This window comes from Dehalococcoidales bacterium, assembly GCA_028717385.1.
Lineage (GTDB): Bacteria > Chloroflexota > Dehalococcoidia > Dehalococcoidales > CSSed11-197 > CSSed11-197.
Map to the genome: position 1 here is coordinate 1 of JAQUNW010000001.1, position 115,343 is coordinate 115,343.

A 115,343-nucleotide genomic window follows, 5' to 3' on the forward strand; every position below is an offset into this window, starting at 1 on the left:
CCTGCTGCTTCCGCAATCTTGGCCTGTTCGGGATTGACCACATCCATGATGACTCCGCCCTTAAGGCTCTGGGCAAAGCCTGTTTTATCTTTCCATGTACCGGTATTCATATAATAGTTTTACCTCTCTCTATACTAATATTCTATAATTGCGAACATATACAATCAAGGTCGGATTACGCTAATAAACTTTAAGTAAGTATCAAAGCGGGTTTTTAAGCGGCATACCAGGCCTTCGTGGGTATTTTGAGGGAGTCAGCGCTACTTTTTCAATTACTACCAATAATCGGGAATCAGCAAGCTCCGGGAATGTTACAGGTACGATATCTTTCAAATTGGCACCGAGAATATTTAAAGCCCTGCGTGACGATTCAACCTCTTCTGAAATATCACCCTTCTTATATGCTATAAATAAACCGTTAACTTTGCAAAACGGAAGACATAATTCTGCCAGGGTTGGCAGTTTTGCTACTGCACGGGATAGCGCAAGATGGTAACGGTGACGGTAACGGGGATCATGGGATAGATCTTCAGCTCTACCGGCAACCGTAGTTACGTTTTTGAATCCAAGTTTTTGTGATACGTGTTCAACAAAACGCAGCTTTTTCTGGGTGGAATCCACCAGTGTCAAATTGATATTGGGAAGCGCAATTTTGAGGGGAATTCCGGGAAAACCGGCACCGGTACCGATATCAACCACCTCCGGGGTGCCCTCCAGTATTGCCGGATCAAGAGCTGGTATAACAGAAAGAGAATCCGCAAAATGATAAAGTTCAATAGCCTCTGAAGAAACAATTGCTGTGAGATTGAATAAACTGTTCCAGGATATTAGCTCATCTCGATACAATTTATACTGTTCAAGCTGACTTGTATTCAGAGTAATACCAAAATATTTTGAAGCTAAATACAATTTTTCCAATTATTGTCTCCAGCTAATTATAGCAAATGGTTATTGTTTTCTTTTAGTTTACAGGTACTATGTGATATATTTAAACTAACCGCTAGGGGAGCAATAAGGCTGAGAGCCCAATCGGGCAACCCTCGTACCTGATCTTGATAATACAAGCGTAGGGAAGTCGGTATCGAGCCAGGGAACTGGGTTTATTCTCATGCCCTGGTTTTGTTATTTAAAGGAGTGCTATGACACAGTTAGAAAAGGCAAGGGCAAACATTATTACAGAAGAGGTAAAAAAAGTCGCTGTACAAGAAAAACTTTCAGCGGATGTCATACGGCAAAAAGTCGCTGAAGGTATCGTAGTAATCCCCGCCAATCCCGGTCATAAAAACCTTGTTCCCAGGGGGATAGGCGCTGGTCTTTCCACCAAAGTAAACGCCAATATAGGCACATCTTCGGATATTACCGGTATTAATGTAGAGCTTGAAAAACTTGCCGTGGCTATTGAAGCCGGGGCAGATGCTGTAATGGACTTGAGTACCGGGGGTGATATATCAGCGATCAGGCAGAGGATTATTGGTAGCTGTCCTATCCCGTTGGGAACCGTTCCAGTCTACCAGGCAGCTATTAAAGCCATAAAAACACGGGGAGCTATTGTGAAAATGGCAGCAGATGATCTTTTTGATGCAATCGAGGAGCATGCTAAAGATGGCGTTGACTTTATAACAGTGCATTGTGGAGTTACCCGGCATGTATTGAACGTCCTGGATGACAATCCTCGAGTTGCCGGTATTGTAAGCCGGGGAGGTTCATTTCTCGCTGGCTGGATAAAGCATAATCAGCAGGAGAATCCGTTGTATGAGCAATATGACCGCCTGCTTGAGATTGCCCATCGGCATGATGTAACTCTCTCCCTTGGTGACGGAATGCGCCCCGGGTGCATAGCTGATGCAACTGACGCCGCTCAAATCGCCGAACTTATGGTTTTGGGAGAACTGGTGAAACGTGCCCGAGAGGCTGGAGTACAGGTTATGGTTGAAGGGCCAGGGCACCTGCCGCTTGATCATATTGAAGCCAATGTAAAACTTGAAAAGCAGTTGTGTTATCAAGCACCTTTTTATGTATTAGGTCCACTGGTGACCGATATTGCTGCTGGCTACGATCACATAACCGGAGCTATTGGAGGTGCTATTGCAGCATCTGCCGGTGCTGATTTTCTTTGCTATGTAACACCCTCTGAACACCTTGCACTGCCTGAAGTAGAAGATGTGAAAAATGGCGTGATAGCCTCTCGTATTGCTGGACATGCTGCCGATATAGTTAAAGGCATTAGCGGAGCCAAAGAAAAAGACCTGGCAATGTCACGAGCGCGCAAGCAGCTTGACTGGGACACCCAACAAGAATATGCACTTGACCCAATTCTCTTCGAGAGAGTCAGAAAAAGGACTAAAACCAGTGGAAAAGCTTGCACAATGTGTGGAGATTTTTGCGCTATGAAGATTGCCAGCGAATACGTTGACGATGATAAACAATGTATGTAAACATTCATATTATCAAATGACCTGGAGTTCATTCATATTACAGAAGTTCAGGTACATATGCAAAAGTTCAGATACATATTGGACTTCACTGTCCGCGATGTTAAAATGGTAACTAAATAATATTTCAAGGAGTCAGTATGCTGTATAACGTTATTGCAGAACGCGCAACAAATATAAAAACCAATGCACTGGTTGTGTTTTATTGTCAGGCACAAACAGGCCTTCCTGCTTCGATCACTCAAATTGATCAAAAGCTGAGTGGAACCATTAAAAGATTGATTGATGTTGGAGAAATCAAGGGTAAAGTTGGAGAAGTTACCATAATTCACAGTGGGGCGATGATCACTCCCCAAAGAGTGGTTGTGTGCGGATTGGGTAAAAAAGATGCACTTAAACCTGATGTGTTGCGGCAAGCAGCTGGCAGTGCCTGTAAAGCTTTAACAAAAAAAGGCGTAAAAGAAATTTCCTTTTTAGTTCCTGATACAGAACTGATCGCGCTTGATGTTGAATTAATTGCACAATTGCTTGCTGAAGGAGCAGCGCTGGGCGCATGGACCTTTAAGAAGTATTTTACTTCTTCCAATAATGGTAACGGAATAGATGAAGTTAAAATCGTAATACAAAATGAAGACGAAACAAAAGTAAAAACAGGGATAAGAACCGGGAGCATTATAGCCGAAGCAGCCAATTTGGCACGGAATATGGCAAATGAACCAGCAAATTACATGAAGCCAGAGGATATGGCTAAAATAGCCAGGGAGGTGGCTGAAGAGAATAAGCTGGTGTTAGAAATTCTTGATAAGGAAAAAATGGAAGAATTGGGCATGAGGGCGGCTCTGGCTGTTGCCCAGGGTTCTAGCAACCCACCCAAATTTATCATAATGAAATACCGTGGATCGGGGAAAAAGGAAATTGACCTGGCACTGGTTGGAAAAGCGGTCACTTTTGACTCAGGAGGGATTTCAATCAAACCCAGCGAAAAGATGGAAGCCATGAAAATGGATATGTCTGGCGGAGCTGCGGTAATCGCCGCCATGAAGGCGATTGCAGAGCTAAAGCTAGCGTTGAATGTAGTTGCTCTGGTGGCTGCGGTGGAAAACCTTCCCAGTGGTACGGCGCAGCGCCCCGGTGATGTAGTCAAAGCCATGTCCGGCAAAACTATAGAAGTAATTTCCACCGACGCTGAAGGCCGGATGACTTTGGCGGATGTGCTCACATATGCTGGAAAAATTGGAGCAAAGCGCATTGTGGATGTTGCTACATTGACTGGCGCTTGTGTTGTTGCACTGGGTGAAGTTGCTACCGGTGTGTTTACAAACAATCAAGAACTGGTTGATATGGTGAAAGCAGCTGGAGAAGAAGCGGGGGAATACATGTGGCAGATGCCGATGTATGATGAATACAAGGAACAATACAAAAGTGATGTTGCAGATATTAAAAATGTTGGCGGGAGAGATGGCGGAGCTATCACTGCAGCTTTATTTTTAAGCGAATTTGTTGATAAAACCCCCTGGGTTCATATGGATGTTGCCGGGACGGCCATGATAGGCAAGGATCGTAAATACTGGTCAAAGGGAGGTACAGGGGTACCAGCCCGAACGTTAATTAACCTTGCACTTGCTCTTGCAGGAAAATAAAAATATAAAGCCTCGGTTTCTTGACCGGGGCTTTATATTTAACCAATGCCCATCCTGGAAGAGATCTCTTCCGGATTACTGCCAATAATTTCAACTGTCTTGTTTCTGGCAGTATGACCGCGAACAATGTTTATATTTGATTTAGGGATATCCAGCAGGCGGCTAAGATAACTAATTAGTTCTATATTTGCTTTACCTTCTACTGGCGGTGCCTTGATTTTTACACCAATGATACCGCCCTGAATGCCGATGATTTCGTTTGCCCTGGCATTGGGAACTATCTTAAGGTTGAGACGGCAGCTCTCTGTCATCACGACCAAACCTATTTTCGCTAGATTGATAAACGCCAAAAGCAATTCCGGATAGAATTAAAATTACCGAAATTGCCCACCAGAATATAGCTGTTTCCAGCGCCGGGGAGTAGACAGGATCCACAGCTATAAAAGCCGGAAAAATATCCAAGACTGTTAAAATACCGGTAACTGAAGTTGCCAAACCCAGCAAGTTAAATAGTAGACATAATATTGCCATTTCAGCCTCCAACAAAAGAAACTTTGTTTCTGTGTCCAGCCTTGGCGATATTAACACAAACAATACTGGTTAGTCTATAATTAACGAGGGACTGATATGAATGAGCCAGAAAGTAAAATTGCCCGATTACTAACTGAAAAAGGCCTTACTTTAGCAGTGGTAGAGTCTGCTACCGGGGGACTGATAAGCCATCGTATTACCAATGTTAGTGGATCATCTGCATACTATAAAGGTTCGATTATCGCTTATTCGAACGAAATTAAGTTAAAAATGGCAGGTGTAAAAGTGGAAACGCTGGTGAGTTTTGGAGCAGTAAGCTATCAGGTTGCGACGCAAATGGCAGAGGGTGGTCGTCGCGCTCTGAAGGCCGATATTTGTTTAGCAGATACTGGCATTGCTGGTCCGGGAAGTGGCAGCATCGAAAAGCCGGTTGGCTTGGTGTATGTTGCCATTGCAGATAAACAAAACTCCGCAAGCCGGAAATATGTATTTACCGGTTCACGGGAAGAAAATAAGGCGTCATTCGCCGATGCTGCACTCGCTTGGCTACTGGAATATCTGGAAGGTTCCGGACTTCAGTCAACTTTTTCGTAATGTCTGCAGTTCGTGTCATCCTCGATGAGCACGTCTCATTATTTGCGCCATCCTCGAGGAGGGCGTATGCCCGACGAAGGATCTTCCATGAAATAGTGCCCGTGGCAACATAGGAGTGTTTGCGTATAGACGAGCACAATTCGTGTTAGGCCCTTCACTCCATTCAAGGGTGACAGGACGGAGATGTTCAAACAACTGTGTTTGTATGTGCTCAGGGTGATACAAATATTCCTTATCTTTGCCTTCAGTCCGCCAGCTTCTAATCTAATGGTTGTAAATGTTATACTCTTAACATATATAAACAGAAAGGTATCTCATGAAACGCATCGATGGAAGACAATGGAACGAATTACGTCCTGTAAAAATTACCCCGGACTTTCAGCACTTTGCTGAAGGCTCTGTTTTAATTGAAATCGGAAATACCATGGTGGCTTGCACTGCAACGGTTGAAGAGAAGGTTCCTCAATTTTTAAGAGGGACCGGTAGCGGCTGGATTACTGCTGAATACTCAATGCTTCCAAGATCAACGGTGGTACGCACGCCCAGGGACGGATTTTTTGGTAAAGTATCCGGTCGGAACCAGGAAATACAACGGCTCATCGGAAGATCGCTGAGAGCAGTAACCGAACTGGCGCAACTTGGCGAGCGTACGATCACAATAGACTGTGATGTCATACAAGCCGACGGGGGCACAAGAACGGCCTCTATCACTGGTGCATACATTGCACTTTATCAAGCGATTTATAATATGTCCCGCATGGGATTGGTTAACAACATGTTCTTAAAAGAGGCAGTTGCTGCAACCAGTGTTGGAATTTCCAAGGGGAGATTGCTATTAGACTTGAATTACGACGAGGATTCCAGTGCAGAAGTGGACTTCAATGTTGTGATGACTTCAACCGGAGAATTTGTGGAAATACAGGGCACAGCGGAAACTAAGCCTTTTAACCGTGGGCAGATGGATGAAATGCTGGACCTGGCACAAAAAGGCATCAAAGAGCTTCTTCAGCTTCAGCAGCAGGTAATCAGGGATCTGGGTATCAGCCTGGCTTAAGGCCGGATATGCCCGTGACCGAAGATAATCCACTTGTAAGAAGTAATTTCCTTTAGTCCGAGCGGACCTCTTGCATGCATTTTTTGGGTTGAAATACCCAGTTCTGCTCCCAGGCCGAATTGGCTGCCGTCGGTAAAGCGGGTACTGGCATTGGCATAAACGCAAGCAGCATCTACTTCATCTAAGAAGCGCATAACGGCAGAGTAGTCTTCGCTTACTATAGCTTCAGAGTGTCCGGAGCCGTAGTACGCAATGTGCCTTAATGCCTCATCCAGGTTATCAACTATTTTTATTGCGATCACGAGTGATAAAAATTCCTTGCCCCAGTCTTCGTTCGAGGCTTGCTGGCATTTATAACCGGCATCTTTGATGATGCCTAAGGCCCGTCCATCACAGCGCATTTCAACTTCGGCTTTCGTTAATGCAGCGGCAAGCCTGGGGAGGTAATCAAGCGCAATATCCTGGTGGACGATGACGGTATCGAGAGCGTTACAGACGGTTGGCCGTTGAGTTTTGGCGTTAAAGACAATGTTAACGGCATCATCGATTTTCGCTGCTGCATCAACATATGTGTGACAGACTCCGACCCCGCCGGCAACAACCGGTATGGTTGAATTTTCACGTACCAGATTGATCAAACCAGCACCACCACGCGGAATTACCATATCGATTAAATGGTTCATTTTGAGCAGATAGGTAACCAGTTCGCGATCTGTATTATTAATAAATTCTACCGTGCCTTCAGGGAGGCCGGCTTTAGTGCATGCGTTAGCAACGAGGTTAGCTAGTACTTTGTTGGTGTTAAAGGCTTCTTTGCCGCCACGTAAAACGAGAGCGTTTCCGCTTTTAATGCAAAGGCTGGAAATATCAATGGTAACGTTAGGGCGGCTTTCATATATACTGGCGATCACGCCCAGCGGTACCCGTTTTTTACCTATCAGCATGCCATTTGGCAGAGTTCGCATTTCTATCATTTCTCCCACTGGATCGGGGAGAGACATAACTTTTAATACATCTTCTGCCATTGCATTAATGCGTAACGAATCAAGCATAAGCCGATCCAACATGGCAGGATTCATGCCAGATTGCTGAGCTTCAATATAATCATCCTGGTTGGCTTTAAGGATGGTGTCAGTCTCAGTTATCAGACTATTGGCAATATAACGAAGGGCTAAGTTTTTTGTTTCGGTTGAAGCATATGCCAAGCTTCTGGAAGCGGCGCGGGCGCGTTCTGCTCGAGTGCTGGCTTCTTCCATATAGTTGGACATAATATACCTCCAATTATCGAAGCCATGAAAACTGCTAACTGTGCTTGCATGCTGGCATTCGATTTCTTATATATTAACACCTTGCCAAGGTTCAAATAAAGATTTACAGGCTCGCAAGCAATAGATTATGTTCCAATGCAGCGGTCTACCAACTTGCTTCTTCCGTTGAAGTGGTAGTGGAGAATGTATTGCCAAGAGCAAAAACCTCGTGCTAGTCTTTTATTCCCTTAGGTCTCCGTTACCGTTAAATTGATAACAGTAAAGCGGGCTTAAACCTTGCACTGCTCGGTTGACTTTCTTTCTCAGGAAGCAGCGTCCTTTGCGCCCATCTTCCAATAATATCAAGTAACTATCCCCGTCTTTAATCCGTTTGAAATCATTGAGAGTAAGTTCTCCCCACCAGTGATCTTTTCGATCCACGATGAGGCGATAATTAACATCCACAATCAGATTCCCGTCGTTAGCGTTGTAAAGGTGTCCGGTTGGCATTGTATCTCCTTTTTACAAAATTGCAAGGTTGTTACGATGAATGGCTTCAGTGCCGTAATCGTAACCTAATGTGTCTTTAATCTTGGTAGAATGCAAACCCCTGATGAGTTTTATCTCTTCGCTGCCATAATTAGTCAGCCCACATCCAAAGCGCTTATCTTCGGAATCATATAGATCAACTGCGTCCCCGCGTTCAAATCTGCCTCTTACCTTAATGATGCCGGCTGGTAACAGGCTACGTTTTTGCTGTATAAGCGCTTGCTTTGCGCCATCATCAATAACAAGGCTTCCTCGAATGCACAAACCTGAAAGAAGCCATCGCTGCCGGCTTTCCTTATGGAGTGTAGCGGGAAGAAATTTGGTACCAATGCTTTCCCCACTGGCAATGCGTGTTATAACATTGGGCTCTCTGCCGCTGGCAATAGTTACTGTAATCCCAGATTCACTTGCTACTCTGGCGGCTTCCAGCTTGGTGATCATACCGCCGGTAGCTGCTTTATTATGGCTTGCGGATGCCAGCGTACGAATATTATCGTCAACCTTTTCAACAATTGGAATCAGTTCGGCGGTGTCGGGATATTTTTGTGGATCCTTGCTGTATAGTCCGTTAACGTCAGATAATATGAGTAGCAAATCTGCGTCAATAAGGTTGGCAACCATGGCTGCCAGTTTGTCATTTTCGCCAAATTTCTCTTCTCGGACTTCGTCAATGGCTACAACATCGTTTTCGTTAACGATGCAAATTATCCCCAAATCCTGCAAAGCCAAAAGAGTATTTCTGGCATTAAGATAGCCGGACCTGTCTGCAAGGTCGTGCTTGGTAAGCAATGCTTGTGCGATTGTGATGCTGTGTTCGCTAAATAATTTATCGTAAATATTCATTAATCGGCTCTGGCCGACCGAAGCGTATATTTGGCGTTCGGCAACACCAGCAAATCCGCTGACTTTACCGGTTTTTTCTTTTCCGGCAGCGCAAGCCCCAGAACTTACAAGAGTAATGACGTGGCCTTGTTTGTGAAGAGATGCGATCTGGTTCACCAAATGGGATATTGCCGCAACATCCAATCGGGGAGAAGAGCTGGTGAGCAGACTGGTCCCAACTTTAACTACAATACGTTGTTTTGTATGATTCAATTTTGACATAAGAAAAATTAAAAACAGATACGGGTTTATTATAGCAACCTGAACTGCTTATGGCCAAGCTTTGTTTAAGCTGAAACCCTGGTATTTATAAAAACAAAAATGCAATATTGTTTATGGTATAAAGAGATATCATTACAATCATGTAATTACCAGTAATACAAAGCATACGGGTCCCCAGCGATATTATCGCTGGGGATTGTTTGTTGAGGTAGATTTCTACGTGTTAATATTATTGATCACCGAGGCCAGGTTAACAACTGGCCCAATGGTGTTTGGGGAAATATATTGCAGTAATTATTATGATTGTAGATTTTTACAACAATCTCGGTTTAGAACAGATAGCTGAAACGCTAAAAAAACGGGAACAAATTCAGGCGGTTATTATGGAAGCAGCGCGCCCTTGTGTGATCGCTGCTTTATCTGTCAAGAATAATAATCCTTTAGCTGTAGTAGCTCCTAATCCACAGAGGGCAATACGTTTAAAGGAAGAGATTGACTTTTGGCTTGGCAGAGAAGCCTGCATAGTTTTGCCGGAAAATGAATCCCTGTTATACCAGCGTTTGCCAGAAAACAGACTAAACGCACAGGAACGGATTGAGGCGCTTGGGAAGATTATTTCCATTAGGTCCAATGATGCACAGCCGGTAATAATCTTGACTGCAAAAACGTTAGCCGCCAAGACTGTAGAACATGGCAAATTTGTAGATTGCTGGATAAACATAAAAACAGGGCAGCAGATTGATCCGATCATAATCATCCAACACCTGCAAAAAATTGGTTACAATATCGAAAGTATGGTAAACGTTCCAGGGACAATAAGCCGCAGGGGAGGAATTATTGATGTATTTCCGGTTGGAAAAGACAAACCCGTACGCATTGATTTCTTTGGTGATGAAGTAGATGAAATCAGGGAATTCGATCCTCTTTCACAACGTTCTACCAGAACCATTGATGATGTTAGTATTGGGCCGGGTAGTGAAACTAGCGCCGCTCTGTTTACTTACGATAAGGAAATAAAGAATCGGTTAGATGCACTACAACTCACAAATTTAGATGAAGAGCATCGCGCAGATACATTTGCCGATATTAACAAGCTAGTAAGTGGAGAGTACTTTCCCCATATATCATATTACGGACCCCTGTTATATTCTGAGTCAATTCTTAATTACCTGCCAGCAAACACTATTCTCATATTTGACGATATTGATTCCATACAATGGACAATATCCAACATTGGCGCTGAAGATTATAAAACCAGGCAAACCTATGTTGAGAATGGATTATTACCCGGCGGCATGCCATCTTCCTATTTTAACTGGCAGGAAATTGAATCACAGGTTAACATAATGCCTTCTTTATTCATATATAGCTGGGAGCCGGAAGCGATTGGAGGGATAATCAGATCAGGTTTTAATCCGGTGGAAAAATACGGTGGCAGTTATGATCGGTTCAAGACGGAAATTGTTAAATTGGCAAAAGAGGGAAAAAGAGTCCTGGTGGTATCCCATCAAGCAGACCGTATCAGAGATATTCTGAACGAAGGAGAAATCATCTCTTCGCTTGCAGATGACAACTCAGGGCATTTATTACCAGGCCAGATATTGTTGGTTAAAGGCATTGTAGACGGTGGATGGAACTTGAATGGAGAAATATTTCTCTACAGCGATTCTGAAATACTCGGCTTTACACGTCAAAACCGCCAGGTCATTAAAAAACCGGGCAAACATACAATCAGCATCGATCGCATAAAACCGGGAGATTTTGTAGTGCATGTAGATCACGGCATTGCTCGTTTTGGTGGTATTACCAACATGCAAAGCGAAGGGATTATGCGAGAATTCCTCGTACTGGAGTATGATGGGCAAGATCATTTATATGTACCTGTTGACCAGATAGACCGGGTAAGCAGATATATTGGATCGGGAGATACGCCTCCTCCTCTCAACCGATTGGGCACCGGGCATTGGCAAAACAGCCGGGAAAAAGCCACTGAAGCTGCAAAGGAAATAGCCGCGGAATTGCTTTCACTTTATTCCCAGCGTGAAATAATAAAAGGATTCAGTTATTCAGAGGATAGTGTCTGGCAGAGGGAACTGGAAGACTCCTTCCCTTATGTTGAAACCCCTGATCAGCTAACTGCGCTTGAACAGATAAAAACCGATATGTCCCGGACAAGGCCTATGGATCGACTGCTGCTTGGGGATGTCGGTTATGGAAAAACTGAAGTAGCTATTCGCGCTGCTTTTAAAGCCGTGCAAGATAATAGGCAAGTGGCGGTGTTGGTACCGACCACTCTTCTTGCTCAGCAGCATTACATAACGTTTTCACAGCGCTTGGCTGCTTATCCGGTTACCATAGAATCTTTAAGCCGGTTCAAAACATCTGGTGAGCAAACGAACATAATCTCCCGGCTTAAAGAGGGCGGTATCGATATTATTATTGGAACGCATCGGTTGCTTCAAAAAGACGTAAAGTTTAAAAACCTTGGATTGATAATAATAGACGAAGAGCAGCGCTTTGGTGTACAACACAAGGAATATCTTAAGAAAAAACGAACTGAAGTTGATGTGTTGGCAATGAGTGCAACCCCCATTCCGAGAACGCTTTATATGTCAATGACCGGCGTACGGGATATAAGTACGATCGAAACACCTCCAGAAGAACGTCTGCCTGTTCATACTATGGTCGTCAGGTATAACCCTCAGTTGATCCGAGAAGCAATCATGAGAGAGGTTGAAAGAAACGGCCAGGTGTTTTTCGTTCATAACAGAGTACAGAGCATTGGAGAAATCAATAGAAAACTAAAAGAGATTGTTCCCGAAGCGCGCTTTTCCCTGGCGCATGGACAGATGGATGAAGATGAACTTGCACAGGTCATGCTAGATTTTACATCAGGGAAAACTGATGTTTTGATATGTACCACCATAATCGAATCCGGGCTTGATGTGCCCAATGCCAACACGCTTATTGTGAATCGGGCGGATAAATTTGGACTTATTCAGCTACATCAATTGCGTGGGCGTGTAGGTCGAGGCACTGCTGCCGGATATGCATATTTTGTTTATGATGATGAAGAAAAACTCACCGAAGATGGGCGCCGGCGGTTGCGCACAATTTACGAACTGGCTCAACTCGGATCCGGGTTCGATATTGCTATGAAAGATCTGGAAATACGAGGTGCGGGCACTTTATTAGGTACGCACCAGAGCGGGCACATTGCGGCGGTTGGTTTTAATATGTATACAGAACTTCTCAAACAAGCTGTAGAGGAAGAAAAGGCACGTCGGGCTGGGATTGCAAACAAAAAAGAAAAAAAGCTTCCTAGCCCGAAGATTAATCTTCCTTTGGTAATGTTGATTCCAGATTATTATGTACCTGATAACGGCGAGAGGTTAAATTTTTATCGGCGTATCTCAGGGATTGATAATTTGAAAGACCTTGAAGATTACACTTCCGAGTTGGTGGATCGGTTTGGAGCATTACCCGAAGAATCAGCTAATCTTATTTACGGGGTAAGATTAAAAATTTTAGCGATGGGCTGTGGGATTGGTCACATTAATATTGAAGGAAACAATCTGGTGATATCACCTTATGATGGCCTTCGTATTAATACTAAAGATAGTCTGATACACGGGAAAGAAGGAGTACGCGTCAGCCCATATCGTATCCAGTTGGATATAATAAAACTGGGATCTAAATGGAGAGGGGAGTTGGAATCACTCCTGAGGCAGAGAATTTCCCTTTTTTGAGATTGCCTCATAAACAGAGCTTAAAACACCATTTATAAACTTGGGAGAACTATCCCCGCCGAAAGATTTTGCCAGTTCAACCGCTTCATTGATGGTAACCTTTATCGGCGTGTTTTTTAAATATAGCAGTTCGTAAATCGACAGCCGCAATATATTACGGTCTACCACGGGTAACTGGGTAAGTGGCCAGGCTGGTGCAAAACGAGTTATATAGCCATCCAGTTGTTCTCGGTTATTGGTGATACCAGCAACAATTTCCCTGACAAAATCTTCGTTGTCTTTAGATAAGCCCGCGCCGTCAAGAACGCTATTAGCGACCAGATCTCCCGTGTGCCCAGCCAGATCGATCTCATAAAGCGCTTGCAATGTCAAACTTCTTGCCTTGCGGCGCGAGCCAACCATGCCTGTTTACTGCTACTCAGTTTTGGACTTCGGCTGTTTGATTTCGATTACCTCTCGGCCTTTGTATGTGCCGCATACCGGGCAGGCGTTGTGCGGTAGTCTCATGGTGTGGCACTCTGGGCATTCCACCAGGGTTGGCATTTCTGCCGTTTTAATGTGACTGCGGCGCTCGTTTTTCCGTGCTTTAGAAGTTTTTCTTTTTGGTAAGGCTCCCATTTATCTCTCCAATCTTAAAATATAATACCAGGGCAATCTTCCCGACATAAAGGTTTCATCGGCTTAGCCAGTATAGCATACTGACGAGCTGCATCAGTAATGTCTAAATAATGGTTCTCATCTATAGTAAAGCTATCTTTGTCTTCAGGTGCATCATTGTACTCGTCTCGGTAAATATCAAGTAACGGGAAATATTCTTCTTCAAAATCAAATTCGAGTTTTCTTTGGAAAATCCCCAGGCACCGCGCGCATTCAAGGTTAACTTCAGTGGAAAGATGAGCCCGGACGAGAATTCCGTTGGAAGTTCGTAGCAACTTAACCGTTCCTGTGATACGGCTCGGTTGCGATTCATCCAGGATAACTGCGTTATCATCTACATGATAATCGCGTACTGCACCCACGCCTTCTTTAAGAAGTTGGGCAACATGGAATTGCATTACAAGGGGTTCGTTCACAATAAAGACTTACTTTAAAATTACATTATATAATTACAGGTAAAATAGCTGCAAATAACTACATTGCATCAGGGACGGACATTCCCATCAAGCGCAGTGTAGAGGCAAATACTGATTTGGCGGCTATTACCAATTTGAGCCGCGCACGTGACAGCTCCGGTTGATCTTTTTGTACAACTCGACATTGCTTGTAAAAGCTGTGGAAAAGAGTAGCCAAATCCAGTGCATAGTAAGCCAGGTGATGGGGTTCCAGTGTTTTAGCTACCAAGCCGATCACTTCAGGGAGTTCCACGAGTTTTCGTATCAAGGCAAGCTCAGAAGGATCATTCAACAGGGTAGTATCTCCGTCGACATGAGATATAGCTTCATCATGTGCCAGGCGGAGAATGCTGGCGATACGAGCATGAGCATATTGGATATAGTAAACAGGGTTTTCGGCGGACTCGCGCAACGCCAATTCCAAATCAAAATCCATCTGAGAATCGGCTGAACGGGAAAGAAAGAAATAACGGCAAGCATCAGCGCCAACTTCCTCTACCACTTCCTTGAGTGTGATTAGTTCGCCACTGCGTTTGGATATTCGCACTAACTCGCCGCCTCGCTTGAGGGTAACCATCTGGGAAATAATTACGTCTAATCGTTCAGGGTCAATATTCATAGCGCTTAATACGCTTTTCATCCGTGATACGTGTCCCTGGTGGTCTGCTCCCCATATATCAATGACACGGTCAAAACCGCGTATGATAAACTTGTTGTAATGATAGGCAATATCAGCAGCGAAATAAGTGGGGGAGCCATCGCTTCTTATTACAACATTGTCTTTGCTATCTCCGAGGCTGGTGGAAACAAACCAGGTGGCAAACTCCTTGTTGGCAAGATAGCCACCTTCCTGCAATATGCTCATGGCTTTCTGGAAATAGCCTTCATTGTATAAAGAGCGCTCAGAAAACCATTCGTCAAAATCAACTTTTAAAATCGAGAGTTCGGTTTTTATTTCGGCAATCATTTTATTCAGGCCCATCTCACCCAGCTCATGAATTGCATCATTTGATGGCATATCGAGGTATTTTCTGCCAACTTCAGCGATTAACTCCTGGGCGATGGTTACCATATAGGCGCCAAAATAACCTTCTTGGGGCACTTCGGCTTCAATGCCGAATTCTTGCTGGTAACGAGCGAATAGTGAGCGTTTGAAAGCATCGATCTGGCTTCCAGCGTCATTAATATAATATTCACGGCTGACAGCGTAACCACACGCACCAAGCACATTGGCGAGAGTAGAGCCAAGTACGGCACCCCGTCCGTGACCAACATGCAAGGGGCCAGTTGGGTTCACACTCACATACTCAACTTGAATTTTCTCGCCTTTTCCGACGTCAATCCGAGTACAACTATCAGGTTGGGAGAGTATCATGTCCACTTGGGAAGAGAGCCATGCCGAAGAGATGGTGAAATTTATAAAACCGGGCAGAGCCACTTCTACTCTGGAGATTTCTGGCATATGAGAAAGATTACGGGTGATTTCATAGGCAATATCAGCGGGTTTTTTGGCCATAGCGCGAGTGCATTTGAGGGGAAGACTGGTTGCGATATCTCCGTGCTCGCAGCGCTGAGGGTGTTCGAGGATAACAGCAGGAACTGGTACCTGTGGTAAAGTTCCTTCAGCCTGTGCCTTCTTGATGGCATTTTCGATTTCAAGAGTCAATTTTTGTTTAAGTGTGAGTATATTAGTCATATCAATCAGAAGAGTAGATTATAACACAGCAAGAAAACCTTTGCGATTTCCTCCGTGTATCGATTAAGAGAAGGTGTTAGCTAATACTGGTTCCCTTATTTTGCCATACTCGTTTGAGTTCTTCAGAAAGTAGCGCATGCCCCGATTTTTCCAGGCTCGGGTCAGAAGAAAAAAGGCTGATTGCTTCTCGTCGTGCTAATTCGAGTAAGGGAACATCGCTGAGGCGCGCCATTTTAAGATCAGGGATACCAGATTGGCGCGTGCCGAAGAATTCTCCCGGACCACGCAATTCAAGGTCCTTTTCTGCCAATTTGAAACCATCATGAAGTTCTTCGATGGCTTTCAAGCGTTCAGCGCCAATTTCAGTTGTATTTTCGGCAAGTAACATACAATAACTCTGGTACGCGCCTCGTCCTACACGACCGCGAAACTGATGAAGCTGGGAAAGCCCAAAACGGTTGGCGCTTTGTATTAAAATAACCGTAGCGTTTGGAACGTCGATGCCCACCTCCACTACTGGTGTTGCAACCAGAACTTCGAGTGTTCCGGAATGAAATTCTTTCATGACTTTTTCTTTTTCCGCTGCTTTCATGCGGCCATGTAACAAACCGATGCGCAGATTTGGGAATATTTCTCGGCTTAGCCGCTCATATTCCTGGGTGGCTGCTTTTGCTTGCAAGGAATCCGATTCTTCTACTAGAGGGCATATAATAAAAACCTGCCGTCCTTCAGAAACCTGTTTGCGTATGAAATTATATGCTTTATAGGTCTCTTCGGGCTTTAGCCACCGGGTTTTGATTATCTGTCTTCCCGGAGGCAGTTCGTCAATTACAGAAAGATCCAAATCACCATACAGCGTAAGGGCAAGTGTTCTGGGGATAGGAGTTGCCGTCATCACCAGAACATGGGGATTATCGCCCTTTTTTCTTAAAGCCTGCCGTTGTAACACTCCAAACCGATGCTGCTCATCGATTACCAAAAAGCCAAGATCTTTAAAGGTCACCTCTTCCTGTATGATGGCGTGGGTGCCAATAATAATATTAACGCTACCATTGGCTATATTTTCTTTAATCTCTCGTTTAGCGGCTGGTTTAATATCACTGGTGAGCAATGTTACCGCAGCGTTTATACCAGGTTCAATTTCAAAAATGTTTGAGTTTCCATTATTCAGCGCAGGTCCAAAGACTGATTCGAGCAGATTAGTAACTGCTTTAAAGTGTTGTTGGGCAAGAATCTCGGTAGGCGCCATTAAAGACGCTTGTCTGCCGGTAGCTACCGTCGCAAGCAGGGCGACTAAAGCAACAATAGTTTTACCGCTGCCAACTTCACCCTGGAGTAGGCGAGACATCGGTATATCCAGCGCCAAATCTCCAAGTATCTCGTTAATTACCCTTTTTTGCGCCGCAGTTAATTCATAAGGAAGACCATTAACAAAGGTGGACAATAAGCGCTGATTTGCTTTAATTGGGCTGGTTTTGTTTACCTGCCACTGTTTCTTTTTTTTCAGTACACCGAGCTGGAGCAAGAACAGCTCATCAAAAGCGAGTCTGATGCGTGCCCGGTCTTTAAGCTCAATAGAATCTGGAAAATGCGCCTGGTTAATTGCCTGGTATACGGGCAGCAGATTATTGCGATTGATAATGTTAGCTGGAAGATATTCTTTAACAAAACCGGAGAACTGATCGACTGTGCTCTTAATGGTTTTTCTAAGAGCTCGCTGATGGAGGCCTTTTGTAAGTGGATACACTGGTACCAATCTGCCTGCGTGAATCAGTTCTTCGGTAGAATCCAGAAATTCCCAGTCTGGAGATTCATATACTGGCCGTCCGTTAAAAAAGCGCACGCGACCACTGAGCACAATTTGGCTTGAACCAGTTAGCTGACGCACAAGATATGGATTATTAAACCAGACAGCGCGGATATTGCCGGTACTATCACCTAGAATTGCTTCAGTGCTGGGACGACCGCCGATATTGACTTTTCTAACCTCCCAGATGTTGGCAATAATTGTCTCTTCTTGACCTTCAGTTAGCTGGGATATAGTTTTCAGACGACTGTAATCCAGATGGCGAAAGGGGAATAAAAAGAGCATATCCCGGATGGTTTTTACACCAAGTCGTGCGAGTTTTTCAGCGTAAACTGTGCTGATGCCTTTTAAAATGGTAACTGGTGATTCAAGGCTGGCCGAAATTGGCTGGTTATCTTTAATAGTCTTAGCAGGAGTATTGGTGCGTTTTGGCCGGGGAGTACTGGCAGCTTCTGTTGATTTAGGAGTAATGATTTTTCCAAGCTGCCCTATCCATGTTTTCCTTTCTTCCGGACTCATGGAGGAATATCTGACTTTGCGAGAAACAATCCGTTTTAAAAGCGATGTTTCCGTTGGTGTCGGAGGCTTAATCAGGTTATGCTGCGTCCAATTATCCAGAAAACGGTCGATACCACCGATTACGGCTGTATCGAGGTAACCTTTCTGGGCTTCGAGCCGGAATATTTTTTGTAGAGTTTCCAGGTCCACCGTCAAGAATCCCTCTCCCTGGTGCGGAAGCTTTTATTGCGACACAAAACGTAATTTAGGTAATTTAATCTCAGGCAAAGATGGTAAAGTAAAAAGCCTTTTTTCTGCCAGCTCGCTGATCGTGCGTTGTGAAATTTCTTCCGCTTTTTTACGTACAGCAACCACCAAAGTCCCCGGGCCGCCATGAACACCAAGCGCTGGGCCCAGTTTCGAGATAGAAATAGGACGAGGCAGGCTGATATTACCGAGGCGGTATTTCATTGATTGAGCTTCATCAGGGGAGGTGGAATGTACTATTGCCATATCTTGTATGTTTGTAATAGAGTTCGCAAGTTCTATCAAACGATCGATTGCTCGATTACGGGTACGGGCTACCCCGATCGGGAAAATTTCTCCATCTCGCATGGTTAGCAGCGGTTTAATATTCAGCATGCTTCCCACAAGAGCTTTTGCTTTTCCAATTCTTCCCCCACGATGGAGGTATTTAAGAGTATCGAATGTTGCCCATATGTGAGTGTTATTTATAGCCGCTTTAATTTCATTGACTATTTTTTCGATTGTATTGCCGGCTCTGGCCATTTGTGCCGCGAGAACAGTAAGCATGCCCATTCCCATAGAAGTTAGTTGGGAGTCTACAACATGAACACGGCTACCTTCTTCAAGCATGTTTTTAGCAGATAAAGCAGAAGCATAAATACCGCTTAATCGACCGGTTACCTGGATCGAAATTATATGATCCACTTCTTTCAGAAGAGAGCGATAAACTTCTGCGAAATCGGCTGGAGGTGGTTGGGAAGTGGTAACGGTTTCTTGCATGTCTACCATACGCCGATATAGTTCATCTTGGGATATATCGATCCCATCCCGGTAGGTTTTTCCATTAAGAAGGACATACGCCGGTACAACTTCTATTCCATACTCACGAATGAGTTCTTCCGGCAAATCTGCAGTAGAATCGGTAACCACTTTAATTGACATGTTAATTCTCCTTTAGGTGGTCTTTTCCCCTTCGAGAATAAACACTCCGACTACGTTTGGCCCCATATAAGTGCCGAGTACCGGGCTCATGGTGGAGCGGATAATTTTATCCTTGGGAAAGATTTCTGCAAGACGTTCCACCAGTGTATTGGCATCATCGGGAGTTGTTGCATGTTCAACCGCTATGGCCTCTATATTGCCAGAGTATTGGGCGGCGAAATTATAAAGATGGTCAAGACCAGCTTTCTTGGAACGTACGCGTGCAGCCGGGGATACTTCTCCATCGTCCAGGGTTACGATTGGCTTGATGGAAAGAAGGGAACCTACCAGCCCCTGTGCCTTGCCAACGCGCCCACCTTTGGCTAGATACTTTAGAGTCTCAAAATAAACATACGGATGGCAACGATTTATATTGGTTCGGACGGAAGAAGCAACTTCTTCCAGCTTGGCGCCTGTTTTGGCTTTCTGGGCAGCGTTGATAGCCAATAACCCGAGTCCCATAGCGGTACTGCGGGAATCGATGACTTCAATTTTTACTCCCTTTTTCTTTACCATGCTTGTGGCACTGACTGCGGATTGATAAGTGCCGCTTAATTTGCCTGATATCACAATAACAACTATTTCGCTAGTTTCTTCGGCCAGCTGGTTATAGACTTCGGCAAAAACACCCGGTGAAGGCTGGGTGGTGGTTGGAAAGACATCTTCAACCAGGCGTTCATAAAACTCATCGGTAGACATTTCTACCCTGTCGAGAAATGACTGTTTGCCAAAGAAAACAGTAAGCGGCACAACAGTTATCCCGAGCGATAGTGCAAGATCGCGGGTAATATCCGAAGTCGAGTCTGTGACTATCTTGACCATTGAAAATCCTCCCAACCTAATTATTCTAGAGACAGAATGTAGTTGTAGTGGCGTTGACCGCCCTTTATTATTTCTGCTTGTAAATGAGGGTACTTTCCGGTTATAGAAGCCGACACAGATTCGGCACCGGCTCCATCTTCGCTTTCGCCATAATATACGGTTACTACTTCGGCTGCTGAGATGTCAATCTGTTCAAAGGCCTGGTTGAGGCTGTTTTGAAGACTGTCATCAGCTGATATAATCTGACCGTCAAGTATAGATATATACTGTTTTTTCTGAATGTCAAGACCGTTAACCTGAGTGGAGCGAACTGCCTGGGTTATTTCAATTGTCGCAACAGAGTTTATGGCTTCACTCATTAATTTATGATTGGTATCAAAGTCTGCATCATAGTCAAAAGCCAACAGGGCAGCAATACCCTGGGGCATGGTTTTACTGGGAACGACGTGTATGTTTTTTTCGGTAAGTTTTTTTACTTGCTCAGCAGCTAATATTATGTTTTTGTTATTGGGCAGGATGATGATATTTTCGGCTGCGCATTTTTCTACCGCCTGGAATATATCCTTGGTGGAAGGGTTCATAGTTTGGCCGCCAGGTACAATAAAACTCACCCCCAGGCTGGAGAACACTTCGGCAAACCCGTCACCAGCTACAACAGCGACCATCGAGATGCCACCAGCAGGAGCTTTTTCTTTTTGCATTTCAATAAAGTCTTCATGTTGTTCGTCCATATTTTGTATATGAACATTATCAAGTGTGCCTAACGTGGTGAGATATCCAATCACCCAGCCCGGATCTAGGGTATGAACATGAATTCTTATTGTCTTATCGTCCCCGACGACAACAAGAGACTCACCGCGTTTTTTTAATTTTGTGGTAATTTTTTCCACATCCAGAGACTGTCCCTTTAGCAGCAAGTTAGTACAATAGCCAAAAGGTACTTCATCATCGCAAATAGATTCTGGAGTGGTGATGCTGTGGGGTGTCAGTGGTACTTTAGATGGAATAATTTGAGGTTTGCGGAACTGCATGGCATCAGCTTCCCCTTTGAGGTATCTGAGTGCTCCATCCAGTATGATACATAACCCCTGGCCGCCAGCATCCACTACCCCTGCTTCTCTTAGCACCTTGAGCAGAGCGGGTGTATTGGCTACAGATTCACTGGCAGCAGTAACAGCTTCTTCCATAATGGAAACAATGTCGCTAGTTCCATTAAGAGACTTGGCTTTGGCAGCTTTTGCGACATCTTTAATTACGGTCAGAATAGTTCCTTCAACCGGATTGCTAATGCCTTTGTAGGCGGTGATAGAAGCTTGTTCAAATGCTTTGGCTATACAGCGGCCATCACAGGTTTCTACTTCTTCAAGGCTGCGAGATAACCCGGCTATTATCTGGGAAAGGATAACGCCACTGTTGCCGCGGGCTCCCATAAGCGCACCGCGGGACATTGTTTTTGCCACTTCGGCAACTGTTGCAGCACTTGGATCTTTGACTTCATCAAGTGCCGAGTGCATGGTAAGGAGCATGTTAGTACCGGTATCTCCATCAGGAACAGGGAAAACATTTAAAGCGTTTACATCGGCAACACTTTTTTCCAGCCATTCGGTTGCGACCAAAAACATTTCGTGAAAGTCCTTACCGCTTAAGGTTCTTGTAAATTGCATATTAATATTAGTCCTTGCTAAGACTTAAAGCCTTGTGATAAAGTATTAGGGTTGCCACGTTGCGGGCATTCTACAACAATTCATCATATCCGTCAAAGGAGTTAACTGAGCACATGAAATGTGAATTCTGTGGTAAAAGTGTACAATTTGGGCATAATGTATCCCACTCAAAAAGGCGCACCAATCGCAAGTGGTCTGCAAATATCCATTCTTCAAAGATTGCAATAGATGGCAAGATTTTGCGTTTGAAGCTTTGTACCCGCTGTCGTCGCACCCAGCGCCGAGTAGCTGCAAACGGATAAAAACGTTTAATCGCTATCATATCCTATTGAAGCCCGGGCTTGTTGTAATGCCCGGGTTACTTGTTGTTTGGACGTGCCTCCCGGTATGTTCCTGGATTCAATAGAAGACTCCAGCGTTATCAATAATACGTCTTTATCGAAAGCTGTCGAAAACTTCTGATATTCATTTAGTGCAAGCTGGTCCAGCGGTTTATTAAGGCTGTCTGCATAATTAACCAGCCTACCGGTAATATTATGCGCCTGGCGGAAACTGAGCCCCTTATTTACCAGGTAATCAGCCACATCGGTTGCCAGGATATAACCGGTGGCAGCAGCATTTTTCATATTCTCTGCTTTCACTTCGAGAGTGGCTACCATACCACTGAATAACTCAAGGCTCAGCAAGACAGTATCAAAGGTATCGAAAATGCCTTCCTTATCCTCCTGGAGATCTCTGTTATAGCTTAATGGCAGGGATTTCATTACAGTGAGCATGGCAACTAGATTTCCGTATACCCGGCCGGTTTTACCGCGGGCTAGCTCGGCGACATCGGGATTTTTCTTTTGGGGCATAATGCTGGAACCGGTGGAATACTCATCGTCCAGTTCTATAAAACTGTATTCGCTGGTGCTCCAGAGGATTATTTCCTCAGCCAATCGCGAAAGGTGCATCATGATGAGAGCACATACAGCATGCAATTCAATTAAATAGTCTCTGTCAGATACAGCATCTATGGAATTGGCACTGATACGGCTAAATCCCAACTCAGAGGCTACAAAATGCCGGTCAATCTTAAAGCCGGTACCGGCAAGAGCTCCGCTGCCAAGAGGTAGAACATCTACTCTTTTCAAGCAATCAATGGCGCGCTGTTTGTCCCGCTCAAGCATTTCGAAGTAGGCCAGCAAATGATGCGGAAAAAGTACCGGTTGCGCATGCTGGAGATGAGTACACCCCGGCATTATTACATCCATATGAGTTTCTGCTTTATCCAGAAGAGAGGTTTGAAAGCTGGTAATAGCCGGTATCAAAGCATTTATGCAATCTTTGGCAAAGAGGCGCATATCAAGTGCTATCTGGTCATTGCGGGAGCGGCCGGTATGCAGTTTGCCGGCTACATCTCCCTTGATTTCAAACAAGCGAGATTCAACCGCCATGTGAATATCTTCGAGTTCCGGCTTGAAAACAAATGTACCGCCTTCCAGTTCCTGCTTGATAGCAATGAGTCCATCTTCAATCTGGCTGGCTTCATCCGGGGTGATTATTCCCTGTTTTGCCAGCATGCGGGCGTGAGCAATTGAACCACGGATATCCTGTGGATATAGGCGGTAATCAAATGGCAATGAAGTAGTGTATTCGATTACTTTTTTACCAGCCGGCTTGGAAAAACGGCTGCGTATATGGCTCATTAGCAGTTACCCTTTTTTTGGCATTGTGCCTGGGTTTTTAGCGGAAGACCCCAGATGTGGATAAAGCCAGGCGCTGCATTCTGATCAAAAAGATCACCTTTATCGTAGGTGGCCAGTGACAGATTGTAAAGAGAATAAGGTGATTTTCGGCCGACCACTATAGCATTTCCCTTAAAAAGTTTTACACGTACGGTGCCGGTTACATAGCGCTGTGTGCTTTCAACATAAGCTGCCAGGTCTTCGCGGTGATTAGAAAACCAGAGACCGTTGTATATAAGATCAGCATATTCCTGGGAAACTTTTTGTTTGAAGTTGCCCTGCTGCTTGGAAAGCACCAGGGCTTCTAAGGCGCGGTGGGCTTTAAGCAGCGTAACTGCAGCAGGTGCTTCGTAGATCTCGCGGGATTTAATACCAACCAGCCGGTTTTCGACCATATCGATACGGCCAATGCCATGTTTTCCAGCAATCTCATTGAGTTTTTGTATCAACTCAAGCCCTTCCATTCTGGTGTCATTGAGTGCAACCGGGGTACCTTCTTCAAAAGTAATTTCGATGTATTCCGCCTTATCCGGAGCGCGGTCAATCGATACCGTCATATCGTAGGCGTCTTCTGGTGGTTCATTCCACGGATTTTCCAGAACACCGCATTCAACCGAGCGCCCCCAAACAGCCGCATCAACCGAATATGGGCTTTTAACGGTAACCGGAACCGGAATACCGTGTTTCTTGGCATAGGCAATGGTATCTTCCCGAGTCATGCCCCATTCACGAGCTGGAGCTACTGTTTTTATCTCAGGCGCCAGAGCAGAAACGCTAACTTCGAAACGTACCTGGTCATTTCCTTTGCCGGTGCAGCCATGCGCAATTGCAGTAGCACCTTCTTGCCTGGCTATTTCCACCATGAGTTTGGCCATTAGCGGGCGTGAAAGAGCAGTAGCAAGCGGGTATTCACCTTCGTAAAAGGCATTTGCTTTTAGAGCGGGGAAGATAAAGTCGTTTACATAACTAAGCTTCGCATCGATTACCACTGCCTTGATTGCTCCTGCATTGAGTGCCTTTTGTTTAACCAGGGTAAAGTCTTTTTCATTACCAACATCAATGGTTACGGCGATAATGTCCGTTCCATATTTCTCTTTAAGCCATTTAATAGCGGCAGAAGTATCTAAACCGCCCGAGTACGCCAAGACTAATTTATCGTTCATTCATAGCCTCCGTTGCTAAAGTTTATCTATTATATAACAAAAGCCAAAGTGTATTATTTGGCGAGTTTTATATCAAATTGCGAGAGAGGAAAGCAATGAGTTCCTGCCTGAATTCTGTATATTCCCAGGTATAATAATGACCAGGTGCTCCGATATAAAAAAGGATATCACCAGGATTTTCCTGGTAAATTCCCAACATGGCTTCCAGGTTTGACCGTAAAATTGTGAACACATCACCATGGCTAAAGGAATCCGCAATTCTTCCGTTATGGCGCATTACCAGGGAGCGTTCGTGTTTAAGGCTCTTTTGTACAACCGTTGGACCAGTTTGGATAGCAAAAACGCGGGGATTATCTTTGAGCCGCCGAAAAGTTTCTTCAACTATAGTTGCGCCGTTACTTTCTCCGGTAAGAAGCACCTTAAGGTTTGGCAAGTTACGGGTAAGGAATGATACCCTGTTTGCCAATTCGGCAGCTTTGGCTGGAAATGCTCCCCAAAAGGCAATTGCTTCGCTAATAGCTCCTTCAAATGAAGAGCGTGTACGTTCGTAATCAACTACCAATATGTTTTCGCCGGAGTCTTTAAGGAAGTTTTCGATTCCTTCCATTACAGTAAGCCAACCTTTGGCATCTGTAACAGAATCCCAGCCGAAACCGCCGGTGTTAAAGATGACAACTGTATCAATATCAGTACATAGTTGGTAGATGCCAATAAGCTGATAAAAATAATCATCAGCGTTGGTTGTGCCTTCTCCGTAAAAGCTGATCGCCTGTTGTCTGGCATCTTCAACAACAGCAGCATCTACTCCGTTGATAGAATCAGCAAGGATATAGAATTTGCCATTATCTTTTTGAAACAGGCGGTAGGGTTCAATGGTATGAGGCGCCGCCAGTACTATTACGAGGCTTGCCAGTACTAAGCTTGCTACGATGATATTAAATTTTCGGATGTAGCCGGGCACATTAAAAACCTTTTATTGATTTTTCCAGAAGACCAAGACCTTTTTCGACTTCTTCCTGTGTAATGATAAGAGACGGCATAATTCTGATTGCGTTGGGCTTCAGGCGGTTGATAAGCAAGCCATTATTCAGACATTTTAATACAAGTTCATCAGCTATGTCTTTTTCAAACTGGAGTGCCTGGAGCAAACCCATGCCACGATGGCTGGAAACAATATCGTAGTGCTGTACCAGGCTATCTAGCCCCTGGCAAAATAATCTACCCATGTCTGCAGCATGTGCCGGCAAATTGTTTTCAATTATATAAGAAACGGTGGCATACGCAGCTGCACAGGTAACTGGATTGCCCCCAAATGTAGACCCGTGTTCACCAGCGCCAAATACCGAAGCACGTTCTCTGGCGGCAATTGCACCCACTGGCAAACCACTACCCATCCCTTTTGCCAGTGTGATAATATCCGGCTCAATTCCAAAATGCATGTAGGCAAAAAGCTCACCGGTTCGCCCAATTCCAGTTTGAACCTCATCCAGGATTAAGAGAATATTTTTTTCGTCACACCATTTTCGGATAGCACGAATATATTCATAATCAGCAATATTTACCCCGCCTTCGCCCTGTACAGGCTCAAGCATTACCGCGCAGGTTTTTTTACTGGTGGCAGCCTTAAGCGCTTCAATATTATTAAACTCGACATTCACAAAACCAGCCGGAAGTGGAACATAAGGCGCTTGGTGGCGAGTCTGGCCACTGGCAGAGACCATGGCAAGAGTTCTGCCGTGGAACGAGCCTAAGGCGGTAATAACCTCGTAAGCTCCATTTAGATAACGGTGCCCGTAACGCCGCGCCAGCTTGACTGCCCCCTCGTTTGCTTCAGTGCCGCTATTGCAGCAAAAGACTTTATCCATACAGCTGTTCTCAACCAGTAACCTGGCCAGATTAAGTTGAGGAATAGTGTAGTAACTGTTGGAAGTGTGAATCAGCTGAGCTGCCTGTTTGCACACAGCATCAACCACAACCGGATGGCAATGGCCGAGCGAGTTAACTGCCCAGCCGGCAACAAAATCAAGGTATTCTTTTCCATTTTCATCCCAGACCTGGTTGCCTTGCCCTCGTACCAGCGTTATCGGTAGACGCTTGAATGTTGGCATATAGTAATTTTTTTCTTCATCAAACCATGTGCTGCTCATAAAAATCCTTAATCCGGGAATATACGCGTACCGTTATTTCCCTCAATTATTTCGTTATAGAGACTGTGCGGGATGCTACCATTAATTATAGAACAAATAGTAACCTTGTTAGAGGCTGCGTCAAGACAAGCGCGGATTTTAGGTATCATGCCACCATAGGCAACTCCGCTTTCTATTAACAGGCGCGCCGTGGAAGCCGGTATATTGGTTATAATCTTACCGCTTTCATCTTTAATTCCATCGACATCAGTCAGAAAAACCAACCTGCCAGCTTTAAGTTCGGCAGCAATAGCACCAGCGGCGGTATCTCCATTGATATTCAGTAGAGAGCGTTCTCCTCCCTGCCTGTCGTACGCATGAAGGCTAACCGGGGATATTACCGGAATAAAACCCCCTGAGATGATTGCCTGTAGCGGTGCAGAATCTACCTTGACCACTGCTCCGACGTATCCCCTGGCGCGATCCTTGATTTTCCCTTGAATCAGCCCACCATCCACACCGCTAATTCCAATTGCTTTACCACCGGCATCCTGGATTGTAGCTACTATTTCCTTGTTTGCCAGCCCGGCAAGCACTGCGGTAACTACATCCAGAGAGGTTTCGTCGGTTATGCGTTCACCCTCATAAAATGTGGTGGTGCAGTTCTGCTTTTTAAGCCAGTTAGTGACCAACGAGGCACCACCATGGATGATTACAACCGGTTGTCCTTCTTTTTGCAGGCGTATGATATCAGTGATTACGGTATCCCTGCTGTTATATACGGAACCGCCAAGCTTGATAACGATAGCTTTTTTTAATGCATTTTCCATATCAGTGCCTTTGCTAAGTTGTGTACTCGCTGTTTATGGTTACATATTCCTCGCTCATATCACAACCCCAGGCTGTAGCAGTGCCTTTTCCAAGGTTCAAGTTCAAATTAATGACTATTTCTTCCTGTTGGAGCTTGGAACGCAGCGAGGATAACTCAAAATCCAGTACTTTACCTTCTTGCCATATTTTAATGCCGCCAATCGTGAGGCTTAACCGGCTTTCTTCAAATGCGGCTCCGCTGCTACCAGCGGCGCTGACAATTCGCCCCCAGTTAGGATCAGCGCCGTGAATGGCGGTTTTAACCAGGTTGGAGCTAGCGATAGCTTTAGCGACAATACGAGCTTCTTTTTTAGAACGAGCGCCGGCAACATTGGCAGTAATAAGCCGAGTTGCACCTTCACCGTCAGAAACAACCGAGCGGGCAAGAAAAATGCAAACGTGGTCCAGAGCTTCCTGAAACACTCTCATTGCACGGGATCCGGTTTTGATAACCTGATTCCTAGCAAGGCCGTTCGCCATGACAAGCAGAGTATCATTTGTTGATGTGTCCCCATCAACAGTAATCATATTGAATGATTTGTTACCAGCTTTTCTCAGGGCAGTTTCAAGGGCTTCCAGCTCTATAGCTGCATCTGTAGTAATAAAGCACAGGGTTGTTGCCATATTGGGGGCAATCATCCCTGCACCCTTTGCCGCGCCGGAAATTGTATAGTCTCCTCCGCCAGATTTCACTTTAACCGCAATTTCTTTCGGGCGGGTATCGGTGGTCATAATCGCTCTGGCAAAGGCTGCCCCACCTTCGTTGGACAGACTTATTAAAGGCAAATGCCATGCTATCAAGTCAACTGGAAGAGGCTTGCCGATAACACCGGTACTCATTGGTAAAGCGCATTCCGGTTTTAAGTTCAGTCTTGCCGCTGCCAGGTCTGCCATAAAACGAGCATCAGCCATGCCTTTTTCACCGGTACAAGCATTAGCGACACCGCTGTTTACTATCAGTGCCTGGATGCAGCTGGAAGGTAGGCGATCACGGCTTATAAGTACCGGAGCAGCTTTTACCCGGTTAGTGGTGAACAGGGCACATGCATTGCATGGTGCTTCAGAATACAGCAGGGCGAGATCCATATTGTGAGGTGGGTGCTTGTTGATGCCGGCATAGGTTGCGCCAGCTTGAAACCCGCGGGAAGAAGTAATACAGCCGTCTTGAATTTGAATAATATTATCAGACATAAAAGTAAAACATACCTCAACAAATACCAAAGAACCGAATAAATAATATATAAGGTTCACTGGTAAAACTAAGTTTAATAGTTAACTGGAAGGATCGGAAGTTGTGCCGGGGACAGGTTTAGAAGGCAAGGTGCGCCGGCGTTTCCAGCCAAGCATGGCAAGGAGTTCGCCAACTGCAACATCACTTCCTTCATCAACCAGGGGAACGTTAGAATGTATACGATAACGGTTTTTACGACCGGTTTTAATCTTGGTTATGTACCCTTCATTTTCAAGGTCATTGATGATTTTATGGGCGGTGCGTTCGGTAATGCCTACGGTATCACCAATCTCCCGCGCGGTGCTCTTGGGTTGTTTGGCAATGGTTGCCAGCACCAGCCCATGATTAGTAAAAAAAGACCAATCTGCCATTTTCTAACATCCTTAATAGACCAAATTACCCAAACCAGAACTGTTTTGACATAATTGACTAAAGACGGTATAATTATACCTGAAATTGTATTCAAGAATTATAACTATAGCATTAATAGTTATGTGTTAACACTCTAGTTATGATTGACATTAGTATTACATTACGAAGTTTAAATTGTCAAGGGAAGAAGGGGGAAATTAGGGTAAAATATGCTGCAGTGCCTTTTATCATTCTTTGTTGGTGGCGGTTTACTGGCGCTTGTGTCGTTTGTGGCACAAAAAGGTAACGCTACATTAACTATTCTTGTTGCCAACATACCGGTAATGTTTCTGCTCAATGTCTTGAGCACATATCGGGTTGGTGGCGTAGATGGCAGCCTGAACTTTGCTAAAGGCGCTTTAATGTATTTGCCCTTCTACATCATCTTCGTGTTGATTACCATGTGGCTGATACCCCGCCTTGGTTTGCCTGGTGCGCTTTTCCCGGGTTTGCCAATATTTGTTATTCCGGCGTTAATCAGAAGATGGCGAGCCCGCATAAATATGCGTGCAAGGCTGGATCAAACTGCGCACCAACTGGCAGAAGCCGCCTACCCGGCGGATAATACCAGCAACCAAAGTGGCGCTACTGCCTAAAATATTTTAACTCACATGAGAGAGGGCTTAAATTAAGCCCTCTTTTTTTATGATTACCCCTTTCAATTACCACGGGTGTATAATTGGGCATCCATAAACTTATGCCATTCTTGAGCACCCCTATTGTAACCCGGAGCACACTTAAAAACATGTTACCGTTGGCTACCCATATACACGTGTCATTCTTTAACAAAGGAAAGAATCTCACACGGATTGTGCCCGTATTATCGAAAACGTTAGTATAACTAACTCCGGATGATATCATCTGGCACTTAAACATCATACATGCGTAAACGATATTACATAATTGATATATAAAAATATCCGCTTGCCTAAAGTGGCAGATTTTTGCTAGACTTTAATCCGCACGTGGGCCGTTAGCTCAGTTGGTAGAGCACCTGACTTTTAATCAGGGTGTCACAGGTTCGAGACCTGTACGGCCTACCAGTTAGCTTCAAAGGGGAAATGCTCCAATCGTAAGAGGCGCCTTTTAAGGCGCCTCTTCTTTTGTTAAAAAGTGCAATCCGGCGCCCTGACTGATAAGAAAGCCAAAATGATTCCCGCCACTACTTGCCTCACAGTCACTTCACAATAAAGGGGGCAAGTATTACGATGAAGGCACGAAAAAACTTTCGGTGGGAAGACATGGAAAAGGGTGGCATTGAACTGGGTCAACTCATTCAACACTACGAGGTGTTTAACCGCAGTGAAGGAAAATCACCCCAGACGGTATCATGGTATAGCGAAGCTCTTAACGCCTTTCTGCGCTGGCTGCAGATGGAGAACATGCCAACCAGGCTTGGTAATGTTGGCGAGAACGAAGTACGTGCATTTGTATTATATCTATACAGCAAAATAATCAGAGGCAAGCCGCTTTCAAAACACTCAGTTGCCAATCGAGTCCGGGCGCTAAGAGGATTCTACTCGTGGCTTGCTTGGAAGGGTTATACCGATGGGCATGTTCTGGCCGATTTCAAGCCACCTAAAACGACACAGTTGCTGGTTGAACCCCTTACACCACAAGAGATAGACCAGTTATTTAGCAATATTAATCAGAGCACGGCTCTCGGAGCAAGAAACGGAGCTATACTAGCGCTTTTTCTCGATACCGGTATTCGATTGTCGGAACTGGCAAACTTAAAAGAAGCGGACGTCCACCTGGACCAGAGATACTTTAAAGTACTGGGCAAAGGTTCTAAGGAACGTATCGTGCCTTTTGGTGCCGATTGCCAGAAGACCTTGCTTCACTACTACTATCATTTCCGGCAAAGGCCGGCTCATCAAGGTATAGACACGTTTTTCCTGACGCTGGATGGTTATTCTATGACGACTACCGCCGTCAAGTCGATGATTAGACGCCTGGCAAAAGCCGCTAATGTTCCAAGGATACACCCTCATCTTTTCCGGCATACTTATGCAACAAGATTCTTGCTCAACGGGGGTGATGTCTTTTTGCTTAAACACAACTTGGGCCATTCTACTCTTATGATGGTAGAGCACTATCGGCACATAGCCAGCAGATGTTCTTTAAGGGAGGAGAAATCAAATCCTGGAACACCGAAAGGAGATGCAGGCACAAACAATAAATCGTCGCAGAAACTACAACCGGTACCTGCGGGAGCTTGTGAACGCTACTTGATTATGCTAAAGTCTTCGGTTGGAAAACTGTCCCATTTCGCTGACTGCCAACAATGGCTTGTTCATTCAGAAGGCACTGCGTTCCATCCTCATTCTCAAGCTTTGATTGATTTCTAGACACTTTCAACTTCTTGTTGATAATCTTCTTCGACCGATAAATCAGATTCCTTAAAATATGACCTTACATAATCAAGATTTTTATATGTCTTATTTTTGTTTGGTACTTTAGGAAGCTCAGGATTGTAATCAAGTAAATAACTCCATAAACAGCTAATATCAAACTCTTCTTTGCAGTATGGACATGCTGGATATGGGGAAGGATTAACCATTACATGATTAATTTCTATAGGTTCAAGTTGTATAGTAACCCAATCCTTTATTAAAAAAACTTTATTGCATTTCCAACACCATCCATATTCACTAGCAGATTTTTTCACTAAATACTTTGATTTAACAATTTCGAAAATACCATTCTCCAAAGCTTTTACTATTGCCTGTGAGCGGTTCTTTGCGTTTAGTTTTATCATTACGTTATAGATGTGATTTCTAACCGTGTTGATGCTGATACCAAATTGTTTCGCTATTTCACTTTGTTCCTGGCCTCTTGCTAACAAAAACAGCACTTGGAGTTCCCGGAAAGTAACGTGAATGTTATTTTCAAGTATGTAGCCTTTGTCTTCAGCGTTGCCTTCAATTAGCCGTATGCCCATGTTTTTACCCCCCCCCTTCGATAGTCAATATAGCCATATAGTAATAACCACTATATAAATTGTACCATGCCCTGCAATAGTCAAAATTACTAGCTTGACCTTGGGTGTATAATGAGAAAGGTATTTTATAAATGTATTAATAATAGAAAGATTGTCTAAAATATATAATACATAAGTTTATGAAATCAGATTTTGTAAAAATAGACCTTCATGTGCACACGCCGGCATCTTCATGCTATAAAGGCCCCAAGAGTGATGATGAGTATTTAAGAATTCTGCGATTTGCACGTTCTAATGATATAAAGATATTAGGTATATCTGACCATAATTCAATTGATGGTTATAAACGGATTTTAAATATAAAAGAGAAATTAGCCAATGAAAGAAAATCCCTTTCATTGATTACCGACTCTAAGCAAGTAAAAAATAGAATATCAAAAATAGACGATGATTTAGAAATATTTAAAAGTATTCTTATTCTTCCAGCAATTGAATTTGAGGTAAGTAACGGAATTCATTTACTAGTTGTTTTTAATGATACAACCCCAATTGAGGATATACATCAGTTTTTATCTAATGGTGGGTACAATCAAGATAATTTTGGAATAGAAGAGCCAAACGTATTATCTAACTGGGATATTTTCAAATTATATGAAGAATCTGCTAAATATGATTGCCTGGTAATTGATGCTCACACTGATTCTAACAAAGGAATATTAAACACAATCCCTCAAGGCAATACAAGAGCTAATTGTTTTAGTTCCCCTTATCTTGCAGCCGTTTGCTATAGGAGTGAGGAGCAAAAAGAAAAACTGGCGAATACAATAAAATCCCAACGCCCATATTTAAGAAAAACACCTCTTCCGTTTTTAAAATTTTCAGATGCTCATATTGCTGAAGAAGTAGGAAAACCGCTGTCTTGGGTAAAAGTTGAAAAGCTGTCATTTCCTTCTTTGAAAATCGCATTTTCAAATCCGTCGGAGATGGTCTCAACAGAAGAGCCATCTATGGCTCGTATATTAGATGACTTAATAAAGTTAGACAATTCGATAGGGATACCCGATGTTTCAGAAGATTCACAATCATTGTTAAAAAAATATATTTGTGCTTTTGGAAATACAGATGGTGGGTATATACTTTTAGGAGTTTCCAAAAATAAAAGCAAAATAGGCTTAGTTGAGAAAAGTGAAGGAGGCGGACATGCATTAAGCCATATTATCAACCCAATTTTTGAGTGTTTTTCTAATATTGAGCCAGCAGTAAGACCTACAATTACTCAATATAACCTACAAAGCAAAAAACATATATTTTCTATTCACGTTCAAAAATCTCCGACTTTAATTAACATTAAGAATGACAGGCTTGTATATTCGATAAAAAAGGGGACAATAAGTGTTTTAAAGGCAACAGAAATTGAAGCAATAGCCCAAGATAAATTATTGGTTGACATTGAAAGTAAAATATCTAATCACCTATTATCTGTTCAAAATGAGTGTTGTTTAATTAAAAATATATTCTGTTGCTTGCCTATTATTCGTTTTTTTGATTGCCATAGCCATGAAGCTATTTTTCGATTTGAAGTAGCTAAGTCGATAAGCCTAGAGAAAAAAAATATTGATAAGCTAAAAAAAATAGGAATTAATGGTACAAGTAGGGGAAATATATACTATTTAGATAATGTAATACCACCTAGATTAACATCTACATATTTAAGATATAGTATTCCGTTATTCACTTTAGCTAAAGTGAAATTAGATATTAAAAGGAAGGAGACAATATATATTGTTCCTGGCGGAGCAGTATTTTATTCTACTAAAAATTTTCAATTCTTTTCCGAGAGTTTACCTAATATATTAAAGATTTCTGGGGATATCAAACCAAGTGCTAAATTTATTGTGGCTTTTTTGAAATCATCTTTTAATCTATGGTATTTAAAGAATAAATTAGATAATATAGATATATTTCAACCTGAGGTATTTAACAATCTAAGGCTACCTGTTATAAATCTTAAACATAGCGATTCATCCCAAGCTATAAATGAGATACACAATAGTATAGATGAAATAATCAAGTTAGAATCTAATTATTTAGTAAAACAGAGGAAATACAATATAAAAGATGACAAGCAAAGAGAGATACTATCGAAGTTAACAACCGAACATAATTCGAAAGTTGATTTAATAGCATATGATATCGATAAACTCATATACAAACTCCTTGATTTATCCGAAAATCAAATAAATGTTATTGAAGAAAACCTCAGATTAAATGACATATACCTTCCGCCACTTTCTCGACATTGTTTTTGCTAACGAACTTTCCACTACACTAATAAACCAAACATGACATAACGGTACACATCAAAGCTAAATCATCCAATTGAGAGGCATGTCTCGTTACTCAGATTTACATTTAGGGATGTAAATTGTATCTTTTAATCAGGGTGTCACAGGTTCGAGACCTGTACGGCCTACTTCCAATCCTCCATTACCGCTTCTATTATCTCTATTTCTCAAATCCCGCAGCCAGGGAACATCCAAAAGAACCATCAAATTCTATAGGTACCTGCTTATACCATTTACACAGACATGCACACTCTCACCCAATGACATATGCCAGTTCCTATCCACCAGGACCTGCACCAACGGCAAGAACGCCTACTACAGATCCATAAGAGCCTTCTGCAACTGGCTGTACAGACAGGGATACATCACCGATAACCCTATAACAAAGGGAGACCCGCCCAGGATGAGGAAGGTCATCCTTCCGAGTCTTACCAGTGAACAGGTAACGTATCTGATAGATCAAGCAGATAATACCCGTGACAAAGCAATCATCAGCCTGCTTGCAGACTCAGGCATCCGTCTTAATGAACTCATCAACATCAAAGAAGAACATATAGACTTCGAAACCCAGAAAATCATTATCTGGGGCAAGGGCGCCAAGTAGCGGAAAGCTCCTTTCACATCAAGAACACTGAATCTCATAAATGAATATTTGAGCACCGCCAATAATGAGCGTTTCAATATGTGGAACATAAAAAGAAGAGGCATCCAGATCATGCTGTATAGACTGGAGAAGAGGATTGGTTTACGGTGTAATCCACATACATTCAGGAGGACTTTTGCCAGTAATTTGCATAGACAGGGACTGGACATAGAACATATCATGAGGCTTGGCGGGTGGGAGAGCCTGGATATGGTATTGAGGTATACAAGGTCAGTGAAGTTTGAGGAGAGTTTGAGGTTGTATCAGGGGGTTGGAGAGATAAAATGCACATTGTATAATTTGTGTACTTGTTGCTGTTAGTAAGTTTTGGAACTCATTTTATGCGATATAGCAAAATATGATTAGATCGACATGAATGTTCCACTAATTAGAGGAGAGAACATCAAGCTAATTTCTTACTTGTCTTCCGCACCGAGCGCAGAATTGCACTTCAGGGCTAATCTTTCTGCCACGTGAAAAACAATACTCATCAACGGATAACAATTCGCTTGATGGCTCTATGTGTTCAACTCGTTCAACATCCTCTATGATAGGTTCGATTTTGTATGATTCATTTTAAGGTTGTTTCCAATGCCAATTCTTTTTACAATCTAAACAGTGCCCTCGCCAGAGATATTCATAACCAAGTTGAAGTTTCTCATTTTCATTATTTGCTTTTTCACTTACCGAATCCACAATGTTTCTACTTTGACAATAGGGGCACTTTTTTAATTTGTAATCCAAATATTCGTCTTCAAATTTTCCTCCACACCCGCCACAAGTATTACTTCTACCAGAAATAGCCCGTCCGCATTTTGAGCAAAGGTTCACACCCTGAAAATGTGTGTGTTGTTTTTGCGAGGTAGCAAAATTACTTGTGTTTCCGTTACTTAATTCAAATTGTACGCCACATTTTGGGCAAAACAAATCATCGTCTTGTACGATAGTCCCACATTTCTCACAAATTGAATTGTTATTGTTTTCGTAATCATATTTTTGTCTGTTGGCATCTTTGTTGGAATATATTATTGACCCTATTAAGCCCCCAGTGGTGAGAACAGCTCCAGTAGCTAATAATGTTAATCCTAGGGTTTCTTTATTTTCACCAGATTTAATCCTGCTTTCGGTTGTTGAAGACCACACAGGTCTTGCTTCTTCAAGAGGTGTTAATTTTTGTAAATTCAAACCTTCCTGCCACTGAAACATCCCGATAGCAATAAAAACTATGCCGAAAGTCATAATTAGCACAAATTTCTTCATTTAGTCTACTCCTAACAATTTTGTAACATATTGTTTGTTTAAATATCCAAATAGTGTAGAAGCAGATATATTCCAATCAGTTACTATGGAATCTTTGTAATTATTACTTTGGCTTCACGCTTCTTTTATTACTTGGCTTAGTTTTTACAGATGTTGTTTTTGGTTTGCTTGAGGTAGACTTTGATTTCGACTGACCGGTCTTATTCTGAGTAATTTTGGATTTTAATGGGGCACTCTTTAAGGTTGATATTTTGGGTTTAAATGTAGCGCCCTTCTTTTTATTACAAGGTGGACATAGCAATTGAAGATTAGCAGGATTATCTTTGCCACCTTTGGAAACAGGAGTTATATGATCAACTTCAAGAATATCTAATGGGAATTCTCTTCGGCACTTCTTACACCTGTAGCCTACTACTCTTGTGGTTCCAAGCCATATATCCTCTTCAATATTTTCTTGGTTCTGATACTTGGCAATATTCTTTTTGTCAGCTTTGCTAAACCGAAGACGCATTTCTATCACACCTCATTATTGATTACTAGCGGATGTATTAGATAATTTAGTACCACATTTAAAACAAAATCTATACTCGTCTTGGACTTCAGTACCACAATTACTACAAGAAGATACCTCAAGTTTCTTTTTATTCAATAAAGTTCTATATTTACACTTAGGGAAATTTGAACAACATAAAAATGACTCTCCCGCATGAGCACCCTTTTTTGCTTCGCGCGTGATAAGTTTACCTTCTTTGCACTTAGGGCATATTTTTGGAGTGACGTCAGATCGTGCGACAATTGTGTTTAACATTATCGACGATTTCGATTGTTCGGAATGCTTAGATTTTACAGTATGGATATGCTTAAGATGATCAGAGAAGTTTGTGATATTTTGGATTTCTTGTATGCTCTGATTAAATTTTGCAACTTCTTCGTCGGTGAATATGACTTCTTTATGACTAACTATCTCTTTGATATAACTATAGCCATTTGAAAAAGCGCTAGTTTCACATATAACTCCTTGAGGTTTTTCCTTCTTAAACTTGCATCCACCCCAAATATAGACTATGGCGAAAACATTCTCGGGGGGTATTGATAAATATTCAGACAACATGATCTTGTGTTTGTAATTCTGCCGAATGGGATTTGGGTAAGAAAACTTGCCACCATTAATAAAAACAGTCCAAGTTTTATCATGTAAGGAGCCGTATATAACAGAATCGCTATTCCATCTTTTTGTTTCTACTACGAAAATCCCATATCGAGAAACTATTACATGATCTATCTGTGTAGAATCATCAGCGTTTTTGATAAGAACATTGTCATATTTACGATGATACTTGGGATCGAGGATGGTCTGCACTAGTTTGGTTTGGGCTTCTCCGATAAATCCCTTGAAAGTAGACTCTATAGACATAATTTGTATTTTAACTCCAGACAAGGTACCTGTCTACAAATAATAACCTTTTATTGATAATAATAGTTCAATTCGAAGGTTTACTCTGCTATTTCAAATTTTCAATCTAAACTTCACAACCCCAAAACTCCTCCCAATACATCACCCATTCCGCCTCACTCAACTTATCGTCCCCTCCCAAGCAGTATACAATGAAGTGAAAAACAGAATGGATAGCGCCTCCCTGAAATAGGATGCATTGATAACTGGGTGAGTAGACTATTAAAACTTGTTGAACGTGCTTCTCATGCATCCTGAAAGTTGATAGGTGGCTACGTTTATCCTATACTTGCAATTGCAACTGATGTGCTCAAAGACAATTGTGATTGCAGGATAGCGCAAAGATTGTATTAACCAAGATGACGATAATCGAAGCACACAATATTAGCAAAAGATTTGGCGATATTACGGCAGTAGAAGACCTGAATCTTGAAGTCGCCGAAGGCGAGGTACTTGGTTTTCTTGGGCCTAACGGGGCAGGTAAAACAACCACCATTCGTATTCTGGCACGTATCATTGCCCCTACTTCAGGATATGCGGTGATAGCTGGCCATCGAACAGATGGTGAAATTGATAGTCTGCATGAAGTGATTGGATTACTAACCGATACTCCCGGCTTTTATGAGAAGTTGAGTGCTCGTCGGAACCTGGAATACTTTGGCGGTTTCTATTCCAACGTTGATGTTGAAGCTCACGTAGAAAAATACCTGAAATTGATGGGGCTATGGGAACGCCGGGAGAGCCGGGTGGGTACGTTTTCCAAGGGTATGAAACAGCGTCTGGCATTGGCGCGGGCTTTACTACACGAACCGAAAGTCCTCTTTCTAGATGAACCGACCGCAGGGCTTGATCCGGAGGCAGCCCAGGAAGTCAGGGAACTGGTGAAACGACTTAGTAATGAAGGGAGAACTGTTTTCCTTTCGACTCATAATCTGACAGAAGCCGAGCAACTCTGTCATCGGATCGCGGTTATACGGACTAAACTGCTAGCCTTAGACACTGGGCTAAATCTGCGACATCGCTTTTTCCGACGTGAGGTAATTATTCGCTTGGTCGATCCGAGTATAACAATTGTGGATGCAGTGAGAAAACTTACCTTTGTCGAAGATGTAAAAGAAGAAGACGGTCAATTGATTATTGGGTTGATTGAGCCGGACAAAAATCGTCCCGAATTAGTAAAAGCCATCGTTGGCGCCAGTGGTAAAATTCTCGAGGTTTCGGAAAGAGAGCATCCCCTGGAGGATATATATCTGAAACTGATTCGTGAGGAAAAATAAGGTGGGCCGCAAGCGGATTGTTAACATTTTATTGAAAGAGTGGCAATTCTTATTTACAGATATTAACACTACCTTACTTGTTACTATTTTGCCTCTGCTAATTATCGGGCAATTGATTCTTTGTATCTGGCTGGCAGTGAATTTCGCCGGTGAATCAGCCCTTAATATCACAATCTTTCAAAATGCCCTGGCAAATCTCCAAAGAGCTACGCCAGAAGTAGCATTACTATCTGGAGGCGAACGGTTTCAGGTGCTTCTTCTCAGTCAATTCAGTTTCTATATGCTCCTAATTCCAGTAATGATTTCCGTCAGCGTGGCTACCTTCAGTATTGTTGATGAGAAACTTTCGGGAAGCCTCGAAGCTTTACTGGCAACTCCGGTTAAAACATGGGAGCTTCTTTTAGGTAAAACCCTGGCGGGGGCTATTCCCTCATTAATCGTTACCTGGATTTGCTCCGGTATCTTCTTGCTGGCGGTGACAGCGATGGGATGGGGCTATCTCCTTGATATGGTCATGACCCCTGTCTGGTTTATCAGCCTCTTTCTATTCACGCCTGCTGTTACCATTTTAAGTTTTCTGCTGGGTGTTATTGGCTCCTCCAGGGCAAAAGATGCCAAAGGCGCTCAAAATCTTGTAGTTCTCGTGGTTTTACCTGTATTGGCGCTGATTGCCCTTCAAATAAGTGGAATTATCTGGTTTACTGAATTCTCAGCACTTATTATGGCATTTGGTATAGGTGTGGTAGATTATTTTGTATTACGGATTGCTGTACAACTGTTTCAGCGTGAGTCCATTGTTGTTAGATGGCGTTAGTATAACGAATCCTTCTTAATGACTTTGAAAAGACTTATGCCAACGACGACCTTGTAACTCTGGTTATCGTTCTAGTTGCAGGTTTGAATGTCACACTTACTCAACTTGTTACCTCGAATTTGGCGGGGAAGAGTATACGAAAGCTAATCGGATGTAAACATTGATGACCACAAACCCGAATACCTTAATAGCCCTATGCTAGAATAGAAACATGGAACCAAATTTTATTTTCCGAGAGATTCAGAGGGCGAAGAAGAAATCGTCTGTCGTCTTCTCATGGAATGTTTTGGTAAATTCGTTGCACCTGGATACAGTCAGGAGGGTAATTTTGATAGCTTCAATTTGGGGAATTATCGTGTATAATATTCAAGATCAATAATCAAGGGGAAGAGAATGAAAAAAGTCGGTCTGGTATTATTGGCTATATCCGTTATTGCGTTGATTGGAGCGATGATCTGGGTAATGGTAACTGGGGCTGAAAGCATCCCTGTTGTTATGTATGTTATTTTCGGAGCAGCCGGATTAGGTGTCATTATTCTGCTGGCTGTAGCCATATACGAAAGTAAGAAGCAGGGAAAACAGGAAACATTTGAAAGGAGAAAAAACTAAGATGATGGTAGTGACCTCGCCTACGATTCCGGGCAAAAACATTGTTAAGACAATTGGACTAGTAAGGGGTTCAACAATTCGCGCCAAACACTTGGGCAAGGATATCATGGCGGCCTTTAGAGGTGTAGTCGGTGGAGAAATTGGGGAATATACTGAAATGATGGCAGAAGCCAGGGAACAGGCGCTTCAGCGCATGATAAAGGATGCTGAAAGTAAAGGAGCCAATGCAGTAATTTCTCTCAGCTTCGGCACATCTATGGTGATGCAGAGTGCGGCTGAATGTATTGCTTATGGCACAGGTGTGATAATCGAATAATAAAATAATACAAATAAAGTTATTTATATTTCAGCACCAAGGAATCTGCATTGACCACAGGCCAATGCCCCGCCCCAAATCAGGATGCATGCCAGCCTGACTGAGGACTCCTGGTAAAGTTGACATATCTGCTATACCACAGGTAAATATCGTGTCAAAGCAGCCTGGTATTTAAATGCCTTTTTAATGCATTAGCTTTATAATATTGGCTTGCTCATCAAAGGCAGACCAATAACAGCACGGAAGAGTAATAATGTTAAAACGATATGCACTTTATCTGGTCCGCTGGCAGCTCAGCACTCCCATCCTGGCGCCTATTATTGCCCTGGTAAAGGGTTCCTCTTCTATCTTCGGTACAGCCGAAGAGTGGCTGGCAGCTTCAATTGCCAACCTTATCGGCGGGCTTATCTTCTTCTGGGTAGACAAGCTGATCTTTACCTCAAAACTGGGCTCGATCTGGCACGTTAAAGAAAACATCATCTGTGTTGACTGCAATCATCCGGCTGCAAGAGGTTACCGGCTGGTAAAATCCATCAACTATGACCGCAGCAAGGCAGACTCAAAATACAGATGTGAGGCCTGCTCGATCGCCAAGGCCAACCGGCTCAGGCAGAGCGGGGTTGATCTGTACCGTTAGGTCTATCTGACCATGTTGAACGACAACAGTGTTTAGCCGGCAGCAAGGGACATGACAATAGCCCCGTTTACGGCTACGTTGAGAGACTCTGCCCGGGTTCTGTCAATAGGGATGGAATACAGGCAATCAGCTATTTCCTTTACCTGCTGCGACAATCCAGCTGCTTAGTAACCCAGAACTAGCACCAGGCTTTTGGATTTAAGCATGCTGCTCTCATGCTGTTTTTTATAGGCAGAGGGTTGTGTTAATACATCGAAGCCGACTGCTTTACCATCTAGCACGTTTATCATCCCTCCCCCAAGAGAAATCAGCTTTTAAGAAATTGTTTATCACCCCAAATATAGCCCAGATTAGATTCTCGCTTGACAACCCTTACGAGAGACCCTACGATTACTTCGTTAGATAAGGTTTATCTTGTAATGCTTACTCAGGCGAAGGATGATATGGAAACTTCAGAGGGTAAAAGGTTTTACGGCTCGGTAACAGTAAGCAAACGAGGTCAACTTGTCATACCTGTATACGCCCGGAAGGATTTCAATATCAGGGCTGGAGACAAGCTGCTTGTTTTCGGAGACCTGGAAAGAGGGCTTGATCTTGCCACTTTCGACATTATGCAAAAGACGATGGAAGGCACCACGGGCTTATTTCGTGAAGTTGGGTCAACAAATAAACCAAAGAGAAAACCTAAAGGGTAAATATAGCCTGAAAAATATTACCGTGAGGATATCAAATGAGCACAGCGATAAGCCTGGAAAACGTTAGGAAGACCCTGGGGAACAGGGAAGTTTTAAAAGGAATAAGTTTCACCGTAGCAACAGGGGATATCTTTGGCTATCTCGGCCCCAACGGAGCTGGTAAGACTACAACCATTAGAATACTTCTGGGATTGCTTCAGGCTAATTCCGGCAGTTTGGCTATTATGGGTTCGGACATTAATCACAGTGAAACCAGGAGAAAAATCGGCTTCGCCCTCGATCCAGACGGTCTTTACGACAACATGACGGCTGAAGAAAATCTGGAGTTTTACGCACGAATTTATAAATTATTGGATGCCAGACAGAAAATAGTCGGACTCCTTAAAGCTGTAGGCCTAAGTGACAGGGCAACAGATAGGGTTGGCGCCTATTCCAAGGGTATGAGGCAGAGGCTAGCTTTGGCTAGAGCCATGGTCCATAATCCCGAGGTACTCGTCTTAGATGAACCTACAGCGGGAGTGGATCCATCGGGACAGATAGAAGTGAGACAAATTATGCTCGACCTGGCCCATAAGGAAAACAAGACTGTATTCCTGAGCTCCCACAACCTGGATGAGGTACAGAGAATTTGCAATCGTATTGCTTTGATTGACCGAGGGGAGATAAAGCTTTATGGTGAAACAGAAAGCCTACAGCGTGGGATGGGTGGTAATACTGTTATAATCGAGACAGCCGGTGAGGCTCCTGAGACATTGCTGGATGAACTAAAGAACCTACCTCAACTGGGGCTGAAGGAAAAGAAAGGAAAAAGCCTCATTTTCTCACCGCAAGAGGGTACAGGGGTCTCGGACATCATAAGCTGGCTAAGTGAGCGTAAGGTAAAAATCGAAAAAGCCACCCGGCAGGAAGCCACACTTGAAGAAATGTACACATCCATCTTAAAAGAGGTAGAGCCGGTATGAGAGACATAGCACTTATAACTACCACCAGTATTGGAAACAACCTTCGAATGAAGATCGTAATCGCTGTGGCAATAGCGGTGGTGTTAATATGCGTTGCCAGTCTAGTGGTAGCCTTTTGTATTTTGGCGATAGCTCCGGCAATGAAGGCAGAAATACCCGATCGGCACATGTTGGAAACCTTTCTCTGTGTAGTCGTTTATGGCTCCTCGCTTATTGGTATCGGAGTAAATATGAACGTGTTTGCCTTCCAGACCATGACAAAGGAAAAGACCAGAGGAAACATAGCATGCCTGTTGGCGACACCACTTAAAGTGAGCCATATTTGGATAGGTAAAAGTCTGGCAGTTTTCCTACCTGGGTTAGTTTTAGGAGAAGTCCTTGGTTTAATTTCACTGCTAGCGGTCAATTATATTTACTTTGTTCCGAGTGTAGGTTTTCTGATCAATCCCTGGATAGTGATCAGCAGCTTTATAGGGGTACCGCTTATCTATCTTAGCTTGAGCCTGCTAGTGCACATAATTGGTTTCAGTGGTAAGCCAGCTACTGGAAATGTTATTGTTCAGGTATTTTTACCCGTCTTTGCTTCGTTAATGATCAACCTGGCAGTACACCAGGTCCTGGATGCCTCATCATGGTCATTCACAGTGACGAATCTTGGCCTGGCTGGGGTGATCGGCGTTATTGCTATTTTATTGAGGCCGCGTCTCACCAGAGAAAGGATTGTCCTCTCGCAATAGGAGCTTGACAACTATGGGCGTTATTATCCAAAGAGACTTCCGGGAACTCAGACAAACCAATGCCTTTCGGATTATGATCATAGTAGCTACCGTGGTTACCATTGCCGCAGCAGCGGGCATTAGTTACGCTTTGAGCAGGCAAGCCTGGTTGGGAGAAGAGTCAGCTAGACCATTGTTGGAATTAATAATAAGTCTGGTTGCATACTTCTTACCTCTTCTTGTACTTATGGCTTTCACCTGGTCGTTTGCCAGCCTGCCTATAACTAAAGAAAAAATCAATGGCAATATTGAGTGCCTCTTAGCTACGCCGATCAACCCCATAGCATTATGGATGGGGAAAAGTGTGGCAATTTTCCTGCCGGGGTTTGGTATCTCTGTTATATCCACATTCCTGGTATTGCTAGTAATCAATTTGACAACGATTATTCCCTCTCTAGGTTATTTTGTACTGCCAGTCCCAGCGATGCTAACCGGCTTTATCATAAATCCCTTGCTGCTCTTTGGACTGCTTGCATTCATGGTACTCGTATCTCTCGCCAATAACCCAGATATAGCAATAGCGCCGTCGTTTATAGTCGGATTTGGATTAATGATGGGACTCCCGATAGGGATTGCTACAGGAGCTATTAACTTAGCCTCATGGGCTTTTGCTTTATGGTATTTTATTGGAACGGCTGTCGTCTGGGTGGTTGTAGGTTATCTTTCCCGCCTCTTATCTAAAGAGAATATCGTGTTATCAAGCAAAGGAAGTTAGCATCGAAGTCGTAATAATCAAGGTGAGAGACTAACAAATACCCTGCTCATTGGATACAATGTGAATAAGCTAACTTCATACAGTACTTAATAGTATTAAATATAGGAAATTTTCTGGTAATGAGTAGTAAACGGAGATGGAAGAGAGACTTATTGCCCCTTGTGGGATGAATTGCGGGTTATGCGTCAGCTACCTGGCGATGAAAACCGACCTTAATAAAAAGGGGTTCGCCAGAAAATACTGTCCTGGCTGCCGGCCGCGTGGTAAAAACTGTACCTTCATGGCACGACAATGTGATCTGGTGGGAAAAGGGCTTGTACGTTTTTGTTATGAATGTGAGAAATTTCCTTGTACCAGGTTAAAAGATCTTGATAAACGTTATCGCACCAAATATCACATGAGCATGATAGAAAACCTCAACTTCATAAAACAGCACGGCATTACAAAATTTTTAGAAGAGGAAGCAGTAAAATGGCGCTGCCCTGGATGCGGCGGGATGATATGCTGCCATAACGGACTGTGTTTAAATTGCAGTCTCGATAAGCTACGTCTAAATAAAAAGTACCGGCGGGGAGGATAATGGTTGAAAGATATCGGTTCACCCGAGAGTCTATGCACGTTGGAAAAGCTGCCGAGTACATATTTTCATTCCAGACCACTGAAGGTGATATCCGCGGGTTTATAGGTAACCAGTATGCCACCTATTACACCGGCTATATCCTGGCTCTATTGATTCAGGCAGGATATGTTGATGATCCGCGTGTGGAAAAGGGGATGCAGTGGCTGCTTAAAATGCGTCAGGATGATGGCGGATGGACAATTCCCATACTAACCCATCATTTCGATGGTAGGACTATGTACCGTTTGACATCATCTTATGAAGAACCAGTGGAACCGGTCAGGTCACAACCTCTTTCACACAACTGGACAGATATGGTGTTAAAAGCGTTTGCTGTTCATCCTGTGTATCGCCAATTAGAAGAAGCCGGAACTGCCGCCAATCTCCTGAAATCAAGATTCTTTCAACCTGATGTTTATTCTTCATACAAGGCAGCCAGCTATTGGACAAGGTTTGTATTTTGGTGGCCTAATCTTTTAACAGCCATGGAGGCTCTATCATTATTGGGATTTGCCGCGGAAAATCCGGACATCAACAAAGGAATCCAGTGGTTCTTCGACAAAAGAAAAGAAGACGGCTTTTTGGACTGTTCATACAACAGCAGGGAAATAAAGCAGAGTTAAAGCTATTATCTCGAGCTTATCTGGCTCGGCTTCAGAATCTGCCGGATGTTGCAATGGTATCACAGATAGGAGGACTAGTATGGCATCATTAAAGGAATATATAGAAGAATATCAAAAACAACTGGAGAAGGGCGTTGTTCAAAAGGCTTATCAAGGCTTGATGGGCTACGTTATGGATTTGAGGATGCATTTTAGCAAGAAATACCCTGATTTTGCACCCGGGAATATTTACCAGGGCTATATGGATATGACATACTTTCCGATTTTCCCAATAGAATTGACAAGCAGAAAATTGAAAATAGCGATAGTACTTATTCATGAAAAAATCAGATTTGAAATCTGGTTAGCCGCACAGAATAAACAGATTCAATCAGAATACCGGAAATTGTTTAAGGAAGATGACTGGACGAAATACCGAATACCCGCAGGTGGAAAAGGCGTTGATTCGATTGTGGAATACACCTTAGCCGATAACCCTGACTTCGGCGATTTGAATGCCTTAACAAAGCAAATTGAGAAAGATACATTGGCTTTTATCGACGAGATCGAGGACTTCTTATATAAACATCATAGCTAGAGCTGGATAAGTACAACAGGTTCCGGGGTCAAGGCTCAATTTGCATTGCCGCTTTTCTTTCTTGCCACCTTATAACGGCTTTACTTATCTCCAAGACCGGGAAGATAGTCCCGGCGAGGAGCGTAACTATCACCCATTCAAGGACAGCTAGGGGATACGTATTGAATAGATCATTAAAGAGTGGCACCTCAATAATGATCCACATCAGCACAATTTGTGAAAGTACGGCGAGATTCAGCCATGTATTTTTGAACATACCAATCTCAAATATAGACTTCTTGTCAGAACGGAAGTTGTAGGCTTTGAAAAATTGGATCATGACTAGTGTAAGGAAGGTGAGGCATTGCGCCTCTACCATGCCTTTGCTGGCCAGCCCCCAAATCTTTATAAATGGTAACATTACATAATAATCTATTGCTTGCATTGATTTAATGGTCTAGAATTAAGCTGATAAATTTTTAAATATTATTTAGCTCAACAGTACTAAACACAGGTAAATAGTGGTTTATTAACTCACAAATATTTATTGTTATAATCAACTAGTCAGGAAATATGAAGAATAAATTTTTACTTGCGCTTTTCATCACGAGCTTTGTTTTACTTGGTAGTATTACTAAGCCTGTATTTGCGCTTAATTACGATCAACTTACTGTAGTAGATGATGCTGGGATTTTTGGAGATCGGATTGGAAGCGTTGAACAGGCGGTTGATGAGCTATTAGCTCTTGGGGCAGATGTTCGGGTCCGGACAATAACAAGTTACGGAGATGCCGGAAACCTGGATCGTTATGAACAGCAAATTGAACAGAACAGTCCTTCATGGACTGATACCGACGGTGTACGTAAAAACAACCTGATAGTGGTTTTGATTGCCCTTGAAGAACGAGAAACGGGTATATATTTTGGCTCATTTTGGGATGATGTACTTGGTGACAAGTGGTTGTCTATACAGAGTGAAATTATGAATGCCTATTTTCGCGAGGGGGAATATGCAACCGGTACTGTTAAGGGGTTGGAGGAGATCCATCGTTTGATCGAGCAGGACGGCCAGGTTGAACCACCCTCTCAACAATCTAGTGTGTTCTGGTGGATTTTGTTGGCTCTTGGGGTCATTATGGCTGTTGGCGCCTTGTTGTTTCTATGGCAGAGGAATCGGAGCCAGGTTAAATCTTCCAGACAAAAAGCCCTGCTTGCCAAACAGGGGGCTGCAGCTGGAATAAATGAGTTGAACGACAACTTGAAGATGCTTGAAATTAAAGTAAATGTAATTGGAGTAAGAGCATCCTCTGACCAGGTAGATAATCTAAGCCGTGAATTGGGTAGAGCAAAACTACTGGCAGCGCAAAGTTCTGAGCGTTACAGTCAGTTAGCCCATAGTGCCGGAAATCCGGAAAATCCCAAAATGGGAGAAGTTGAGCTCAAGAATATCGAAGCTGAATATAGAAAACTTTTAGATAAAGTGGATGAAGCCCGGCAGATTGCAAATAACACAGATGGGCAGGCTGAATCCGTCTTACGTATTATAGATGCTTTTCCAGAAAAGGCAGCACGTACCAGCAGGGCGATAGAAGACGCTCTGACTAAAATTGAACAGCGAAAAAAAGATGGATATAAGACAAAATACCCAGCTGAGCTTCTGTCCGGCGGGAGCCTGATACTCGACCAGGCCAGAAACGAGGCATCTGGCAAGCGGTTTGAACAAGCACTTAAGCTGGTTGATCAGGCTGATGAGCAGATACGAAAATCAATACAGGCTACCGAAAACTTGCCGCAGAAAAAGGAGCAGGCAACGATAGCTATTGGCTCACTGCAACAGCGTATAGAAAAAATTAAGGAATTTATAATTCAGGGCAGAGATAAATTTGAGAGTCTTGCCGAGCAATACAATGAAGACTCATGGCAGTCTGTCCAAGGCAACGGCACTGAAGCTGAGAATAGGGTGATCTGGGCGTTGCAAGCGCTTGAGCAAGCGCGCCAGGCTTGCGATGAGCAACAACAAGAATGGCATTTGGCATTGGAGCTTATCAGTAATGCTAATGTTTGGCTGGATGATTCCCAGGCTCTAATTTCTTCTCTTTTTAAATTAGAGGAGAACCTGAAAATCGAACAAAGCGCCGCCCCGCGGGAGATTGCAGCAGCTAAAGCCGATATCGATTTGGCATGGGATTATATAAACAAGTATGACGAAGATATTCGTGAGAGCCTGGAGGAAGAGCTCAAGGTAGCAGAAGAAAAAAACAACCTTGCCGGGGAAGAGCTGGGAAGTGAAAAACCGGATTATTTTAAAGTCAATAAACTGGCTCGTGAGGCAAACGAATCTGCCGATAGAATACTAGCTCAGGCACGTAACGAGCACGAGGCTGCCGTGCGTCTACGGGCAAAAGCAGAAAGTACCAAACGAGACGCGAGTGCCAAAGTATCGATAGTCAGGGAATACATAAACGACCACCGCGCTGTGGTAAAAAGTAGCGCCATAGGTTATTTGAACAGTGCAGAAGTAACACTAAAACAAGTGGAGAGTGCCGGCAACGCTCAGGATCAGCTTTCGCTGGCAAAAAAAGCAGAAGCAGATGCAGATAAGGCTTACAAAATAGCTAAAGAAGATGTGAACGGAAGCTTCCAAGGGCCATGGCCAATTTCCGGCAACACAACAACCGGCACCTCGATTGATATTGCTCCAATACTATGGACAGCGCTGGGCAGTATACTAAGCAATAGCGGAAACTGGGGATCTCAGCGTCCTGCAAATCCCCGTCCTTTTGGTACCAGCACTGGAGGCAGTCGGCCTTCCGGCCGGTTTTCAACTCCAAGAGGCGGCTCAACAAGCTGGGGTTCAAGAAGTAGCTCCTCCAGTAGCTTTGGCGGAGGCCGCAGTAGAGGGGGTTCTTCGCGCTGGTAGGTTACACGCCCGAGATTGATTGAAACGACCACAAATGTGGAATAGAATAAAAAGACAAATAATCATAATCTAGGAGGCTGACATGGCAAGTTTGTTCGAAAAGGCACGTATCGCAGCCCTCAGCGCTGCCCATTCTTTGCTGGATAAGGTGGTTGACTTAAATTCGATCGGAGCTGTCAAACAATATGTGAGAGACTTGGAAAACGCCCTGGAAGATCTGGAAGATGCCACTGCAATCGCTTCCGGACATGTTCGCACATTGCAGAGAGAAGATGAGCAGATAAACTATCAGATCAAGGAACTCAACCAGAATATCGACTTTATTCTGAGCGACAATAAGCCGGACAATGACTATCTTGCGACACCTCTGGAAGCCAGGCTAATTGGTTTAGAGCAGCGAGCGACTACTAAAGTCCAGGAGATTGATGCTGGGCAAAAAACAGCCAGGGCTCTTTCGGAGGCGGCTTCAACTCTCAGGACCAGGTACCAGAATATGTTACAACAGGTTCAGCGATTAGAAGCAATGGATATGGCTACCAAGGCTAAAGAGAATGCCGCCAAAGCCATTAAGGAAGCGGGCAAGATTGCTTCGACTGGCGGCAACGTGTCTATTGATGCTGTTGCAGATCGTATTCAACGCCGGGCTGACGTTGCTGATGTCAGGTTCGAGAGAGCTTTGGGCGAAATGAACGATGAAGTCAAGAAAGATGTAGTTATTGCTCAAGCTCAAGCCAGGTTGGAACAGCGTAAAGCTCGACTTGGAAGTGGCGGTGAGCAAAAAGCTCTTTAAATAGCAACCGGTAAAGACCGCCGCCAGAGAAATACTTTAAAATGGGCAATCCATATTTGAATACTGGCGGCGTTAGACCTGCCTTAACGATTTGGTATTTTGTTGGCCAATCGTCAACAGATATTGCTACATTCTCCAGCTGGGAATGTAATTCATCAGGTAATTCATCAAGAGCTTCTTTTACCAGCCGCTCGAATTCCAACCGTTCCAATTTATTGGCTCCCTTACAGTACTTAGTGTATGCAATAAATTATATGCCAAGCATTTCTATTTTTATACCTCTTAGCGTAGACAAAAGATACAAAAAGCCTTCAGATATTTATCCACAAACGGTAAAATATATTCTTACTCGCATGAGAGTTTTGCTAGAATTCAAAAGGGTCATTTCTAAAAGGACAACGACAAATTGGGGAAGCTGAAGATGAAAAATCTGTTGATTGCATGGCACAAATCCTAATGGATGAGCCCGATTACTTAGAGCAGATAAAAGAAGAACCTTAAAAAACTAATAAAGTTATTGAAGAAGTAAAAAAGAAGGCTGAAGAGCAAGCTCGTGCTGGTATTCCAGATACCGGAGTCTACAGCATGGTTGTATGTTTCCTCGGTATAGTTGCAGTGGCTGCCATTATTGGATCTATTATTTTAGTGAGCATAAAAACGGACGTGCCGGATGCATTAATCGCATTGGGTTCTGCTGCAGTAGGTGCCTTAGCTGGCCTGTTATCTCCGTCTGCAAAAGGCTCTGAATAAACCACTTGGTTTACGATATCAGATACATTAAACTCTGGGATGCACAAATACAGTGGGGCTTTAGTTGCCCCGCTGTATCATTCGAGTTTGAGTAACCATAAACGAAGTGTTTCTTAGATGATTATTCTCCGGTCATATCTACTATTTCTACCCATTCCGGCAAATCGAAAAGCACAGTATCCGGGGTGACCACCGGGTTGAGGCTTATCCCAATCCATTCAAAAATAGTAACAACATCTCCGGCGTATGATTCCATTCGCCAAACAAGCCCGGTTTCAAGTTCTATCCATACATAGGTGCTCGAGCCATCCGTATAACTGAATTTGAAAACAGTGCAGGCACGCTCATGAGTTATATCATGAATTACATCATGCCCATCAATAGTAACACCTGTGCAAGAGCCATCATCAGCGCACAATTCGCCAAGTTCAATGAGGGCATCCTGCTCTGAAAATGAATGCAGATAAAATTTGGTTAAAAGTGAAGTTATTGCCGTGAAGTCAGCACTTTCATCATTTGCTCTTACTTTGGGAACGATTGTTTCCATGGGCACAAGCAAGTATGCAAAACCGGAATCATAAATAATGGTAAGTTCCTCAAAGCCATCAGGGCTTTCGATATCAAGATCAATGCGGGCTTTTTCACCCGCTTTCCAATAGGTAAATACTATCAATTCCTCGCCTTCGGTAATGTTTATGACGTAATATAAATTAGGCCCTAGCTCATCACGTACTTTAATCACCTCAAAAGGCAGGGAAGCTGCTACCTGACCGTCTATAGATAAAACCAGCTTGTATTCACCGGCTGGAAAGCCGACATCCGGCTTACTTAGCAAAAAGGACAAATACTGCGGGCCGTCGACAGTAATTTCGGCGCTATCGATTTCGTAATTGGTTACACCATCAAGTTCGCCTTCAATATAAATCCATGAAGAATTTATGCTTGTACCGGCGGGAGCGTCAACCAGTTTTACGGAGCAGAAGATAGCCTCCGCATTATATTCGAATACGGTATTCGGTCCAATCGGCTTGTTGTCATCCGTAACCGCATTTGCCATAGTAGCTTCTGTGAGCCTGGCAGGATTGCTGATTGCTGTAGTTATAGTTGGCGCATGTGAAGTTACAGGAGTGGTGGCTGGTTTTGTTTGGCTTGTAGATTCCAGAGAAACTACCTTAAATTTCAAGGTTTCAGGTTCTTTTTCATCTATTGTAAGAACCAGTTTATAATTGCCAATCGGGAAACCTGTATTGGGTCTGGTTAAAGAAAACATCAGGTAGCGTGTTCCGTCGGTAGTGATACTGTAACGGTCGATTTCGTAATTGGTTAAGTGTTGTTCCTGGCCGTTTTCATATATCCAGATGCCTGTTACAGTGGTATCGGCTGGAGCGTTGGACAACTTGACCGAACAAAATATCTCAGCGGTGTTCGCATAAAATGTAGTGGTTGGATCTTGTGGTTTGAAATCACCGGTTACTCCGGTGGCCATGGTGGCTTCACTCAGCTTGGCTGTAGTGAAGGAAACTTCTTTGCCGCACCCGATCGTAAGAACCATTACAAAAGAAAGGCAGAACAAGAGCAGAAAACGAAGATTGGAATGTCGCATCACGGTTCTCCTTGTATTAAAATATGTATCTTCACTTAACGGCCAAGAAAATATTGATGAATTGTAAACCATGAAATCAATAATGTCTATATTATTTTCTATTGATATTATCCCAATGCAATAATTTTATTTGCTTATTTGTCAACAATAAATAAAAGGCATAATATGAAGTCATATGGATGCTGAGATAATAGCTGCAATAGCCTTAGGGATTGGATTAGCTGCCAGTGCTGGGTTCAGGGTATTTATACCAATGCTGGTGGCTAGTATTGCTGCTCATTTTGGGCTTTTTCCGGCTCAGGAAAGCTTTATGTGGTTGGGAAGCTGGCCAGCTATGATCTGTTTTGGAACTGCAACAGTTATTGAAATAGCGGCCTACTATATACCGTTTGTAGATAATCTCCTGGATAATATTACCATACCGATGTCTGTAGGGGCAGGTACATTGTTGCTGACTTCGGTGCTTCCTATTGATGATAACATGCTGAAATGGCTGACTGGCTTTATTGTGGGTGGCGGTGCGGCTGCTACAATACAAAGTGGTACCGTCCTGGCGAGGCTTTCCTCTACTTCCACGACAGGTGGTTTGGCTAACTCGGTAATCGCAACGGGTGAAAATGCAGCTGCCATTGGCGCTTCGCTACTTTCTCTAGTTATTCCACTTATAATGGTTTCAACGCTTTTATTATTTGTCATTACAATACTGGTAGTATTCCGCAAACGTATCTTCAGGAAAAAAAGAATCTAATCAAACTAGCTGGTTAGGCTATTTTACAAGAACCTTTTATACGATTTACTAATGAAAAAACGCATTCTTTTTATTCCACTGTTACTACAGAATTTTTAAACAAGAGTGTTTCAATTGATTAATTAATGGCATATACTTATTGTAACGTTGCTATTAAGGTGAGGAGGCACTTAGTGGAACTAATAGAACAGTTAACTAAACAATTGGGAGTTAGCGAGGCGCAAGCACAAGGTGGGGCAGGATTACTCTTCAAACAGGCCAAAAGCAAACTCAGCGGTGAAGAGTTTACAAAAGTATCCAACGCTGTACCAGGAATTGAAAACTTGATTAGTGCTGCCCCGGCGAGCGGAGGGGGAATGTTGGGTAGTGTAAGCAAGATGATGGGTGGGGGTAGCAGCTTAGCCGGCCTGGCCGGCGGTTTTACAAAGCTCGGCTTAGGTGGTGGCATGATCGGCAAATTTATACCAATAATTCTTTCCTTTGTTCAGAGTAAAGGTGGCGAGGGAGTCAAGGGTATTTTGGAAAAAGTATTAAAATAGTAGTTTACATAAAGCATTCGCTATTTTTATAGAAATACCGCAGTTAATTAAGCCATCTATAAGATGATAGCGCCTATGCAGGCGCATTTTTGAATAAAAACGAGCTGATAATAAGCTCTGGGGGAGGGTGTATGCTTATCAGTGAAGCAATAAGGAAAGAAGTGTTCGATAAGAACGCCAATAAAGTAGAGAAGGTTGCTGATGCTAACACTGATGTTTCGAATTGGACAATTAACCAGTTTATTGTGAAGAGCGGCGTAATTAAAAAAGTTGTTATCGAAATTGATGAAATAGAAAAAATTGGTGATAAAGTTTTTTTGAAGATTACCAAGGACGAAATTGAGAAATGAATAATAGCCAACCCGCAAGTTGGCTATATGGTGCATGGTAAACACTTTGCCGCTTAACGCTAATACAAATTATTTTGCGGTAGGTGTAAAAAATTTGAATAAGCAGGTTTTTGTCGTAACATGAAGGAAATCAACATAAATACTACAGTCAAGCTTAATAATGGTGTCGAGATGCCTATTTTCGGCCTCGGAACCTGGCAAATCACTGGCAAAGAAGCTGAATTGACCGTCCGCTGTGCTCTAGATGCAGGTTACAGGCACATTGACACCGCTGCCGCATATCACAACGAAGAGGAAGTTGGAAAGGCCATACGTGAAAGTGGACGTAAACGAGAAGATATTTTCATAACCACAAAATTATGGAAAGACGACCTTGGCTATAAACCTGCACTCGAAGCCTGTAATAAAAGCCTTGCAAAATTGGGGCTGTCGTATGTTGATCTTTATCTTATCCACTGGCCTGGTGGCCGGCGATTAGAAACATGGAAAGCCATGGAAGAGTTGCTCAAAACCGGCAAGTGCCGCTCAGTTGGCGTCAGCAACTTTACCATCAGACACCTGAAACAACTTATGGAAGACTCTTCAGTTATCCCCGCTATTAACCAGGTAGAATTCAGCCCGTATCTGTATCAACAAGACCTTTTTGATTTTTGCAAGGCAAGCGGAATTCAACTGGAATCATATAGTCCTCTAACCAGGGGAAACAAGCTTAATGATGCACATTTGGTTTCAATCGCAAATAAATATGGTAAAAGCACAGCCCAGATATTAATTAGATGGGTGTTGCAATTGGGGATCGTCGTTATTCCAAAAGCGGCTAAACAGGAACACATAAGACAGAATGCTGATGTTTTTGATTTTGCCCTGTCCCAGGAGGACATGATAACTCTCAGTAACTTCAATGAAAATTTGCGAAACTGTTGGGACCCTTCTTCTATCGACTAAGAAAAATATAATGCAGGAAATAATTGATGGAGCGAGCATAGATGAACAACTTTGAACCCTTTACAGCTCTTGAATTCAGCGCTGCTGACAGCGAAGGCCGCTTGGTAAAACTCTCTGACTTTAAGGGCATTAAAAACGTTTTACTGGTTTTTAACCGCGGCTTTCAGTGACCATACTGCCGAAGGCATATGGCGCATTTGCGCCAAGATTACCGGGAGTTTGTGGATCGGGATACCGAGATTATAGCTATAGGCCCGGAAGATAAGAAAAGCTTTGCCCAATGGTGGAAAGAAAACGATATGCCCTTTATAGGCATTGGCGACCCCCAGCACCTGATAGCTGATCTCTATGGCCAACAAACAAAGCTGATGAAACTTGGGCGCATGCCGGCTATGCTAATTGTAGATAAAAGTGGTAACATCCGCTTCAAACACCTAGGTCAGTCTATGAGTGATATACCAGAAAACCAACGTGTTCTAGCAATAATAGACGCCCTTAATGTTGAGCACCAGGCAAAGAAGTCCGATTGATTAATAATTCTCGCTACAAAAGTGCAGAATGTATTTAACGTGCAATAACTGGTAGTTGTGCTTGCGTAAATTTGGCAGGCTTGTTATGAATAAATCATTGAATGGTTATATTAAAGGTTTTCTCGTTGAGAATTGCTGAATCCAAGTGAGTGCGTTTATATTTAAACTCAATCTGTGTAAAGCCCTTGATAAGCGATTTAAAAACGAAATATTGATTACTTCTATCATCGAGAAGATCTATTCCAAACCAAACACAATTGTTAGCTACTAGTTCAACCATATTTTCGTCGTAGTTAACAAACCAGTCTAACCCTAATCTGGGGTTTCTCGGCAGCGCTATAGTGACCTTCCCCCCAAAACGCCCATAGATACGCGATTGAACGTATGCCTCAGGATATAAGACAAAAAGCGGTGGCTAAGCCTTAGAAATATTTAAAAAAGCAGCTATTAATGAACCGTTTAAAAATTAAAACTATCCTTAACACGGTCAAGAAAACAGATGTTCAATACCATAAATGATTCCATGTTTGGAAGTAGACCACATTTCGTATTGCGGATGATCGAATCCCTGATGGCAGGGCAAACAAGCCTCAGGTTGACGAGCTTCATTTATTGAAAAGCTATGGCGTGTATGGCAGGTTACACAGGCGCTTTCATCCGCTGCTTTTACTTGATTGGAAGAAAGCAAGGCTAATGAGGCAGACAGAATTATTAAGCAAGCAGATAATGTGAACACTTTTTTTATATTCATTATGCCAGTATCTCCTTAATAGCACTATTAATCCTGATTCTTACCGATGATTTACTTAAAATCGAAGCTTCAATGATATCAATCCCGCATCATCCTGAAGTAAATAAGAATTCAATAATTAGAAAATATTAACGCTAAAAATATCTGGGTATATGATAGACTTATATAAAGGGGACGCTGACACTTTAATTTGGAGTACAGGAATATATAGCCGATTAATAATACAATAACCATAGACAGGTTGTTGAAGGGGCGCAAAATGAGCAATGTATATTGCAAGGTGGAATGTGGGCTTTGTAAAGAGGTGTTTATCCTGTCTTCCATGACTCAGCCGTTACCGCAACACAAGCATCTAGGTGTTGAATGCCCAGGTTCCAGCAAACCCGGGAAATTCCTTTCAATTCACCAGAAGAAGCAACCATATTCCAGGTGTTAAAGTCTCAATTCAATAGGTTGCCATATTTAAATACTATCTAAGGATCTTTCATGTGGATTTTTGTAGTAATCGGTTTAATTCTTATTGGAATTGGGCTGTCGGTTCATGTATTCAAATGGTATTTTCTTATTGCTGGTTATAACACCATGCCAGAAGAAAAACGTAAAAAGGTCAACACCGAAGGGTTGGGTCGCCTACTGGGAATTTATTGCTATGTTAATGGTGGCATGTTCATTCTGGCGGGCGTGTTACAAACTTTGGGAATTAAACAAGTGCTGGTTCCAACTATAATATTTTTTTGCATTGCAACAATATTTATTTTAGTTAAAGCCCAGAAGTTCGATGGGAATATCTATAATACAGATGGAAAACTGTTAAAGGGAGCATGGAAGCAGCTGGTTATACCACTTGGTATTGTCTTTGTTGCAGTAATCTTTGTTTGCGTTCTTATGTTCTACTCTACCCAATCAACAAAGGTAACAATTCTTGACGAAGGGATACAAATTCATGGCATGTACGGTGAAGTATACAATTGGACTTCAATTAACACAGTAAAGTTAATTGAAGAAATTCCCACTATTGAAAAACGCACCAATGGTTCTGCTGTCGGCTCAAACCTGAAAGGTTATTTTAAAACAAAAGAATTTGGTATAGTAAAATTATTTGTTAATGTTAATACAGCCCCTTTTGTTTATATTGAAACCACCAATGGGATTTCAATCTTTAATTTGAAAGACGCCCGCCAAACGCAAAACGTGTACAGTGAGATTGTAGAACGATTATCCTAAACGATTCCTTGTAAAAATTGTGCTTTCCGGTATTTTTTAATAATTCGCTGGATCAATAATCGTTAAGCGCTAATTGAATCAGGTAAATTGTTTACCAGTGTATATCAAGACCAATGGTAAACAGGCAGGGTCGGCTTTTAGGTTGAAAATTCTATATTTTCAGTGATATATATCCTTTGATGCAAATTATCGCTCAACCTTTGCCATAAACATAACAAATCGACTTTGCAAATAATCGTGCCTGGCAAAAAAAGAAGGGAGGTTATTGTGGCATCGATATACTTCGTTGGGTCTTATCCGCCTATTATGTGCGGTATTGCTGATTATGCAAAATACATTACTGATGAACTCACAGGTAATCAATGGGGAGTATTATCATTTGATTTACATAAAGTAGTAACGCCTTTGATAACCGATCAGTCTTTAACAGATCATGTCTGGTATGGAATTCCTGGCGGACACCAAATCAACCCCACGATAATGCATTGAAATACGCAGAGGCTTATTCGTGGGAAAAGCAAGCCCAAATACATAAAAACATAGCGTGTCACGTATTATCTTCCGAAAGGGCTTATTTGCCTTAGATGCTATGTAAGTAGAAGATGTAAAACATAGGAGAAAAATAATAGCATTATTTACGGTTGTGAAGGAAAAATCACCTTATCTACATAATATGGCAGTATTGAACACTCTGCACCGCCGGTTTCAGCAGCTAATTCCAGTAACTCATCCCACGGAGGCATAATTTTCTCGCGATTGTTTAATTGATAATCATACTCTTTTACAAATTCACTAGCGTCCAGCACCCATAAAGGCTTCCGTTTTTTAAGTTTTACTTTTATAAGATTATGATTTTGATCGTCACGACACATAATAGGTGGCTTTTGTACATACATTGTATCGGTTTGAATACCAAATCTGGAAGCGTAAGTTGGGCAGGATGGTAGCGCAATCTCTCCGACTGGATATCGATAATGATTAATATGAAAAGAGATGGAATACGGATAAAACCGGCATGCCAAGGGGCGGGATGGGTGGATACGACAACGGTTCCCAAAAAGAAATATGCAAGAACTTCGGCTGGATACAATGTTTTGGTAAAGCTGGCTTCTGTCCGCCGCACTAAAGTGATCTCTTGCATATTCCAGCATCATCCACCAGTCTTCAGCTAAAAACGGATTGCCTTTTCGGTTTAGAACAGGGAATATGACTTTACTGCAACAATGGCCATCCGGGCATGTCGAGCACAATCGCCAGAAAGGTTCTCTTTTATAAAGTTCCTTTACATGTTCGTCGAACCGCGCATTGATATCGCACATCCAGATCAGGTTTTCAGTAATTCCCATATATTATAGCTGCAGTTTAATAACTGCTAATGATTTCATCGTATTTTGTTAGACATTATTTACAACAATCAGGAGAAGCAGTAATATCTTTAACGGCAGAAGGCTCAGGAAGCATTCTTTTGACTATCGATTGCATGCTACTCGAATCATATCCAGCGCATATTAGTTCAATAGCCGGCTTTATGGTAATTTCTGGATTTTGATTGCTGGTTTGTGATTCTTCGATCACTTTTGCATCAATCTGTTCTAACTTTTCATACTGGGGTGAAGATTCATCCATACCGATATCCTGAACAATCTGTTTTTCAATATTCAACCTTGCAGATTCCGGAACAGGTACACGGCTTATCAAAAAACTACCCAATTTTGGCTTCAACTTTTCATGATGCCCCAAAATTGACATTATCCCATCACTCTCGAACCATCCATCTTTTTCTTCAAAGTCAACGATTATGTCTGGCCGAGCCATGTTATAAACGTCTGCAATTAAAGCAAGGTCTTCAAGATTATCCGATACATATAAGGCAAGATCTGCCCATAGATCTACCAGGGCAGTATCTTTCAAATTTTTTATGTTCAGCCACTCCTGGTTTTCACTTAGCTTTTGTGACTGCCAAAGAACTCGGTAGAAGCCGGGGCGAAACGCAACAAACCGTTTGAGCAATTTTGACCGAATAATTATTCTGGGAGTCAGAAATGAACAATAGTGTACGTTTTCGAACAGTAGTGTTTTTGTTGCCTCGGCCTCGGGGACAGTGTCTTGTTTGGGTGGAACACCAGGACCCATCTCTGCCATGGCTGTATCAATTTGGTCATCAATAGCAACAACAGTGTAAACCGCATCTGCCTGTAATTGTTGTATTAACGCTAACACAGCCCAATATTGATAACCAACGCCAAAATCGTTGTTATAATTCTTGATTACTATTTGCTTTGATTTATCTTCAAACTCATCTGCGTCAATATTTGATTTCAGTAAATCAAACAACGGTTGGAATAAAAGTTTCGTAAAATACGTCAGCGGATCAGATAGCAGATCTCGGACGGGAGATTGAACAGTGATTGCTTCCAGATCCATCTTGTTTTTAACGCTGTTACAAACTGATTTCCAACCAAGGCTCAATTCGTTGCTTTTTTCAAGCTCGGTATGTAAATGCTCCTTTATGAAACTAGCGCGGGTTCTATCGAACAGTTCATAGAACGCAGGGCGATGCTCACTTCTTATTGTCACTGCATTGGGCGAAATTCTAATTTGGGGATTGTTTTTAACGTAAGATTCTAATTCTTGCAAATCTCTGCGCCAGCTGGCCATTTTTAACACTCCCTGAGATATTAGTATCCAGAAAATTCATCATATACTTGCATTTCATATTCGTCCGAACTTTCCCATTCTTCCGGGGGTATAAATATCGGTATAAAGGCTGGTTTTTCAACGGTTTCCTGTTGTGCTTTCAAAGCTTTATGCTGCATCATATACCACAAAGGCCATTCGTTTAGCCTAACCATTCCCGTGCCATCGCAGGCCTGGTCGGCAATTTGTTCTATAACAGGACGAGCTGCCACTGTTACAGTTTGCGGATCATCTACATTGGTTAAAAAAGAAATATCGTATGATGATTTCAACTGCATGTTAGCCGGAATATTTACTACGACATACTGATTATCAATCACATAACCGGTAGTATAATCAACTAATTGAAGGCTTAAATAGCCGTTTGCATCTGAATCACCAGTGTTTAACAGCGTGACGGTCACAGTAGTGAGATAGACACGATAAATCCCGCAAACTGCCAGATAAGTGCCCCCAACAGTAGCCTCAACATTTCTTACGCTAACCCACGCCATGCTGGTGGTGGGGATCGAACCATGTTCTTCGCATACCGGGCACGGTGCTTTAATAAACGCGGTTAGTGTAAGAAGTGGGATTATCGTAAAGAAAGCAATGAATTTTTTTTGTGCAGTAAATATTTTCTTCATATCATCATACTACCCCCTACCACAATCAATGCAATCGGAAAATTGCTTCTGCTTTCATTCTACTAATTATAAAGAAAAATATCAAAGATTGTGCATATTTCCAACGTCTTACCAAGGGCTGCACAATCAGAGCAGCCCTTGGTAAATGGGAACCTGATTATTCCCTTCGTGAGTCTATGCGCATGCCAATATTGCTCTCTTTACCAACGCAATTATAACCTGGCCCTTGTATTTATTTGCGTTGTTTGGCGGCAGAGGCACGGCGCCTGTGGCAGCGGCATTACCGGCTGCTTCTGCATTGGCAGCATTGATTGTTTTTCCCTTAATGGAATCTTGCGCGGCAGTGGCAATGCGCGGGATCCCATAGACTCCTCCCAGCACAATGCTTGCATCACTGCTGCTGATAACTGCTGCGGCACTGACCAGAGGAAAATCAATTGCTTTTCTGAACGCAAACTTTTTATAGGCGCTTTTTGTTCCCGTTGCCGGAGCAGGTATTTGAATCTCGGTGATTATTTCATCATCATCCAAATTGTTGATCTTCTCTCCATTGTTACCAAAAAATTCGGTCGCTTCCCAGACTTTCTTTGTGGTGACGATTTTTGCCTTAAAGGCCACTAATGCCGGAGCGGTATCCGAAGGGCAGGGAGCAACACAGCCGTCTATGGCTCCGAATATTGAATGATATCGATTCACACCTGTAAGAGCATTACAAATACCTTGCGGGTCCTTTCGCAAGCATTTGAAGTCGTTAAATTCATTGCGATAGTATATACAACGCGGTTTCTGGCAGATATTTCCTCCGATTGTGCCCATGTTTCTAAGTTCTGGAGACCCGACTGCTAATGCCGCCTGGGCTAAAGCGGTGTATTTTTCTTTTACTATACTCGAGTTGGCAATAGCTGTAAGCGTTGTAAGGGCCCCGATCTTGAGCATACCGCCATCTTCGCGAATATAAACAAGATCAGGTATTGTTTTGATGTTCACTATTACTTCGGGCAGATTATCACTAATGAAACCTTTAAGACAAGTCATCAGATCGGTTCCACCGGCGACGACTTCAGCCTTGCCTTTCGCTAATTCGGCAGTTGCTTGAGATAGTGAGCTAACATTGATGTGAGTTATATTATCCATCTTGCTTCCTCCTAACCCTTGCCTAATGCTTTGAGTACTCTGTCCGGGTTGGCACAGCCATGATCAGTATCAACCCACTTACCGGTAGCATTATAGATTGCGCAAATTATTGAAGCGTAACTGCCAACACAGGGTTCTCCAATACCATGAGCCCCAAGCGGCCCGGCAGCATCATCACCTTCAACTGGCAATAAATGGTGTTTGCTTGGCTTGCAATCCATGGTTGTAAGAAACTGTGCTTCAGTATATTGGCTGCTGATAACCGCTCCAGTAAGGGGATCATAGATATCACCATAGAACAAGGCCTGGTTAATCATCTGTTCAGTGCCTGATCCCATCTGGTTTTCAACGCCTTTCCGGAAGACGATACGGCCAGTACCAACGGAATTCCAGTGTTCGAGAACCTCAACTTGGCCGGTTTCAGGATCCACTGCAACTTCAGCAACTGAAGCACAACCGCTATTGCAATTTACTAGCGTGCCGACTGGTAGCCCGAAAAGCTCCCGCTGTAAACCGCCTCCGTTGTCAGCGCTTGTTGAAGCCCAGCCTGTCCCATAACCAGCAATTGGCGGGGTGCCGGACATAGCAGTCCGATACGTCATCCGCTTGGTGTCGTCATTCTTGTAAAATATTTCACTATTTTTAGCATCCAAATCAGTAATCTTGATTCCCGGAATATCCTTGAAAGGCGCTTTGAGAATGGCTTTAGCAAACACTTTTTCTCTGGCATCTCTGGCTGCATTTACCATAGACGATAGTCCACCGGTGAATGTTGAGCCACCGTGCATGCCGCCATCAAGGGTTACATCACTGTTCCCGTAATCACCACATTGCACGTCTTCATAGTTCATGCCCATAACTTCAGCAACGAAATGCCTGGCTTCGGCGGGGGCGTTGTGAATTCCTGTGCCGCCTAATTCAAAAACGCATGTCCCATCTGCTTTCATCAGGACTAAAGCGCCTCTAGCTATGCCGTTTACAGTCCCGTGGCTATCATGATGGCAGTGTATGCCGATGCCGTGCAGTCTGCCGTCGGCCATGACATTGTTTTCACCGGGTTTATGCCATTTGGAAACATATCCACTTGCTTGAGCCACAGTTTCAAAACACTCATTGACCTCTTTGGCACCATAATACCAATTGGGCGAATCAAGAGCACGCATATCTACAGGCATCAAATTTTTCTTTCGTATTTCATACGGGTTAATGTCGAGATGGGTGGCAAGTTTATCCAAGGCAGCGCTAATGTTTACACCATTTGGCGGGTCAGAGACGCAGCGCCATGCCCCTCTATCCGGTACATTTATATAGGCACCCTTGCCACGCCACTTTACATGTGGAATGTTGAATGTGTGCTGTAAGCAAGGATTAATACCGGCGCCGGTACCATTTGTAAAATACTCAACATCTACAGCCGTGATAGTACCATCTGATTTTGCACCCCAGGTATATTTGGAACGATGATCATGCTGGCGAATACGGAAAAGCATGCTGTGTTTCTTGGTGCATTTAAAGCAAACCGGAGCACCACCAACTGCTTTAGACATGAGTGCAGCCACTCCTGCCTCCCAGTTAGAAAGGCGTGCACCATGGCCAGTGCTGCAATATCTCGCAATAGAGTGCACTTTATTTGACGTAGTTTCCAAATAGTTTACCACTGCACTCTGGTTGCCGTGCAAGTTTTGTGAAGATTGATATACGTAACAATGATCGTTGAGCCAATATGCTGTAGCAATGTACTGCTCGATTGGCGCGTGTTGGTGAGTTGGTGTCCAATACTGTTCACATGTTAGGGTTGTGTCGGCTGCTGAGAAACCTGCTTCGATATTGCCTCGGTCAAAATTGGCGAGTGCAATGTTGGTATTTGCCCGCTTGCCACTCAGGGGGGCGTCATCACCAAGTTCGAACGCTTCATCCGGACCAGTTATTGCAGGCAAAAGCTCATACTCCACGTCAATCAGATTGATAACGCGCAAAGCTTTATACCAGTCATCGGCTACAATGCCAACAATTGGCTGCCCCCAGAACAGTACATCGCTACTGAATATTGTAGGGGAGTCTTCATAAGTCAGGATTGCTTTAACCCCTGGCACAGCCAGGGCTTTTTGAGCATTTATACTTTTTATTTTGGCATGAGTTTCGGTTGCATGTTTACATGCCCCCCAAAGCTTTTTACCTGATAAATAGTCTTCAGTAAATTCCGCTTTTCCTAGTAAAAGTGGATACGTTTTATGCTCGTAGGTTTCGGAGCTTCCCAGTATATTGAAGGGCGTTAAGGCCATTATACACCTCCTTTAACGGCTTCTATGGTTTTCTTGAAGTTTCCGCATGAGCATATATGCCCAGAGAGAGCAAGTCGTACTTCATCTTCGGTCGGATTGGGCTTTACATTAAGAAGACCTTTAGCCGCCATTAAAAATCCTGGAGTGCAATAACCACACTGAACGGCATCGATTTTTTGGAATTTACTTTGCAAGGGACTGAGCTCGTGCCCGTCTGATATCCCTTCAACGGTCTCTATCTGAATTCCTTCAGCCTCGCGTGACAGCTTAAGGCAAGCATATATTGGCACTCCGTCCGCCAAAACTGTGCAAGCACCACATTGCCCCATGTCACAACCTATTTTAGTACCAGTAAGGCCTAACTGCTCCCTCAGAGTCCAGGCTAATGTTTCATGGTTGTTTACCCTTAATAGGTAATTTACTCCATTGACATTGAGTGTTACGATTGAAGGATCAAGCGGCTCTGCAACCAGATGTTCACTTTCTATATGCGTTTTCAGTTCAGAAATCGATCCAAATTCAGTATTATCAAAGGGGCACACAAACTTGGTAATGGTCTCTACTTCACCAGGGTGAGCAGAATCAAGGTGCGATGCCAGCGCGCTGATTGAATCGAATTCCTGGCTACAAACAGGGCAAACAAAAGTAGCTTTTACTGTTGTAACCTGAACTGTTTTGGTAACTTCTTTTGTGACCTCTATCTCTCTGTCTTTGCATGCAGATAAGATAAAGGATGACCCAACAGCAGTACCTCCAACAATGATTCCTGCATTTTTTAGAAATTGCCTTCTTGATACTTGGCTTATTTCATTTTCAGGCATTTATAGTTCCCTCCTTTATATGTTAAGGTGCTTTAGAATCTAATAACATTTCTCTTATAACACCTCACCTCCTTTGGGGTCATTTTTGCCTTCAAGCTGACATTTTGCCCCTTTTTTCTTCCCAGAGATCTACCATTTGTTGGATAAAACCGTCATAACACTGTCCGGGAGCACGACATTCATCCATTCTTTGTTTTGTGGAAACTTTTATACCGATAGTGGAACGTCTTGTTAATGATTCCCGCCTGCTATCAGTGTTTATGAGCCCTACAACCATACCGATAATCCTCCCATTTTTCGATAGTAACCAACTTTTCCCTATATTTTTTAAACCACCTCCTTTTTTGTATTCAAGTAATCATCTTTAAGCTATCAAGCATTGATTTTAATAAGGTGAGATTTTTTCGTTCACATTTGCAGTTGTTAAAGGTCTAATTACCAGAAATATGCTTCGATATATAAAACTTGAAAGTGACGTTATATTCAATATGTTAGTATGGAATCTTAAAAATTACATCGGTCATGCTGGTAAAAGATGATTAGAAACATGGGTAATACGCTGATAAAAATAAATAGATAAATGGGTATTATGGGTACCCTTTTTGGTAAAAGTACTTGTTATTCTTGGAGTCTATTGTATAATGGTATCAGTACATTAAGCAGATTTGGCATGAATGAGAGTGAAACCAATAATGGTCTCCAGATTATTATCGTTCATCCAACTGAAATCGTCAGGCTTGGATTATGTGCTCTATTTGAAAAGTGCGAGTATTTGGTATATCGCTCATTTGAAGCTTGTGACTCTCTTTTTAGCCAACTAAAATGGTTTCCTAATGCGCTTATTTTGGTGCACCACTCACTCTGCCAGCATCAAGGAAGTATTCGTAAAGTAATTGAGCATACCGGAGCAACAATTGCCCTGATAGCATCCAGCGATTTAGCTCATAATGACAGCTTTCAGGATTTATCAGAAAAAATTGAAGAAGGCGTTACTGGTTTCATCGATTTAAATGAACCTTTGCACATATTCCTCTCTAAAATTGAAGATATCGCTTCGGGCAGTTTTGTTATTTCAAAAAGCTTTGTCAGCCAGCTTACCGAAAAAAACGTTCCGAATTACAAAGACATCAATGAAATCCTTAATGACAGAGAATTGGAAATTCTGGACCTGGTTGCCAATGGGAGTACAAATAAGGAGATTGGGCAAAAGCTATATATTTCAGAGCATACAGTCAAATCATATATTAGCCAGATTCTCACCAAGCTTGATCTTAAAAACAGGCAGCAAGCTGCTGTATATTTAATCAAAAACAGAATGGACGTATAGTAACCGCTATCGTAAGCAAATTACAGGCTTTTTCTCACAGAAGTCTTTTTTTATTTTTTATAGAGTGAATTGCGGCTATTCCATGGTCGGGAACTGTTTTCTTAGGCGCCCGAACGCTTTAATTATCTGTTGACCAACTTCAGTATTGTTTTCCACTTCTCTTAACATCTCTTGTGGCGATAAATTAAAAGTTCCACCAATTGCGTGCGGAACTTCTTTCAAATCCGAACTTTTCTTGATTATTAACTTGAGTTCTTTAATCGCAGTTTCCCGAGAGGTATTGATATCCATGTTTGAATGATATTCTCCTATTGAATCCTGGATTAGCGTGCTTGGTTATCGGTTGTGCCAATACCGATAACCAAGCACAAAGATAAAATTAGATTTTTTCTCCAGTACAATCCCTATACGTGGTGTAAATTCAGGGGTTGAAATCAAAAGCCACCGTGTGGTTTCTTGAAAGAACAACAAAATACTTTCAGGAGGTATTTCCCAACAACAAGGCAGTCATAAGGCTTATCGAATCAGTGCTGTTGGAACAGCAGGATGAATGGGAAATTGGCAGGCGGTACTTTTCGCTGGAATCAATGAACAAGACCCTGGAGGGAACCATAGATGAGCCATTGCTGTTGGTAGTAGAGGCATAAAAACATGAGAAATCACCGGTGGCAATTTACACCACTTGACGGGATACTACCTATTAAACCGAGTTTACGGTGAGTTCGAACTGAGTTAGAATCGGTAGACAAGCTTCTGATTGAAATACCGTTATTTACCGTATTTATTCGATAGATGCTTTATAATCTTTATTACTTCTTGAAGCAATAAGTCGAAAAGTCCGGTACCAAGAAATATTAATAATAGCGCAATCCCGAATAGCAACCACCAGATAACTACTGGAATAGAAGCAAATACATTGTTAATTGACCACATCAATAGGCCAGCTATAATTGAATAGAATATTGCTTCTTTTTTACTCATAAAGCGCCATACAGAATTGGCGAGTTGTTTATCCACAGATGTTGAGCTGGTTTAATAGTATACTATAAATACTACCAAAATAGTCGTACGACCGGTGAACAGGGACCGGCAGACGAATTGTCTGCCGGCAATAGATTATGCTATATATCTGCGGAGCGAGTATTATTGATTTGCATTTATCGGTTCTAAACCAGGTTGATGCGTTCCTTTAACAGCGTGATAATTAAAATAGTCGCTAATCTCGGGTGTACCCAAGTAGAAAATTATGAGAGTGCCGATGACAGTTCCAACAGGGAAACTGACAAGTCCAATTATCGCATGAATTATTCCTGAGCTACGTGCACATTGTTTGCCTTGAAATATTCCAACCCCAACGATAAATGAGAATATAAAAAACAACTAAACACAATATAGCTAGCCCCCGAGTACTACAAATAGGCCCCCTATCGACAGTGAGTTTATATACGCACCGAAATACAAATATGGAAAACCAGAGAAGCCATTAATCGCCATGATAACAATTAGCAAAGTTGTGAGTAGCCCAAAGAGTGCGGCAGATGCAATAAAGAATTGCCATGCAGCAACTAACGTAATATATTTTGGCCTTTCCAGGTATCCTCCTTATAATGTTCACCAGATTAAATCCGATTGTTCCCGATTATAATAACGAATATAGCTGTTCATAATTTAGCATCTTTGCAAACAACAAACTGAACCAAACCTGTTTACAAACACTTTTAAATCTTTCCTTTGAGTGGTAAAATTTCTTTGTGCATTTATTGTCGGCAGGCAATTATCTAGCGTCTTATTATCGTATTTTCCTTGACATAGGCACTTGCCTGTACGATAATATGTAATTGCAGACTATTATTATCCACAATTTACACACAGTAAATTTCAGCTGCATAAATAAATAAGTGCCGGAGGGTAGTAATGAAAAAATATCACTCTACCGTCACGCGCAGAGATTTCCTAAAGGCGCTTGGGCTTGGTGGAGCAGGTGCTGGGCTGGCATCAATTCTTCCCCCTTTCACCAACCAGCCAATCAGAGACCTTGATGAGCTGATGTCGCTTCCAATTGCCGGCATGAAAAGACCTTCCTGGGTAAAAACCGTTGAGAAACCAACTGTTGAAATCGATTGGCCCACTATAGAACGTTTTGATTACCACCATGTTATGTGGGCAGCGGGCTTAAAGCGAGCGCTAGGGTCGCAACAATATGACCAGGTTTTTGTAGATGGCCGGGTAAACCGCAGGCAATGGATTGCAGACAATAAGCCCGGCTCCAGGTTACAGGACGTGGCCATGAAAGAAGCTAACCATTACGCTCCTGTATCATTTATAGGGCCACAGACATCACCCACTCCGGAAAGCCTTCAAGTACCTCGTTACGAAGGAACGCCAGAAGAAAATGCTCGGCTGGTAACAGCCTTTATGCGCCTTCATGGAGCAAGCCACGTCGGCTTTGTTGAGCTGGATACTGATACCACCGAAAAACTTATATATTCTTACGATACTGGATCAGGAGAGAAGCAGGGTCCCCGTTTAGATATACTTGATTATGACGTGCCGGTAGAAAATTTGGCAGAAGGTTATCGGATCATACCCAAAAAAGCCAGATGGGTTATCGTATATACTCTTAGAATGGCCGATGAGCTTATGAAGAGGCCAATTACAGAAGTGGGAGATAGATCTCACTACTATATGTATAACCTCAAGTCTCTTCTGCAGGGGCAGCTGCAAAATTTCATGCGGACACTTGGTTATATGTGCCTTGGGGAAGCCGCCAACTTTAACGCTTTGGGTGTACATACCGGTTTTGCTGTAATGGCAGGCTTGGGAGAAATGAGCCGAGTTGGGCATACAATAACTCCTGAATATGGACTGCAGCAAAGGGTTCAAATTGTAATTACCGATCTTCCTTTACCGTCCGGAAAGCCAATCGATTTTGGATTACATGTATTTTGTAAAACCTGTAAAAAATGTGCGGATCATTGTCCGGCGAAAGCCATCAATCCTGCAACGGAACCAACATGGGATAACGGTGGGCTTTTTTATCGAGCCATCGGGATAAAACGCTGGTGGTTAAATGAACCTCTTTGCAACGCATATATCAGAAGGGTAAATGGTTGTGCAACCTGCTTTGCAGTATGCCCATTCTCAAAACGCCATAACATGTCATACAATGATTTATTCAGGAGGAGCGTAGCTTCTAATCCAGCTATGAACAGATTCTGGCGCAAAGCGGATGATTTCTTCTACGGAAGCGGCATTCACAGTGATTCCAACAAGTTTTGGGAGCTTGATTTACCGCCTTTTGGATATGATTGATTCACGCCAACGTTTATAGGAGGGCAGACGAATGTTTTTATCAGGAATGCTGATAGGCATGGCAGTCCTCGGACTGGTAGTGTTCATTGTAATTAAGAGTATCCCTGTTCGCTGGTACGAATGGCTATTGGGAACGCTCGGTCTTGGATTATTGCTATTTTCATTACAAAACACGGTTTCTGCAGGCCAGGAATACTGGCCAGGCGCACCTTTAATATTCTTTTTAGTTTTTGGTATTCCAGCATTATTGATGATTGGTATTGCCATTGGATTGTCAGTTTTCAGGATCCTAAAGTCTAATCATGCAAACGCTGATAACAATATAACCGGTAAATGAAAGTCTATCACCTGGCTTATGACAAAGCAGCAGCTTCGGTAAACATCCATTTTTGGACCAAATGCAGTTTCAATTGCCGTTCTTGTTACGTACCATATAACCACCTCGACTTCGGTTTGTTTGATGATCCTTTATCTATCATGCACGGCGATAAGATAAAAAAACCTGATCAACAGTTTCTTTCTGTAATACGTGTGATGGAATTGCTGCAACCACATGTAATAAAAAGCGCAGTATTTATGGGAACAGAACCATCGCTTGACACTGAAATGCCGAAACTGGCGAAACTATTGCATATAGAGCATGGCAGTTATAACATACTTCTTACCAATGGTTATTATCTTCCAGATATATCACACATCAATGAAATAATAATTTCCATAAAAGCAATGACGCCATCAATTCACCAAAATTACACAGGTAAATCCAACCAACTTGTACTTGATAATTTTAAATCTATATATGCTTCAGGAACCAAGGTACAGGTCGAAACCGTTTTCATTCCTGGTCTGATTGAAGAAGTTGAAATTGAAAATATAGCTAATTTTATTGCCAAAACTGATGAAAATATTCCCCTCAGAATTGATGCATATTTTCCTGTCGGTAATAGCGAGTGGCCTGCCGCAGAGAATATACAAGTACAAAAAGCAGCTGAAAACGCCAGGCGCTACCTTAAAAATGTAAATTGCCTTACTCTTGATATGAAACGCATCGGGGAAAAATCCGTAAGGTTATACTGATATGCCAATTACTCAATGTGTACAAAGCAAACAACCATATATGATACCAAATGAAAATGCTCAGTACTTGCTTGAAAAATACTATCTCGACAATGCTAGTAACGAAACTCCTGAACAATTGATTCGAAGGGTAGCAAAAGTATTGGCATCTACGGAAATTAAAAACGGTGGGCACAGAGCAACTCTTTACTGGGAAGAGACCTTTTACTCGTTATTGTCCAATATGGATTTTTTACCCGGATCACCGTTTTTACTTAATGCGGGCAAAAACTCCGGGCAGCTGGCTTCCTGCCATTGCATTCCGGTTTCTTCAGAAGAAAACAATTATATGGCTTCCCTGGAAATAGCAAAAAGCGTTCAAATCAATGGCAGTGGAACTGCATTTAATTTTTCCAAACTTCCTTCTGCTAGCAACAACAACGTTAGTAAATCCGAAGCCCCGGTTATTCAACTTCTCTACAAATTTTCCCGAGTACTTGGAAGTTTTTTACAGGGTGGAATACGAATCGGTTGTAATACCGCAATTCTAAGTGCCCACCATCCGGATATCAGAGAGTTTATACAAGCTAAAACCGACAAGCAAGTTTTGAATAACTTTTATCTTACTGTCTCGTTAACTGATTTGTTTATGAATTCACTATTGAAGAAGGAAACATACCCTCTATTTGACCCAATATCCGGACAGGAAACAGGCAAAATTGCAGCAGGTGATATTTTTAACGCTATTGTTGAAGCATCATGGAATAATGGTGATCCAGGAGTAATATTTCAGGATACTATTGATGCATCTAATCCTATTCCATCGCTTGGCCAACTAGAGGCAGTCAGCGGTTGCGGTGAACAATTAATGATGGAAGGGGAGTGCTGTTTCCTGGGCAGTATAAACTTGGTAAACATGGTACACCAGAATCAATTAGAAGTAGCCGAAATTAACTGGGGCAAGCTTAAACGCACGGTATGCATAGCTTTAAGATTGCTGGATAATGCTATCGACATTTCAACTTATGCTTCTCCTGAAATCGAACACGTTACAAAACTGGGAAGAAAAGTAGGCTTGGGGATAATGGGCCTGGCAGATCTATTATATTTGCTCGATATCCCTTATAACTCAAAAAAAGCGATGGAAACGACAGAGCAAATTTTAAAATATATCAAAAAGTGCGCATATTTTTATTCTAACCACCTTGGTGACCAAAAGGGAACTTGCCCTGTATACCAAGACGGTAGCCAAAACACCAACAGAAGAAACGCTTCTATCACTACTATTGCCCCCACTGGTACGATTAGCACCATTGCTGGATGTTCTGCCGGAATTGAACCGGCCTTCAGGCTGGTTTACCTGAGAAGGTTGGCGGATGGTAAGGAGTTACTGGAGGTTAATCCCCACTTTGTCAATAATATTATTAGGGAAAAACTCAATGTCTCATTAATTCTCAGGCAATTGCTTTCAGGGAAGCCGCTCCAAGAAATAGGTGGTGTTCCGGAACACATTAAAAAAGTATTCGTTACTGCACAGGATATTTCACCAGAATGGCATTTGAATATTCAGCATTCCGCCCAAAAACATATTGATAATGCTGTTTCGAAAACTGTTAATCTTGATAATAATGCGTCCAGAGCGGAAATCCGGCAAATATATCTCAAAGCGTATAAATTGGGTTTGAAAGGAATCACCGTCTACCGGGACATGAGCAGAGAAAACCAGCCTCTGGTGTGTTCTGGGGAGGGACTTGATTTACTGAACAGATGGTTAAAAGATAAAGGCTTCTAATCAATCCCCTTACAATAAGACTGCGTGCGGGAAAAACTACGTTGTTGTAAATAATTGTTATGGTAAAGGTTGCACACCTTTCGCGTTGACAACGGCTCCTGTAAAATATTTAAAAGACTGCCAATTATACATTAATGTGTCCAGTGCGCCAGAGATCGAGTCTTTATCTGTGCCGGAAATAACCCAACAAGTGTTTTGACATGAGCCCGTACCTGTGGGGTTAAAAGGATTTTGTATTGTATAAATTAGTCCTGTTCCGGAAGTCTCTTCGTGGATACAATTTCCGTTTGAATCGTATATCTCCAGAACGTCTTTGTTGAATCTGCAAAACAACCCAAGCCGGCTCCAGTTATCATTTATTTCGCGTATGGGATCAAATAAATCTGAGCCAATAACAATCAAGTGATGCGTCTGTTTTTCGCTTATGGTTATTTGACTGGATTCGCACATAAATATTTTCTTAATACCCATAGCGATAAGAGCTTGCTGTAATTCATGCGCCTCGTTGTGCCAGCCAACCTCATACCAAATCGTTAAAGGTACATTTATGCCTCCGTATCCGTATTTTAAAGAACTGGGGAAATCGCTAATAATTGCGCTAGCCGAAGGCCGAAAACTCCAATCACGATAGTACCAATGAATGGTATCACCATCTCTTATGCGATAAGCAAGCCCTCCGGCGTTAGATAAAATTCCATTGATATATAAGAACCAGTCCTTTCTTTCAACTGGGTGTTTAAGATAACCACTTGCGATCCCTTGTATGGACGTTACAAATCCTCCACCATACGCAGTTTTAACATCAAGTTTTTGAGACAATAATTCAAGGCAGTTTGTCCCTTCTCGGACAATGACTTCATTATCAAAAATAACATTCCTACCAAAATTTTCACTGACTATGAGTTGGGCAGTTATCTGGGTACTTTGCGCTGCAGAGTTCGTTACTGGGGTTGATGAGAGTTGACCTGTGCAACCGTTAAATACAACAGCGAGTATAAATAATAAACTTACAATAGTAGATTTTTTTATTTCCATCGCCTTCTGGTATTGATGTATAGAAAAGTAATCATAGATGCTATTAGCACAGTGAGTATCAGCCATAACCACCAGCTATTGTTGCTGGTCCTTTCCACAGGATAACCACAACCTGCCAAGGCTATGATTGAATCAGCAGTAGTTTTTTCAGGCATGGCCAAATATCCCTCCGGCAAAGGAGAAGCAAACATAAAAGAACCATCTTCGCTCTGCATGCTAAGGATATATGTCACCGGATTAGCATCATCCTCACCGGTGAGTGAAGCAGTTATATCCAGAGTAGCCAGAGCACTCATAACCCAAGCAGTAGAACTGGTGTTTTCAACACCATAAGATACGTATCCTCCATTTACTCCCTGCATAGTTTCAATGGCTGCAAGCGCCTTCTGGATACGTTCATCATTCGGATTAATACCTGCTTTTATGAGCGCCATAATTGCTGCGGCAGTGTTATCCGGATCACTTTCGTAATACCACTCATTATGAGGTATTGCCCATGACCAACCATTATCGTCTCCCTGGTTTTCTAAGAGATATGAAGTAGTAGCGGTAATGATTTCATCATCAGGTGAATAACCTGCACCTATCAATGCGATTAATGCCCAAAAATCCTCGTTAATACTATCTTTTTCTCCAAATTGAGTTCCGTCATGCAATTTAACCAGGGCATCTATGAAATCCCCACCTGGTACAACATTGTTCCCTTCCCCAAATGAACGAGGTGACTGCCCTGAAGCTACTATCGCTAATACATTTCTAGCCAGATCTGCGGTTATATTGTAAGAATCCAACAGTTGGTGGTTGTTTTGTTTTAGAAAATCAATGGGTGAGGGGGAACCAAATCGGGCTGGATTCTTACCACAAGCGGCCAGAGCCATCACTGCCCATGCTGTGTCAGAATAACTGCCAATACTGCCATCGGTAGCTTGCATCTCTGATAAATATGACAAAGCCTTCTTAATTGGCTTATCTGTGCCTTTGAATGGGTACCCGCTCGAACATGAAGAAAGCACTAAAGAAATGGTTAGAATCAGACATATAGATATTAATCGTGTTTTGCGCGCGTACATATAACCCCCGTGAGACGATAAATCAACTATACTGGATATAAATCAATTTTTGTGTATTTTACGACGGAAGTATTGTACTGTCAAGTATAATAACGTAATCGATAGAGGGTTATTGCTATATTAGATTAATCCCAGTACGCATACACTTCAATTGCCAGCTCGGTTGTGATGGTTACTTCCCATCCAGCTTTTGTTGCTATTTTGCCTTTCTTTATTTTATAGAAAAAATAACCTGGGCTAGTATTCTCGGTATCTTGATAGCTTTTACAGGTATGGTTGTGATAAACATCCGCCACTTCAATACTGATAGCCCAGCTATAATCGGCAATATCATGGCACTCGTTGCTGGATTTGCAATGGGAGGGTACCTGGTGATCGGTCGTAAGCTACATAATAGAATTGATCCAGGTTTATATATTGTCATGGTTTACGGCATAAGTTCAGTGTTTCTTATATCAGGTGCTTTACTGATGGGTGATAAATTTACAGGGTTGGAATTTAAAGCCTATTTATATATGTTGGCAATTGCGATAGTTCCCCAATTTATCGGTCATTCCCGCTTTAACCTTTCGGTCAGGCACCTTTCAGCAACGGTTGTATCGGTAGCCATTTTGGGAGAACCGATGGGTGCATCTATTTTAGCATGATTGATTTTCAATGATCTTCCGGGTGTTCTTGAAATTACTGGGGGATTATTTATAATTATGGGAATTATTTTAGTTATCCATCAGTTTAACCGCTCTAAATAACTTCTTGTACAGATTGTAGTTGAAATATGTATAAGAGTATACAAGAAAAATTATGGCTAGTAACAATAAGGAGGGAAGATTATGGGGGATCCCAGAGTAGATAAACTTGCCAATATGCTGGTTAACTATTCAGTTCAAATCAAGCCGGGAGAAAAAGTAGCAATTACAGGTGATACAGCAGCTGAACCATTAATAAAAGCGGTTTACCAGCATATTTTGCAGGCTGGCGGCTTTCCATTCACTCTTTTAAATCTCAATGGTATGGACGAAATATTTTATAAGTATGCCAGCGATGATCAATTGCGGCACATTCCCCCAGCACAGGAATTACTAATAAATACATATGACGCCAGAATTGCTTGCTACGCCGAAACAAATACCCGGGCTCTTTCCAGCGTTGATCCTTCTCGCATGGCAATCTTTGATCAGGCTCGGCGCGGGTTGATGGATACAATGATGAGACGCTCTGCATCAGGCGATTACAAATGGACGTTAACTATTTTTCCAACTAATGCGTGCGCACAGGATGCAGATATGAGCCTGGAGGAGTATGAAGATTTTGTATACGGTGCTTGTATGCCGGACCAAGATGATCCGATTGGATACTGGCAACAATTTAGCGCCTGGCAAGATAAAATAATACATTGGCTCGACGGTAAAAAAGAAGTTAGGGTTTATGCGCATAATACTGATTTAAAGATAAACATAGAAGGGCGAAAATTTATTAATTGCGACGGTCGTAATAATGTTCCGGATGGAGAAGTTTTTACCGGTCCGGTAGAAAACGGCGTTGATGGTACAGTGCATTTTTCCTTCCCGGCGATTTACGATGGGCGTGAAGTCACCGGGGTGAGGCTATGGTTTGAAAAAGGAAAGGTTGTGAAAGCAACTGCTGATAAGAATGAAGAGTTCCTCATAAGCAAGCTTGATACCGACGAGGGAGCCAGAAGAGTGGGGGAATTTGCTTTTGGTACTAACGAAGGTATTACAAAATTCACCCGCCAGATTCTGTTCGATGAAAAAATTGGAGGTTCTTTTCACATGGCCTTAGGTGCGGGATACCCTGAAACAGGCAGCCTAAATAAATCAGCTATCCACTGGGATATGGTATGCGATCTACGCAACGGTGGGCAGGTTTGGGTAGACAATCAACTATTTTATCAAAATGGAAAATATGTAATTGACTTTTAAATAACTATGGCTCGATCACCGCGAAAATTGCCAGGTGATCTGAAGCGGTGCTTGGATAAATGGTTATATGGTCAGCTTCCATGCCCGGACTCATCCAGATATAGTCAATACGCTGATAGGGTGCATCAGAACGGAATGTATATGCCGGAGGAGGTTCAACAAGGGAGACAACGTCAATAAAACCGGCACTTGTAAACATTTGTATTTCCTCAGCTCCCGGAACTGCATTGAAGTCTCCCATAATAATAGTGTTTTCAGCCAGGCCGATATATTCAAGAAGCCTGCTTGCCTGAGATTGCCTCACAAGGGTATCTTCTTCAACATGATGAAAGTGGGTTGCTATTACATCAATGGATTCAAGCAAACTTAATTTTATGGTGGCGTGAATGAAGCCTCGTTCTATGGGAAGATCTTCTGATGGTAAGGAAAAGTTTTCCGCATTAGTGATTTCAAACCGGCTGAGAATAGCATTTCCCCACATAGGTCCAGCAGTTGCCCCATATACATACGGCATGTCCAGGCGAATAGAGAGCCATTCAATCATATCCACGCGGCCATTGACCAGCCAGCCTCGGCTTATTTCTTGAAGAGCAACGATATCCGGATTGAAGGCTTCGATATTTTTTGCCAATTCTTCCATGTTAAGATGACCTTTGGTGTTAAAGCCATTGTGCAGATTGTAACACATGAAGTTAATATACCCATTATAAGAAGTGTTTGCTGGAACTGGTTTTTGAAAAGTAACCATACTGGCAAAACTAAACAATAAAAGTATAACCGTAATAGCTGGGGCAAACCATAACCGGAAATCGTATTCGGGCTTAACTGTTTTTGCAAATCCTATTGGTATAACACAAGCGGTAATAATGAAAGCAGCTACCGGTTCGAAAATATGATTATCAAACGGCAACTTTATCTGATAAGTAGCATAGTAACCTAAAATGAAAGCTGCCATTATCAGTATACCAATACCAGTTGGGATTGCAGTGTTGCTGTTATATTTACTGCCTGCTTCCTTTCCGGGCGAAGTTGAATACAAGAGAATAAAGTAAATCAAAATTGAAAGCGAAATCTGACCAAGTAAGAAATAAAGCCCGGCAAGAAGACCGGTTGGAGTCGGAAATATTGTAGAAAGCAGAAGTATAAAAGCCAGTAAATATATTATAGCGCGCGTATAAGCAGGCGGATGAAAGATAAACCATGCAGCAAAAGTAATGCCAAGCAAGTGCCCCAGCATAATCCAACTGAAAACAAGCGGCGTCTCCCAACCTGTAACGGTTGTAAGCCTGGCAATATTTTGAAATATTTGCATTTGCAGGAATAAAAAAGGCCCAATTGAGATTAAAGGCCAGGTTATGGGTAAAGTTGGTCTGCCATGTTCATAATTTTGGATGTTCAATAGCAAACGTCCGTTATACAGAATCAGAAAAAGCACTGTGGTTAATAAAAGTGTAATTAACACAGACCAAAAGCCGTTGTTCCAGGCAATATCATAAGTGCCATGAACGCCATAAATAGCGCTATCCGCAGCTACTCCAAGTAATAGACCCAACGCAAACAAGGCTGGGGCTAGCTTGCCACAGTTCCTTACTCGATCAATATACAACGGGATAAACAATACGAACGAGAGAGTAGCGATGATGGCAAACACCGTATTAACCAGAGGCTCAATCCAAACTGTCTGAAGAAGCAACCGAGACAATGCTAAAATCGCGGTAATGATTATGATAGAACGTTGATATCCCAGAATACGTTTAATAAAACCTGACAAGAATATTGGGCAGAAAACTCCCAGCGCTATAATTCCCAGCAACGGAGCGCTTACAGCAAACCGATCTCCAAGTGTCCAGGTAAGGGATGACACTAATACTCTTATAGATTGAAGACCAAAAATGGCCACAATGGCGGGGAAAATCAACTCGAATATAATCGGTCTATTTAATAGCCAATTGTTGTTTTTAGTTAAAGAAGCCCGAATCTCCATATTTAGCCTTGATAATATGCCAGCCGAGCGGGGAGTGTCAATAGCACTTGATAATACTTTACATAATACTTATGATGGCGTTGGCTATAAACCAAATACCGAATCCTGCCAACACAAAGCTGAAAACTATTATCAGAATAGATTGAACCTGGCTGGACCAGAGATTATTGTAGCGGTGAAATAATACCGACGCTGTTGAATACCACAGGAAATTAGGCAGTTCAATAGCTAATATAAGCCATATCAAACCATTAATTCCGTAAGCGCTTATTTGGGATATAAGGAGTGCTCCGACCGTAGCCCACCAGATTACCATCCCGGGATTAATCAGCGCTGTTAAAAATCCGAGTCTGAATGCGCTTACCGGCAAGTCTTTACCATATTGAAAGACAGTGGACCGCCGTCGAAACAGCATCATGCCCAGAAATATCAGCATCAGTCCGCCGGCGATACCAAGTATGAGTTGAATAATAGTGGACTGCAGGAATCTTGCAAATCCAAAATATATAAGTAGTATAACCGGTACTTCGGCAACAAGTCCACCTATGGCGACCTGGAAACCTGCCCAAGGAGAGCGATAGCTTTTTGCAAGTGTAACCGCAATAACTGGCCCGGGAGTGAGAGCCGCCGCAAGAGAAATAGAAAACGCGCTAATGAGGATAGTAAGCATATTATATTATACCCGGGGATGCCAGCAAGCAACCTTTCGGTTTAACCCTCTGTCTTCAAGTATTGGCTCGTTTTCAGAGCATATGTCGGTTGCACAAGCGCAACGAGGGTGGAAACGACACCCGGTAGGTGGATTGGAAGGACTTGGCACTTCTCCCGGTAAAACAAGCCTGCCTCGTTTGTGCCTGGGGTCCGGTATGGGAGTAGAAAGAATGAGAGCCTGGGTATAAGGATGCATCGGCTCTTTAAAAAGAGCGCCGGGATTACCATATTCGACAATTTTACCCAAATACATAACAGCTATTGTATCACAAACACTCTCAGCTACTGTTAATGCGTGAGTAATGTAAAGATAGGTGAGATTGAACTTCTCCTTCAATTCCTTCAATAGTATAAGAATCTGCGCCTGTATAGAAATATCCAACGCTGATGAACGCTCGTCGAATACTATAAATTTCGGCGTTGTAGCAAGGGCTCGGGCAATTGCTATTCTTTGCCTTTGACCACCGCTGAATTAACGAGGGTAACGATTGATTTGTTTATCACACAAACCCACCAAACCTATCAGCTCAACTACTCGTTCAAGTATTGTCTGCTTGGATCCAATTTTATGAACTTGCATTGGCTCAGCAATAATATCTTTGATTTTCATACGTAGAAATTATGACCAGCCCCCAATAGGGTGCCACCTATACAGTTAGTATTTTCACCTCTGGAGCCGGTGGTTTGTATCCCTTGGCACTGTGAAGCCGGACATGATTATACTCCCAGCGCCACCGTTCGACCAGTATTTTAGCTTCTTTAAGGTTCATAAATAGCTCCCTTTTGAGCAGTTCGTCCTGCAGTTTTACGTTGAATGATTCGTTGTATCCATTCTCCCAGGGGCTAGCGGGTTCTATATAGAGCGTCTTCACTCCAAGGTCAGCCAGCCACTGCCGGACGGCCTCGGCAGTGAACTCCGATCCGTTGTCGGAGCGGATATGCTCGGGTATACCGCGCAGGATAAAGAGCTCATACAACTGCTCGATAACCTCTTTGGAGGTGATGTTTAGGCTACATACAGTGCCAGGCATTCCCGGGTGAACTCATCGATGATGGTAAGTATTCTGAAACTGTCCGCCGCCTGCGGTATGGGACTTGACGAAGTCATAGCTCCAGACATGGTCCTTGTGCTCAGGTCTTAATCTTATACATGATCCGTCACTCAGCCACAACCTGCTCCTCTTGGGCTGTTTCTTGGGCGCTTTAAGGCCTTCCCTGAGCTTGTTGATGATCTGTTCCGGCGTGTATCCCTTCTTTACCATGCTGCCCCAATGTATTTTTAAAAAAGGCTAACACAATGGGTGGATACCTTTATGGGAGGGCAGGTCAGTATCAACAATACGAATTAAAGTCAATCGTTTTTGGCTTGATATGCCTGTTTTTTTATTTACAACAAGAATTGTTGATAATTGTTTATTAACTCTTGTATTTATTGCCGAGAAAAAGCGAGAGGAATGAGTTCACTTAAGGCAGGATGTATATGAATCCCGCGAAAAATGGATGAAGCAGTACCATCTCCTGCCATCGCATTTACAACCTCCTGGATTAAAACCGGGGCTTGAGGTCCGGCAATATGGCACCCAAGAATTTCACCGCTATCCCTGTTAACCACTGTTTTTATAAAACCGTAGTTTTCCTGCATTGCTGCGCCCTTGGCGATTTCGTTATAAAAGGCTGTGCGAACTGTGATCGGGTGTATCTTTTCGGCTTCAGCCTGAGTCATTCCGACGGCAGCTACCATCGGCCGAGTAAAAACTGCTCGTGGCATTGCATGATAATCAACTGGTATTCGCAAGTCATTACCTTTCTTTGTATGGGCACAATTATGCCACGCAATTTCAGCTTCATAATTTGCAGCATGTCGAAACATCTGGATTCCGTTAGCATCTCCAATTGCGTATATACCTTTCACATTAGTAGAAAGAAATTGATTTACCCGTATAAAACCCTTCTTGTCCAGCTGAATTGATGTGTTCCTCATGTCCAGCCAATCAGTATTTGGCTTGCGCCCCATGGCAAATAGCACATGGCTTGTTTCGTATTTTTGCATGTTACCGTTAGTCATTGACACTGTATTTACCTCCCACTCAGACCCGCTTCTAATAACATTTTCCAGTTTTCTGCCGGTATGGATCTCAAGCGATTGTTTTAGAGTCTTTTCCACCAGATCGCTAACTTCCGGTTCTTCAGATGTAAGCAGTCGCTCTTCCATTTCTATCAGGATAACCCTGGAACCCACGGAAGAAAAGAAATGAGCATACTCACAGGCAATATACCCTCCCCCTATAATTACAAGTTGTTTTGGCGCCCCTTGCAGGTCGAGTAAGTTTTCATTCGTTAATATTCCTTCTTGCCCAACAAGTGTTTCATCTGGTACTACGGGACGTGTACCACAAGCAATAATTATAGTGGGAGCAGTAATTTCCTCTCCGGCTACTCTTATAGTATAATCATCGGAAAACTTGGCGGTATCTTCATATAAATCTACTCCGGATAAGCGATGCAATTGGCGATGAAGTTTATTCCGGTATCCCTTCACCGTAAAAGCAGCTCTATCGATAATACCTTTAAAGTCAACCATATTGACCGACGCACTGATTCCAAGCCGTTTAGACCGTTCAATTTCGTAAATAACATCAGCCGGATAAATAAGCATTTTGGAAGGAATACACCCCACGTTCAGGCATGTACCGCCCATGTGGCCATTTTCAATTAAGGCAGTTTTCCACCCATTGGCAGCAGCTGCTTCAACAACTAGCAATCCGCAACCAGAACCGATCACAATGATATCGTACTTTTTCATGCCCACCTCTATTTATATACGGGTTCAACCCTGTATATTAGCCTCATTTTATCCTTAACATATGCATACAAACAAGCAATTGATAGCAAGTAAGTTTACATGCTTTTGAAAATGTGGTTTGATTTAGGTGTATTGCTGTTATAGAATTAGCCAGTTTACCATCGCATAAAAAGCCTGCGAAGCTTAATTTTTTTACCGGGAGAGCATGATGGAAAAAGAAACCGAAGCACTCAGAAAAGAAATATTAGAAGCTCGTGCGATGGCCGATGCCGCAAAAGAAGAAGCTGCAGAAGCTATCAGGGTAAGCAAAGAGGCCTTATCGAGCGCTAAGAACATGATTAAACAGGCACAGAAAGATAGCGCCGAAGCAAAAAAAGCATCTGAAAATGCAGTGAGAAAAGCCGAAGAAGCTATTAGTAAAGCCGAAACTGCCAACGAAAAAGCCCTGGAGGATTTTACAAGGGCAAAAGAAAGTGCAGGAGAAGCTGAAAGCGCGTTTAAAGAAGCGGCTTTAAAAGCTGAAGAGACAATAGAAAAATCTAAAAAAGAATCCAAAGAACTTGCCAGGTCATATGAAGAAGCAATTCAGCGCATGGAAAAAATGATAAAAGAAACTCTAGCTGAAGTAAAAACTACGGTTAAGAATTCGCAAGATTCGTTAAGAAATACTGAAAAAATTGCTGAGGAAGCAAAAACAGAAATACAAACCGCAATTAGCTTCGGTGAACAAGCGATAAGTAAAGTCGAAGAACTAGACAGGATCACTAAAGAGGCTGCAGCTGAGTCAAATAGGGTATCCAGTGACGCTATTGCCAGAGCCGAAGAAGTAAGCCGTGCATCCAGAAAAGTTGCCGATGCGGCAGCTCGCATGAGTGAAGATGCCGTCAAGCGTGCCGAACGTGCTGCCTCAATTGCTCAGGAATCTGCGGCGGGTTATACCAAAAATTTCGAAAAAGCACTTAAATTAGCCAATGACAGTAGCCTGTGGGCCAAAAATACTGCAGAAGAAGCTATCAGACTTTCCAAGGATGCAATTACCCGCATTGAGGATAGTAGTATACAGGCTACTGAAAAGTCAAACGAAGCGGTTAACATAATAAAGCAGGCCACAATAAAAGTTGAAGATACCATACGATCATCCGAACTAGCAGTTGAAAAAGCCAGACAAGAATCAATTGAAGCTTCAAGTCGTGCAATTGAACTAGCTACCCAAGCAAAAACCACTGCCGACCAGGCAATGCTGAATTCTCAAAAAGCTATAGAGAAAGCCCAGTCTATCAGTAGCAGTGCCGTTGATAGCATCAACAGCTGGTCCCAGTCTTGTGAATTGCCTATCTCCCGTGCACTTGAAACCGCTGAAAAAGCAAGACGTGAATCCGCCGCGGCGCTTGAGCAATCCCAGCAATCACTTGATTATGCCCAAAGCATTTCCGAAGAAGCTGAAAGAACTGCCCAAGAAGCACTTGAAGCCGCAGAAGCAGCTATCAACGCTTCCAAGCTCGCTCTTCAGCAAGCGGTTAACATATCCCTGCCCGTTATTGAAAGAATGATTACCGGGAGCGGAGAGATCAATAAAGTTGCCAGCCAGGTATCTCAGGATTTAATAAAGAAAATAAAAAGTGCAGAAAAGAAGGCGCCAAAAAAACAGGTCGTCTTGCCCCGTATAGAACGGAAACCCGCAACCCAAATTCAAAAACCTGCCCCGGCGATCGAAGAGGAAATAATGGTGGACGAACCTTTTCTGCCGGAAGAACCCAGGATTGCAGAAGCTCCAATACTTGATGAGGTCGAAACCCAGGAAATGAAAAAGGCTCGACTGGAAGCTTTAGAGCAAATGTTCAGCGAGATAGAACAAACTGATACCACCAAACGTCAACACTGGGACGATGAAGAATAACGCCAGAACAAGTAGTTAAATAAAATGGTGGGCTATTGCCCACCATTTTTCATTCTCTAGGAAAGCAATGAAGGTATATCTTGGAAGGCGCTCGCCAGCCCTCTCTCCTGCTCTTCAACAAATCCGCGTTCACTTCTGATTTGTGACATGTAATTGATGGTCTTGGAGAAGTAACTCATAACTTTACGCGAATTAACCAATTCTGAAAGTATGATGGTTACATCCACCGAACCTTTGCCTCTGGGATAATCACCACTGCGGATAATAGCTTGTGGAGCCATTTCCCTTAGTGCGGCAGACAGGTCCTTGATAAGATCCATACTCATGACATCAGGCGGGGCGTTAATAATATATAAAGCCTTCCTGGCATCGGTAGGTTCGCATTTTAAAGATGTCTCACCCAATGCTTCGTTCATTGCCTGGGTGCCGGGCATCGACTGAGTATTTTTACTCCTGAAGTCTACCTTCTTACCGAATGGACTCTTAAATACAGTTGTTCGCGTCCTTCCGTATCCTATCACAGACCACCCTGAAAGTGTTTGGATAATGTCCCCGCCATCAACGACCTTGGAGCCAATATACTTTACATCGGTTTCTTCCCCGGCACATAGCAGGTTGTAAAATGGCTTTACTATCATATGGTTAATCTTGGCGAGATTCTGGCGTAATGATTCGTTCTTGCTTATATACCTTTGGTTGTCAACCAAGAATATGGCATCTGCCACCAAATAGGCAGACTTTAAACAAGTACCAACGTTGTAAACAGAACGCTCTTCGGTGACTTCTTCATATTTAAACGGTAATGCAATAAGATTATAGACTGGCTTCTCTGGAAAGTGTTCTTTAATCAGCTGTGTTATCACTGGTAAAGAACCGGAACCAGTTCCCCCTGCAGCGCTTCCTATTACCATAAAAGCATCGGTTTCCGGGAGGTTTTTGGTATCTCGAATTTTATCGAGAACCTTGTCTCCGTCTTCCCTGGCAATTTCCGCTCCGATTTCGTTCATTTTACCAACGCCGTGACCATGAGTCCTTTGGCTGCCAATAAGTATACGGTGATTATAATCAGCTTTTATGTGGTTAAGACCGCTAAGGTCAGCCACATCAGTATTAACAGCCAAGACGTTTGTGACAATATCAAACCCGCGTTCTGCCCTTGCCTTTTTATTTAATAGTGCAAATTCATCACTAATGCGGCCTCCAGCCTGGCCGCAGCCTACTATCAATAATTTCACTCTCTGCCTCCAATAATCGGGGTAGAATAAATTGCTTTAAGATGGTATCTTTTCTGTTAAGAAAATCATTAAAAGTTTACCGACTTGTACTTATGAAGTCAACCTTGACATATAATAATTTGAATCCGGAAAGACTTACCCATATGAAAGCATCATAATCTACCGAGGCTGAAAAGTGGAACTAAAAGAACTTAGAATCAAATCCCTGGGAATAATTGACGAGTTGGATTGGCAACCCGGGCTAGGACTTAACATAATTACCGGAGAAACCGGCGCAGGTAAGTCTTTGATAATCGAGGCGCTGGACCTCTTGTTTTTTTCTAAAGCGGACGAATCGTCTATACGTCACGGGTCAAATCAAGCAATTATTGAAGCTTATTTTTCACTAGATCATCCGACACCAGCAGCAATTTATACTCTTTTTAAAGAACGAGCTATAGAATATGATCACAATGAATTGCTGGTTGAAGCTCAAATCAGGCGGCAGGGCAGAAGCATATACAGGATAAATTCGATCGTTGTGCCCAAATCAGTCCTTGGCGAAATTGGTAAGGCGATAATTGATATGCATACGCAATCCCAGCACCTGGCTTTATTCGATCCGGCAAACCATCTAGATATTCTCGATGCCTTTGGTGATATCAAGGATACCAAAACACAGTTTGGGGCAAAACTCGCTACTCTGAACAAATTACAATCAACTAAAAAGACACTTGAAAAAGAAGCTGGTGATACCGAAAGACGTCGCGACTTCCTCGCCTATGAGATCGATGAATTGACCCACGCCGGCCTCCAAGCTGGTGAGGACGAAGCACTCGAGGTGGAATTGCATAAGCTGGCAAGTGCTGAAAAAATACGCGAACTCGGGCATAGGTTGCATCTGATTCTTACTGGTGGAGTAGATACGGATTCTTTATCAGCGATAGATTGTTGCGGGCAAGGATTAATGATAGCCCTCCAGCTTTCACAGCTGGATAACCGCTTTTCTTCGGTGGTTGAAGAAATTACAAGGATAAATACTTCTCTGGAAGATCTCGGACATGATATTGGGCGATTTATCGATGAAATAGACAATAGTGATGCTCGCCTTGAAGAGGTTGAAAACAGGCTGGAAGCATTAAAAACATTAAAAAAGAAATACAGGAAAGATATAGATGGTTTGATTACTTATTCTGAATTGGCACGTCAGGAGCTTGAAAAACTGGAGAACATCCCCATTAATCTAGAGAAGCTTGAAGCAGAGATAAGTGAAACTAAAATTGAATTGGCTAAGCTGGCAATCACGATGCACGATTCCAGGATATCCGCAGCCCGAAAATTGGAAAGCTACGTCAATAGCGAACTCTCTGATCTAGGAATGAACGGAATGAAATTCAGTGTTCTTTTCGAAAAAGAACAAGATGACATAAACGGGCTTCCGATTAGTCAGGATCGTAAGCTGGCATATAGTAAAATTGGTATCGACAGGATAGTATTTACCGCTTCCACTAATCCGGGGGAACCATTGAAACCTTTGCATGATGTTGCCTCAACCGGTGAGGCATCGCGGTTCACATTGGCAGTAAAAAACGCACTTGCGCAAACTGATTCAACACCCATTCTAATATTCGATGAAATTGATATCGGTGTTGGAGGTCGTTGCGGTGAGGTTATCGGAAAGAAGCTATGGTCTCTTGCGCGACATCACCAGGTAATCTGTATTACCCATCTGCCGCAAATAGCCGCCTTCGCTGATTCACATTATCGAGTTATTAAAGTAGCCGAAAACGAAAGGCATACCACTCAAATAGCTACATTACACTCACATGACAGTGCAACAGAACTCGCAGAAATGCTTTCCAGCAAAAATTATTCTGACGAAGCTATGCAGGCTGCAATTGATCTAGTACGTAAAGCTTCCGAATGGAAAAACAGGGAAGCAAAGTAAAATCAACTTCCAGCCTTCCTGGTTGGATGCATATCTAGATAAGCATCCGGCCAATATAATAAGCAATTACTGCAACGCTGGTTGAAATGAACATCCCCCAAATTAAATCTACCACAGTGACTATTACTGGCCATGATTTGATAGTTGCCATATTAGTAAGGTCGTAGGTTGCATAGCACACCAGGCCGAATAATGCCGCCATTAGTGCAGTCTTAAGCAGAGATCCACCTTCAATCCCAGGGATGACAACAAAAACCAAAATTCCGGCAATGAAAAGTAGATAAAAAATAAGAGCCGGAATCCAGTTTGCTTTGGCAGCCAGCAAATGCCCAAGCTGAGCGCTGTAAAAATTTTTAGAGATAACCCCGAGCCATAAAAGGTCGATCGCAAAAAATACTGCCAGAGAAGAAAAATACAGGATTACAATTTTAGCAAAACTCATTTCTATCTCCTCTATTAAAACGAAAGTTGCTATAAAAAGTATATTCTCTGGCTTTGGCTAGTTCAATATACTGAAAACTGTAAAAAATACGAAAAGGTGACTGGTAACCCTTTCGTATTTTTCGTTTACGTGTATTTAACTATTAAATAACTACCAAGAAACAAACATCGGCATCACTACATGCAGATAATTATCTGCATTAACCGGTTTAAAAACCCCCGGACTGGAAGGATTAGTGATCTCAAGTGCAGCCTGTGTTTCGCCAATGGCATCCAGAACATCCGCCAGGTACCTGTTGTTAAAAGCTATCTTTGCTTCCGGTCCTTGAACAGTGACGTCTATTTCACCTTTGTCTTCACCTAATTCCTCAGCTCGCGCTGAAACCGTCATTTTTCCCGGGATTACTTCACTGTCTCCAGGGGTAATAACCAGACGTACTATTCCGCTTCCGTCCCGGGCAAAAATAGATGCGGTCTTATTTGCCTGAGCGAATTGTTTTACATCAGCCACAACCCTGGTCCCAAAGCTCTGTGGTATAAGTTGTGAATATTGGGGGAAATTGCCCTGAATCAACTGAGAAACCAGTTCAATATCTTTAAGGCGGAATATGATTTGACTTCTTGATGGGGATAATACGATAACTATTGGCTCTTCTTGTTCGCCAGACAGCTTTAATAACTCAGAAAGTGTTCGGGAAGGAATAATCGCTGTTACCTTCTGTGACATTTTTGACTCAAGAGCCATCTTATAAACCGCCAGTCGAAATCCATCGGCTGCGGCAAGGGTAAGCGTTTCATTATCGAATTCTGCATTTACTCCAGTCAGCACCGGCCTGGAATCGTCAGTCGCTGCTGCAAAAACAACTTTCCTGATGCCTCTTTTAAATAAATCGGCATCAACTTGTGTGGTGATACCATCTTCGATGCGGGGTATTGGAGGAAAGTCTTTGGCGTCAACGCCGCTGATTTTAGCATCGAACCGCGCACACTTTATATCTAATACCTTAGAGTGAGCTGCAAGTGCCATATCAACCTTATCATTAGGCAGAGATGCTACAAACTCACTGATAGTACGAGCTGGAACAGTAATTGCCCCTTCTTCTTCAACCTTAGCACCAATCCAGCAGGATATGGCCATTTCAAGGTTGGTTGCAACTAATTTTAACCGCCCTTGATCAGTGCCAAGATAGATATTATTAGTTATCGGTAAAGTAGTGCGGGCAGCTGCTGCTCTTCCTACCAAATTCAAACCTTTATTGAGATTTTCCTGTAGGCAAGATACTTTCATTGTTCACCTCTTCACATCTGTAGCCGTGTAGTATACATCAATAAACCACCCCGGCTCAATAATTATTACATATTATATATTGAAATTAGCGAAAGCTATCAAGTAGATTTTTGGCTTTGGCGGTGGCCTTTCCCCGATGGCTGATTTGATTCTTGATGTCAACAGGGAGTTCGGCCATGGTCTTTCCCAGACTGGGGAAATAAAATATTGGGTCATAGCCGAAATTTTCAGACCCTGCTGGCTCGAACGCAATAACCCCTTCACACACTCCCTGGCAAGTCTCAATGCGTCCCAGAGGGGATGCGATTGCAATAACACATTTAAAACGAGCCGTTCTCTGTTCCAAGGGAACATCCTTCAAGCGTTCAAGCAATAGCACGTTTCTTTCAGCATCACTTATGCCGTCACCGCCAAACCTTGCCGACTTGATACCAGGCTCTCCCCCCAAGGCATCAACCTCGAGGCCGGAATCATCGGCAAGGGTTAACATCTTGCTCTGATTTGCTAAAAAACGCGCTTTGATAATGGCGTTCTCTTCATAGGTCAGGCCATCTTCGAGTGCTCTACTTTTGATACCAGCTTCCTTCGGGGAGATAAGCGCGAACGGAATACCAGCAAGCAATTCGCAAAGCTCCCGCAGCTTACCGGGGTTTCCGGTCGCAATCAGGAGCTTTGCGTACATTGTTTAGTCCTCCAAAACCTGGAATCGGTCTTTAAGCTTTTCCACAACTTGTGGCATAGTAGTATATTCCATTTCGTCTAATGGTAAGCGATGAGGTTCAAATGGTCCATGCTGGCGCATAATATCCGCCATATAGTTAGCTTCGCCTCGAGCATTTTCAAAAGATACATCATCAAACATATCCTTTGGACCTATTAATTGACCTTCTGCGAGTTGGAAACCAAGACAAGTCACCCGTGGAGGGCCGTCGAATCGCGAAGGAGTGGCATCTTGGACTGAAACCGGCATCAGAGGCCCCATATGTGAGCCTCTCATCCAGCCTTCCACAAAGAAGGGGTGTGAAAATGGCTCCAGAACTTCTCCAACTGCAGGGAAGTGCCCCTGAGCTCGAACTATGCAGACTGGATCGTCTTTTCCTACATAACGTCCTGCCATAAGAGACAGTTTTTGGGTCGACGAGGTGGCAGCAATTTCACCAGAATCACGGTGGTAAACAGATTTTATACAGAACCTGGATGGAGCCCCAATGAACACCAGAAGGTCGTATATTTCATCTGGGCAATTAAAGGTTACTTTTTTATGCTCTTTTACATCATGTACTTCAAAAGCAAAACCAGTATGCATATTACCAGCTATAACCAACCCAATGGTATTAAATGGATCGGCGAATATCTTGTAAAGAGGCATATTCCAGGCGCCGGATGAAGTCTTGTCTGCCATGAAAATAAGAATGCTTTCTGCACCCCTTTCCTCTATTTCCATTTCAGCCACACCAGGACCCATTCCTTTTATATTACCCGAAAAGGCATCGCATAAAAGATCCTGCCCGGCTCCATGCAGTTTTAATTTCTTCGCCACATCCGTGCAAGCTAGAAAAGTATCCCAGGAAAGTTTATGGATCAACTCACTTTCTTCACCGTGCGTATGGGTCATTATCAACTGCGCATCATCACCGCACTTGGTGACATGATAATCAATAATGGTTCCTTTCTGTTTGGCATGGTGCATGGCCTCTTCGGCCTTTGCTAAAACCTCTGGATGCGAATCACTATGGCCAACCCAGCCACCAATATCAGCCTTGATTACACTAAGGGTAACCTTCATTACTACCTCCTAGTAGTCAAGCCCTTTGCGGGCATTATTTCCCGTTGTATACAAATATTTTATCGCTTTCATTTCTGTCACGATATCTGCCATTTCGAACAGCCTTGGATCGGCATTTCGCCCGGTTAAAACTATCGAAACACCCGATGGGCACATTTTAATAATATTCTCCAGGTCTTCGAAATTAATCAGCCCACAATCAACGGCTGCATTTACCTCGTCCATGATAACAAAATCATATTCAGCATTGGATATAGCCGACTGGGCACAAGACAAAGCGAGTTGCGCTTGTTCGATATCACCATTGTGAATGCTGCCCTTTTTTACCCAGCCTGGTTGACCAAAACTTTTAATGGTTATTCCGTGAATTCCTTTAAGCGCCCTGACCTCTCCATGATCGTAACTGGAGCCTTTCATAAAAAGTACAAGCAATACACTCAAATTGTGGCCGGAAGCTCGAACAGCTGTACCAATTGCAGCACTAGTCTTGCCTTTACCGTCACCGGTATATACTATTATACTTCCCGAAGGGCTGGTTTTGGGCAAAAAATTTCTCCCGGGCGACTTCATCATGTCCGCAGCGCTTCAGTTTAACAACCTCAGTAAATCAATGTCAACAATTATACTATGTGTTCTTGTATTTGTTTGCAGAAGCTATTTGCCAATTTCTTGCGCAAAAGACTAGAATAAAAACCCATATGAAGATTATTCGCTGCAAACATGAAAACCAATTTATTTATGGCATTATCGAAGGTGATTCTGTAAGATTGCTCCATGGTACACCTTTTCCAGAACCTGTTTTAACTGACAAATATCTTGAAGTTAAAGATATTGAGCTTATAGCTCCATGTGAACCATCAAAAATCATCGCTATGGGCTTGAACTATCATTCGCACGCTCGGGAAATGGGGCAAAAGATTCCCAATTCTCCATTAACCTTTTTAAAACCCTCTACTTCGGTGATTGGTCACGAAGCTCATATCATATATCCATCTTCATCCGCCAGGGTTGATTTCGAAGGAGAATTGGCGGTAATAATAAAAAAACCTGCCTGGTCCGTTAGCCAGGATAAAGCCTATGAATATATTCTGGGATACTCCTGTTTTAATGATGTTACTGCGCGTGATCTTCAGCAGGTTGATAGCCAGTGGACCCGGGCGAAAGGATTCGATACATTTGCGGCGGTTGGCCCATGGATTGAAACTGATTTACAAGCTGACAGCCTTAACATAGAAACCTTTCTGAATAATGAAATCAAGCAAAAAGGCAACACCAGCGACCTTATATACTCTATACCTGAAATTATACATTTTATTTCCAATGTGATGACGTTAATGCCCGGAGATATCATTGCTACAGGTACTCCTGCCGGCATTGGTCCGATGAAGCCGGGGGATTGCGTGGAAGTTAAAATTGAAGGAATCGGGACACTCCGGAATTACATCGTAACGAATGGCTACAAAGGATATTCATAAAACGTTATAACTGGTACGCATGAATAATCAGCACATTGCTTAAAAGCATATTTCCCGGATTTATTCTACGGTTAAAAACATGCCACAAACGAAAAGGCTGGACATGATTTTGCCTAAATGGCGCAACCCCGGTTAAAATAAGGTATGAAATACAGAATGCTGGTTCTCGATGTTGATGGTACACTAGTCAACGCATACGGCAATATCAATACAAAAGATAAGCAAGCTATAAATCAAGCTGTAAAGAGCGGCGTAATCGTAGTGCTCTCTACTGGAAGGGTGGTGCTGGCTTGTGAGAGAATACTAAAAGAATTATGCTTGGATGGTTATCATATCTTCTTTGACGGAGCCTTAGTTTCCAATCCCCATACTAACGATATCGTCCACTCCAAGCCTATTCCAAAAGAAAAGGTGCTGGCTACAGTTGATTATTGTCGGGAAATATCTGCCTATCTCGAGCTTTATTCGCATTCTTCTTTTTATGCCGATAAAGCTAATTGGACTGATGAGATCCACCGCCTATTTTTTAATGTCAGTATCATGCTTGCAGACCTGGTCGAGGTGGGGGAAACTAAAGAGATCCTTAAAATGGAAACTATTGCAAGACATCCCAACGAATTCTCACTGGCTGAAAACTTGCAGGAAACTCTTAAAGACTCGTTACGTTTTTCTATAGCCAGATCCCCCGCTTTCCCTGGTGTTGATTTTTTTAATATTCTCGAACCGGATGTATCAAAAGGAAATGCTCTTAAAACATTATGCAATCATCTCGGAATTCCGCTCGAAGATACGGCAGCAATAGGGGACGGCCTTAACGACATTTCGCTTATGCAAACAGCCGGCTTGAGCATTGCAATGGGCAATGCCTTTCCAGAAGTAATAGCGGTTGCCGATCAGGTAACAACCCGCGTAGACGATGGTGGCGTAAGCCAGGCTATATATGATTATATTCTTTAACAACTAAACGTTAATAGAATTAACATACAGTATTTTACGTTTCCTATATTGCCATTTTAATCCTTCGTGCCAGTTCCGGAGAAATGCACTGTACTTTGGCAATCTGTTCCTGGCTCGCTTGCCTGATACCCTCGAGAGAACCAAATTGTTTGATTAAAGCCTTCTTACGCTTTGTTCCAATACCTTCAACTTTATCCAGCAGCGATTCAAAATGTTTTTTTTCTCGAACAACCCTGTGATATCCAATCGCAAATCGATGGGCTTCATCCCTGACTCTTTGCAGCAATTGCAAAACTTGGCTGTTTTTTGGCAAAACAACCGGGCTGGCGGAGTGAGTAGTAAAAATTTCTTCATTTTCTTTTGCCAGGCTGATAAACGATACCCTGTCAGCAATTTCACTGGAAATAACGTCAAGCACTGCACACAGCTGTCCTTTCCCACCATCAATTAAAACAAGATCCGGCAGTGTCTTCCATTCCGGATCAGCCGACAATTCCCCATGTTTAAATCTTCGGGAAATAACTTCTTTTAACATACTGTAATCATCAGGGCCTTCAACTGTTTTAATTCGAAAACGACGATAACGCGATGACGACGGTTTGCCCTGTTCAAACACTACCATACTTCCCACTGCCATTCTGCCTCCGAGGTTCGAGATATCGTACCCCTCGATTCGATGAGGAACACTATTTAAATTAAGCAGGTTTTTTAAATCGCCCAGTACTTCATTTTGTATTGCTCCATGGGAAACCAGTTTAAACCTGATACTTTCCAAACCTTGTTTTGCATTATTTGCCACCATATCGATCAATTCTTTCTTTGGTCCTTGCGCAGGCACTGTGATATTCACAGCATGTTGTGCTTTGGATTTTATCCAATTATTGATTACCAAACGATCTTCGATCGGGTGTTGAAGCAGGATCATCGGAGGAATAACCATCGCTGAGTCATAAAACTGTTTTACAAAACTGGTCATGACCTGGGAATCGGTTTCATACCTGGTATTAGCAAGAAAGAATCCTTCGCGACCGATGATTTTACCGGAACGAACGAAGAAAACCTGAACAAATGCTTCTTTCTCATCCCTGAAAAACGCAATCGCATCACGGTCTCCCCTTACACGTGTTGCCATTTCCTGATAGGTTAGTATCTTTTTAAGATTAGTAATCTTATCTCGTATAAGGGCGGCTTTTTCAAACTCTTCCTTGCCTGCTGCACGTTTCATTTCACGCTCAAGCTCCTTGATTACCGCATTGTGGCGACCTTCTAAAAATAACACCAGTTTATCTATCACGGCACGGTATTCATCACGAGTAGTTTTTCCAGAGCATGGCCCAAGGCAACGACCCATATCGTATTCCAGGCAAGGACGTGGTCTTTTACCATCTATAACATCACGGCAAGATCGGAAGGGAAATATCTTTTTGATTATTTTTAAAGTTCGTTTTACCGAAACTCCGTTCCCGTAAGGGCCAAAGTATCGAGCACCATCACTTTCAAGCCGACGTGTAATCATCACTCTTGGCCAATCCCGATCAGTATCAATTTTAATATAGGGAAAATTCTTATCATCTTTAAGAGCAATATTGTAATGAGGCCGGTACTGTTTGATAAAATTTAATTCGAGTACCAGTGCTTCTTCTTCAGTACTGGTGACAAAGTACTCGATGTCGTCAATATTGCTGAGAAGTTGTTGTGTTTTCTTGCTTTGTTTAGAATATGTGGTGAAATATGAACCAACCCTGTTGTGCAAACTGGATGCTTTCCCTACATAAATAATATTATTCTGACGATCCTTCATCAGATAAACCCCTGGGGACTCGGGGAAAAACTTTACCGTGGTCTTAAGCTCTTCCAATTTTTTTGTGTTCATATACCTATCATTATAACATAACTAGATTACATAATAATGTGTTACTTAATAAACTGGCGCTCAAAGCTACAATCGGTCATCAGCAAAGGTGTTGGATAATGCATTTGCTACAATATTACCAGCAGGAAAGAGCTTTAAAGGTTTTCAAGCTCTCGTATATTATATTCTGCTTCTTTTGCCTTAAATTTTATATCTTCCGACAGTTTGGCAGCCGAATTTGCTCCTGTGTTTATAGCGCTTATTGCATATAAGGCAAGCCGTGCAATTTCATTTGCTGCTTTAATGGCTCGTTCGGCTGCTTGTTCACCTGCCAACCGCACTTCATCGCCTTTTCTGGCTGCTTCTGCTGTTGCTTGCTCAAGAGCTTTTATAGCTTGTCTCGCACCTAAATCAGCTTCCTCGGCTTTGTTTGCTGCCATTTCCGATGCCTCGGTAGCAGCACGGGCTGTTTGTTCTGCTTTACGAGCGGCATCTCTGGCTGCTTCTGTCGCTATTTCTGCCGCTATTTCGCCAGCATCCCTGGCTTCCTGCGCCTGTTGGGTAGCGATACCAGCTGCTGAAGTTGCCGATTCAGCTGCGTTGATAGCATTTCTAGCTGCTTCTTCAGCCTTCCTGGCTGCTTCTGCTGCCGCCCGGATATTGGATTCCATTTCATCCAGTATCTGGGGAAGCGGAACGGATAAAATACGGTCTCGGGGCTGGCTGCTATCATCTACGTTTACTGCTGTCTCATTTTTTTTGCTCATCCCCTCATCTCCTTGTAGACCTCCGGACAGTTCTCCAGGCTATTCTAAACGCACATTTTGTTACGATTATTAGTATGAGCTACCTTTATGAAAGCGTCAACAGCTCTTTTTATTTGTTTTATCCCGCGACAAATGTTTAAATTATCTTTTTGTTATGTTAATATGTTACGAATCATCCTTGAATGAAGGCGGTAAATAGTGAAAGAAGATATAGACAGTTTTCTTAACTATCTAAAAGTAGAAAGAGGCTTTTCCGACAATACACTCCAGGCTTACAATAATGATTTACATCAGCTTGTTCAGTTTATTGAGCGTGATGCCCGATATCGTAATGTGATGCCATCCTGGCAAAACTTTGGTAAACATGGGCTTGCCGGTTATATGGTTGACCTCAAGGGTAGAGGATATGCGCAAACCACTCTTGCAAGGAAAATCGCAGCGACGAAATCCTTTTTTAACTTCATGGTTGGTGAAGGTAAACTGCCCGAAAATCCGACAGAAAATATATCTTCCCCAAAGGTCGGTAAATCCCTCCCGGATGCCATTACTCTGCCTGAAGTCAGAGAGTTGATTAACCAGCCATCTAAATCGAGCTCCCCGGAAGCTAAAAGAGACCGGGCTATGCTTGAGCTACTTTACGCTAGCGGCATGCGCGTTAGCGAACTCGTTGTTTTAAATGTAGATGATGTAGACATTCCAAACAATACCGTGCGCTGTTTCGGAAAAGGAAGAAAAGAACGCATTGTACCAGTTTATCCCCAAGCCGCCCAATCAGTATCCGTCTACCTTAAAGATGCAAGGCCATTAATGGTACGCAAGGACAGTGAACAAGCCTTATTCGTAAATCAGCGTGGTGAAAGACTGACTCGCCAGGGTCTCTGGCAAATTCTTAAGGCTTACGCCAAATCAGCCGGTTTAGGAAATCGGGTAACGCCACATACACTCAGGCATAGCTTTGCCACTCATATGCTAAGCGGAGGGGCTGATCTCAGGGCAGTACAGGAGATGCTCGGACATGCCAACATATCTACCACTCAGATTTATACACATGTTTCTTCAGAACATATTCGCCGGGCATACAATAATGCCCATCCAAGAGCCAAATAAATAAGTTGTTTAGAGGAATTGCTGTTATATGACACAAAAGTCAAAGAAAAGCCGGAAAATAAAAAGAATCCCGGTAAGGGTAATATCCCCACAAACCGCGGAAATGCCTTTGAACAAAACGGATGACTCTTCACCGGTGGAGGTTAAAAGCAATACTGTAAACTTTCCAATTGGGGATTATTCGTTGTCTACCGTTGTAAAAGAAATAAAACGTGCGGGTGTAATCACTGCTATCACACTGATTATTCTTGTAATTATGTATTTCATTCTTTAGGCTACCCATGATAAAAGGTGACAATTTTGAATCCAGGCGAGCTGAGATGGTAGCTAACCTTGAATCTCGCCTGCATAATCCCCAAGTTATAGCAGCCATATCCCGGGTTCCGCGCCACCTTTTTGTTCCATCTTATATTCGTGACTCTGCTTATGAAGATTCGCCTCTTCCAATTGGATATGGCCAAACAATTTCTCAGCCTTATATTGTGGCTTTAATGACGTCCGAGCTGGCCCTTAAGAAATATGATAAAGTGTTGGAAATTGGTACCGGCAGTGGATATCAGGCGGCAATTCTGGCAGAATTGACAGATAAGGTGTTTACAGTAGAACGAATTCCTGATATAGCCAAGCAGGCTGCAGAAAGACTTTCTATGCTAGGTTACAAAAATATTGAGGTCAAAATAGCTGCTGGCGAGCTAGGCTGGAAACAGGATGCCCCCTATGATGCCATTCTGGTTGCTGCGGCATCCCCCAATGTTCCAGATGTCTTAATTGATCAGTTGAAGGAAAATGGTCGCATGGTTATCCCGGTAGGAGATCGTCAGCAGCAAGAATTATTAAAAGTAACCAAGCGTAAAGGGGAAATAGAAATACATAATTTAGGGGGATGTAGATTCGTAGCTCTTATCGGTGAAGGAGCGTGGAAGGATCAAGAATGACCATGGACATCTTTAAAGCTATCAGCTCAAGGCGCAGCATTCGCCACTTTAAATCAGACCCAATTTCGCGAGAAAATATATTGAGAATTCTTGAAGCAGGCAGATGGGCTCCTTCCTGGAAAAACAGCCAATGTCCTCGTTTCGTTGCAATTGACGACAAAGCTGTAAAGCAACATATTTCTCAGACACTAATGCAAAATCGGGCTTATGATGGCGCGCTTACAGCGCCGCTACTTATCGTTGTATGTGCAGAACTCGGTCAAAGCGGCTATTCAGCTGGTGTTCCGGCTACCGACAAAGGTGATTGGTATATGTTTGATACTGCGCTTGCTGTTCAAAATATCCTTTTGGAGGCTTGGTCGCTCGGATTTGGCAGTGTGGTTATTGGTTATTTTAATGCATCCGCTGTCGCCAGTATTATTGACCTTCCAGAAGGCTTTACAGTTGTGAATCTGATAGCAATAGGGCGCCCTGACGAAACCCCGGGAATTCCGTCGAGAAAGCCATTTGAGCAGGTTTGTTTTCTAAATCGATTTGGGAATCAGTATCCATCATGATGAATTTTCCTCGCTGGCTGCTAATCTCAGCATTTATCTTTTTTTCTTGTATAATCATCGGCTTCCTTGCCCCCATTAATATTGATATCGAAAGTGTTGCGCCACTAGGTGATATCGCTGAAGACCTGGATTCCTTTTCTAGCCCAGTTGTATTTTTAATCATATTAATCAACAATTTGATCGCTATCAGCTTTGCTTTCTTTCTCAGTCCAGTGCTGTGCATTATTCCGCTCTTCTCGCTGGTGGTAAATGGCCTGATAATAGGCATCGTTGGTGGTATAGTGGTTGAACAGGAATCATTTCTATATTTGCTAGCCGGGATTCTGCCACATGGAATATTTGAAATACCCGCTCTCCTGATTGCACTTGCAGCAGCACTCAATTTTGGCTTTATCACATTGAGAGGGTTATTAAAAAAAGAAACAAGAAGTTTAATTCTTCCGGGATTTGTCACCAGTGCTAAATACCTGGCTATTTCTGCTGGCCTTCTGATTCCAGCGGCATTCATCGAAACCTTTGTTACACCGATATTATTGGGGGTTTTGTGATGCAGTTTGTCCAGCCCCTTTAAAATTATCTATAATATGAGAAAACAGGAGCAATAAATGCCAGATAGGAGAAATAATCAACAGCTCAACCTCAAGAGCAAATTTATAATCACTCAATAAAGAGAAAGGCAGGTAACATGAACCAGTACCACGCCGGAAGTATCAGAAATGTTGTAATTATGGGGCACGGCTCTGAGGGTAAGACCTCTCTTGTGGAGGCAATTTGTTTTAATAGCGGGGCAATCAACCGCCTCGGCAAAGTTGATAATGGTACGTCTGTTTCAGATTTCGATCCCGACGAAATCAAAAGAAAGCTCAGTATCAACCTCTCCCTTCTCCCAGTCGAATGGGAAGGAATAAAAATCAATTTCATCGATAGCCCTGGGTACCCTGATTTTTTAGGGGATGTAAAATCCGCCGCCAGAGTCTGCGAAGGAGCTGTAATAGTCCTGGCAGCCAATTCAGATGTTAAAACCGGTACTGAAATTGCATGGGATTTATCCAAAGAAGAAAACTTGAGCCGTATTTTCTTTGTTTCTAAAATGGAAAGAGAGAATGCTGATTTCTTTAAAGTAAAAGCCGAAATTCAGGAAAAATTCGGTAACAACTGCCTCCCTATACAAATACCGGTCGGCTCCCAGGCAGATTTCAAAGGTGTGATTGACCTCATCAGCGGAATTTGTTACACCGGCACCGAAAGAAACCAAACCGAAATTCCAGCAGAATTAAAAGACAGGGTAGCAGAAGAAAAAGAGAAATTGGTTGAGGCTATCGCTGAAACCGATGATGACCTTATAGAAAAATACCTGGCTGGCGAAACGATTTCCAGCGAGGCTCTTACTTTGGTACTGGTTAGAGCGATCAAATCAGGCGCTATTTCACCTATCATGTGTGGTTCCGGCCTGGCAAACATCGGAGCTATAGATTTAATGAACGCCATTAAGGATCTTTTACCTTCCCCAGAGGAAAGAGATATCAAGCTGGCGGAAACATCAACAATCAAAGAGCTGAAAGCGAATGAAACCGGTCCGCTGGCTGCTCTTGTCTTCAAAACCAGCGCTGATCCTTACGTAGGCAAGCTTTCCATGTTCCGCGTTTACTCCGGACACATCGATTCAAACTCTCAAGTTTGGAATGTCAACCAGGGCGCCAGCGAAAGAATCGGGCAGCTTTTTATACCCCGCGGGAAAAGTCAGGAATCGGTTCCCCATATAGCAGCTGGTGATATCGGTGCTGTTGCCAAACTGGCAGTTACAGCTACTGGGGATACTCTCGGAGATCAATCCAATCCGGCGATTCTTGAACCTGTAATATTCCCTTCACCATGCTATTCTGTTGCAGTTTACCCTCATAGCAAAGAGGATGTAGACAAGCTCGGTTCTTCTCTAGCCAGGATTGTTGAAGAAGATCCTACAATGAACGTTAGCCGAGATCCCGATACAGGTGAAACTATACTTTCCGGCCTTGGTGACACACAAGTCGAAGTCGCAGCAGAAAGAATGCACCGCAAGTTTGGAGTGGGAGTAGACCTTAAAACACCCAAGGTTGCTTATAAAGAAACCATATCTCATAAGGTTACTGCCGAACACAAGCACAAAAAACAATCTGGTGGTCATGGCCAATATGGGCATGTAATGATGGAACTTGAACCTTTACCCCGCGGCAGCGGCAATGAATTTGCCACACGCATCGTGGGCGGTTCGATCCCCAAAAACTACTTGCCTGCAGTTGAAAAAGGTGTCATGGAAGCGGTTAAGGAAGGTGTATTAGCTGGATGTCCGGTTGTGGATGTCAGAGCAACGGCTTATGATGGAAGCTTCCATCCGGTCGACTCCAGCGAAATCTGTTTTAAGATTGCCGGTTCCCAGGCATTCAAAAAAGGAATGACCGCAGCTAATCCTATACTTCTTGAGCCAATCATGAATCTGAAAGTTGTCATACCTGGTGATTACACCGGTGATGTAGTTGGAGATTTAAACACCAAGCGCGCAAGAGTAAATGGTATCACCCCCGAAGGAGATATGAACATTATTGAAGCACAGGTTCCACTTGCGGAAGTCAATCGTTATGCAATCGATTTAAAGTCAATCACCCAGGGTCGGGGCAAGTTCAGCTTGGAATTTGACCACTACGAAGAAGTGCCAGCACACCTCGCGCAAAAGATATCTGAAGAATCCCAGGTGGATAAAGAAGAAAGCAAATAGTTACGTCTTACCATTACCCTGCCAGCATACCGGTTTTACGGCAGGGTAATGGTAATCATACGGTTGATACCAGCAAAATCTTCGCTGACTTTTATACCAGCATCTGGAAGTTTACACTCAATAAAATCCTGGATTTCCCTGTCCTGATTTTCTCCGATCTCCAACAAGCAAATACACCCTTGTTTTATATACATCCCAACTTGTAACACCAGTCTTCTGATAACATTAAGCCCATCATACCCTCCATCAAGGGCAACAACCGGTTCCCCAGGTACATTGCGAACATCACTTTGTTTTACATAAGGTAAATTGGCGACGATTAAATCAACTGGCTCTGGCAATAATGTTAACAAGTCTCCAGTGATGAAATTGATCCTGTCCTCAACCTCGTGCAATATGGCATTTTTACGTGCAACTTGTATGCATCCGTTATTTATATCGATACCATATATCTTCGCTTGCGGAAGATTCTTAGCGAGTGATATCGCTATCGCACCACTGCCGGTACCCACATCACACACAACCGGATTTTTCAATTGCAGGCCAATTCTAATAGCTTCTTCAACAAGCATTTCTGTTTCCGGCCTTGGAATCAAGACTCTCGAGTCAACGTAAAAACCTAATCCATAAAATTCCCGATACCGTATGATATAATTCAGCGGCTCGTTTTGAAGCCGCCTATTTAAAAATTCCAGATACCGGGTGTATTCGTGGGAAGATATATTCTCGTATAAGGACGAGAATAAACCAGCCCGATTAATTTTCAATACATGGCGCAGAAGGACCTCGGCTTCCAGATCAGCTTCAGAAAAGTCTGCAAAGCGCAGTTTTTCCTTTCCTTCTCGCAGAGCTTCCGCCCGGTTCAAGACAATTCCGCCTCCAGCAACCTAGCCTGAAATTCGGTAGCCAGCGCATCCAGTAATTCGTCCAGGTTGCCCTCCATGATTTTTTCCAGATTATGAACGCTCAAACCAATTCGATGGTCAGTTAACCGATCTTGAGGAAAATTATATGTTCGTATCTTTTCCGCTCGTTCTCCTGTACCTACTTGCGAGCGCCGCTGTTCTGTAATTTCAGATTTCTGTTTACGCGTTTCCAAATCAAGCAGCTTTGCCCTCAATACCGACATTGCCTTGGTGCGGTTTTTCAACTGGGAGCGTTCATCCTGGCAAGTAACCACAATCCCGGTCGGGTAATGGGTTATGCGAACAGCGGTAGCAACCTTGTTTACATTCTGCCCACCGGCACCGCCACTGTGAAAAATATCTATCCTCAAGTCATTCTCACTAATATCAACTTCAACTTCTTCGGCTTCGGGTAAAACAGCAACTGTGGCAGTTGAGGTATGAATACGGCCCGATGATTCAGTTGTCGGTACGCGCTGCACCCTGTGTACACCGCTTTCATATTTTAAACGGCTGTATGCTCCCCGACCGTTTATTTCAAATACAACTTCTTTAATAGAACCAATAGATGTTTCGTTCATATCGATTATTTCGACGTTCCAGTTCCTGATCGCAGCATAGCGGCTATACATGCGAAACAAATCCCCGGCAAACAAACCTGCTTCATCTCCGCCTGTACCAGCGCGTATTTCCATAATAATATTTCGCTCATCATTGGGATCCTTCGGCATCAGATCCATTTTCAATTCATGTTCCAATTGTTGTCGTTTTTCTTCCAGATCTTCTATTTCAGCTTCAGCCATCTCCCTCAATTCTTCATCAATATCATCATCAAGTATTTGCCGCGCTTCTTGCATCTGGCGCAAGATTGCTTTCAAAGAACTGCATTTTTCTACAATTGGCTCCAGCGATGCTCGTTCCTGTGCAATTTTTTGCAACGCTTTAGGATTGGAGATAACCTCCCCATAGGTCATCTCCCGCTCCAGCTCGTTATAGCGCTCAACGATGTTTTCCAGTCTTTCTAACATTTATATCCTTCCGGTTAAATTCAAGCTCGACTAATTATATATTTTACAATGATTTGATGGTTTGAAAATAATGACAACGAGGGATTTGATTTTCAAGATTTTTACTGACTAACAACAGTTAATGGAGAACGGTGTTGGGATAAACCCGGCTGCCGGATGAAAGCACAACCTCACCTGATAGTTGTACGCGGCTACCCAATACTGCACCTTCTATTATACATCTAGGTCCAATATTACACTCATCCGCGATAATCGTATTTCGTATAATTGCACCTTGACCGATTGAGGATGTATTCCAAATAAGACTGTTTTGGATAACAGCTCCGGCTTCTATAGTTGTGTCATTTCCGATTACTACAGTCTGTTTCAAGCTAACGCCTTGTTCAATGGAAACATTGTCCCCCTGGTAGATTTGAGATGATGAGGCAGGTGTATACTGACAACTTTTCCCAGAGAGAAGATCGACATTAAGTTCAAAGTATTTTTCTGGAGTCCCAATATCTATCCAGTAATCATTAGTGGAATAAGCATACACCGGTTTGCCATCGGCGAGAAGAGCAGGAAAAAGTTGCTTTTCATAACTGAATTTGATACCTGTCGGAATCAATGCCAGCAGAGAAGGTTCCATTATAATCAGCCCAGCATTTATCATATTGGTAGTCACTTCTTCAGGGGAGGGCTTTTCTAAAAATCTTAAGACTTTGCCGGTGCCGTCTGTCTCTATGACGCCATAGCGGGTTGGATCGTCAACCGGAGTAAGAGCGATAGTAGCCAATGAGCCCTTGGACATATGGAATTTTTCCATCTGCAGAATATCAATATCGGTAAATACATCCCCATTGACGACCAAAAAAGTTTCATCCAAATACTCTTCAGCGTTCTTTATGCCTCCACCTGTTCCCAAAGGAGTCTTTTCTACAACATAATGCAGATTTACCCCAAACCGTTCTCCATTACCAAAATACTCCGGTATACTGTTTGCCAGATGCCCGGCTGACAACACAATTGAACTGATGCCGCAATGTTTAATCTTATTAATTAAATACTCAAGAAAGGGCTTATTTATGACAGGAACCATTGTTTTTGGTGTGGTGATAGTCAGCGGTTCCAGCCTGGTACCCAATCCTCCAATCAATATTATTGCTTTCATATCCTGTATACAATTCCTCAAGCAGCAATTTTACATTCAGTATATAATAACCATGGCTGAGAATACTAACCATTAACATTATCAGCCTGTTAAAAACACCTTGTTTTTAATAATATATCTGGCAGGAGGGTGACTGTGCCACCGATTATTACTATTGTAGGTCGTTCCAATTCTGGTAAGACCACGTTGGTCGAAAAGCTTGTTCGTGAACTAACTGGCAGGGGATATCGTATCGCCACCATCAAAGATTCTCACAAGCAACCCACGTTTGACGCAGAAGGCAAAGATAGCGCTCGACATGCAGCAGCTGGAAGCATTACTACGGCAATTAGAACGCAGACTCAAATTGTAATTATACATAATAAGAGTAACACAGAAGCCAGCTTGGATGAACTCGTCCGATTACTGGGTGAAGATGCAGACTTTATCATCGCCGAAGGTTTTAAATACGCCAATGCCCCCAAGATTGAAGTTCATCGGGCCGGCATGACCCTTCTGGAGAATCCGCAAGGCCTGATAGCAGTAGCTACTGATGAAAAATTGGATATTAAAGTACCCCAATTCGATATTAATGATTTTTCCGGAATTTGCGATCTGTTGGAAAAAGAATTCATCATCCCTAACCAGCATCGTATTGCGCTTTACATAAATAATACGCCTGTAGATCTCAAGGAATTCCCGGATGAAATCATAGAAAACGTAATTACAAATATGGTTCACAGCCTTAAAGGAGTAAACCATATTGAAAATATTGATATATCGATAAGAAAATCTGAAAATAAGAGTTAAGGTTCAGCTGCCGGTTCGAGTTACTTGCCTAAAGCAGTGTAGATACGTTATAAATATTAAGTTTATTATATTTACTTAACCGTTGAAAAAAGGTGGTCTGATTTGTCCAAGAAAAAACAAGACAAGCAAGAATGGAAACCCACAAAAAAACACCTATCAAATTTAAAAAAGGCTCAACGCAGGCAAAAAATTATTTTATTTTCTGGTATCAGCGTTATATGCCTGTCGGTCGTAATGGTTGTATTGGGGCTGGTGCTGCAGTGGTATATACCAAAAATTAAACCGCTTAAAGATGTAGTTCTTGAAGTGAATGGTACTGCGTTCAAGATGAACTACTACATAGATGCAGTAAAATACCAGACCAGTGGATATTCATCACAACTCGTGCCTTATTTCCTGGATCCGGTTGCAAATAACATTATCAATGGTGAACTTACCCGTCAATATGCCAACGAACTGGGTTACACAGTGAGCGACAGTGAAGTCGACGAGTATCTTGAAGAACAGGATATCAAGCCCAACGCAGCAATAAGAGATTATACTCATACTTATTTGCTTCAGAAAAAACTGATCGAAGAGCATTTCAAAACCCAACTTCCCGCAGAAACTGAATTGCGCGACGCTTTTGCCATATTCCTGGAAAGCCAAAGCCAGGTTATCGAAGTAATTGCACGCCTGGATAGCGGCGAGAGCTTTGAAGACATAGCCGAAGAGCTTTCTTTGGACGATGCAACCAAAAAAATATCCGGGGCTTTAGGCAAACATCCAGCAGGAGTGATTGCCTACAAGTACGGCAGTGAAGTGTTGGAAGAAGCTATCTTTACTGCAAATATAGGAACACATTCCATATACGACGAGGATAAAAACAAAGCAGTAGGTTATTGGCTTATCGAGGTGCTCGAGAGAAGCGAAGATAGCGAGAGCCCAGCTGCCAATGTCAGGGTAATGCTTTTGACAAGCGAAGAGGAAGCTATTTCTATCAGAGAGCGACTGGTAAACGGTGAGGATTTTGATGAACTTGCTGAGGAGTATTCAAAAATCTGGGACGACGAATCAGGTTCGCTGATTGAAGAAGTTGTACCAGAAGACATCAGCAGTGCATTCGATGATTATGTATTTGGTGATGATCTTTCGATGAACGAAATCTCGCAACCTATTCGGGATATTGAACAATCCACCAAAGGCGGTTATTGGCTGTATCAAGTTGCTTCAATAGAAACAGGGGCTATTTCCGAGGAAGATGCTGATACCCTGTCATACCTTGATCTTGAAGAATGGCTTAAGACTATAAGAGATAATTCAAACAATGTCATCAATAACCACCTTGACGAAGAAAAGAAAGCTTTCGCACTGGAGAAAATCACCGGCTAGAGAGGCGTAACTGTTCATGTATAAAGAGATAAACATTGGCCTTATTGGATTGGGAGTGATTGGCGGTCAAGTAGCCAAGGTTCTACAGGAAAAAGCCGGCGATCTCAGCCTTCAAGCCGGTACACCAATAAAGCTGCGTAAAATCAAGGTTTTGCCATCTGATCTGGAAAAGCCGCTGGTTAGACAATTTCCAGAAGAACTATTTACTACTAATGATGATGATTTTTTTAACGATAACTCCATTAAAATAATAATCGAGTTAATTGGAGGCGAAAGACCCGCTTACGATTACATTACCAGAGCTTTGCAAGGCGGCAAACATGTTGTGACAGCCAATAAAGAGGTAATAGCAAAACATGGGCTTAAACTGCGGGCGCTGGCACATGAACATGGTGCAAGTCTATATTATGAAGCATCAGTAGGAGGAGGCATCCCGCTTATTGCCCCCCTGGAAACCGATCTCAGGGCAAATTATATTAAAAGCATTTACGCTATCATTAACGGCACTACCAACTATATTCTTACTCGCATGAGTAAAGATGGAATTGAATTCGAGCGCGCTCTGGCAGATGCCCAAAAGCTTGGATATGCAGAAGCTAATCCTAAAAACGATATTGAGGGTATTGATGCTGCCTATAAAATAGCAATCATGGCAACATTGGCATTCCAGAGCGAAGTTCGTCCTGAAGAAGTCTACAACAAAGGGATTTCCAAGTTGGACTCCAGGGATTTTCGCTACGCCGGGGAATTGGGATACGAAATCAAATTGCTGGCAATTGCCAAACAGTATGATAACGCAATTGAAGCCAGAGTTCACCCGGCATTTATACATAAAGATTCAGTTCTGGCTGGAGTGAATGGCGTGTTCAATGCCGTTAGTATTGAAGGCGATTTGGTAGGCCAAGTAGTATTTACCGGACAGGGAGCTGGTCCGCTGGCAACGTCCAGCGCTGTAATTTCAGATGTACTGAGAGCTGCGGGGAACTATACCCTCGGCACCAGCACCAGCGCCATTAAGATAAATGCAGCAAAGGTTGTTCAGCCTATTGCTAATATCATCACCCGTTATTATCTGCGCCTTTCTATCCTGGACAGCACTGGGGTACTGGCTTCTATCGCCCGTGTCCTTGGTGCCCATAAAATCAGTATTGCATCGGTAATCCAGAAAGAAACCGATACTCTGAGTCAAACCGCAGAGATTGTTATAATGACTCATCCAGCAGCCGGCCGTGCGGTTGATGCTGCTATAAGCGAGCTTTCAATGCTACAAGTAGTTAAAGAAATAAATAATGTAATTAGAGTTGAGGAACAATAAAGAAGTGACAACAGGAGTTTTATATAATTACGCTGACTATCTGCCAATTACCGCTAAAACGCCTCTCTTTTCCCTAGGCGAGGGCTCAACACCACTCGTACGCTCAAAGAGATTGGAAAAGGAACTAAGTATTGGAGAGTTGTATTTCAAACTGGAAGGCTGCAATCCAACGGGTTCCTTTAAAGACCGGGGAATGGTAGTAGCTATAGCTAAAGCTATTGAAGAGGGCTCCAAAGCAGTAATTTGTGCATCCACTGGCAACACCTCTGCTTCGGCAACCGCATACGCTTCAGCAATGGGTTTGAAATCTATAATTATTATCCCAGGCGGTAAAATCGCCTTGGGCAAATTGGCACAGGCAATTGCCTACGGTGCTGAAATCATAGCTATCGATGGGAATTTTGACCAAGCACTGCAATTGGTTAGAGACACCGCTGCCACCCATCCGGTTAGTGTGGTAAATTCCATCAACCCCAACCGTATTGAAGGTCAAAAAACTGCTGCATTTGAAATTATAGACTCTCTGGGGCAGGCACCTGATTATTTATTTATTCCAGTCGGTAATGCTGGCAATATTACCGCATACTGGAAAGGTTTTACGGAGTATTATAAATTAGGCATGAGCTTGCATTGCCCAAAGATGATGGGGTTTCAAGCTGAAGGAGCGGCACCTATCGTGCTTGGCAAACCCGTAGAATATCCGGAAACTGTTGCCACAGCGATCCGTATCGGCAATCCGGCCAGCTGGCAAAAGGCTACCGCTGCCCGCGATGAGTCTGGAGGAATCATTGACATGGTCAGCGATGCCGAGATTCTCAAAGCTTGGAAGCTGCTGGCAAGCAAAGAAGGAGTATTTGGCGAACCCGCCTCAGCAGCCCCACTAGCCGGTGTGATTAAGCTGCGAAGCGAAGGGCATGATTTTTCAAACAAGAGCATTGTATGTATCGTTACCGGCAACGGTTTAAAAGATGCGGACATCGCTATTAAACAAGCCCCGACTATCAAACCAATCCCTCCAGAGCTTTCCGCTGTTGAAGAAGCTCTGGGCTGGACATAGACTATCTCCAACGGGGGATTAATTATGCAAAAAGTCTCAAGAACTGATATCGGGAAATTCTCACATTTTTTCCCTTTTTCGGCTACTATTGTGACATCCCACTTCAAAGGAAGAGATAATGCCATGGCAGTTGCCTGGCACATGCCTATTAGCGCTGTACCACCATTATACGGAGTTGGGATTTCTTCGGATAAACTGAGCCACGAGTTCATCAGCAAAACCGGAGAATTTGGTGTTAATTTTATGCCTTTTGAAGCCGTTGAACTGGTTGCAGCCACCGGCGGTCCTTCTGGTCGTAAAATTGACAAATTCAAAGCGTTCGATCTAAAAAAACATCCCTCAATTGTAACCAATGCACCTATCCTTTCGGATGCTTACGCTTCATTCGAATGTATAGTCGAAGATCAGGCGATATATGGAGATCACACGTTGTTTATAGGCAAGGTAGTTGCTTTGCACCACGCGCCGGAAGCATATGACGAAAGAGGACACCTCAACTTAAACCTGTTTAAACCGACATTGTACCTGGGTGGGGATGACTACATCCAGATCAAGAACTTTGATACTCTCCATCTTGGAAGATCAGATACTGCAGAAAAGGTAGCTAAAAGGAATACTTAAATGGATAAAGATGCAATTAAAAACGCAGTTACCACTATTATAAACGCCATCGGAGATGACCCGGGCAGGGAAGGTTTGGTAGACACTCCACGCCGCCTGGCGGACATGTATGAAGAACTTTTCAGCGGAATGAATGAAGATCCGGAAGCAGTACTCAGTGTAGGCTACGAAATCGGTTACCGGGAGATGATAATTCTTAAAGACATCCCGTTTTATTCGATGTGCGAACACCATTTCCTTCCTTTTTTTGGGGTAGTTCACATTGGTTATATTCCAGATGCCGAAGGCCGAGTTGTGGGTATTTCCAAGTTGGCCAGGGTTGTAGAAATCATTGCCAAACGCCCACAAATACAAGAGCGTATGGCTACCACTATTGCCAATACAATCGAAAAAGGCCTGCATGCCGAAGGCGTTGCAGTAGTAATCGAAGCGGAACATATGTGTATGACCATGCGTGGTATCAAAAAGCCGGGGTCAAATGTTGTTACCTCTGCTCTGCGCGGCTCATTCAGAAAACGCCACGCCAGCCGTGCCGAATTCCTGGAACTAATCAGCAAAAAGCGGTAAGCCAGTCAGCTTCCTGTCCTTAATTCCCAATCGCGTTTTCTTGTAACGCAAACAACGGTCGAACTGTTTAAGCAAGGAGTATACAATGAATATTCAACAGGTTGGCTTGCTTGTTTTAATGGTCATCGGCGGTATCGCAGTTCTTGGCAGCTATGTTTTCGGCGTTAAAAACCAGGCTGGGGGTACCAGCCTTTTGTGGGGAGGAATTCCCCAGGCCATCCGGCCGGTTTATACTGTCTCCATGCTCGTGGCTGCTACCGGATATTTTTTTGTTATTTATCACGTATTGTTTAACCTGCAACCTTCTGCAGTTAAAATTTTTGAGTCGCTGGACTACAACGTATTTTTTGTTGTACTTGCCCTTATTCTTATTCCTTCAGCTCTTTGGATGCCGCTTACTTCCGTTTACGTAAAATCTCGCTCCACCACTTTGAAATTTTCTATACGGATCGTGCTGGCAGTGGTAGGAATTGCTTCCATTGCAATGGCCTGGGCTCTTATAACCCTACAGCCACAGTCAGAAGGAGTTTTCAGATATCTCGCGATCTATGGCTCCATATATTTTGCTTTTCACACTGCTGTACTGGATGGCGTTGTCTGGTCAGTTCTGATGCCTTAGTATCTATTGTAACAGGACTGGTGGCGGGCTAGAATAATAACAGGAATTCCCTGACTTAAATACAACCATCCCGGCTCAGGTACCCGGTAATCGTCCAGGAAGGACAAGGAGAGGCCATATGGAAACATCCAGCAAAGTTCTGATAGCATTTGGAATAATTCTTGCCGTGCTGGTTATTGGTGTAACCGCCCTGGTGTTTCTCGCCGGTAACGGAGAAACCGAGCTGCTGCCTGAAGATACTCCGGAAGGAACGGTTCAGCGCTACCTGATCGCTATCCATGAAAGCCATTATCAGGACGCATATGCGTACCTCAAATTTCCAGCCGATGACCGGGTCGAATCTTATGAGGACTGGATGCGCATGTCGTTCGGCTGGCCGGATCCTTACCACCAGCGCACCTGGAAAGCTTCCCTTGGTGAATCTGAAATCACTACAAACAAAGCTACTGTTGGAGTGGTTATCGATACTTTCCGCCCGGGAGGCGTATTCGAAGACCCGGTAAACAGCCAAAATCTTCTCTTTTCGCTTCAATATGAAAATGGCAAATGGTTTATTACTTCACCGATTTATATCTACTGGATTTATTAGGGAGGTAATCATATGATTCTATCTCTGGCCACGCTTCTGATTCCCATCCTGATAATATTAGCCATTGTAATGGCGGTCCGCTCAAAAGGTGCTCCGGTTTCCGGCATGGAAGGGGTTTCTATGGCGCGGCATGTATGGCTCTATCTGCTGACGCTGATTTCATTAGGTATACTGGCAGCCGGGGTAGGCCAGTTGCTCACCCTTTTGTTTGATGTAACTATCAGAAGTTCCTATATTTCTTCTATTGGCAACCGTCCATTTGACCTGGAAAGGCTCGCGCTTGGCCTTGCCATGATGCTTATCAGCGGCCCCTTATGGTTTTTGTTCTGGAACGGGGCGCGTCGCCGGATTATACAAAACCCAGCCGAGGGCGACTCGATAATCCGCAAACTGTTTCTTTCCCTGGTGATTCTGGTAGCTGCTTTAATCTTCCTCCCAACTCTTGCCAGTGTTTTCCGTTGGCTATTATCCGGAGCAAAGGCAGAAAGTTTTTCTTCCTCCAATCTGGCAACTGTCATCGTAACTGGCATTATCTGGTTTTATCACTGGCGCGTATCAAAACGTGAAGGATTTTCATCTCCCGCAGCCAGGACTATCCAGAGGTGGTACATATATATTCTTTCCGGTTTCGGCCTCGTGTGGCTGGCTTCTGGCACTATAGTGTTTGTCACTGTAGCGGCGGAGAGCCTGCCATTCTGGAAAGACAGCTTTATCGGCAGCTCTTTCTGGAATGATGCCATTATTACCGCCATTACCCAGATAGTTCTCGGTGGAGCAACCTGGTACTTCCACTGGTTCCGGATGGCAAAAGCAGATGTCGAATCCGCCCTTCGCCAGGTATATTTCTACCTGCTTGCCATCACCGGTGGAGCAGTGCTGACACTAGTTGCCGCAACATTATTCTTCTATAAAACCTTTTACTGGTTTTTTGGAGCCGCTAACGTATCAGCCGGAGAACATTTCCAGTTTCTTTGCTGGACAGTGCCTTCTATATTGGTAGGAATCGCCATCTGGCTTTACCACCGGTCCCTGGCTCAGGAAGAAGCAGGCAAGGCCGAAGAAAAACGCGAATCCGCCCGGCGTGTTTATATATATCTCGTGAACTTCCTCGGGCTGGGAACCTCGGTGGCAGGGGTGGTTATGCTCTTCGGCATATTGCTCTCATTTATTATCAATGCCTTGTCCACTTCGCTCACACCAGCCCCCGGCTGGTGGCGGGATCAGCTGGCCATAAGCCTGGCACTTCTGCTGGTTGGCTTGCCCTTGCTGTTGTACTACTGGAATATCGCCCTCAAGCGGGCTCACATTGAAGCACTGGTAGAGTGGCGTTCGCTTGCCCGGCGGATTTTTCTGTATACTGCTATCGGTATCGCCATTATCGCCCTCACTGCTGGTCTGGTAAATATCGTTTACCAGTTAATCAGCGGTGTGCTCGATTCAACATCATCGGTGAATATCCTGCGTAATTCCCGGTGGAGCCTACAGGCAATTCTTGCGGCTGCACCTGTACTCATCTATTTCTGGCAGGTTTTAAAATCAGACCAGCGCCGAGGCTCCGAAACCGTCCTCGCCCAAAAAGAAGTAACCCTGCTTGCATTCGACCCGGGGCGTAACCTTTCACAGGCGCTCCAGAAACAACTCGGGTATAAAATACATCTGCTTCAACTGGAAGCCGGGCCATATGAAACTGTGCCCCGGTTAACCGAGGAAGGAATAGCGCTACTATCCCTGGATATACAATCTTCCCTTGGTGATAAATTAATGGTTGTTGTTACGGGTGATAAAACACAAATTCTCCCTTACCGGGCAGATTAACTCATAGCTCGCATAAACAATTAAAGGCGGGCAATACCCGCCTTTAACATTACATAATATATGCTCTCCGGCGGGCTATTATCACCCGCCTGGAACATGTTAATAACAGCTATGACCTACGGCACCAGTTCAATCGCATCGGCATACACCATTCTCCGGCTATATATCGGTACTACGCCGGGTACGGAAAATACCTCGAATTCCTTGATAAGCAAGCGGTAGCTCTTAGCGGTATCCGGCAAGGTTATATCTCCTGTCCAGGTGGTGGTTCCAGCGATACTGATTTTCGCGTTAGGCGTAAGTATTACCGGGTTCCAGTCTACTGGCTCCCATGCCAGTTCCCCGGCAACCGAAGGGTCAATTCCGTCTCTCACCTTTTCCAGACTGGCTTCAATAGTAGCCGGACCGTCATTTCCACTGGCCATGCTGTAGCTGTTGCCGGTAACGGAAATATGGCGCAATGCAGAATTAGCCCCGTCCCGGGTTACACTGGCAAACCGGTCGGGAGTGATCTGGGCAAAATCAGCCAGTACCACCCGGGAAAGATGTACGTTTTCCCGCGTAGTATCTACCACCGTATCCGGCCCGGTTATTGCCCGGTAAAGCGAATAAGGCTGGTAACGGGCCAGCGCCAGACGTATGAACGGAAAATAGGTGTTCCCGGCATCGATTTCCATATCGCAATACCACAGCTTTCTACTAGCATCATAACCCACGGTATGCCCGGCAACATTAATTTTCAGATTCTGGTCATTGACCTCTTCCAGCAACATGCCGGTTGCCTGGTATTCGCTTTTGGAAAGCTTGAAGGCACCCAGAGTCGGCATTTCATCGATCGGGCTGGAACGGAATACCGGGTCCATGCCCCATTGGGTAACAAACGGCCGGATTTTTTCCAGCTCCTCATCATTGGAAACGGAGATATTGTCCGGACCGGGCCAGATGATTGCCGCCAAAAGCTCGCCATCACCAGAGGTATACCATGGCCTTTCCATGTATATGCGTAAACCCCCGCCCTTGCGCTCGCTGTTAATGGTAGAATCTCCCTTTCCGCTGACGTTGGTCCGCCAGCTGAAGGTTGGAACAATATAGAGTACTCTGGGTGCAGCCGGCCTGGCGGTACTCAACACATCCAGTGTACGCGGTGCCTCAGTTACCCGGGTGACAGGTGTTTCAATATAAGTAATTTCCAGATCCTGGTTTTCCGGTATAGCACCCGGATTCTCTTCAGAGCCAGTGCGGCGGATAGTGCCGGACCCGTAATCAATAACATAATCCCCGGATTTAGTCTCCGGGTCCCAGCGCTTGTAGGTAGCTTCTTTACCGGCAAGCCGAACTGTTTCGGAACCTTCTACCAGCCCTTCGGAAGACAGTGTAAACGTAGAACTTCCGCTCAGGCGTACGCCTTTGTTTCTCTTGCGAAAATATTCAGCAAACCGTGTGGTTGCAATAGCAGAATAGGTTATTTGACGGTATTTGGTATCTCCAAATTCGTGCCTGCCTTCCAGATGAATACCTTCTTCCTCTTCCGGTTTGGTAGCCAGCGGCACCGCCTGCTCAAAAGGTCTCGCGTTTACCGTAAGCACCTTCGGCTCCGGTTCACCAACCGGATCGATGGTTTCCTGCCAACCGGCCACCATGTCCAGTTTCACCGTACTCTTCCGGCTCACCCGCATCATCCGGTCCTGCAGGGTGGCGAAAGTCTGGCCGATGCTCCTGGAAACAAAGAACTGGTTAAATTCAGGGGTTAGAAGCGGTTGGCGGACTGCATGCACCAGGGTGAGTTTCCGCCAGGGTGTAAGCATCCAGTGCCGCCCCTCAACTGCCAGCACCAGTGCCGGATTCTCATCCTTGCCGGCTTCCATTATCCAATGAATCAGCCCCATCTGCAGGGCATCTTCCTTGTTCATGGCCGAGCTGAGTTTGATATTGGCAATTTCCGCCTTGGGCAGAAGTACTTCAAGCACCCTGGAGCCTTCATTAAAGTTGACTTTTGGTAAATCAGATTCGCCGAGTACCAGCCTGAATGGCAACGCCTGTGGCCACTTTAACCCTTCATCGTATCCGAAACTCACCGGAACCAGCCCGGTTATACCGGAGATGCCTCTTAACACCGCCCGCCTTGCAAACAGATCTGGCAGCCAGGGAAGTTCAAGTTTATCTTCATCCAAATACGGATGGTTCTGGTTATCCGGATCCGGTACACCAGTTATAATCCCGGATTCCTTCGGCACAATTACAGAATAGGCGTTTTCGTCCACCAGACCGCTTTGCATGTCATCGAAAAGGTTGTGTTCTTCAGCC

General features: G+C 43.2%; 115 protein-coding genes, 1 tRNA gene, 3 pseudogenes and 1 riboswitch (1 of these 120 running past the window's edge). Of the genes and pseudogenes, 61 read left to right on the forward strand and 58 right to left on the reverse strand.

The window, feature by feature from the left end; translation table 11 throughout:
- Positions 1 to 110 (reverse strand): pyridoxal 5'-phosphate synthase lyase subunit PdxS (locus PHX29_00005; protein MDD5604300.1); only part of this gene is annotated, 110 nt, incomplete at its 3' end.
- A 91-nt stretch (positions 111 to 201) separates the two neighbouring features.
- Complete coding sequence (gene rsmG / locus PHX29_00010; protein ID MDD5604301.1) at positions 202 to 918, reverse strand: 16S rRNA (guanine(527)-N(7))-methyltransferase RsmG; 717 nt, start codon at positions 916 to 918, stop codon at positions 202 to 204.
- A gap of 74 nt (positions 919 to 992) precedes the next feature.
- A riboswitch (TPP riboswitch) is annotated at positions 993 to 1,090 on the forward strand.
- Positions 1,091 to 1,139: 49 nt separating this feature from the next.
- Between rsmG and thiC the strand changes: the two genes are divergently transcribed.
- Both thiC and PHX29_00020 read left to right on the forward strand, forming a co-directional pair.
- A complete protein-coding gene (gene thiC / locus PHX29_00015) occupies positions 1,140 to 2,435 on the forward strand; it encodes a phosphomethylpyrimidine synthase ThiC (protein ID MDD5604302.1) in 1,296 nt (431 codons plus the stop codon).
- Between the two features lie 137 nt (positions 2,436 to 2,572).
- Positions 2,573 to 4,072, forward strand: coding sequence for a leucyl aminopeptidase (locus PHX29_00020; protein MDD5604303.1), 1,500 nt, complete (start codon positions 2,573 to 2,575; stop codon positions 4,070 to 4,072).
- 38 nt (positions 4,073 to 4,110) lie between these two features.
- Here the strand turns inward: PHX29_00020 and PHX29_00025 are convergent, their stop codons facing one another.
- The gene (locus tag PHX29_00025; protein MDD5604304.1) at positions 4,111 to 4,383 is read right to left on the reverse strand and encodes a DUF167 domain-containing protein; all 273 of its coding nucleotides are present in this window, start codon (positions 4,381 to 4,383) and stop codon (positions 4,111 to 4,113) included.
- A complete protein-coding gene (locus PHX29_00030) occupies positions 4,355 to 4,603 on the reverse strand; it encodes a hypothetical protein (protein MDD5604305.1) in 249 nt (82 codons plus the stop codon). Before PHX29_00030 ends, PHX29_00025 begins: the two co-directional genes overlap by 29 nt.
- A gap of 96 nt (positions 4,604 to 4,699) precedes the next feature.
- Here PHX29_00030 and PHX29_00035 point away from each other — a divergent pair, with 96 nt between their 5' ends.
- Entirely contained in the window at positions 4,700 to 5,197 is a 498-nt protein-coding gene (locus PHX29_00035) for a CinA family protein (protein MDD5604306.1), read from the forward strand.
- A gap of 316 nt (positions 5,198 to 5,513) precedes the next feature.
- Positions 5,514 to 6,251: a ribonuclease PH gene (gene rph / locus PHX29_00040; GenBank protein MDD5604307.1), complete on the forward strand. Its 738-nt coding sequence runs from the start codon at positions 5,514 to 5,516 to the stop codon at positions 6,249 to 6,251.
- Here rph and PHX29_00045 read toward each other — a convergent pair.
- The 3 genes from PHX29_00045 to proB all read right to left on the reverse strand — a co-directional run bounded on the left by PHX29_00045 (position 6,248) and on the right by proB (position 9,151).
- Complete coding sequence (locus tag PHX29_00045; GenBank protein ID MDD5604308.1) at positions 6,248 to 7,519, reverse strand: glutamate-5-semialdehyde dehydrogenase; 1,272 nt, start codon at positions 7,517 to 7,519, stop codon at positions 6,248 to 6,250. The two genes, rph and PHX29_00045, sit on opposite strands and share 4 nt — an antisense overlap.
- Before the next feature lie 219 nt (positions 7,520 to 7,738).
- Positions 7,739 to 8,008 (reverse strand): hypothetical protein, encoded by a 270-nt coding sequence (locus PHX29_00050; GenBank protein MDD5604309.1) that lies wholly within the window; start codon positions 8,006 to 8,008, stop codon positions 7,739 to 7,741.
- Positions 8,009 to 8,020: 12 nt separating this feature from the next.
- On the reverse strand, positions 8,021 to 9,151 hold the full coding sequence (gene proB, locus PHX29_00055) for a glutamate 5-kinase (GenBank protein ID MDD5604310.1): 1,131 nt from the start codon (positions 9,149 to 9,151) through the stop codon (positions 8,021 to 8,023).
- Between the two features lie 299 nt (positions 9,152 to 9,450).
- Between proB and mfd the strand changes: the two genes are divergently transcribed.
- Positions 9,451 to 12,900, forward strand: coding sequence for a transcription-repair coupling factor (gene mfd, locus PHX29_00060; GenBank protein ID MDD5604311.1), 3,450 nt, complete (start codon positions 9,451 to 9,453; stop codon positions 12,898 to 12,900).
- On the opposite strand, the gene nusB is transcribed toward mfd, so the two are convergent.
- From nusB to PHX29_00100, 8 genes are all read right to left on the reverse strand, one after another.
- The gene (gene nusB / locus PHX29_00065; GenBank protein MDD5604312.1) at positions 12,868 to 13,302 is read right to left on the reverse strand and encodes a transcription antitermination factor NusB; all 435 of its coding nucleotides are present in this window, start codon (positions 13,300 to 13,302) and stop codon (positions 12,868 to 12,870) included. The two genes, mfd and nusB, sit on opposite strands and share 33 nt — an antisense overlap.
- Before the next feature lie 12 nt (positions 13,303 to 13,314).
- Positions 13,315 to 13,518 (reverse strand): 50S ribosomal protein L32, encoded by a 204-nt coding sequence (gene rpmF, locus PHX29_00070; protein MDD5604313.1) that lies wholly within the window; start codon positions 13,516 to 13,518, stop codon positions 13,315 to 13,317.
- A 14-nt stretch (positions 13,519 to 13,532) separates the two neighbouring features.
- The gene (locus PHX29_00075; protein ID MDD5604314.1) at positions 13,533 to 13,973 is read right to left on the reverse strand and encodes a DUF177 domain-containing protein; all 441 of its coding nucleotides are present in this window, start codon (positions 13,971 to 13,973) and stop codon (positions 13,533 to 13,535) included.
- 58 nt (positions 13,974 to 14,031) lie between these two features.
- Positions 14,032 to 15,708, reverse strand: coding sequence for an arginine--tRNA ligase (gene argS / locus PHX29_00080; GenBank protein MDD5604315.1), 1,677 nt, complete (start codon positions 15,706 to 15,708; stop codon positions 14,032 to 14,034).
- A gap of 76 nt (positions 15,709 to 15,784) precedes the next feature.
- Positions 15,785 to 18,223: an ATP-dependent DNA helicase RecG gene (gene recG / locus PHX29_00085; protein MDD5604316.1), complete on the reverse strand. Its 2,439-nt coding sequence runs from the start codon at positions 18,221 to 18,223 to the stop codon at positions 15,785 to 15,787.
- 33 nt (positions 18,224 to 18,256) lie between these two features.
- A complete protein-coding gene (locus tag PHX29_00090) occupies positions 18,257 to 19,201 on the reverse strand; it encodes a DegV family protein (protein ID MDD5604317.1) in 945 nt (314 codons plus the stop codon).
- Positions 19,202 to 19,213: 12 nt separating this feature from the next.
- Entirely contained in the window at positions 19,214 to 20,062 is an 849-nt protein-coding gene (locus PHX29_00095) for a DegV family protein (GenBank protein MDD5604318.1), read from the reverse strand.
- Positions 20,063 to 20,082: 20 nt separating this feature from the next.
- Positions 20,083 to 21,726 (reverse strand): DAK2 domain-containing protein, encoded by a 1,644-nt coding sequence (locus tag PHX29_00100; GenBank protein ID MDD5604319.1) that lies wholly within the window; start codon positions 21,724 to 21,726, stop codon positions 20,083 to 20,085.
- A 113-nt stretch (positions 21,727 to 21,839) separates the two neighbouring features.
- Between PHX29_00100 and rpmB the strand changes: the two genes are divergently transcribed.
- Positions 21,840 to 22,028, forward strand: coding sequence for a 50S ribosomal protein L28 (gene rpmB, locus PHX29_00105; protein ID MDD5604320.1), 189 nt, complete (start codon positions 21,840 to 21,842; stop codon positions 22,026 to 22,028).
- Between the two features lie 6 nt (positions 22,029 to 22,034).
- Here rpmB and argH read toward each other — a convergent pair whose 3' ends face one another.
- The 7 genes from argH to PHX29_00140 all read right to left on the reverse strand — a co-directional run bounded on the left by argH (position 22,035) and on the right by PHX29_00140 (position 29,214).
- A complete protein-coding gene (gene argH, locus PHX29_00110; protein ID MDD5604321.1) occupies positions 22,035 to 23,414 on the reverse strand; it encodes an argininosuccinate lyase in 1,380 nt (459 codons plus the stop codon).
- Entirely contained in the window at positions 23,414 to 24,616 is a 1,203-nt protein-coding gene (locus tag PHX29_00115) for an argininosuccinate synthase (protein MDD5604322.1), read from the reverse strand. Before PHX29_00115 ends, argH begins: the two co-directional genes overlap by 1 nt.
- 67 nt (positions 24,617 to 24,683) lie before the next feature.
- Positions 24,684 to 25,577 carry a hypothetical protein gene (locus PHX29_00120; protein MDD5604323.1) on the reverse strand — a complete coding sequence of 298 codons (894 nt, stop codon included), beginning with the start codon at positions 25,575 to 25,577 and terminating at the stop codon, positions 24,684 to 24,686.
- A 1-nt stretch (position 25,578) separates the two neighbouring features.
- Positions 25,579 to 26,763: an aspartate aminotransferase family protein gene (locus tag PHX29_00125; protein ID MDD5604324.1), complete on the reverse strand. Its 1,185-nt coding sequence runs from the start codon at positions 26,761 to 26,763 to the stop codon at positions 25,579 to 25,581.
- Between the two features lie 8 nt (positions 26,764 to 26,771).
- Positions 26,772 to 27,572, reverse strand: a complete 801-nt coding sequence (gene argB, locus PHX29_00130) for an acetylglutamate kinase (GenBank protein ID MDD5604325.1) — start codon at positions 27,570 to 27,572, stop codon at positions 26,772 to 26,774.
- Between the two features lie 13 nt (positions 27,573 to 27,585).
- Complete coding sequence (argJ, locus tag PHX29_00135) at positions 27,586 to 28,803, reverse strand: bifunctional glutamate N-acetyltransferase/amino-acid acetyltransferase ArgJ (protein ID MDD5604326.1); 1,218 nt, start codon at positions 28,801 to 28,803, stop codon at positions 27,586 to 27,588.
- 81 nt (positions 28,804 to 28,884) lie between these two features.
- Positions 28,885 to 29,214 (reverse strand): winged helix-turn-helix domain-containing protein, encoded by a 330-nt coding sequence (locus tag PHX29_00140; GenBank protein MDD5604327.1) that lies wholly within the window; start codon positions 29,212 to 29,214, stop codon positions 28,885 to 28,887.
- A 210-nt stretch (positions 29,215 to 29,424) separates the two neighbouring features.
- Between PHX29_00140 and PHX29_00145 the strand changes: the two genes are divergently transcribed.
- From PHX29_00145 to PHX29_00155, 3 genes are all read left to right on the forward strand, one after another.
- Complete coding sequence (locus PHX29_00145) at positions 29,425 to 29,850, forward strand: hypothetical protein (protein MDD5604328.1); 426 nt, start codon at positions 29,425 to 29,427, stop codon at positions 29,848 to 29,850.
- Positions 29,851 to 30,221: 371 nt separating this feature from the next.
- Positions 30,222 to 30,297 (forward strand) — tRNA-Lys (locus PHX29_00150).
- Between the two features lie 165 nt (positions 30,298 to 30,462).
- On the forward strand, positions 30,463 to 31,605 hold the full coding sequence (locus tag PHX29_00155) for a tyrosine-type recombinase/integrase (protein ID MDD5604329.1): 1,143 nt from the start codon (positions 30,463 to 30,465) through the stop codon (positions 31,603 to 31,605).
- Here the strand turns inward: PHX29_00155 and PHX29_00160 are convergent.
- Positions 31,602 to 32,198, reverse strand: coding sequence for a helix-turn-helix transcriptional regulator (locus tag PHX29_00160; protein MDD5604330.1), 597 nt, complete (start codon positions 32,196 to 32,198; stop codon positions 31,602 to 31,604). The genes PHX29_00155 and PHX29_00160 overlap by 4 nt on opposite strands.
- A gap of 179 nt (positions 32,199 to 32,377) precedes the next feature.
- On the opposite strand from PHX29_00160, the gene PHX29_00165 reads away from it, so the two are divergent.
- Together PHX29_00165 and PHX29_00170 are read left to right on the forward strand one after the other, a co-directional pair.
- Positions 32,378 to 34,510, forward strand: coding sequence for a putative DNA binding domain-containing protein (locus PHX29_00165; GenBank protein MDD5604331.1), 2,133 nt, complete (start codon positions 32,378 to 32,380; stop codon positions 34,508 to 34,510).
- Positions 34,511 to 34,946: 436 nt separating this feature from the next.
- Positions 34,947 to 35,507: pseudogene (locus tag PHX29_00170) on the forward strand (site-specific integrase).
- 255 nt (positions 35,508 to 35,762) lie between these two features.
- Here the strand turns inward: PHX29_00170 and PHX29_00175 are convergent.
- From PHX29_00175 to PHX29_00185, 3 genes are all read right to left on the reverse strand, one after another.
- Entirely contained in the window at positions 35,763 to 36,446 is a 684-nt protein-coding gene (locus PHX29_00175) for a zinc ribbon domain-containing protein (GenBank protein MDD5604332.1), read from the reverse strand.
- Positions 36,447 to 36,549: 103 nt separating this feature from the next.
- Positions 36,550 to 36,957, reverse strand: a complete 408-nt coding sequence (locus tag PHX29_00180; GenBank protein MDD5604333.1) for an HNH endonuclease signature motif containing protein — start codon at positions 36,955 to 36,957, stop codon at positions 36,550 to 36,552.
- 15 nt (positions 36,958 to 36,972) lie between these two features.
- Complete coding sequence (locus PHX29_00185) at positions 36,973 to 37,860, reverse strand: NERD domain-containing protein (GenBank protein ID MDD5604334.1); 888 nt, start codon at positions 37,858 to 37,860, stop codon at positions 36,973 to 36,975.
- Positions 37,861 to 38,225: 365 nt separating this feature from the next.
- Here PHX29_00185 and PHX29_00190 point away from each other — a divergent pair, with 365 nt between their 5' ends.
- The 5 genes from PHX29_00190 to PHX29_00210 all read left to right on the forward strand — a co-directional run bounded on the left by PHX29_00190 (position 38,226) and on the right by PHX29_00210 (position 41,552).
- Positions 38,226 to 39,176: an ABC transporter ATP-binding protein gene (locus PHX29_00190; GenBank protein MDD5604335.1), complete on the forward strand. Its 951-nt coding sequence runs from the start codon at positions 38,226 to 38,228 to the stop codon at positions 39,174 to 39,176.
- Between the two features lie 31 nt (positions 39,177 to 39,207).
- Entirely contained in the window at positions 39,208 to 39,990 is a 783-nt protein-coding gene (locus PHX29_00195) for an ABC transporter permease (protein ID MDD5604336.1), read from the forward strand.
- Positions 39,991 to 40,383: 393 nt separating this feature from the next.
- Positions 40,384 to 40,599: a hypothetical protein gene (locus PHX29_00200; GenBank protein ID MDD5604337.1), complete on the forward strand. Its 216-nt coding sequence runs from the start codon at positions 40,384 to 40,386 to the stop codon at positions 40,597 to 40,599.
- A gap of 1 nt (position 40,600) precedes the next feature.
- Complete coding sequence (locus PHX29_00205; protein ID MDD5604338.1) at positions 40,601 to 40,915, forward strand: YbjQ family protein; 315 nt, start codon at positions 40,601 to 40,603, stop codon at positions 40,913 to 40,915.
- Positions 40,916 to 41,168: 253 nt separating this feature from the next.
- Positions 41,169 to 41,552: a hypothetical protein gene (locus tag PHX29_00210; protein ID MDD5604339.1), complete on the forward strand. Its 384-nt coding sequence runs from the start codon at positions 41,169 to 41,171 to the stop codon at positions 41,550 to 41,552.
- 32 nt (positions 41,553 to 41,584) lie between these two features.
- On the opposite strand, the gene PHX29_00215 is transcribed toward PHX29_00210, so the two are convergent.
- A complete protein-coding gene (locus PHX29_00215) occupies positions 41,585 to 41,707 on the reverse strand; it encodes a hypothetical protein (GenBank protein ID MDD5604340.1) in 123 nt (40 codons plus the stop codon).
- Between the two features lie 288 nt (positions 41,708 to 41,995).
- Here PHX29_00215 and PHX29_00220 point away from each other — a divergent pair, with 288 nt between their 5' ends.
- From PHX29_00220 to PHX29_00250, 7 genes are all read left to right on the forward strand, one after another.
- Positions 41,996 to 42,247 (forward strand): AbrB/MazE/SpoVT family DNA-binding domain-containing protein, encoded by a 252-nt coding sequence (locus PHX29_00220; protein ID MDD5604341.1) that lies wholly within the window; start codon positions 41,996 to 41,998, stop codon positions 42,245 to 42,247.
- A gap of 35 nt (positions 42,248 to 42,282) precedes the next feature.
- Entirely contained in the window at positions 42,283 to 43,209 is a 927-nt protein-coding gene (locus PHX29_00225; protein ID MDD5604342.1) for an ABC transporter ATP-binding protein, read from the forward strand.
- Positions 43,206 to 43,946 carry an ABC transporter permease subunit gene (locus PHX29_00230; protein MDD5604343.1) on the forward strand — a complete coding sequence of 247 codons (741 nt, stop codon included), beginning with the start codon at positions 43,206 to 43,208 and terminating at the stop codon, positions 43,944 to 43,946. Before PHX29_00225 ends, PHX29_00230 begins: the two co-directional genes overlap by 4 nt.
- A 13-nt stretch (positions 43,947 to 43,959) precedes the next feature.
- A complete protein-coding gene (locus PHX29_00235; protein MDD5604344.1) occupies positions 43,960 to 44,700 on the forward strand; it encodes a hypothetical protein in 741 nt (246 codons plus the stop codon).
- Between the two features lie 136 nt (positions 44,701 to 44,836).
- Positions 44,837 to 45,280, forward strand: coding sequence for a DUF3795 domain-containing protein (locus PHX29_00240; GenBank protein MDD5604345.1), 444 nt, complete (start codon positions 44,837 to 44,839; stop codon positions 45,278 to 45,280).
- Positions 45,280 to 45,942, forward strand: a complete 663-nt coding sequence (locus PHX29_00245) for a hypothetical protein (protein ID MDD5604346.1) — start codon at positions 45,280 to 45,282, stop codon at positions 45,940 to 45,942. Before PHX29_00240 ends, PHX29_00245 begins: the two co-directional genes overlap by 1 nt.
- A 79-nt stretch (positions 45,943 to 46,021) precedes the next feature.
- Positions 46,022 to 46,519, forward strand: a complete 498-nt coding sequence (locus PHX29_00250; GenBank protein MDD5604347.1) for a hypothetical protein — start codon at positions 46,022 to 46,024, stop codon at positions 46,517 to 46,519.
- A gap of 28 nt (positions 46,520 to 46,547) precedes the next feature.
- Here PHX29_00250 and PHX29_00255 read toward each other — a convergent pair whose 3' ends face one another.
- Positions 46,548 to 46,943: a cation-translocating P-type ATPase C-terminal domain-containing protein gene (locus tag PHX29_00255; GenBank protein ID MDD5604348.1), complete on the reverse strand. Its 396-nt coding sequence runs from the start codon at positions 46,941 to 46,943 to the stop codon at positions 46,548 to 46,550.
- A gap of 128 nt (positions 46,944 to 47,071) precedes the next feature.
- Between PHX29_00255 and PHX29_00260 the strand changes: the two genes are divergently transcribed.
- The 3 genes from PHX29_00260 (at position 47,072) to PHX29_00270 (ending at position 50,957) form a co-directional block, all read left to right on the forward strand.
- Positions 47,072 to 49,417 carry a TPM domain-containing protein gene (locus tag PHX29_00260; GenBank protein ID MDD5604349.1) on the forward strand — a complete coding sequence of 782 codons (2,346 nt, stop codon included), beginning with the start codon at positions 47,072 to 47,074 and terminating at the stop codon, positions 49,415 to 49,417.
- An 82-nt stretch (positions 49,418 to 49,499) separates the two neighbouring features.
- Complete coding sequence (locus PHX29_00265) at positions 49,500 to 50,207, forward strand: PspA/IM30 family protein (protein MDD5604350.1); 708 nt, start codon at positions 49,500 to 49,502, stop codon at positions 50,205 to 50,207.
- 585 nt (positions 50,208 to 50,792) lie between these two features.
- Entirely contained in the window at positions 50,793 to 50,957 is a 165-nt protein-coding gene (locus tag PHX29_00270; GenBank protein ID MDD5604351.1) for a hypothetical protein, read from the forward strand.
- Positions 50,958 to 51,078: 121 nt separating this feature from the next.
- Here PHX29_00270 and PHX29_00275 read toward each other — a convergent pair whose 3' ends face one another.
- A complete protein-coding gene (locus PHX29_00275) occupies positions 51,079 to 52,560 on the reverse strand; it encodes a hypothetical protein (protein MDD5604352.1) in 1,482 nt (493 codons plus the stop codon).
- A gap of 175 nt (positions 52,561 to 52,735) precedes the next feature.
- Here PHX29_00275 and PHX29_00280 point away from each other — a divergent pair, with 175 nt between their 5' ends.
- The 6 genes and pseudogenes from PHX29_00280 to PHX29_00305 all read left to right on the forward strand — a co-directional run bounded on the left by PHX29_00280 (position 52,736) and on the right by PHX29_00305 (position 55,672).
- Positions 52,736 to 53,308 (forward strand): DUF4126 domain-containing protein, encoded by a 573-nt coding sequence (locus PHX29_00280; protein MDD5604353.1) that lies wholly within the window; start codon positions 52,736 to 52,738, stop codon positions 53,306 to 53,308.
- A 125-nt stretch (positions 53,309 to 53,433) separates the two neighbouring features.
- Positions 53,434 to 53,847, forward strand: coding sequence for a DUF2780 domain-containing protein (locus tag PHX29_00285; GenBank protein ID MDD5604354.1), 414 nt, complete (start codon positions 53,434 to 53,436; stop codon positions 53,845 to 53,847).
- 89 nt (positions 53,848 to 53,936) lie between these two features.
- Positions 53,937 to 54,197 (forward strand): hypothetical protein, encoded by a 261-nt coding sequence (locus tag PHX29_00290; GenBank protein ID MDD5604355.1) that lies wholly within the window; start codon positions 53,937 to 53,939, stop codon positions 54,195 to 54,197.
- Between the two features lie 120 nt (positions 54,198 to 54,317).
- Positions 54,318 to 55,142, forward strand: a complete 825-nt coding sequence (locus PHX29_00295; protein ID MDD5604356.1) for an aldo/keto reductase — start codon at positions 54,318 to 54,320, stop codon at positions 55,140 to 55,142.
- A 41-nt stretch (positions 55,143 to 55,183) separates the two neighbouring features.
- Positions 55,184 to 55,312 (forward strand): hypothetical protein, encoded by a 129-nt coding sequence (locus PHX29_00300; protein MDD5604357.1) that lies wholly within the window; start codon positions 55,184 to 55,186, stop codon positions 55,310 to 55,312.
- Positions 55,313 to 55,327: 15 nt separating this feature from the next.
- Positions 55,328 to 55,672, forward strand: a pseudogene (locus PHX29_00305) (redoxin domain-containing protein).
- 487 nt (positions 55,673 to 56,159) lie between these two features.
- Here PHX29_00305 and PHX29_00310 read toward each other — a convergent pair.
- Entirely contained in the window at positions 56,160 to 56,423 is a 264-nt protein-coding gene (locus tag PHX29_00310; protein ID MDD5604358.1) for a multiheme c-type cytochrome, read from the reverse strand.
- A gap of 486 nt (positions 56,424 to 56,909) precedes the next feature.
- Here PHX29_00310 and PHX29_00315 point away from each other — a divergent pair, with 486 nt between their 5' ends.
- Together PHX29_00315 and PHX29_00320 are read left to right on the forward strand one after the other, a co-directional pair.
- Positions 56,910 to 57,647: a DUF3784 domain-containing protein gene (locus tag PHX29_00315; protein MDD5604359.1), complete on the forward strand. Its 738-nt coding sequence runs from the start codon at positions 56,910 to 56,912 to the stop codon at positions 57,645 to 57,647.
- A gap of 267 nt (positions 57,648 to 57,914) precedes the next feature.
- Positions 57,915 to 58,136, forward strand: a complete 222-nt coding sequence (locus PHX29_00320; protein ID MDD5604360.1) for a hypothetical protein — start codon at positions 57,915 to 57,917, stop codon at positions 58,134 to 58,136.
- Positions 58,137 to 58,282: 146 nt separating this feature from the next.
- Here PHX29_00320 and PHX29_00325 read toward each other — a convergent pair whose 3' ends face one another.
- The 7 genes from PHX29_00325 to PHX29_00355 all read right to left on the reverse strand — a co-directional run bounded on the left by PHX29_00325 (position 58,283) and on the right by PHX29_00355 (position 65,484).
- Positions 58,283 to 58,993, reverse strand: a complete 711-nt coding sequence (locus PHX29_00325; protein MDD5604361.1) for a YkgJ family cysteine cluster protein — start codon at positions 58,991 to 58,993, stop codon at positions 58,283 to 58,285.
- Positions 58,994 to 59,048: 55 nt separating this feature from the next.
- Positions 59,049 to 60,305 carry a hypothetical protein gene (locus PHX29_00330; GenBank protein ID MDD5604362.1) on the reverse strand — a complete coding sequence of 419 codons (1,257 nt, stop codon included), beginning with the start codon at positions 60,303 to 60,305 and terminating at the stop codon, positions 59,049 to 59,051.
- A gap of 20 nt (positions 60,306 to 60,325) precedes the next feature.
- Positions 60,326 to 60,970 carry a hypothetical protein gene (locus tag PHX29_00335; protein ID MDD5604363.1) on the reverse strand — a complete coding sequence of 215 codons (645 nt, stop codon included), beginning with the start codon at positions 60,968 to 60,970 and terminating at the stop codon, positions 60,326 to 60,328.
- A 174-nt stretch (positions 60,971 to 61,144) separates the two neighbouring features.
- Positions 61,145 to 62,104: an FAD binding domain-containing protein gene (locus tag PHX29_00340; GenBank protein ID MDD5604364.1), complete on the reverse strand. Its 960-nt coding sequence runs from the start codon at positions 62,102 to 62,104 to the stop codon at positions 61,145 to 61,147.
- 11 nt (positions 62,105 to 62,115) lie between these two features.
- Positions 62,116 to 64,386: a molybdopterin-dependent oxidoreductase gene (locus PHX29_00345; protein ID MDD5604365.1), complete on the reverse strand. Its 2,271-nt coding sequence runs from the start codon at positions 64,384 to 64,386 to the stop codon at positions 62,116 to 62,118.
- Positions 64,386 to 65,207 (reverse strand): 2Fe-2S iron-sulfur cluster-binding protein, encoded by an 822-nt coding sequence (locus tag PHX29_00350; GenBank protein MDD5604366.1) that lies wholly within the window; start codon positions 65,205 to 65,207, stop codon positions 64,386 to 64,388. The genes PHX29_00345 and PHX29_00350 overlap by 1 nt, the downstream gene beginning before the upstream one ends.
- A gap of 91 nt (positions 65,208 to 65,298) precedes the next feature.
- Positions 65,299 to 65,484, reverse strand: a complete 186-nt coding sequence (locus PHX29_00355) for a hypothetical protein (GenBank protein ID MDD5604367.1) — start codon at positions 65,482 to 65,484, stop codon at positions 65,299 to 65,301.
- 393 nt (positions 65,485 to 65,877) lie between these two features.
- Here PHX29_00355 and PHX29_00360 point away from each other — a divergent pair, with 393 nt between their 5' ends.
- The gene (locus PHX29_00360) at positions 65,878 to 66,534 is read left to right on the forward strand and encodes a response regulator transcription factor (protein MDD5604368.1); all 657 of its coding nucleotides are present in this window, start codon (positions 65,878 to 65,880) and stop codon (positions 66,532 to 66,534) included.
- Between the two features lie 75 nt (positions 66,535 to 66,609).
- On the opposite strand, the gene PHX29_00365 is transcribed toward PHX29_00360, so the two are convergent.
- A complete protein-coding gene (locus tag PHX29_00365; GenBank protein ID MDD5604369.1) occupies positions 66,610 to 66,825 on the reverse strand; it encodes a hypothetical protein in 216 nt (71 codons plus the stop codon).
- A 137-nt stretch (positions 66,826 to 66,962) separates the two neighbouring features.
- Here PHX29_00365 and PHX29_00370 point away from each other — a divergent pair, with 137 nt between their 5' ends.
- The 5 genes from PHX29_00370 (at position 66,963) to PHX29_00390 (ending at position 72,694) form a co-directional block, all read left to right on the forward strand.
- Positions 66,963 to 67,181: a transposase gene (locus PHX29_00370; protein ID MDD5604370.1), complete on the forward strand. Its 219-nt coding sequence runs from the start codon at positions 66,963 to 66,965 to the stop codon at positions 67,179 to 67,181.
- A gap of 1,267 nt (positions 67,182 to 68,448) precedes the next feature.
- Positions 68,449 to 69,846 carry a reductive dehalogenase gene (locus tag PHX29_00375; protein MDD5604371.1) on the forward strand — a complete coding sequence of 466 codons (1,398 nt, stop codon included), beginning with the start codon at positions 68,449 to 68,451 and terminating at the stop codon, positions 69,844 to 69,846.
- A gap of 31 nt (positions 69,847 to 69,877) precedes the next feature.
- Positions 69,878 to 70,183, forward strand: coding sequence for a dehalogenase (locus PHX29_00380; GenBank protein ID MDD5604372.1), 306 nt, complete (start codon positions 69,878 to 69,880; stop codon positions 70,181 to 70,183).
- Entirely contained in the window at positions 70,180 to 70,923 is a 744-nt protein-coding gene (locus PHX29_00385) for a radical SAM protein (protein ID MDD5604373.1), read from the forward strand. Before PHX29_00380 ends, PHX29_00385 begins: the two co-directional genes overlap by 4 nt.
- A 40-nt stretch (positions 70,924 to 70,963) precedes the next feature.
- On the forward strand, positions 70,964 to 72,694 hold the full coding sequence (locus PHX29_00390) for an adenosylcobalamin-dependent ribonucleoside-diphosphate reductase (GenBank protein MDD5604374.1): 1,731 nt from the start codon (positions 70,964 to 70,966) through the stop codon (positions 72,692 to 72,694).
- A 57-nt stretch (positions 72,695 to 72,751) separates the two neighbouring features.
- Here the strand turns inward: PHX29_00390 and PHX29_00395 are convergent, their stop codons facing one another.
- Both PHX29_00395 and PHX29_00400 read right to left on the reverse strand, forming a co-directional pair.
- A complete protein-coding gene (locus tag PHX29_00395; GenBank protein MDD5604375.1) occupies positions 72,752 to 73,729 on the reverse strand; it encodes a DUF4430 domain-containing protein in 978 nt (325 codons plus the stop codon).
- A complete protein-coding gene (locus PHX29_00400) occupies positions 73,720 to 74,799 on the reverse strand; it encodes a terpene cyclase/mutase family protein (protein ID MDD5604376.1) in 1,080 nt (359 codons plus the stop codon). Before PHX29_00400 ends, PHX29_00395 begins: the two co-directional genes overlap by 10 nt.
- A gap of 272 nt (positions 74,800 to 75,071) precedes the next feature.
- On the opposite strand from PHX29_00400, the gene PHX29_00405 reads away from it, so the two are divergent.
- Both PHX29_00405 and PHX29_00410 read left to right on the forward strand, forming a co-directional pair.
- Positions 75,072 to 75,446 carry a DMT family transporter gene (locus tag PHX29_00405; protein MDD5604377.1) on the forward strand — a complete coding sequence of 125 codons (375 nt, stop codon included), beginning with the start codon at positions 75,072 to 75,074 and terminating at the stop codon, positions 75,444 to 75,446.
- Between the two features lie 183 nt (positions 75,447 to 75,629).
- The gene (locus tag PHX29_00410; protein MDD5604378.1) at positions 75,630 to 76,739 is read left to right on the forward strand and encodes an aminopeptidase; all 1,110 of its coding nucleotides are present in this window, start codon (positions 75,630 to 75,632) and stop codon (positions 76,737 to 76,739) included.
- A gap of 4 nt (positions 76,740 to 76,743) precedes the next feature.
- Here the strand turns inward: PHX29_00410 and PHX29_00415 are convergent, their stop codons facing one another.
- From PHX29_00415 to PHX29_00440, 6 genes and pseudogenes are all read right to left on the reverse strand, one after another.
- Positions 76,744 to 78,723: an endonuclease/exonuclease/phosphatase family protein gene (locus PHX29_00415; GenBank protein ID MDD5604379.1), complete on the reverse strand. Its 1,980-nt coding sequence runs from the start codon at positions 78,721 to 78,723 to the stop codon at positions 76,744 to 76,746.
- 58 nt (positions 78,724 to 78,781) lie between these two features.
- Positions 78,782 to 79,393, reverse strand: coding sequence for a LysE family transporter (locus tag PHX29_00420; protein MDD5604380.1), 612 nt, complete (start codon positions 79,391 to 79,393; stop codon positions 78,782 to 78,784).
- Between the two features lie 6 nt (positions 79,394 to 79,399).
- On the reverse strand, positions 79,400 to 79,780 hold the full coding sequence (locus PHX29_00425; protein MDD5604381.1) for an ABC transporter ATP-binding protein: 381 nt from the start codon (positions 79,778 to 79,780) through the stop codon (positions 79,400 to 79,402).
- A gap of 126 nt (positions 79,781 to 79,906) precedes the next feature.
- Positions 79,907 to 80,044, reverse strand: a complete 138-nt coding sequence (locus PHX29_00430) for a hypothetical protein (GenBank protein ID MDD5604382.1) — start codon at positions 80,042 to 80,044, stop codon at positions 79,907 to 79,909.
- Positions 80,045 to 80,081: 37 nt separating this feature from the next.
- A pseudogene (locus PHX29_00435) lies at positions 80,082 to 80,651 on the reverse strand (integrase core domain-containing protein).
- A gap of 212 nt (positions 80,652 to 80,863) precedes the next feature.
- Entirely contained in the window at positions 80,864 to 82,237 is a 1,374-nt protein-coding gene (locus PHX29_00440; GenBank protein MDD5604383.1) for a dihydrolipoyl dehydrogenase, read from the reverse strand.
- Positions 82,238 to 82,442: 205 nt separating this feature from the next.
- Between PHX29_00440 and PHX29_00445 the strand changes: the two genes are divergently transcribed.
- A complete protein-coding gene (locus PHX29_00445) occupies positions 82,443 to 84,134 on the forward strand; it encodes a hypothetical protein (protein MDD5604384.1) in 1,692 nt (563 codons plus the stop codon).
- Between the two features lie 56 nt (positions 84,135 to 84,190).
- Here PHX29_00445 and PHX29_00450 read toward each other — a convergent pair whose 3' ends face one another.
- Positions 84,191 to 85,369, reverse strand: a complete 1,179-nt coding sequence (locus PHX29_00450; GenBank protein ID MDD5604385.1) for a tubulin/FtsZ family protein — start codon at positions 85,367 to 85,369, stop codon at positions 84,191 to 84,193.
- A gap of 175 nt (positions 85,370 to 85,544) precedes the next feature.
- Between PHX29_00450 and recN the strand changes: the two genes are divergently transcribed.
- Positions 85,545 to 87,296 (forward strand): DNA repair protein RecN, encoded by a 1,752-nt coding sequence (gene recN / locus PHX29_00455; GenBank protein ID MDD5604386.1) that lies wholly within the window; start codon positions 85,545 to 85,547, stop codon positions 87,294 to 87,296.
- Positions 87,297 to 87,330: 34 nt separating this feature from the next.
- On the opposite strand, the gene PHX29_00460 is transcribed toward recN, so the two are convergent.
- The 5 genes from PHX29_00460 to PHX29_00480 all read right to left on the reverse strand — a co-directional run bounded on the left by PHX29_00460 (position 87,331) and on the right by PHX29_00480 (position 91,357).
- Entirely contained in the window at positions 87,331 to 87,738 is a 408-nt protein-coding gene (locus PHX29_00460; GenBank protein ID MDD5604387.1) for a DUF2177 family protein, read from the reverse strand.
- A gap of 150 nt (positions 87,739 to 87,888) precedes the next feature.
- Positions 87,889 to 89,025, reverse strand: a complete 1,137-nt coding sequence (dnaN, locus tag PHX29_00465; protein ID MDD5604388.1) for a DNA polymerase III subunit beta — start codon at positions 89,023 to 89,025, stop codon at positions 87,889 to 87,891.
- Between the two features lie 85 nt (positions 89,026 to 89,110).
- A complete protein-coding gene (rdgB, locus tag PHX29_00470; protein ID MDD5604389.1) occupies positions 89,111 to 89,707 on the reverse strand; it encodes an RdgB/HAM1 family non-canonical purine NTP pyrophosphatase in 597 nt (198 codons plus the stop codon).
- 3 nt (positions 89,708 to 89,710) lie between these two features.
- Positions 89,711 to 90,811 carry a fructose-1,6-bisphosphate aldolase/phosphatase gene (gene fbp / locus PHX29_00475; GenBank protein ID MDD5604390.1) on the reverse strand — a complete coding sequence of 367 codons (1,101 nt, stop codon included), beginning with the start codon at positions 90,809 to 90,811 and terminating at the stop codon, positions 89,711 to 89,713.
- A 9-nt stretch (positions 90,812 to 90,820) separates the two neighbouring features.
- Complete coding sequence (locus PHX29_00480) at positions 90,821 to 91,357, reverse strand: cob(I)yrinic acid a,c-diamide adenosyltransferase (protein MDD5604391.1); 537 nt, start codon at positions 91,355 to 91,357, stop codon at positions 90,821 to 90,823.
- A gap of 152 nt (positions 91,358 to 91,509) precedes the next feature.
- Here PHX29_00480 and PHX29_00485 point away from each other — a divergent pair, with 152 nt between their 5' ends.
- On the forward strand, positions 91,510 to 92,286 hold the full coding sequence (locus PHX29_00485) for a fumarylacetoacetate hydrolase family protein (GenBank protein MDD5604392.1): 777 nt from the start codon (positions 91,510 to 91,512) through the stop codon (positions 92,284 to 92,286).
- Positions 92,287 to 92,430: 144 nt separating this feature from the next.
- On the forward strand, positions 92,431 to 93,243 hold the full coding sequence (locus PHX29_00490) for a Cof-type HAD-IIB family hydrolase (protein ID MDD5604393.1): 813 nt from the start codon (positions 92,431 to 92,433) through the stop codon (positions 93,241 to 93,243).
- 43 nt (positions 93,244 to 93,286) lie between these two features.
- Here the strand turns inward: PHX29_00490 and uvrC are convergent, their stop codons facing one another.
- Both uvrC and PHX29_00500 read right to left on the reverse strand, forming a co-directional pair.
- A complete protein-coding gene (gene uvrC, locus PHX29_00495) occupies positions 93,287 to 95,116 on the reverse strand; it encodes an excinuclease ABC subunit UvrC (GenBank protein ID MDD5604394.1) in 1,830 nt (609 codons plus the stop codon).
- Between the two features lie 134 nt (positions 95,117 to 95,250).
- Entirely contained in the window at positions 95,251 to 95,862 is a 612-nt protein-coding gene (locus PHX29_00500) for a hypothetical protein (protein ID MDD5604395.1), read from the reverse strand.
- A gap of 198 nt (positions 95,863 to 96,060) precedes the next feature.
- On the opposite strand from PHX29_00500, the gene xerD reads away from it, so the two are divergent.
- From xerD to fusA, 6 genes are all read left to right on the forward strand, one after another.
- The gene (xerD, locus tag PHX29_00505; protein MDD5604396.1) at positions 96,061 to 96,969 is read left to right on the forward strand and encodes a site-specific tyrosine recombinase XerD; all 909 of its coding nucleotides are present in this window, start codon (positions 96,061 to 96,063) and stop codon (positions 96,967 to 96,969) included.
- Positions 96,970 to 96,997: 28 nt separating this feature from the next.
- Entirely contained in the window at positions 96,998 to 97,243 is a 246-nt protein-coding gene (locus PHX29_00510; protein MDD5604397.1) for a hypothetical protein, read from the forward strand.
- A 7-nt stretch (positions 97,244 to 97,250) separates the two neighbouring features.
- Entirely contained in the window at positions 97,251 to 97,904 is a 654-nt protein-coding gene (locus PHX29_00515) for a protein-L-isoaspartate(D-aspartate) O-methyltransferase (protein MDD5604398.1), read from the forward strand.
- On the forward strand, positions 97,886 to 98,461 hold the full coding sequence (locus PHX29_00520) for a nitroreductase family protein (protein ID MDD5604399.1): 576 nt from the start codon (positions 97,886 to 97,888) through the stop codon (positions 98,459 to 98,461). The genes PHX29_00515 and PHX29_00520 overlap by 19 nt, the downstream gene beginning before the upstream one ends.
- Positions 98,458 to 99,009 (forward strand): stage II sporulation protein M, encoded by a 552-nt coding sequence (locus PHX29_00525; GenBank protein MDD5604400.1) that lies wholly within the window; start codon positions 98,458 to 98,460, stop codon positions 99,007 to 99,009. The genes PHX29_00520 and PHX29_00525 overlap by 4 nt, the downstream gene beginning before the upstream one ends.
- 137 nt (positions 99,010 to 99,146) lie before the next feature.
- Positions 99,147 to 101,213, forward strand: a complete 2,067-nt coding sequence (gene fusA / locus PHX29_00530) for an elongation factor G (protein MDD5604401.1) — start codon at positions 99,147 to 99,149, stop codon at positions 101,211 to 101,213.
- A gap of 35 nt (positions 101,214 to 101,248) precedes the next feature.
- On the opposite strand, the gene prmC is transcribed toward fusA, so the two are convergent.
- The 3 genes from prmC to PHX29_00545 form a co-directional block, all read right to left on the reverse strand.
- On the reverse strand, positions 101,249 to 102,079 hold the full coding sequence (gene prmC / locus PHX29_00535) for a peptide chain release factor N(5)-glutamine methyltransferase (protein ID MDD5604402.1): 831 nt from the start codon (positions 102,077 to 102,079) through the stop codon (positions 101,249 to 101,251).
- Positions 102,076 to 103,146: a peptide chain release factor 1 gene (gene prfA / locus PHX29_00540; protein MDD5604403.1), complete on the reverse strand. Its 1,071-nt coding sequence runs from the start codon at positions 103,144 to 103,146 to the stop codon at positions 102,076 to 102,078. The genes prmC and prfA overlap by 4 nt, the downstream gene beginning before the upstream one ends.
- A gap of 118 nt (positions 103,147 to 103,264) precedes the next feature.
- Positions 103,265 to 104,296: an NDP-sugar synthase gene (locus tag PHX29_00545; GenBank protein ID MDD5604404.1), complete on the reverse strand. Its 1,032-nt coding sequence runs from the start codon at positions 104,294 to 104,296 to the stop codon at positions 103,265 to 103,267.
- Between the two features lie 135 nt (positions 104,297 to 104,431).
- Between PHX29_00545 and mobB the strand changes: the two genes are divergently transcribed.
- The 9 genes from mobB (at position 104,432) to PHX29_00590 (ending at position 113,039) form a co-directional block, all read left to right on the forward strand.
- A complete protein-coding gene (gene mobB / locus PHX29_00550) occupies positions 104,432 to 105,085 on the forward strand; it encodes a molybdopterin-guanine dinucleotide biosynthesis protein B (protein MDD5604405.1) in 654 nt (217 codons plus the stop codon).
- A gap of 102 nt (positions 105,086 to 105,187) precedes the next feature.
- Positions 105,188 to 106,456 carry a peptidylprolyl isomerase gene (locus PHX29_00555; GenBank protein ID MDD5604406.1) on the forward strand — a complete coding sequence of 423 codons (1,269 nt, stop codon included), beginning with the start codon at positions 105,188 to 105,190 and terminating at the stop codon, positions 106,454 to 106,456.
- A gap of 16 nt (positions 106,457 to 106,472) precedes the next feature.
- Positions 106,473 to 107,771, forward strand: a complete 1,299-nt coding sequence (locus PHX29_00560) for a homoserine dehydrogenase (protein ID MDD5604407.1) — start codon at positions 106,473 to 106,475, stop codon at positions 107,769 to 107,771.
- Between the two features lie 4 nt (positions 107,772 to 107,775).
- Complete coding sequence (gene thrC, locus PHX29_00565) at positions 107,776 to 108,828, forward strand: threonine synthase (protein ID MDD5604408.1); 1,053 nt, start codon at positions 107,776 to 107,778, stop codon at positions 108,826 to 108,828.
- Between the two features lie 24 nt (positions 108,829 to 108,852).
- On the forward strand, positions 108,853 to 109,449 hold the full coding sequence (locus PHX29_00570; GenBank protein ID MDD5604409.1) for a flavin reductase family protein: 597 nt from the start codon (positions 108,853 to 108,855) through the stop codon (positions 109,447 to 109,449).
- Entirely contained in the window at positions 109,450 to 110,016 is a 567-nt protein-coding gene (gene folE / locus PHX29_00575; protein MDD5604410.1) for a GTP cyclohydrolase I FolE, read from the forward strand. It abuts the gene before it with no gap.
- 85 nt (positions 110,017 to 110,101) lie between these two features.
- A complete protein-coding gene (locus PHX29_00580) occupies positions 110,102 to 110,635 on the forward strand; it encodes a hypothetical protein (GenBank protein ID MDD5604411.1) in 534 nt (177 codons plus the stop codon).
- Between the two features lie 118 nt (positions 110,636 to 110,753).
- A complete protein-coding gene (locus tag PHX29_00585; protein ID MDD5604412.1) occupies positions 110,754 to 111,224 on the forward strand; it encodes a hypothetical protein in 471 nt (156 codons plus the stop codon).
- Between the two features lie 12 nt (positions 111,225 to 111,236).
- Positions 111,237 to 113,039 carry a DUF5671 domain-containing protein gene (locus PHX29_00590; protein ID MDD5604413.1) on the forward strand — a complete coding sequence of 601 codons (1,803 nt, stop codon included), beginning with the start codon at positions 111,237 to 111,239 and terminating at the stop codon, positions 113,037 to 113,039.
- A 116-nt stretch (positions 113,040 to 113,155) separates the two neighbouring features.
- Here PHX29_00590 and PHX29_00595 read toward each other — a convergent pair whose 3' ends face one another.
- On the reverse strand, positions 113,156 to 115,343 hold the 3' portion of the coding sequence (locus PHX29_00595) for a hypothetical protein (protein MDD5604414.1). Its footprint extends 1,838 nt past the window's final position; the window shows 2,188 of its 4,026 coding nt (coding positions 1,839–4,026); the start codon falls outside the window, past its right edge — the gene reads right to left on this strand; the stop codon is at positions 113,156 to 113,158.

What these genes read in the sequence shown, in the direction of transcription:
- PHX29_00165 (MDD5604331.1), top strand. Translation starts at nt 32,378, where the DNA reads ATGAAATCAGATTTTGTAAAAATAGACCTTCATGTGCACACGCCGGCA.
- PHX29_00200 (MDD5604337.1), top strand. Translation starts at nt 40,384, where the DNA reads ATGAAAAAAGTCGGTCTGGTATTATTGGCTATATCCGTTATTGCGTTG.
- argH (MDD5604321.1), bottom strand. Translation starts at nt 23,414, where the DNA reads ATGAGCCATATACGCAGCCGTTTTTCCAAGCCGGCTGGTAAAAAAGTA.
- PHX29_00030 (MDD5604305.1), bottom strand. Translation starts at nt 4,603, where the DNA reads ATGGCAATATTATGTCTACTATTTAACTTGCTGGGTTTGGCAACTTCA.
- PHX29_00500 (MDD5604395.1), bottom strand. Translation starts at nt 95,862, where the DNA reads ATGAGCAAAAAAAATGAGACAGCAGTAAACGTAGATGATAGCAGCCAG.
- PHX29_00400 (MDD5604376.1), bottom strand. Translation starts at nt 74,799, where the DNA reads ATGTACGCGCGCAAAACACGATTAATATCTATATGTCTGATTCTAACC.
- PHX29_00300 (MDD5604357.1), top strand. Translation starts at nt 55,184, where the DNA reads ATGAACAACTTTGAACCCTTTACAGCTCTTGAATTCAGCGCTGCTGAC.
- PHX29_00445 (MDD5604384.1), top strand. Translation starts at nt 82,443, where the DNA reads ATGATGGAAAAAGAAACCGAAGCACTCAGAAAAGAAATATTAGAAGCT.
- PHX29_00220 (MDD5604341.1), top strand. Translation starts at nt 41,996, where the DNA reads ATGGAAACTTCAGAGGGTAAAAGGTTTTACGGCTCGGTAACAGTAAGC.
- PHX29_00155 (MDD5604329.1), top strand. Translation starts at nt 30,463, where the DNA reads ATGAAGGCACGAAAAAACTTTCGGTGGGAAGACATGGAAAAGGGTGGC.
- PHX29_00090 (MDD5604317.1), bottom strand. Translation starts at nt 19,201, where the DNA reads ATGTCAATTAAAGTGGTTACCGATTCTACTGCAGATTTGCCGGAAGAA.
- PHX29_00460 (MDD5604387.1), bottom strand. Translation starts at nt 87,738, where the DNA reads ATGAGTTTTGCTAAAATTGTAATCCTGTATTTTTCTTCTCTGGCAGTA.
- PHX29_00235 (MDD5604344.1), top strand. Translation starts at nt 43,960, where the DNA reads ATGGGCGTTATTATCCAAAGAGACTTCCGGGAACTCAGACAAACCAAT.
- PHX29_00325 (MDD5604361.1), bottom strand. Translation starts at nt 58,993, where the DNA reads ATGGGAATTACTGAAAACCTGATCTGGATGTGCGATATCAATGCGCGG.
- PHX29_00095 (MDD5604318.1), bottom strand. Translation starts at nt 20,062, where the DNA reads ATGGTCAAGATAGTCACAGACTCGACTTCGGATATTACCCGCGATCTT.
- PHX29_00045 (MDD5604308.1), bottom strand. Translation starts at nt 7,519, where the DNA reads ATGTCCAACTATATGGAAGAAGCCAGCACTCGAGCAGAACGCGCCCGC.
- PHX29_00515 (MDD5604398.1), top strand. Translation starts at nt 97,251, where the DNA reads ATGATAAAAGGTGACAATTTTGAATCCAGGCGAGCTGAGATGGTAGCT.
- PHX29_00525 (MDD5604400.1), top strand. Translation starts at nt 98,458, where the DNA reads ATGATGAATTTTCCTCGCTGGCTGCTAATCTCAGCATTTATCTTTTTT.
- rph (MDD5604307.1), top strand. Translation starts at nt 5,514, where the DNA reads ATGAAACGCATCGATGGAAGACAATGGAACGAATTACGTCCTGTAAAA.
- rdgB (MDD5604389.1), bottom strand. Translation starts at nt 89,707, where the DNA reads ATGTACGCAAAGCTCCTGATTGCGACCGGAAACCCCGGTAAGCTGCGG.
- PHX29_00490 (MDD5604393.1), top strand. Translation starts at nt 92,431, where the DNA reads ATGAAATACAGAATGCTGGTTCTCGATGTTGATGGTACACTAGTCAAC.
- PHX29_00145 (MDD5604328.1), top strand. Translation starts at nt 29,425, where the DNA reads ATGCTGCAGTGCCTTTTATCATTCTTTGTTGGTGGCGGTTTACTGGCG.
- PHX29_00020 (MDD5604303.1), top strand. Translation starts at nt 2,573, where the DNA reads ATGCTGTATAACGTTATTGCAGAACGCGCAACAAATATAAAAACCAAT.
- PHX29_00185 (MDD5604334.1), bottom strand. Translation starts at nt 37,860, where the DNA reads ATGTCTATAGAGTCTACTTTCAAGGGATTTATCGGAGAAGCCCAAACC.
- PHX29_00310 (MDD5604358.1), bottom strand. Translation starts at nt 56,423, where the DNA reads ATGAATATAAAAAAAGTGTTCACATTATCTGCTTGCTTAATAATTCTG.
- PHX29_00390 (MDD5604374.1), top strand. Translation starts at nt 70,964, where the DNA reads ATGATACCAAATGAAAATGCTCAGTACTTGCTTGAAAAATACTATCTC.
- PHX29_00115 (MDD5604322.1), bottom strand. Translation starts at nt 24,616, where the DNA reads ATGAACGATAAATTAGTCTTGGCGTACTCGGGCGGTTTAGATACTTCT.
- PHX29_00335 (MDD5604363.1), bottom strand. Translation starts at nt 60,970, where the DNA reads ATGAAGAAAATATTTACTGCACAAAAAAAATTCATTGCTTTCTTTACG.
- PHX29_00295 (MDD5604356.1), top strand. Translation starts at nt 54,318, where the DNA reads ATGAAGGAAATCAACATAAATACTACAGTCAAGCTTAATAATGGTGTC.
- folE (MDD5604410.1), top strand. Translation starts at nt 109,450, where the DNA reads ATGGATAAAGATGCAATTAAAAACGCAGTTACCACTATTATAAACGCC.
- PHX29_00270 (MDD5604351.1), top strand. Translation starts at nt 50,793, where the DNA reads ATGGTTGTATGTTTCCTCGGTATAGTTGCAGTGGCTGCCATTATTGGA.
- PHX29_00260 (MDD5604349.1), top strand. Translation starts at nt 47,072, where the DNA reads ATGAAGAATAAATTTTTACTTGCGCTTTTCATCACGAGCTTTGTTTTA.
- PHX29_00420 (MDD5604380.1), bottom strand. Translation starts at nt 79,393, where the DNA reads ATGCTTACTATCCTCATTAGCGCGTTTTCTATTTCTCTTGCGGCGGCT.
- prfA (MDD5604403.1), bottom strand. Translation starts at nt 103,146, where the DNA reads ATGTTAGAAAGACTGGAAAACATCGTTGAGCGCTATAACGAGCTGGAG.
- PHX29_00385 (MDD5604373.1), top strand. Translation starts at nt 70,180, where the DNA reads ATGAAAGTCTATCACCTGGCTTATGACAAAGCAGCAGCTTCGGTAAAC.
- PHX29_00580 (MDD5604411.1), top strand. Translation starts at nt 110,102, where the DNA reads ATGAATATTCAACAGGTTGGCTTGCTTGTTTTAATGGTCATCGGCGGT.
- PHX29_00375 (MDD5604371.1), top strand. Translation starts at nt 68,449, where the DNA reads ATGAAAAAATATCACTCTACCGTCACGCGCAGAGATTTCCTAAAGGCG.
- PHX29_00140 (MDD5604327.1), bottom strand. Translation starts at nt 29,214, where the DNA reads ATGGCAGATTGGTCTTTTTTTACTAATCATGGGCTGGTGCTGGCAACC.
- PHX29_00340 (MDD5604364.1), bottom strand. Translation starts at nt 62,104, where the DNA reads ATGGATAATATAACTCACATCAATGTTAGCTCACTATCTCAAGCAACT.
- PHX29_00350 (MDD5604366.1), bottom strand. Translation starts at nt 65,207, where the DNA reads ATGCCTGAAAATGAAATAAGCCAAGTATCAAGAAGGCAATTTCTAAAA.
- PHX29_00510 (MDD5604397.1), top strand. Translation starts at nt 96,998, where the DNA reads ATGACACAAAAGTCAAAGAAAAGCCGGAAAATAAAAAGAATCCCGGTA.
- argB (MDD5604325.1), bottom strand. Translation starts at nt 27,572, where the DNA reads ATGGAAAATGCATTAAAAAAAGCTATCGTTATCAAGCTTGGCGGTTCC.
- PHX29_00440 (MDD5604383.1), bottom strand. Translation starts at nt 82,237, where the DNA reads ATGAAAAAGTACGATATCATTGTGATCGGTTCTGGTTGCGGATTGCTA.
- PHX29_00415 (MDD5604379.1), bottom strand. Translation starts at nt 78,723, where the DNA reads ATGGAGATTCGGGCTTCTTTAACTAAAAACAACAATTGGCTATTAAAT.
- PHX29_00275 (MDD5604352.1), bottom strand. Translation starts at nt 52,560, where the DNA reads ATGCGACATTCCAATCTTCGTTTTCTGCTCTTGTTCTGCCTTTCTTTT.
- PHX29_00180 (MDD5604333.1), bottom strand. Translation starts at nt 36,957, where the DNA reads ATGCGTCTTCGGTTTAGCAAAGCTGACAAAAAGAATATTGCCAAGTAT.
- PHX29_00225 (MDD5604342.1), top strand. Translation starts at nt 42,283, where the DNA reads ATGAGCACAGCGATAAGCCTGGAAAACGTTAGGAAGACCCTGGGGAAC.
- rpmB (MDD5604320.1), top strand. Translation starts at nt 21,840, where the DNA reads ATGAAATGTGAATTCTGTGGTAAAAGTGTACAATTTGGGCATAATGTA.
- PHX29_00545 (MDD5604404.1), bottom strand. Translation starts at nt 104,296, where the DNA reads ATGAAAGCAATAATATTGATTGGAGGATTGGGTACCAGGCTGGAACCG.
- PHX29_00570 (MDD5604409.1), top strand. Translation starts at nt 108,853, where the DNA reads ATGCAAAAAGTCTCAAGAACTGATATCGGGAAATTCTCACATTTTTTC.
- fbp (MDD5604390.1), bottom strand. Translation starts at nt 90,811, where the DNA reads ATGAAGGTTACCCTTAGTGTAATCAAGGCTGATATTGGTGGCTGGGTT.
- PHX29_00315 (MDD5604359.1), top strand. Translation starts at nt 56,910, where the DNA reads ATGTGGATTTTTGTAGTAATCGGTTTAATTCTTATTGGAATTGGGCTG.
- PHX29_00255 (MDD5604348.1), bottom strand. Translation starts at nt 46,943, where the DNA reads ATGCAAGCAATAGATTATTATGTAATGTTACCATTTATAAAGATTTGG.
- thiC (MDD5604302.1), top strand. Translation starts at nt 1,140, where the DNA reads ATGACACAGTTAGAAAAGGCAAGGGCAAACATTATTACAGAAGAGGTA.
- PHX29_00250 (MDD5604347.1), top strand. Translation starts at nt 46,022, where the DNA reads ATGGCATCATTAAAGGAATATATAGAAGAATATCAAAAACAACTGGAG.
- PHX29_00410 (MDD5604378.1), top strand. Translation starts at nt 75,630, where the DNA reads ATGGGGGATCCCAGAGTAGATAAACTTGCCAATATGCTGGTTAACTAT.
- PHX29_00245 (MDD5604346.1), top strand. Translation starts at nt 45,280, where the DNA reads ATGGTTGAAAGATATCGGTTCACCCGAGAGTCTATGCACGTTGGAAAA.
- PHX29_00280 (MDD5604353.1), top strand. Translation starts at nt 52,736, where the DNA reads ATGGATGCTGAGATAATAGCTGCAATAGCCTTAGGGATTGGATTAGCT.
- PHX29_00210 (MDD5604339.1), top strand. Translation starts at nt 41,169, where the DNA reads ATGTTAAAACGATATGCACTTTATCTGGTCCGCTGGCAGCTCAGCACT.
- fusA (MDD5604401.1), top strand. Translation starts at nt 99,147, where the DNA reads ATGAACCAGTACCACGCCGGAAGTATCAGAAATGTTGTAATTATGGGG.
- PHX29_00230 (MDD5604343.1), top strand. Translation starts at nt 43,206, where the DNA reads ATGAGAGACATAGCACTTATAACTACCACCAGTATTGGAAACAACCTT.
- proB (MDD5604310.1), bottom strand. Translation starts at nt 9,151, where the DNA reads ATGTCAAAATTGAATCATACAAAACAACGTATTGTAGTTAAAGTTGGG.
- PHX29_00240 (MDD5604345.1), top strand. Translation starts at nt 44,837, where the DNA reads ATGGAAGAGAGACTTATTGCCCCTTGTGGGATGAATTGCGGGTTATGC.
- PHX29_00345 (MDD5604365.1), bottom strand. Translation starts at nt 64,386, where the DNA reads ATGGCCTTAACGCCCTTCAATATACTGGGAAGCTCCGAAACCTACGAG.
- PHX29_00395 (MDD5604375.1), bottom strand. Translation starts at nt 73,729, where the DNA reads ATGGAAATAAAAAAATCTACTATTGTAAGTTTATTATTTATACTCGCT.
- PHX29_00485 (MDD5604392.1), top strand. Translation starts at nt 91,510, where the DNA reads ATGAAGATTATTCGCTGCAAACATGAAAACCAATTTATTTATGGCATT.
- PHX29_00265 (MDD5604350.1), top strand. Translation starts at nt 49,500, where the DNA reads ATGGCAAGTTTGTTCGAAAAGGCACGTATCGCAGCCCTCAGCGCTGCC.
- nusB (MDD5604312.1), bottom strand. Translation starts at nt 13,302, where the DNA reads ATGGTTGGCTCGCGCCGCAAGGCAAGAAGTTTGACATTGCAAGCGCTT.
- PHX29_00380 (MDD5604372.1), top strand. Translation starts at nt 69,878, where the DNA reads ATGTTTTTATCAGGAATGCTGATAGGCATGGCAGTCCTCGGACTGGTA.
- argS (MDD5604315.1), bottom strand. Translation starts at nt 15,708, where the DNA reads ATGACTAATATACTCACACTTAAACAAAAATTGACTCTTGAAATCGAA.
- PHX29_00050 (MDD5604309.1), bottom strand. Translation starts at nt 8,008, where the DNA reads ATGCCAACCGGACACCTTTACAACGCTAACGACGGGAATCTGATTGTG.
- rpmF (MDD5604313.1), bottom strand. Translation starts at nt 13,518, where the DNA reads ATGGGAGCCTTACCAAAAAGAAAAACTTCTAAAGCACGGAAAAACGAG.
- uvrC (MDD5604394.1), bottom strand. Translation starts at nt 95,116, where the DNA reads ATGAACACAAAAAAATTGGAAGAGCTTAAGACCACGGTAAAGTTTTTC.
- PHX29_00100 (MDD5604319.1), bottom strand. Translation starts at nt 21,726, where the DNA reads ATGCAATTTACAAGAACCTTAAGCGGTAAGGACTTTCACGAAATGTTT.
- PHX29_00360 (MDD5604368.1), top strand. Translation starts at nt 65,878, where the DNA reads ATGAATGAGAGTGAAACCAATAATGGTCTCCAGATTATTATCGTTCAT.
- PHX29_00585 (MDD5604412.1), top strand. Translation starts at nt 110,754, where the DNA reads ATGGAAACATCCAGCAAAGTTCTGATAGCATTTGGAATAATTCTTGCC.
- PHX29_00330 (MDD5604362.1), bottom strand. Translation starts at nt 60,305, where the DNA reads ATGGCCAGCTGGCGCAGAGATTTGCAAGAATTAGAATCTTACGTTAAA.
- PHX29_00205 (MDD5604338.1), top strand. Translation starts at nt 40,601, where the DNA reads ATGATGGTAGTGACCTCGCCTACGATTCCGGGCAAAAACATTGTTAAG.
- argJ (MDD5604326.1), bottom strand. Translation starts at nt 28,803, where the DNA reads ATGTCTGATAATATTATTCAAATTCAAGACGGCTGTATTACTTCTTCC.
- mfd (MDD5604311.1), top strand. Translation starts at nt 9,451, where the DNA reads ATGATTGTAGATTTTTACAACAATCTCGGTTTAGAACAGATAGCTGAA.
- PHX29_00285 (MDD5604354.1), top strand. Translation starts at nt 53,434, where the DNA reads ATGGCATATACTTATTGTAACGTTGCTATTAAGGTGAGGAGGCACTTA.
- PHX29_00590 (MDD5604413.1), top strand. Translation starts at nt 111,237, where the DNA reads ATGATTCTATCTCTGGCCACGCTTCTGATTCCCATCCTGATAATATTA.
- PHX29_00365 (MDD5604369.1), bottom strand. Translation starts at nt 66,825, where the DNA reads ATGGATATCAATACCTCTCGGGAAACTGCGATTAAAGAACTCAAGTTA.
- PHX29_00560 (MDD5604407.1), top strand. Translation starts at nt 106,473, where the DNA reads ATGTATAAAGAGATAAACATTGGCCTTATTGGATTGGGAGTGATTGGC.
- PHX29_00405 (MDD5604377.1), top strand. Translation starts at nt 75,072, where the DNA reads ATGGTTGTGATAAACATCCGCCACTTCAATACTGATAGCCCAGCTATA.
- dnaN (MDD5604388.1), bottom strand. Translation starts at nt 89,025, where the DNA reads ATGAAAGTATCTTGCCTACAGGAAAATCTCAATAAAGGTTTGAATTTG.
- PHX29_00355 (MDD5604367.1), bottom strand. Translation starts at nt 65,484, where the DNA reads ATGGTTGTAGGGCTCATAAACACTGATAGCAGGCGGGAATCATTAACA.
- PHX29_00160 (MDD5604330.1), bottom strand. Translation starts at nt 32,198, where the DNA reads ATGGGCATACGGCTAATTGAAGGCAACGCTGAAGACAAAGGCTACATA.
- PHX29_00035 (MDD5604306.1), top strand. Translation starts at nt 4,700, where the DNA reads ATGAATGAGCCAGAAAGTAAAATTGCCCGATTACTAACTGAAAAAGGC.
- PHX29_00025 (MDD5604304.1), bottom strand. Translation starts at nt 4,383, where the DNA reads ATGACAGAGAGCTGCCGTCTCAACCTTAAGATAGTTCCCAATGCCAGG.
- PHX29_00430 (MDD5604382.1), bottom strand. Translation starts at nt 80,044, where the DNA reads ATGAAAATCAAAGATATTATTGCTGAGCCAATGCAAGTTCATAAAATT.
- PHX29_00175 (MDD5604332.1), bottom strand. Translation starts at nt 36,446, where the DNA reads ATGAAGAAATTTGTGCTAATTATGACTTTCGGCATAGTTTTTATTGCT.
- PHX29_00125 (MDD5604324.1), bottom strand. Translation starts at nt 26,763, where the DNA reads ATGAGCAGCACATGGTTTGATGAAGAAAAAAATTACTATATGCCAACA.